At 61.1% G+C, this 110,540-nt stretch carries 108 protein-coding genes and 6 pseudogenes (2 of these 114 only partly in view); 47 read left to right on the top strand and 67 right to left on the bottom strand.

Going from position 1 to position 110,540, the window contains the following annotated elements:
- The 5 genes in view from ACQ7C1_RS04740 to ACQ7C1_RS04720 are tightly spaced (at most 9 nt apart) and all read right to left on the bottom strand, a layout consistent with a single transcriptional unit that may run on beyond the window.
- Positions 1-346 carry the 5' end (the start) of an AMP-binding protein gene (locus tag ACQ7C1_RS04740; protein WP_430957508.1) on the bottom strand. The gene continues 1,037 nt to the left of window position 1, outside the view, so only the first 346 of its 1,383 coding nucleotides appear in the window; its start codon is at positions 344-346; its stop codon lies off the left edge, out of view.
- Positions 347-586 carry an acyl carrier protein gene (locus ACQ7C1_RS04735; protein WP_126910946.1) on the bottom strand — a complete coding sequence of 80 codons (240 nt, stop codon included), beginning with the start codon at positions 584-586 and terminating at the stop codon, positions 347-349.
- 9 nt (positions 587-595) lie between these two features.
- Complete coding sequence (locus ACQ7C1_RS04730; RefSeq protein WP_430957507.1) at positions 596-1,249, bottom strand: acyl-ACP--UDP-N- acetylglucosamine O-acyltransferase; 654 nt, start codon at positions 1,247-1,249, stop codon at positions 596-598.
- Positions 1,246-2,235 (bottom strand): transketolase family protein, encoded by a 990-nt coding sequence (locus tag ACQ7C1_RS04725; RefSeq protein WP_430957506.1) that lies wholly within the window; start codon positions 2,233-2,235, stop codon positions 1,246-1,248. The genes ACQ7C1_RS04730 and ACQ7C1_RS04725 overlap by 4 nt, the downstream gene beginning before the upstream one ends.
- A complete protein-coding gene (locus ACQ7C1_RS04720) occupies positions 2,228-3,085 on the bottom strand; it encodes a transketolase (RefSeq protein WP_430957505.1) in 858 nt (285 codons plus the stop codon). Before ACQ7C1_RS04720 ends, ACQ7C1_RS04725 begins: the two co-directional genes overlap by 8 nt.
- 112 nt (positions 3,086-3,197) lie before the next feature.
- Here ACQ7C1_RS04720 and ACQ7C1_RS04715 point away from each other — a divergent pair.
- Positions 3,198-3,338: pseudogene (locus ACQ7C1_RS04715) on the top strand (acetamidase/formamidase family protein); the annotation flags it as partial.
- 21 nt (positions 3,339-3,359) lie between these two features.
- On the opposite strand, the gene ACQ7C1_RS04710 reads toward ACQ7C1_RS04715, so the two are convergent.
- Both ACQ7C1_RS04710 and ACQ7C1_RS04705 read right to left on the bottom strand, forming a co-directional pair.
- Positions 3,360-4,262, bottom strand: coding sequence for a proline iminopeptidase-family hydrolase (locus ACQ7C1_RS04710; RefSeq protein WP_430957504.1), 903 nt, complete (start codon positions 4,260-4,262; stop codon positions 3,360-3,362).
- Positions 4,263-4,324: 62 nt separating this feature from the next.
- A complete protein-coding gene (locus ACQ7C1_RS04705) occupies positions 4,325-5,119 on the bottom strand; it encodes a helix-turn-helix transcriptional regulator (RefSeq protein WP_430957503.1) in 795 nt (264 codons plus the stop codon).
- A 127-nt stretch (positions 5,120-5,246) separates the two neighbouring features.
- On the opposite strand from ACQ7C1_RS04705, the gene ACQ7C1_RS04700 reads away from it, so the two are divergent.
- Genes ACQ7C1_RS04700 through ACQ7C1_RS04680 form a run of 5 tightly spaced genes read left to right on the top strand, consistent with a single transcriptional unit; the run spans position 5,247 to position 11,197 of the window.
- Positions 5,247-6,137 carry a proline iminopeptidase-family hydrolase gene (locus tag ACQ7C1_RS04700; protein ID WP_430957502.1) on the top strand — a complete coding sequence of 297 codons (891 nt, stop codon included), beginning with the start codon at positions 5,247-5,249 and terminating at the stop codon, positions 6,135-6,137.
- A gap of 51 nt (positions 6,138-6,188) precedes the next feature.
- On the top strand, positions 6,189-7,127 hold the full coding sequence (locus ACQ7C1_RS04695) for an ABC transporter permease (RefSeq protein WP_183698246.1): 939 nt from the start codon (positions 6,189-6,191) through the stop codon (positions 7,125-7,127).
- Positions 7,124-7,975 (top strand): ABC transporter permease, encoded by an 852-nt coding sequence (locus tag ACQ7C1_RS04690; RefSeq protein ID WP_183698247.1) that lies wholly within the window; start codon positions 7,124-7,126, stop codon positions 7,973-7,975. The genes ACQ7C1_RS04695 and ACQ7C1_RS04690 overlap by 4 nt, the downstream gene beginning before the upstream one ends.
- Positions 7,972-9,663, top strand: a complete 1,692-nt coding sequence (locus ACQ7C1_RS04685; RefSeq protein ID WP_430957501.1) for a dipeptide ABC transporter ATP-binding protein — start codon at positions 7,972-7,974, stop codon at positions 9,661-9,663. Before ACQ7C1_RS04690 ends, ACQ7C1_RS04685 begins: the two co-directional genes overlap by 4 nt.
- Positions 9,664-9,682: 19 nt before the next feature.
- Positions 9,683-11,197, top strand: a complete 1,515-nt coding sequence (locus ACQ7C1_RS04680; protein WP_430957500.1) for an ABC transporter substrate-binding protein — start codon at positions 9,683-9,685, stop codon at positions 11,195-11,197.
- Positions 11,198-11,280: 83 nt separating this feature from the next.
- Here ACQ7C1_RS04680 and yghU read toward each other — a convergent pair whose 3' ends face one another.
- The 7 genes from yghU to ACQ7C1_RS04645 form a co-directional block, all read right to left on the bottom strand.
- Positions 11,281-12,156: a glutathione-dependent disulfide-bond oxidoreductase gene (gene yghU / locus ACQ7C1_RS04675; RefSeq protein ID WP_097599648.1), complete on the bottom strand. Its 876-nt coding sequence runs from the start codon at positions 12,154-12,156 to the stop codon at positions 11,281-11,283.
- A gap of 154 nt (positions 12,157-12,310) precedes the next feature.
- Positions 12,311-12,691 (bottom strand): cupin domain-containing protein, encoded by a 381-nt coding sequence (locus ACQ7C1_RS04670; RefSeq protein WP_221112699.1) that lies wholly within the window; start codon positions 12,689-12,691, stop codon positions 12,311-12,313.
- A 14-nt stretch (positions 12,692-12,705) separates the two neighbouring features.
- On the bottom strand, positions 12,706-13,797 hold the full coding sequence (locus ACQ7C1_RS04665; RefSeq protein ID WP_430957499.1) for a Gfo/Idh/MocA family protein: 1,092 nt from the start codon (positions 13,795-13,797) through the stop codon (positions 12,706-12,708).
- A 2-nt stretch (positions 13,798-13,799) separates the two neighbouring features.
- On the bottom strand, positions 13,800-14,627 hold the full coding sequence (locus ACQ7C1_RS04660; RefSeq protein WP_430957498.1) for a carbohydrate ABC transporter permease: 828 nt from the start codon (positions 14,625-14,627) through the stop codon (positions 13,800-13,802).
- Positions 14,624-15,553: a carbohydrate ABC transporter permease gene (locus ACQ7C1_RS04655; protein WP_430957497.1), complete on the bottom strand. Its 930-nt coding sequence runs from the start codon at positions 15,551-15,553 to the stop codon at positions 14,624-14,626. Before ACQ7C1_RS04655 ends, ACQ7C1_RS04660 begins: the two co-directional genes overlap by 4 nt.
- 59 nt (positions 15,554-15,612) lie before the next feature.
- Positions 15,613-16,866: an extracellular solute-binding protein gene (locus ACQ7C1_RS04650; protein ID WP_430957496.1), complete on the bottom strand. Its 1,254-nt coding sequence runs from the start codon at positions 16,864-16,866 to the stop codon at positions 15,613-15,615.
- Between the two features lie 70 nt (positions 16,867-16,936).
- Positions 16,937-17,608 (bottom strand): GntR family transcriptional regulator, encoded by a 672-nt coding sequence (locus tag ACQ7C1_RS04645; RefSeq protein ID WP_183698255.1) that lies wholly within the window; start codon positions 17,606-17,608, stop codon positions 16,937-16,939.
- Positions 17,609-17,740: 132 nt separating this feature from the next.
- Here ACQ7C1_RS04645 and ACQ7C1_RS04640 point away from each other — a divergent pair, with 132 nt between their 5' ends.
- Together ACQ7C1_RS04640 and ACQ7C1_RS04635 are read left to right on the top strand one after the other, a co-directional pair.
- Positions 17,741-18,937: a Tm-1-like ATP-binding domain-containing protein gene (locus ACQ7C1_RS04640; RefSeq protein ID WP_430957495.1), complete on the top strand. Its 1,197-nt coding sequence runs from the start codon at positions 17,741-17,743 to the stop codon at positions 18,935-18,937.
- 10 nt (positions 18,938-18,947) lie between these two features.
- On the top strand, positions 18,948-19,772 hold the full coding sequence (locus tag ACQ7C1_RS04635) for a phosphoenolpyruvate hydrolase family protein (RefSeq protein ID WP_221127034.1): 825 nt from the start codon (positions 18,948-18,950) through the stop codon (positions 19,770-19,772).
- 35 nt (positions 19,773-19,807) lie between these two features.
- On the opposite strand, the gene ACQ7C1_RS04630 is transcribed toward ACQ7C1_RS04635, so the two are convergent.
- On the bottom strand, positions 19,808-20,671 hold the full coding sequence (locus ACQ7C1_RS04630; RefSeq protein WP_430957494.1) for a DUF1932 domain-containing protein: 864 nt from the start codon (positions 20,669-20,671) through the stop codon (positions 19,808-19,810).
- Between the two features lie 216 nt (positions 20,672-20,887).
- On the opposite strand from ACQ7C1_RS04630, the gene ACQ7C1_RS04625 reads away from it, so the two are divergent.
- The 3 genes from ACQ7C1_RS04625 to ACQ7C1_RS04615 all read left to right on the top strand — a co-directional run bounded on the left by ACQ7C1_RS04625 (position 20,888) and on the right by ACQ7C1_RS04615 (position 22,730).
- Entirely contained in the window at positions 20,888-21,355 is a 468-nt protein-coding gene (locus tag ACQ7C1_RS04625; RefSeq protein ID WP_430957493.1) for a universal stress protein, read from the top strand.
- Between the two features lie 134 nt (positions 21,356-21,489).
- Positions 21,490-22,404 (top strand): DnaJ C-terminal domain-containing protein, encoded by a 915-nt coding sequence (locus ACQ7C1_RS04620; protein ID WP_430957492.1) that lies wholly within the window; start codon positions 21,490-21,492, stop codon positions 22,402-22,404.
- A 2-nt stretch (positions 22,405-22,406) separates the two neighbouring features.
- Positions 22,407-22,730, top strand: a complete 324-nt coding sequence (locus tag ACQ7C1_RS04615; protein WP_430957491.1) for a chaperone modulator CbpM — start codon at positions 22,407-22,409, stop codon at positions 22,728-22,730.
- Positions 22,731-22,748: 18 nt separating this feature from the next.
- Here ACQ7C1_RS04615 and ACQ7C1_RS04610 read toward each other — a convergent pair whose 3' ends face one another.
- Together ACQ7C1_RS04610 and ACQ7C1_RS04605 are read right to left on the bottom strand one after the other, a co-directional pair.
- Positions 22,749-23,678, bottom strand: a complete 930-nt coding sequence (locus ACQ7C1_RS04610) for a phosphatidate cytidylyltransferase (protein WP_430957490.1) — start codon at positions 23,676-23,678, stop codon at positions 22,749-22,751.
- Entirely contained in the window at positions 23,675-24,352 is a 678-nt protein-coding gene (locus tag ACQ7C1_RS04605) for a lysophospholipid acyltransferase family protein (RefSeq protein WP_430957489.1), read from the bottom strand. Before ACQ7C1_RS04605 ends, ACQ7C1_RS04610 begins: the two co-directional genes overlap by 4 nt.
- 235 nt (positions 24,353-24,587) lie before the next feature.
- On the opposite strand from ACQ7C1_RS04605, the gene ACQ7C1_RS04600 reads away from it, so the two are divergent.
- From ACQ7C1_RS04600 to ACQ7C1_RS04575, 6 genes are read left to right on the top strand one after another with little or no spacing between them, the layout of a single operon-like run.
- Positions 24,588-25,574: a BMP family protein gene (locus tag ACQ7C1_RS04600; RefSeq protein ID WP_097599634.1), complete on the top strand. Its 987-nt coding sequence runs from the start codon at positions 24,588-24,590 to the stop codon at positions 25,572-25,574.
- An 8-nt stretch (positions 25,575-25,582) separates the two neighbouring features.
- Complete coding sequence (locus ACQ7C1_RS04595) at positions 25,583-26,995, top strand: amidase (RefSeq protein ID WP_430957488.1); 1,413 nt, start codon at positions 25,583-25,585, stop codon at positions 26,993-26,995.
- Positions 26,992-28,524: an ABC transporter ATP-binding protein gene (locus ACQ7C1_RS04590; RefSeq protein ID WP_430957487.1), complete on the top strand. Its 1,533-nt coding sequence runs from the start codon at positions 26,992-26,994 to the stop codon at positions 28,522-28,524. The genes ACQ7C1_RS04595 and ACQ7C1_RS04590 overlap by 4 nt, the downstream gene beginning before the upstream one ends.
- Positions 28,514-29,563 carry an ABC transporter permease gene (locus tag ACQ7C1_RS04585; RefSeq protein ID WP_085781535.1) on the top strand — a complete coding sequence of 350 codons (1,050 nt, stop codon included), beginning with the start codon at positions 28,514-28,516 and terminating at the stop codon, positions 29,561-29,563. Before ACQ7C1_RS04590 ends, ACQ7C1_RS04585 begins: the two co-directional genes overlap by 11 nt.
- Entirely contained in the window at positions 29,560-30,504 is a 945-nt protein-coding gene (locus ACQ7C1_RS04580; protein WP_085781536.1) for an ABC transporter permease, read from the top strand. The genes ACQ7C1_RS04585 and ACQ7C1_RS04580 overlap by 4 nt, the downstream gene beginning before the upstream one ends.
- Positions 30,505-30,530: 26 nt before the next feature.
- Entirely contained in the window at positions 30,531-31,820 is a 1,290-nt protein-coding gene (locus ACQ7C1_RS04575; RefSeq protein WP_183698260.1) for an amidohydrolase family protein, read from the top strand.
- 19 nt (positions 31,821-31,839) lie between these two features.
- Here ACQ7C1_RS04575 and ACQ7C1_RS04570 read toward each other — a convergent pair whose 3' ends face one another.
- The 9 genes from ACQ7C1_RS04570 to ACQ7C1_RS04530 all read right to left on the bottom strand — a co-directional run bounded on the left by ACQ7C1_RS04570 (position 31,840) and on the right by ACQ7C1_RS04530 (position 40,547).
- On the bottom strand, positions 31,840-32,619 hold the full coding sequence (locus tag ACQ7C1_RS04570; RefSeq protein WP_430957486.1) for a class I SAM-dependent methyltransferase: 780 nt from the start codon (positions 32,617-32,619) through the stop codon (positions 31,840-31,842).
- 81 nt (positions 32,620-32,700) lie between these two features.
- Positions 32,701-33,210, bottom strand: a complete 510-nt coding sequence (gene msrA / locus ACQ7C1_RS04565) for a peptide-methionine (S)-S-oxide reductase MsrA (protein ID WP_430957485.1) — start codon at positions 33,208-33,210, stop codon at positions 32,701-32,703.
- Between the two features lie 80 nt (positions 33,211-33,290).
- Positions 33,291-34,124, bottom strand: coding sequence for an inositol monophosphatase family protein (locus ACQ7C1_RS04560; RefSeq protein WP_085781540.1), 834 nt, complete (start codon positions 34,122-34,124; stop codon positions 33,291-33,293).
- Positions 34,125-34,230: 106 nt separating this feature from the next.
- Positions 34,231-35,307, bottom strand: a complete 1,077-nt coding sequence (locus tag ACQ7C1_RS04555; protein ID WP_430957484.1) for an ABC transporter ATP-binding protein — start codon at positions 35,305-35,307, stop codon at positions 34,231-34,233.
- Positions 35,308-35,368: 61 nt separating this feature from the next.
- Positions 35,369-36,256 carry a carbohydrate ABC transporter permease gene (locus ACQ7C1_RS04550; RefSeq protein WP_430957483.1) on the bottom strand — a complete coding sequence of 296 codons (888 nt, stop codon included), beginning with the start codon at positions 36,254-36,256 and terminating at the stop codon, positions 35,369-35,371.
- A gap of 3 nt (positions 36,257-36,259) precedes the next feature.
- Positions 36,260-37,168 carry a carbohydrate ABC transporter permease gene (locus tag ACQ7C1_RS04545; RefSeq protein ID WP_430957482.1) on the bottom strand — a complete coding sequence of 303 codons (909 nt, stop codon included), beginning with the start codon at positions 37,166-37,168 and terminating at the stop codon, positions 36,260-36,262.
- A 66-nt stretch (positions 37,169-37,234) separates the two neighbouring features.
- Complete coding sequence (locus tag ACQ7C1_RS04540; RefSeq protein ID WP_085781544.1) at positions 37,235-38,497, bottom strand: ABC transporter substrate-binding protein; 1,263 nt, start codon at positions 38,495-38,497, stop codon at positions 37,235-37,237.
- Between the two features lie 104 nt (positions 38,498-38,601).
- Positions 38,602-39,501 carry a sugar phosphate isomerase/epimerase family protein gene (locus tag ACQ7C1_RS04535; protein WP_430957481.1) on the bottom strand — a complete coding sequence of 300 codons (900 nt, stop codon included), beginning with the start codon at positions 39,499-39,501 and terminating at the stop codon, positions 38,602-38,604.
- A gap of 11 nt (positions 39,502-39,512) precedes the next feature.
- Positions 39,513-40,547, bottom strand: coding sequence for a Gfo/Idh/MocA family protein (locus ACQ7C1_RS04530; RefSeq protein ID WP_430957480.1), 1,035 nt, complete (start codon positions 40,545-40,547; stop codon positions 39,513-39,515).
- Positions 40,548-40,683: 136 nt separating this feature from the next.
- Between ACQ7C1_RS04530 and ACQ7C1_RS04525 the strand changes: the two genes are divergently transcribed.
- Together ACQ7C1_RS04525 and ACQ7C1_RS04520 are read left to right on the top strand one after the other, a co-directional pair.
- Complete coding sequence (locus tag ACQ7C1_RS04525; RefSeq protein ID WP_430957479.1) at positions 40,684-41,727, top strand: substrate-binding domain-containing protein; 1,044 nt, start codon at positions 40,684-40,686, stop codon at positions 41,725-41,727.
- Between the two features lie 181 nt (positions 41,728-41,908).
- Positions 41,909-42,778, top strand: coding sequence for a glycerophosphodiester phosphodiesterase (locus tag ACQ7C1_RS04520; RefSeq protein ID WP_430957478.1), 870 nt, complete (start codon positions 41,909-41,911; stop codon positions 42,776-42,778).
- Here the strand turns inward: ACQ7C1_RS04520 and ACQ7C1_RS04515 are convergent.
- The 7 genes from ACQ7C1_RS04515 to ACQ7C1_RS04485 all read right to left on the bottom strand — a co-directional run bounded on the left by ACQ7C1_RS04515 (position 42,775) and on the right by ACQ7C1_RS04485 (position 49,975).
- Positions 42,775-43,596: an inositol monophosphatase family protein gene (locus ACQ7C1_RS04515; protein WP_430957477.1), complete on the bottom strand. Its 822-nt coding sequence runs from the start codon at positions 43,594-43,596 to the stop codon at positions 42,775-42,777. The two genes, ACQ7C1_RS04520 and ACQ7C1_RS04515, sit on opposite strands and share 4 nt — an antisense overlap.
- Positions 43,596-44,600, bottom strand: coding sequence for a LacI family DNA-binding transcriptional regulator (locus ACQ7C1_RS04510; protein ID WP_430957476.1), 1,005 nt, complete (start codon positions 44,598-44,600; stop codon positions 43,596-43,598). Before ACQ7C1_RS04510 ends, ACQ7C1_RS04515 begins: the two co-directional genes overlap by 1 nt.
- Complete coding sequence (locus ACQ7C1_RS04505; RefSeq protein ID WP_430957475.1) at positions 44,593-45,363, bottom strand: glycerophosphodiester phosphodiesterase; 771 nt, start codon at positions 45,361-45,363, stop codon at positions 44,593-44,595. Before ACQ7C1_RS04505 ends, ACQ7C1_RS04510 begins: the two co-directional genes overlap by 8 nt.
- Positions 45,363-46,418, bottom strand: a complete 1,056-nt coding sequence (locus tag ACQ7C1_RS04500; protein ID WP_430957474.1) for an ABC transporter ATP-binding protein — start codon at positions 46,416-46,418, stop codon at positions 45,363-45,365. Before ACQ7C1_RS04500 ends, ACQ7C1_RS04505 begins: the two co-directional genes overlap by 1 nt.
- Positions 46,418-47,260, bottom strand: a complete 843-nt coding sequence (locus ACQ7C1_RS04495) for a carbohydrate ABC transporter permease (protein ID WP_430957473.1) — start codon at positions 47,258-47,260, stop codon at positions 46,418-46,420. The genes ACQ7C1_RS04500 and ACQ7C1_RS04495 overlap by 1 nt, the downstream gene beginning before the upstream one ends.
- 2 nt (positions 47,261-47,262) lie before the next feature.
- Positions 47,263-48,564 (bottom strand): carbohydrate ABC transporter permease, encoded by a 1,302-nt coding sequence (locus ACQ7C1_RS04490; protein WP_430957472.1) that lies wholly within the window; start codon positions 48,562-48,564, stop codon positions 47,263-47,265.
- A 64-nt stretch (positions 48,565-48,628) separates the two neighbouring features.
- Positions 48,629-49,975, bottom strand: coding sequence for an ABC transporter substrate-binding protein (locus tag ACQ7C1_RS04485; protein ID WP_430957471.1), 1,347 nt, complete (start codon positions 49,973-49,975; stop codon positions 48,629-48,631).
- A gap of 249 nt (positions 49,976-50,224) precedes the next feature.
- Here ACQ7C1_RS04485 and ACQ7C1_RS04480 point away from each other — a divergent pair, with 249 nt between their 5' ends.
- On the top strand, positions 50,225-50,683 hold the full coding sequence (locus ACQ7C1_RS04480; protein WP_085781564.1) for a YbaK/EbsC family protein: 459 nt from the start codon (positions 50,225-50,227) through the stop codon (positions 50,681-50,683).
- A gap of 84 nt (positions 50,684-50,767) precedes the next feature.
- Positions 50,768-51,781 carry a Tim44 domain-containing protein gene (locus ACQ7C1_RS04475; protein ID WP_085781565.1) on the top strand — a complete coding sequence of 338 codons (1,014 nt, stop codon included), beginning with the start codon at positions 50,768-50,770 and terminating at the stop codon, positions 51,779-51,781.
- Between the two features lie 53 nt (positions 51,782-51,834).
- Here ACQ7C1_RS04475 and ACQ7C1_RS04470 read toward each other — a convergent pair whose 3' ends face one another.
- Positions 51,835-52,866 (bottom strand): hydroxyacid dehydrogenase, encoded by a 1,032-nt coding sequence (locus ACQ7C1_RS04470; RefSeq protein WP_430957470.1) that lies wholly within the window; start codon positions 52,864-52,866, stop codon positions 51,835-51,837.
- A 269-nt stretch (positions 52,867-53,135) separates the two neighbouring features.
- Between ACQ7C1_RS04470 and ACQ7C1_RS04465 the strand changes: the two genes are divergently transcribed.
- From ACQ7C1_RS04465 to cydX, 7 genes and pseudogenes are all read left to right on the top strand, one after another.
- Complete coding sequence (locus tag ACQ7C1_RS04465; RefSeq protein WP_430957469.1) at positions 53,136-53,735, top strand: HupE/UreJ family protein; 600 nt, start codon at positions 53,136-53,138, stop codon at positions 53,733-53,735.
- Positions 53,736-53,948: 213 nt separating this feature from the next.
- Positions 53,949-54,371, top strand: a pseudogene (locus tag ACQ7C1_RS04460) (GbsR/MarR family transcriptional regulator); the annotation flags it as partial.
- Positions 54,372-54,375: 4 nt separating this feature from the next.
- Positions 54,376-56,103 carry a thiol reductant ABC exporter subunit CydD gene (gene cydD / locus ACQ7C1_RS04455; RefSeq protein ID WP_430957468.1) on the top strand — a complete coding sequence of 576 codons (1,728 nt, stop codon included), beginning with the start codon at positions 54,376-54,378 and terminating at the stop codon, positions 56,101-56,103.
- Positions 56,100-57,791: an amino acid ABC transporter ATP-binding/permease protein gene (locus ACQ7C1_RS04450; protein ID WP_430957467.1), complete on the top strand. Its 1,692-nt coding sequence runs from the start codon at positions 56,100-56,102 to the stop codon at positions 57,789-57,791. Before cydD ends, ACQ7C1_RS04450 begins: the two co-directional genes overlap by 4 nt.
- A gap of 77 nt (positions 57,792-57,868) precedes the next feature.
- Complete coding sequence (locus ACQ7C1_RS04445; RefSeq protein WP_430957466.1) at positions 57,869-59,449, top strand: cytochrome ubiquinol oxidase subunit I; 1,581 nt, start codon at positions 57,869-57,871, stop codon at positions 59,447-59,449.
- Positions 59,450-59,455: 6 nt separating this feature from the next.
- Complete coding sequence (cydB, locus tag ACQ7C1_RS04440) at positions 59,456-60,610, top strand: cytochrome d ubiquinol oxidase subunit II (protein WP_430957465.1); 1,155 nt, start codon at positions 59,456-59,458, stop codon at positions 60,608-60,610.
- 13 nt (positions 60,611-60,623) lie between these two features.
- Positions 60,624-60,746: a cytochrome bd-I oxidase subunit CydX gene (gene cydX / locus ACQ7C1_RS04435; RefSeq protein ID WP_085781573.1), complete on the top strand. Its 123-nt coding sequence runs from the start codon at positions 60,624-60,626 to the stop codon at positions 60,744-60,746.
- A 45-nt stretch (positions 60,747-60,791) separates the two neighbouring features.
- Here cydX and ACQ7C1_RS04430 read toward each other — a convergent pair whose 3' ends face one another.
- The 5 genes from ACQ7C1_RS04430 to ACQ7C1_RS04410 all read right to left on the bottom strand — a co-directional run bounded on the left by ACQ7C1_RS04430 (position 60,792) and on the right by ACQ7C1_RS04410 (position 66,994).
- Positions 60,792-62,795 carry an aldo/keto reductase gene (locus tag ACQ7C1_RS04430; protein WP_221156738.1) on the bottom strand — a complete coding sequence of 668 codons (2,004 nt, stop codon included), beginning with the start codon at positions 62,793-62,795 and terminating at the stop codon, positions 60,792-60,794.
- Between the two features lie 36 nt (positions 62,796-62,831).
- On the bottom strand, positions 62,832-63,914 hold the full coding sequence (locus ACQ7C1_RS04425) for an ABC transporter ATP-binding protein (RefSeq protein ID WP_221156739.1): 1,083 nt from the start codon (positions 63,912-63,914) through the stop codon (positions 62,832-62,834).
- A 25-nt stretch (positions 63,915-63,939) separates the two neighbouring features.
- Positions 63,940-64,776: a carbohydrate ABC transporter permease gene (locus ACQ7C1_RS04420; protein ID WP_085781576.1), complete on the bottom strand. Its 837-nt coding sequence runs from the start codon at positions 64,774-64,776 to the stop codon at positions 63,940-63,942.
- On the bottom strand, positions 64,773-65,633 hold the full coding sequence (locus tag ACQ7C1_RS04415; protein ID WP_085781577.1) for a carbohydrate ABC transporter permease: 861 nt from the start codon (positions 65,631-65,633) through the stop codon (positions 64,773-64,775). The genes ACQ7C1_RS04420 and ACQ7C1_RS04415 overlap by 4 nt, the downstream gene beginning before the upstream one ends.
- Before the next feature lie 86 nt (positions 65,634-65,719).
- Complete coding sequence (locus ACQ7C1_RS04410) at positions 65,720-66,994, bottom strand: extracellular solute-binding protein (RefSeq protein ID WP_097599593.1); 1,275 nt, start codon at positions 66,992-66,994, stop codon at positions 65,720-65,722.
- 86 nt (positions 66,995-67,080) lie between these two features.
- Between ACQ7C1_RS04410 and ACQ7C1_RS04405 the strand changes: the two genes are divergently transcribed.
- Positions 67,081-68,001, top strand: coding sequence for a helix-turn-helix domain-containing protein (locus tag ACQ7C1_RS04405; protein WP_183698295.1), 921 nt, complete (start codon positions 67,081-67,083; stop codon positions 67,999-68,001).
- Positions 68,002-68,048: 47 nt separating this feature from the next.
- On the opposite strand, the gene ACQ7C1_RS04400 is transcribed toward ACQ7C1_RS04405, so the two are convergent.
- Complete coding sequence (locus ACQ7C1_RS04400) at positions 68,049-68,441, bottom strand: VOC family protein (protein ID WP_221156741.1); 393 nt, start codon at positions 68,439-68,441, stop codon at positions 68,049-68,051.
- A 142-nt stretch (positions 68,442-68,583) separates the two neighbouring features.
- Between ACQ7C1_RS04400 and ACQ7C1_RS04395 the strand changes: the two genes are divergently transcribed.
- Positions 68,584-69,093: a GNAT family N-acetyltransferase gene (locus ACQ7C1_RS04395; protein ID WP_221156743.1), complete on the top strand. Its 510-nt coding sequence runs from the start codon at positions 68,584-68,586 to the stop codon at positions 69,091-69,093.
- 4 nt (positions 69,094-69,097) lie between these two features.
- On the opposite strand, the gene ACQ7C1_RS04390 is transcribed toward ACQ7C1_RS04395, so the two are convergent.
- Positions 69,098-70,192 carry a Gfo/Idh/MocA family protein gene (locus ACQ7C1_RS04390; protein WP_085781582.1) on the bottom strand — a complete coding sequence of 365 codons (1,095 nt, stop codon included), beginning with the start codon at positions 70,190-70,192 and terminating at the stop codon, positions 69,098-69,100.
- A gap of 10 nt (positions 70,193-70,202) precedes the next feature.
- Positions 70,203-71,213 (bottom strand): Gfo/Idh/MocA family protein, encoded by a 1,011-nt coding sequence (locus ACQ7C1_RS04385; protein ID WP_221156745.1) that lies wholly within the window; start codon positions 71,211-71,213, stop codon positions 70,203-70,205.
- Between the two features lie 368 nt (positions 71,214-71,581).
- On the opposite strand from ACQ7C1_RS04385, the gene ACQ7C1_RS04380 reads away from it, so the two are divergent.
- Positions 71,582-72,742 carry a fumarylacetoacetate hydrolase family protein gene (locus tag ACQ7C1_RS04380; protein ID WP_183698299.1) on the top strand — a complete coding sequence of 387 codons (1,161 nt, stop codon included), beginning with the start codon at positions 71,582-71,584 and terminating at the stop codon, positions 72,740-72,742.
- Positions 72,743-72,787: 45 nt separating this feature from the next.
- On the opposite strand, the gene scpA is transcribed toward ACQ7C1_RS04380, so the two are convergent.
- From scpA to ACQ7C1_RS04355, 5 genes are all read right to left on the bottom strand, one after another.
- A complete protein-coding gene (gene scpA / locus ACQ7C1_RS04375; RefSeq protein ID WP_430957464.1) occupies positions 72,788-74,926 on the bottom strand; it encodes a methylmalonyl-CoA mutase in 2,139 nt (712 codons plus the stop codon).
- A gap of 116 nt (positions 74,927-75,042) precedes the next feature.
- Complete coding sequence (locus tag ACQ7C1_RS04370) at positions 75,043-75,696, bottom strand: methionine ABC transporter permease (RefSeq protein WP_430957463.1); 654 nt, start codon at positions 75,694-75,696, stop codon at positions 75,043-75,045.
- Complete coding sequence (locus ACQ7C1_RS04365; RefSeq protein WP_430957462.1) at positions 75,677-76,762, bottom strand: methionine ABC transporter ATP-binding protein; 1,086 nt, start codon at positions 76,760-76,762, stop codon at positions 75,677-75,679. The genes ACQ7C1_RS04370 and ACQ7C1_RS04365 overlap by 20 nt, the downstream gene beginning before the upstream one ends.
- An 88-nt stretch (positions 76,763-76,850) precedes the next feature.
- Positions 76,851-77,690, bottom strand: coding sequence for a MetQ/NlpA family lipoprotein (locus ACQ7C1_RS04360; RefSeq protein ID WP_430957461.1), 840 nt, complete (start codon positions 77,688-77,690; stop codon positions 76,851-76,853).
- Positions 77,691-77,983: 293 nt separating this feature from the next.
- Complete coding sequence (locus ACQ7C1_RS04355; protein WP_430957460.1) at positions 77,984-79,186, bottom strand: MFS transporter; 1,203 nt, start codon at positions 79,184-79,186, stop codon at positions 77,984-77,986.
- Between the two features lie 346 nt (positions 79,187-79,532).
- Here ACQ7C1_RS04355 and ACQ7C1_RS04350 point away from each other — a divergent pair, with 346 nt between their 5' ends.
- The 4 genes and pseudogenes from ACQ7C1_RS04350 (at position 79,533) to ACQ7C1_RS04335 (ending at position 81,017) form a co-directional block, all read left to right on the top strand.
- Complete coding sequence (locus ACQ7C1_RS04350; protein ID WP_221156752.1) at positions 79,533-79,985, top strand: helix-turn-helix domain-containing protein; 453 nt, start codon at positions 79,533-79,535, stop codon at positions 79,983-79,985.
- 131 nt (positions 79,986-80,116) lie between these two features.
- Positions 80,117-80,308: pseudogene (locus ACQ7C1_RS04345) on the top strand (PfkB family carbohydrate kinase); the annotation flags it as partial.
- A 193-nt stretch (positions 80,309-80,501) separates the two neighbouring features.
- Complete coding sequence (locus tag ACQ7C1_RS04340) at positions 80,502-80,732, top strand: type II toxin-antitoxin system ParD family antitoxin (RefSeq protein WP_183698306.1); 231 nt, start codon at positions 80,502-80,504, stop codon at positions 80,730-80,732.
- A pseudogene (locus ACQ7C1_RS04335) lies at positions 80,677-81,017 on the top strand (type II toxin-antitoxin system RelE/ParE family toxin). Before ACQ7C1_RS04340 ends, ACQ7C1_RS04335 begins: the two are co-directional and overlap by 56 nt.
- 42 nt (positions 81,018-81,059) lie before the next feature.
- Here ACQ7C1_RS04335 and ACQ7C1_RS04330 read toward each other — a convergent pair.
- A pseudogene (locus ACQ7C1_RS04330) lies at positions 81,060-81,299 on the bottom strand (glutathionylspermidine synthase family protein); the annotation flags it as partial.
- Between ACQ7C1_RS04330 and ACQ7C1_RS04325 the strand changes: the two are divergent.
- Positions 81,293-81,583 (top strand): annotated as a pseudogene (locus ACQ7C1_RS04325) (PspA/IM30 family protein); the annotation flags it as partial. The pseudogenes ACQ7C1_RS04330 and ACQ7C1_RS04325 overlap by 7 nt on opposite strands.
- A gap of 244 nt (positions 81,584-81,827) precedes the next feature.
- On the opposite strand, the gene ACQ7C1_RS04320 reads toward ACQ7C1_RS04325, so the two are convergent.
- From ACQ7C1_RS04320 to ACQ7C1_RS04270, 11 genes are all read right to left on the bottom strand, one after another.
- The gene (locus ACQ7C1_RS04320) at positions 81,828-82,553 is read right to left on the bottom strand and encodes an amino acid ABC transporter ATP-binding protein (protein ID WP_430957459.1); all 726 of its coding nucleotides are present in this window, start codon (positions 82,551-82,553) and stop codon (positions 81,828-81,830) included.
- Complete coding sequence (locus ACQ7C1_RS04315) at positions 82,531-83,190, bottom strand: amino acid ABC transporter permease (RefSeq protein ID WP_183698308.1); 660 nt, start codon at positions 83,188-83,190, stop codon at positions 82,531-82,533. Before ACQ7C1_RS04315 ends, ACQ7C1_RS04320 begins: the two co-directional genes overlap by 23 nt.
- Positions 83,187-83,858 carry an amino acid ABC transporter permease gene (locus ACQ7C1_RS04310; RefSeq protein WP_085781600.1) on the bottom strand — a complete coding sequence of 224 codons (672 nt, stop codon included), beginning with the start codon at positions 83,856-83,858 and terminating at the stop codon, positions 83,187-83,189. The genes ACQ7C1_RS04315 and ACQ7C1_RS04310 overlap by 4 nt, the downstream gene beginning before the upstream one ends.
- A gap of 77 nt (positions 83,859-83,935) precedes the next feature.
- Positions 83,936-84,721, bottom strand: coding sequence for a transporter substrate-binding domain-containing protein (locus ACQ7C1_RS04305; protein ID WP_430957458.1), 786 nt, complete (start codon positions 84,719-84,721; stop codon positions 83,936-83,938).
- A gap of 4 nt (positions 84,722-84,725) precedes the next feature.
- The gene (locus ACQ7C1_RS04300) at positions 84,726-85,475 is read right to left on the bottom strand and encodes a GntR family transcriptional regulator (RefSeq protein ID WP_430957457.1); all 750 of its coding nucleotides are present in this window, start codon (positions 85,473-85,475) and stop codon (positions 84,726-84,728) included.
- Positions 85,476-85,631: 156 nt separating this feature from the next.
- On the bottom strand, positions 85,632-86,402 hold the full coding sequence (locus ACQ7C1_RS04295) for an amino acid ABC transporter ATP-binding protein (protein ID WP_430957456.1): 771 nt from the start codon (positions 86,400-86,402) through the stop codon (positions 85,632-85,634).
- An 11-nt stretch (positions 86,403-86,413) separates the two neighbouring features.
- Positions 86,414-87,073, bottom strand: coding sequence for an amino acid ABC transporter permease (locus tag ACQ7C1_RS04290; RefSeq protein WP_430957455.1), 660 nt, complete (start codon positions 87,071-87,073; stop codon positions 86,414-86,416).
- 5 nt (positions 87,074-87,078) lie between these two features.
- The gene (locus tag ACQ7C1_RS04285; protein WP_085781605.1) at positions 87,079-87,741 is read right to left on the bottom strand and encodes an amino acid ABC transporter permease; all 663 of its coding nucleotides are present in this window, start codon (positions 87,739-87,741) and stop codon (positions 87,079-87,081) included.
- A gap of 162 nt (positions 87,742-87,903) precedes the next feature.
- Positions 87,904-88,743, bottom strand: a complete 840-nt coding sequence (locus ACQ7C1_RS04280; RefSeq protein ID WP_430957454.1) for a transporter substrate-binding domain-containing protein — start codon at positions 88,741-88,743, stop codon at positions 87,904-87,906.
- A 357-nt stretch (positions 88,744-89,100) separates the two neighbouring features.
- Positions 89,101-91,284 carry a DUF1217 domain-containing protein gene (locus ACQ7C1_RS04275; RefSeq protein ID WP_430957453.1) on the bottom strand — a complete coding sequence of 728 codons (2,184 nt, stop codon included), beginning with the start codon at positions 91,282-91,284 and terminating at the stop codon, positions 89,101-89,103.
- 209 nt (positions 91,285-91,493) lie between these two features.
- The gene (locus ACQ7C1_RS04270) at positions 91,494-92,141 is read right to left on the bottom strand and encodes a TetR/AcrR family transcriptional regulator (RefSeq protein ID WP_430957452.1); all 648 of its coding nucleotides are present in this window, start codon (positions 92,139-92,141) and stop codon (positions 91,494-91,496) included.
- Positions 92,142-92,303: 162 nt separating this feature from the next.
- On the opposite strand from ACQ7C1_RS04270, the gene ACQ7C1_RS04265 reads away from it, so the two are divergent.
- The 8 genes from ACQ7C1_RS04265 (at position 92,304) to ACQ7C1_RS04230 (ending at position 100,311) form a co-directional block, all read left to right on the top strand.
- Positions 92,304-93,173, top strand: a complete 870-nt coding sequence (locus ACQ7C1_RS04265) for an EF-hand domain-containing protein (protein ID WP_430957451.1) — start codon at positions 92,304-92,306, stop codon at positions 93,171-93,173.
- Between the two features lie 317 nt (positions 93,174-93,490).
- Positions 93,491-94,783: a flagellar hook protein FlgE gene (locus ACQ7C1_RS04260; RefSeq protein ID WP_430957450.1), complete on the top strand. Its 1,293-nt coding sequence runs from the start codon at positions 93,491-93,493 to the stop codon at positions 94,781-94,783.
- Between the two features lie 13 nt (positions 94,784-94,796).
- Positions 94,797-96,257 (top strand): flagellar hook-associated protein FlgK, encoded by a 1,461-nt coding sequence (gene flgK / locus ACQ7C1_RS04255; RefSeq protein WP_430957449.1) that lies wholly within the window; start codon positions 94,797-94,799, stop codon positions 96,255-96,257.
- Positions 96,258-96,259: 2 nt separating this feature from the next.
- Positions 96,260-97,306, top strand: a complete 1,047-nt coding sequence (locus ACQ7C1_RS04250; RefSeq protein WP_430957448.1) for a flagellar hook-associated family protein — start codon at positions 96,260-96,262, stop codon at positions 97,304-97,306.
- Between the two features lie 10 nt (positions 97,307-97,316).
- Positions 97,317-97,691 carry a DnaT-like ssDNA-binding protein gene (locus tag ACQ7C1_RS04245; RefSeq protein WP_430957447.1) on the top strand — a complete coding sequence of 125 codons (375 nt, stop codon included), beginning with the start codon at positions 97,317-97,319 and terminating at the stop codon, positions 97,689-97,691.
- A 152-nt stretch (positions 97,692-97,843) separates the two neighbouring features.
- Entirely contained in the window at positions 97,844-98,737 is an 894-nt protein-coding gene (locus tag ACQ7C1_RS04240) for a DUF6502 family protein (protein ID WP_430957446.1), read from the top strand.
- Positions 98,734-99,819, top strand: coding sequence for a DUF5666 domain-containing protein (locus ACQ7C1_RS04235; RefSeq protein WP_430957445.1), 1,086 nt, complete (start codon positions 98,734-98,736; stop codon positions 99,817-99,819). The genes ACQ7C1_RS04240 and ACQ7C1_RS04235 overlap by 4 nt, the downstream gene beginning before the upstream one ends.
- A gap of 243 nt (positions 99,820-100,062) precedes the next feature.
- The gene (locus tag ACQ7C1_RS04230) at positions 100,063-100,311 is read left to right on the top strand and encodes a hypothetical protein (RefSeq protein ID WP_430957444.1); all 249 of its coding nucleotides are present in this window, start codon (positions 100,063-100,065) and stop codon (positions 100,309-100,311) included.
- A 105-nt stretch (positions 100,312-100,416) separates the two neighbouring features.
- On the opposite strand, the gene ACQ7C1_RS04225 is transcribed toward ACQ7C1_RS04230, so the two are convergent.
- Together ACQ7C1_RS04225 and ACQ7C1_RS04220 are read right to left on the bottom strand one after the other, a co-directional pair.
- Positions 100,417-100,830 carry a type II toxin-antitoxin system VapC family toxin gene (locus ACQ7C1_RS04225; RefSeq protein ID WP_430957443.1) on the bottom strand — a complete coding sequence of 138 codons (414 nt, stop codon included), beginning with the start codon at positions 100,828-100,830 and terminating at the stop codon, positions 100,417-100,419.
- Positions 100,827-101,075 carry a type II toxin-antitoxin system VapB family antitoxin gene (locus tag ACQ7C1_RS04220; protein ID WP_430957442.1) on the bottom strand — a complete coding sequence of 83 codons (249 nt, stop codon included), beginning with the start codon at positions 101,073-101,075 and terminating at the stop codon, positions 100,827-100,829. Before ACQ7C1_RS04220 ends, ACQ7C1_RS04225 begins: the two co-directional genes overlap by 4 nt.
- Positions 101,076-101,314: 239 nt before the next feature.
- Between ACQ7C1_RS04220 and ACQ7C1_RS04215 the strand changes: the two genes are divergently transcribed.
- Together ACQ7C1_RS04215 and ACQ7C1_RS04210 are read left to right on the top strand one after the other, a co-directional pair.
- Positions 101,315-103,132: a methyl-accepting chemotaxis protein gene (locus ACQ7C1_RS04215; protein ID WP_430957441.1), complete on the top strand. Its 1,818-nt coding sequence runs from the start codon at positions 101,315-101,317 to the stop codon at positions 103,130-103,132.
- 142 nt (positions 103,133-103,274) lie between these two features.
- Positions 103,275-103,667 carry a DUF4112 domain-containing protein gene (locus ACQ7C1_RS04210; RefSeq protein ID WP_430957440.1) on the top strand — a complete coding sequence of 131 codons (393 nt, stop codon included), beginning with the start codon at positions 103,275-103,277 and terminating at the stop codon, positions 103,665-103,667.
- A gap of 28 nt (positions 103,668-103,695) precedes the next feature.
- Here ACQ7C1_RS04210 and ACQ7C1_RS04205 read toward each other — a convergent pair whose 3' ends face one another.
- The 6 genes from ACQ7C1_RS04205 to ACQ7C1_RS04180 all read right to left on the bottom strand — a co-directional run bounded on the left by ACQ7C1_RS04205 (position 103,696) and on the right by ACQ7C1_RS04180 (position 109,790).
- On the bottom strand, positions 103,696-104,733 hold the full coding sequence (locus ACQ7C1_RS04205; protein WP_085781620.1) for a Gfo/Idh/MocA family protein: 1,038 nt from the start codon (positions 104,731-104,733) through the stop codon (positions 103,696-103,698).
- Positions 104,734-104,760: 27 nt separating this feature from the next.
- On the bottom strand, positions 104,761-105,546 hold the full coding sequence (locus ACQ7C1_RS04200; RefSeq protein WP_430957438.1) for a ThuA domain-containing protein: 786 nt from the start codon (positions 105,544-105,546) through the stop codon (positions 104,761-104,763).
- A gap of 61 nt (positions 105,547-105,607) precedes the next feature.
- Entirely contained in the window at positions 105,608-106,633 is a 1,026-nt protein-coding gene (locus tag ACQ7C1_RS04195) for an ABC transporter ATP-binding protein (protein ID WP_183698316.1), read from the bottom strand.
- A gap of 11 nt (positions 106,634-106,644) precedes the next feature.
- On the bottom strand, positions 106,645-107,475 hold the full coding sequence (locus tag ACQ7C1_RS04190) for a carbohydrate ABC transporter permease (RefSeq protein WP_221127071.1): 831 nt from the start codon (positions 107,473-107,475) through the stop codon (positions 106,645-106,647).
- The gene (locus ACQ7C1_RS04185; RefSeq protein WP_430957437.1) at positions 107,475-108,461 is read right to left on the bottom strand and encodes a carbohydrate ABC transporter permease; all 987 of its coding nucleotides are present in this window, start codon (positions 108,459-108,461) and stop codon (positions 107,475-107,477) included. Before ACQ7C1_RS04185 ends, ACQ7C1_RS04190 begins: the two co-directional genes overlap by 1 nt.
- A 66-nt stretch (positions 108,462-108,527) precedes the next feature.
- On the bottom strand, positions 108,528-109,790 hold the full coding sequence (locus ACQ7C1_RS04180) for an ABC transporter substrate-binding protein (RefSeq protein WP_430957436.1): 1,263 nt from the start codon (positions 109,788-109,790) through the stop codon (positions 108,528-108,530).
- A gap of 269 nt (positions 109,791-110,059) precedes the next feature.
- On the opposite strand from ACQ7C1_RS04180, the gene ACQ7C1_RS04175 reads away from it, so the two are divergent.
- Positions 110,060-110,540, top strand: partial view of a substrate-binding domain-containing protein gene (locus tag ACQ7C1_RS04175; RefSeq protein ID WP_430957435.1) — the 5' end (the start) only. The gene runs 533 nt beyond the window's last position; the window shows 481 of its 1,014 coding nt (coding positions 1-481); its start codon is at positions 110,060-110,062; the stop codon falls past the right edge of the window.

Raw genomic sequence — 110,540 nt, 5'->3', positions numbered from 1 at the left:
CGAACAGAGCCCTTGTGCCCAATCGCCCATTTGGCGCGTAGTCTTCCAGCGTCATCTCTGCGGGGGCGACGATGTAACGAGGGGTATAGGCTCCAATGGTGCGTTCCAGCGAGTGACGGGTCAATTCACCGTCGACCAGCATGGGCACGAGGCCTTTCCGCAAGGCTCCCAGATAGGCCGCAACGGTTTCGGGCGACCGATCGCAGAGAATGAGTACGATCGCCCTGTCGGCCTCTGCGAAGAGCGCATCTCCAAGTCCGAAAACGTCGTTGTAGCTGTAGCGGCGTCCGTCGGCGATCAGGAACGTCCTGTCATCGGCGCCATCCGAGAGACCTTGCCAGAACATTCAGAACGACACGCCGTATTTCTCGAGCGTCTTCAGACCGGTCTTGTAGGAACCGAAATCGACCACATCGTCCATATCAAGCATGATGTCGAACGTATCCTCAAGAGATGCGATAAGCGCCATGTGGCCAACCGAGTCCCAAGCGCGGATGCTCTGATACTGGAGGCCGTCGCTCAAATCCTCGGTGCCAATGCCGAAAGTTTCGATGAAAGCGGCATCGTATTTTTCTTTGTTGCTCATGTCTTGCTCCTACTTGAACACTTTTTTATCTTCGTTCCTGCGAACGACGCGTGCGGGATTGCCCAGCGCAATGACTTCATCCGGAATGTCGGTGTGCACAACCGAGCCCATGCCGACAATCGAAGAGTGTCCGATCTGCACGCGTTCCTTGACGAGTGCGCCCATGCCTAGATAACTCAGCGTCCCGACTTGCGTGCCGCCGCCCAGATTGACCATGGATGAGACGACGCAGTTTTCTTCTACCACAACATCGTGGCCAAGGATCGAAGCCGTATTGACGGCAACGTTTCGGCCGATCTTTGCCGTCGCCTGAATGGAGACATGCGGCGCGACGATCACGCCGTCGGCAATCTCCGCATACTCGGAAATGAAGGAATGGGGTGAGAAGATCGAGTGAAGCACGAGGCCCAACACTTCCGCCTTCTCGAGGAGAGCTTTCCGGGCAAAAGGTTCACCGACTGCGATCGTCACCTTGGCGCCGGGAACGTGATTGCCCACGGCGACGACAGGAAACCCGAGCACTTCCGTCGCCGTCGGATGATCGACGATGAACGCACAATGGTGAGGATTCAGCAGGCCTCGACGGATTGCCGATTGCAGTATGTCCATGGTTTCAATGCCGAGGCCCCCTGCCCCGTAGATGTACCAATGATCCAGACTCATGCTTCGATTGCCTGTTGCAGTAACTTTTCCTGCACGAAACCGGCGATACCCTCGCCATCCAAGCGCGCAGCCTTCAGCATGAAGGCATAGTCGCCAGCTTCGACGAACCGATCCGGAATGCCGTGCGTGACGATGCGCGGAAACGGCATTCCTAAGGCATTGTAGTGATCAAGAATTGCGCTGCCGAGACCGCCGACCGTTGTGTGCTCCTCGAGGACGAAAACCGTGCTGGCATGGCGGGCGACGTCAGCCAGTGCGACCGCATCCAGCGGCTTGATCGTATGCATGTTGAGGACGCCGACATCCAGACCGGCTTCTTTCAGCTTTTCAGCGGCCAGAAGGCAATGCCCGACCGTGGTGCCGCTCGAGATCAGCATCACCTCCCGTGGTGGCGTCAGCCAGACGGCCTTGCCGATTTCGAACGTGTAGTCTTCCGTATAGACGACCGGCGCATTGGGCGTGCCGGTCAGGCGGATATAGACCGGTTGGTCGAAGCCGACGCAAGCCTCCAACGTCTTGTAAATTTCCGAGCAGTCGGCAGGCGATATGATCGTCAGGCCCGGCACAGTGCGCATGACCGCGACATCCTCCAGGCCGAAATGGGAGTTGCCGAGATAAGCCATCGCCAGACCGCTGCCAAGTGCAACGAGCTTCACCGGCTCGCCCATATAACCCATGTTCATGCGTACCTGTTCGCTTGCCCGCATTGAAGCAAAGGGCGCAAAAGTCGAGGCGAACACATCGAACCCCATGCGAGCGAGACCGGCAGCGCAGCCCACCATGTTCTGCTCGGCAATGCCGGTATTCAGGAACTGGTCCGGATATTCCTTGGAGAAGCGGTCAAGACCGGAAGACCGGCCGAGATCGGCGCTCATGGCGATAATGTTCTCGTTTTCGGTCGCAAGCGCTGCCAGCGCCTGGCCATAAACGGCCCGCGGCCCGAGGCGTGACCATGTGCGTGCATTGCGGCTCAACAGCTCAACCACGGAATTTTCCTTCCGTTTCCAGCTCCGGCCCGGTGCTCTCGCCGAGCGCCTTCAGGCACTCTTCATAGATGGTTCCCGTGATGCGATTGTGATGCCACTCGTTGTTGTTCTCCATGAATGGAAATCCCCTGCCCTTCACGGTACGCGCGACGATGGCGGTCGGCATATCCGCGACCTGCTTTGCCTGCTGGAGGGCCGACAGGATCTGCGGGTGATCGTGGCCATCGACATCGATGACGTTCCAGCCGAAAGCTCTCCAGATGTTCGTCAATGCAATTCTATTGGTATAGGTGACATTCGGCCCGTCGTTGCGGAACCCGTTCTCATCAATGATCGCGGTGAGGTTGCCGACGCCCATTTCCGAGGCGGAAGCGGCGCTCTCCCAGACGGATCCTTCATTGCACTCGCCGTCGCCGAGAAGCACATAAACACGACGGTCTTGTTTGCGCTTGCGCATGCCAAGAGCGACGCCCATGCCATAGGCAAGACCCTGGCCCAAGCTGCCGTTGGAGCTTTCGATGCCGAGCGCGACATTCTTTACCGGGTGAGCGATCAAATCGCTGCCGTTCGTCTGAAAGGTCGCAAGCTTTTCGGCATCGAAGTATCCGAAGTGATGCAGCACCGCGAGATAGCCGAGCACTGCATGGCCCTTGCTAAGAATGAAGATGTCGCGGCCGTCCCATTGAGGTTGATGGGGGCGATGCGTAAGCACGTCGCTGAAGAGCGTATTCAGCAATTCTACCATGCTCAGGCTGCCGCCGATATGCGCGGACTGTCCGCACCGAAACGCGGTGTCGACGATTATACGACGAATCCGCGCGCAGGACTCCTCGAAGCTTGTATTGATCATCGGGCTAGTTTGCATCTTTCGGAAGCGGTTTTAGATCGGAATGGTCCATCTCAAACCACCCCATTGCAGATCCTTCCAATTGAAGCTTGTGCGGGTCTGTTGTCGCTCGATTGCGAGCAGCGAAATGCTGACCTGGCTCGCGTCGGATTATGGCCTGGGGCAGCGGACAGCCATCTGCTCGCTCAGGTGGTGCGTTTGATCCGGCTATACAATGGCCTGCCGGGTCGCCAAGAAATGGCTGGTTCGCCGATAGGCGATCGTTATGGTGCAGTTCTCAGTCATGCCGCGACAGGAAGCGGGAAACGGTCGCCAGGCAAAGCTGCTTTTCCTCGACATGCGGCATGTGGCTGGAGTTTTCGAAGAGCACCCATTCGCAGCCGGGGACGCGTTCGAGATAGGGCCTGACGACGAGGGGCGTCGCCTCGTCATATTTGCCCGAGATCAGCAGCGTCGGTGCTTCGATGCGGTCGAGCCTGTCTTCGATCGTCCAATCCTTCATCGTTCCGATGACGTGGAATTCGGTCGGGCCGTTCATGTTGCGATAGACGGTGTTGTCTTCGTCCATGATGGCGAAGGTCCGCGCCACTTCAGGCGGCCATGGCGCCACGCGGCAGACATGGCGATCATAGAAGATGCGGGAGGCGGCGATATAGTCCGGATCGGCAAGGCTTCCTGCCCGTTCGTGCTTCAGCAGCGTGCCCTGGACTTCTTCCGGCAGTTCCTGCCGCAGCCGGTTGGCCTCGGCAACCCAGGTGTGCATGTTGGCCGGCGAGTTGGCGATGACAAGCGCCTTCAGACCCTGCGGCCGGCGTACCGCATGTTCGGCGCCGAGCATGCCGCCCCAGGACTGGCCCAGGAAGGCGTAACGATGTTGGATGCCGAGATGGGCAAGCAGCGCGTCGAGCTCTTCGAGGAAGAGGCCGACCGTCCAGAAATCCGGCCCTTTGTCCGGAAGGCGGGTGGAATTGCCGTTGCCGAGCTGGTCGTAATGGATGACCGGCCGGCCGTCGAGGGCGCTGATTTCCTTGAAGGAATCGACGTAGTCATGCGTGCAGCCGGGCCCTCCGTGGGCGACGACGAGCGGCAGCTTGTCACTCTGGAGAGAACCGGTGATGCGATACCAGGTGCGGTAGTCGCGAAAGGGCAGATAGGCTTCACTTGTTGCGACTTCGGCCACCGGCATCTCCAATCCTCGAAAGTTTGGAAACCATAACGTGGCGTCAGCGGCGAAGGCAGCTATCACAAGTTATAGGGTGGCAATGATCGGCCACGCTCGTCGAGCAGACGGTAATGGGTGGCGCGTACGACGGCCTGCGTACGATTGCGGGCGCCGAGTTTTTTGGCCGCGGCGTTGAGATGCATGACCACGGTCGGGACGGAACGGCCGATGATGCGCGAGATTTCCTTGGCGGAATAGCCTTCCGCCGAATGGCGCAGGCATTCGCGCTCCCGCTCGGTCAGGCGGATGCTGCCGACGCTTCGAGCCTTGGTGTCGAAAAGCGAATAGGCGGTCTCATGGAAGACGTGGGCAAGCAGGTTGAAGTCAGCGATAGCGCGCAACGCATGCCGTTCGAAATCGCGGTCGCCGCGGAAACGGATGCCGGTGACCGTCGCATAATCGCCTCCCGGCATATGGACCGGCACGGTGACACCGGTCGACATGTCGCGTTCGCGCAGATAGCGCGTCACCGGTGCGGTGTCGTCGCTCATGAAGCGGTTGATCAGCGTGTCGGCATTCGTGTCGTAATTCCAGAAGAACGGCGCGCTGCTGCGCAGCGCCACCTGCTGGACCGGGTCGATGCGGAAATAACCGCGATCGAACCAGTAGTCGTGCATGTCGTCGGCGATGTTCCGGAGCTTCAGCAGCGACGGGAACATGATCGCGCCGTCGAGATCGTAGGGCACCGGCGTATAATCGTAGATCAGCGCCTCGAAGCCCAGCTGCTTCATCGCCTCGAAGGCCTGGTCGATCCGCCCGTCCAGCGTTTCATGCGCTGTAAACTGCCGTCTGATCGTTCCGATATCATCAAGCATGAGCAGTTCCCCGGTTCGGTGTGCGCCCCACCCTATCACTTCTTATAGCTGGCATAGAACGCGATTTCCGGTAAAAAATTAACCATGCCCAAATATTGAGCAAGGGAAATTTCTGCTGGAGCAATCAATGTGGCGTGAAATACAGCCGGACGCGCGATTTGAGATCGATGTCGGTGGCTATCGCGTCGTCGCCTATAGCTTCGGAACCGGCAACGAGACGGTGTTCTGTCTGAACGGCGGTCCGGGTCTGCCCTGTGATTACCTGCGCGAGGCCCACTCCTGTCTGATCGACAAGGGCTACCGCGTCGTCGCCTTCGACCAGCTCGGCACCGGCGCCTCCGACCGGCCGGACGATCTGTCGCTCTGGACGATCGGCCGCTATGTCGAGGAAACCGAGACGGTGCGCAAGGCGCTCGGGCTCGGAAAGGTCCACATGCTCGGCCATTCCTGGGGCGGGTGGCTGGCGATCGACTATGCGCTGACCTATCCCGAAAACCTCAAGACGCTGATCCTCGAGGATACCGTCGCCGACATGCCGCATCTAATCTCGGAATTGGAACGATTGCGCGCAGCGCTCGGACCCGAAACAGTGTCGATGATGCAGAAGCACGAGGCGCAGGGCACGTACGATCATCCGGAATATCTCGCCGCCATCACTATCCTTAACTACCGCCATGTCTGCCGCCTCGCCGAATGGCCGGCGCCGATACGCCGATCGCTCGACGACTGGAACATGGCGCCTTATGCGACGATGCAGGGCCCGAACGAGTTTCTTTACATCGGCAACCTCAAGGATTGGAACCGCATCCCGGATCTGCCGCGGCTGACGCTGCCCGTGCTGATCACCACGGGAGAGCATGATGAGTTGACGCCGGCCTGCGCGCTGAGGATGAAGCTGGCGCTGCCAAATGCCGAGCTCCGGGTGTTCGCCAATGCCAGCCACATGCCCTTCTACGAGAACCCAGGGGACTATTATCCGGCGCTTCTCGATTTCCTCGACCGGCACAAGGCAGCCTGATGCAAATGAAAGCGGCTCAAACCGGACGAAGACAGAGGGGCGAGCGCCGTCATGCATCGCTATAAATTCGTTCTGACCCGACCGCTGCAGTTCCTGCCGGTCATTTTCGGCATCAGCGTCATCACCTTCATTCTGGTTCGGCTGATCCCTGGCGATCCCGCACGCAATATCCTCGGCACGCGGGCGACGCCTGAGGCACTTGCCAATATCCGTGCCCAATACGGCCTCGACCAGCCGATGTGGCTGCAATATGTCTATTTTCTCAAGAACCTTGCCAATGGCGAGATGGGCAAATCGATCCTCTACAAGATCGACGTGCTAAAACTGATCGCGACCCGCATCGAGCCGACGCTCGCGCTCGTGGCCGCCAGCGTCATCCTGTCGGTGCTGATCGCGGTACCGATGGCGGCAATCGCCGCGCGCAATGCCGGTCGTGCGCCGGACCATGTGGTGCGCATCGTCTCGACCTTCGGCATCGGCTTTCCACCCTTCTGGCTGGGGCTGATGCTGATCATCCTGTTCAGCGTCGAGCTCGGCCTGCTGCCGGTTTCGGGCTACGGCGTGGCCATCGGCGACAAACTTGCGCATCTTGTGCTGCCGAGCCTGACGGTCGCGCTGTCGCTCTCGACCGTGCTGACGCGCAGCCTGCGGGCGGCAATGATTGAGGCGCTGAAATCGGATGTCGCGACGGCGGCGCGCGCCCGCGGCATGCCCGAAGGCATCGTCTTCTGGCGGCACGTGCTGCCGAATTCGCTGGTGCCGACGATCAATCTGCTCGCCGTCAACATCGGCTGGCTGATCGGAGGCACGGTTGTGGTCGAGAGCGTCTTTGCGCTGCCCGGCATGGGCCAGCTGCTGGTCAGAGCCATATTCTCGCGCGATTACATGGTGGTGCAGGGTGTCGCCATGGTCTTTGCCTGCGCCACCGTGCTCATCAACTTCGTCGCCGATATCGTCACCGTTGCCGTCGATCCGAGGGTGAAGCTATGAGCATCGAGGCGACATCACCCGCGTCCCTTGGCTCGCGCCGCCTTCGCGGCCGGCGGCCGATGCTTGCCGTCGGCGCCGGTGTGCTGCTGTTCTTCATCCTGCTGGCGCTTACGGCGCCTCTTATCGCGCCCTATGACCCGATCATGCAGAATGCCGAGGTGCGCCTGCAGGCGCCTTCGCTGCTTCACCCCTTCGGCACCGACAATTTCGGCCGTGACATCCTTTCCCGCGTCATCTGGGGTGCGCGCATCGATCTGCAGATGGCGCTGATCGGCGTCGTCTTCCCCTTCGTCATCGGCACGACGGTCGGCACGATCGCCGGCTTCTTCGGCGGGATCGTGGATGCGCTGTTCATGCGTCTGGTCGATATCATTCTTGCCTTTCCCTTTCTCGTGCTGATGCTGTCGATCATCGCCATCCTTGGCCCCGGGCTCGGCAGCTTCTACATCGCCATGGCGCTGGTTGGCTGGGTCTCCTATGCGAGACTGATCCGGGCGCAGATGCTGGTGCTGAAGGGCAGCGATTACGCCGTTGCCGCCGTCAGCCTCGGCTTCAGCCGCAGGCGCATCATGTTCCGGCACTTGCTGCCGAACGCCATTGCCGGCTCGATCGTCTTTTCGATGTCCGATGCGACGCTGGTGCTGCTGAGCGGCGCGGCCGTCAGCTATCTCGGCCTCGGCGTCCAGCCGCCGATCGCCGAATGGGGTGTCATGGTCGCGGAAGGGCAGAGCTTCATCACCACGGCTTGGTGGATCACCCTGTTTCCCGGCCTCTCCATCGTCTGCCTCGCCTTTGGCTTCAGCATGCTCGGCGATGCGCTCGGCGAATTGCTGGGAGTACACGAATGAGCGGCTCCGTACTGTCCGTCCGCGATCTCACAGTCAGGGCGCATCTCGATTCCGGTCCGCGCACGCTGCTCGATGCGGTCTCGCTCGACCTCGGCCGCGGTGAAATTCTCGGCCTCGTCGGCGAGAGCGGCTCGGGCAAGAGCCTGTTCTGCCGCTCGCTGGTGCGCCTGCTGCCCTCCTCGCTGCTGAAGATTGAGAGCGGTTCCGTGCTGCTCGAGGGGCGTGACCTGACGCGGGTCGACGATGGCGAGATGCTGAAGGTGCGTGGCGGCGAGATCGGCATGATCTTCCAGAACCCGGCCAGCCATCTCGATCCGGTCATGCGGATCGGTGACCAGATCGCCGAGGGCATCCGCTACCATCAGGGCCTCGGCGCCCGCGAGGCTCGCGCAGAAGCGGTGGAGATTCTCACGCAGGTCGGTTTTCCAGAACCCGGCCGTCAGTACGACAGCTATCCGCATGAATTTTCCGGCGGCATGCGCCAGCGGGCGATGATCGGTGTCGCCCTGTCCTGCAACCCGAAGATCCTGATCGCCGACGAGCCGACGACCGCGCTCGACGTCACCATCCAGGCACAGATCCTGCGGCTGCTGATCGACATTCGCGACCGGCGCGGCCTGTCGATCATTCTCATCACCCACGATCTCGGCATCGTCGCCCAGACCTGCGACCGCATCGCCGTGATGCGTGGCGGCAAGCTTGTCGAAGAGGGGCCGAAGCGGACGATCCTTGCGCGGCCGCAGCATCCATACACGATCAACTTGATCGACAGCCACCCCTCCATGACAGGCGAGACGGCCGCTCCGCAGGCCGAGGCTCGCCAGCCGAGCAGAGCATTGCTCGAAATCGACGATCTCCACGTCCGCTTCACAGCGGGGGGCAGTTTGCTCCCCGGCAGTGCCAAGACGATCAGCGCCGTTGCCGGCGTCAGCCTGAGGATCATGCCAGGCGAGACTATCGGCATCGTCGGTGAATCCGGCAGCGGCAAGAGTACGCTTGCTCGCGCCGTCCTCGGGCTGACGCCGCTGTCTGCCGGCCACGTCACTTTCGACGGTATCGACCTGGCGCAGCAGCGCAGCGCGGGCCTGGCAAAGCTCAGGCGCGAAACGGCGATGGTGTTCCAGGACCCCTACAATGCACTGAACCCGCGGCTGACAATCGGCCAGATGCTTGCCGAAGTACTGAAGGTTCAGGGGAAGGTCGCCGCCGCCGATATTGCGCCGCGGATCGGCGAGTTGCTCGATCTTGTCGGCCTCGAGCGCGAATTCGCCGAGCGTAAGCCGCGCAGCATGAGCGGCGGCCAGTGCCAGCGCGCCGGCATTGCCCGCGCGCTCGCCGTCGAGCCGAAGCTGATCATCGCCGACGAATGCGTGGCCGCCCTCGACGTCACCATCCAGTCGCAGATCATCGAGCTTTTCCGCCAACTCACCGCGACGATGAACCTCACGCTGATCTTCATCGCCCACGATCTCGCGATCGTGCGCAATCTCTGCGAACGCGTCGTGGTGATGTATCGCGGCGAGATCGTCGAGGAGGGCCGCACCGAGGAGGTCTTCGCGCGGCCGAAGCATGCCTACACCGCGGCGCTGATCGCCGCCATTCCCGAGATCGATCCCGACAAGCCGCTGCTGCAAGGCACCGGCCGCTGGAACGAACCGCAATCCATGTCGATCAAACGAATGTCATAACAAAGAAGGGAACGAACTGATGACAAACAGGTGGAAATCAATCGGGCTTGCCGCCATGCTCGCAGGCCTGACGCTGAGTGCGAGCTATGCCGAGGCCGCCGGTGTGCTCACAATCGGACGCCGCGAGGATTCGACGACATTCGATCCGATCAAGACGGCCCAGAACATCGACAACTGGGTGTTCTCGAATGTCTACGATGTGCTGATCCGCGTCGACAAGACAGGCACCAAGCTGGAGCCGGGCCTTGCCGAAAGCTGGACCGCCTCGGATGACGGGCTGACCTATACGCTCAAGATCCGCGACACGAAATTTTCCGACGGTTCGCCACTGACGGCGGAAGACGCGGCCTACAGCCTGCTGCGCATCCGTGACGACCCTGCCTCGCTCTGGAGCGATTCCTACAAGGTGATCGACACGGCGGTCGCAACCGACGCGCATACGCTGACGATCAAGCTCAAGAACCCGTCCGCGCCTTTCCTCTCGACGCTCGCGCTGCCCAATGCCTCGGTCATTTCCAAGAAGGGCATGGAATCGCTGGGACCCGATGCTTATGGCGAGAAGCCGATCGCATCCGGTGCCTTCGTGGTTGACGAATGGCGGCGCGGCGACCGCGTCATCCTCAAGAAAAACCCGAATTTCTGGGAAGCCGACCGCGTCAAGCTCGACGGCGTCGAGTGGATTTCGGTGCCCGACGACAATACCCGCATGCTGAACGTTCAGGCCGGCGAGCTCGACGCTGCGATTTTCGTGCCCTTCTCCCGCGTGGAAGAGCTGAAGAAGGATCCGAATCTGAATGTCGCCATCGACGCATCGACACGCGAGGACCATCTGCTGATCAATCACGCGCATGGCGCGCTCGGCAAGAAGGAAGTTCGCCAGGCCTTGGACCTTGCGATCGACAAGAAGGCGATCGTCGACACCGTCACCTTCGGCCAGGGCACCGTCGCCAATTCCTACATTCCGAAGGGTGCGCTTTATTACTACGCCGACAACCTGCAGCGGCCCTATGATCCCGCAAAGGCGAAGGAGCTGCTGGCGGCTGCCGGAGCCTCCGACCTGACGCTGAATTACGTGGTGCGTGCCGGCGACGAAGTCGATGAGCAGACGGCCGTCTTGGTCCAGCAGCAGCTACAGAAGGCCGGCATCACCGCCAATCTACAGAAGGTCGATCCCAGCCAGGAATGGGATATGCTCGTTGCCGGCGATTATGACATCTCAGTTAACTACTGGACCAACGATATTCTCGACCCGGACCAGAAGACCACCTTCGTCCTCGGCCATGATTCCAACAACAACTATTTGACCAATTACAAGAACGAGGCAGTGAAGGAACTGGTCGCCAAGGCGCGTCTCGAGCTCGATCCCGAGAAGCGCGAACAGATGTATGTAAATCTGCAGAAAATGGCCAAGGACGACGTCAACTGGATTGACCTCTATTATAGCCCTTACATCAACGTCTCGCGCAAGAATATCGAGAACTTCCACCAGAACCCGCTCGGCCGCTTCTTTCTGGAAGACACGGTCAAGAACTGAGTTCGTGCAGCATGCAAAGGCTCCGCCGCCTTTAGGGCCGCGGAGCCTCGTTCATTGCCGCGACAAGTGAATGATCGGCTTGCTTATTCGGCTGCCGCGAGCTTGTCCTGCGTCCTGGTTTCGAAGTCGCTGGCGTCGTGACGCTCGTGCAACTGGCTCGACGGGTCGCCGGAGAGGCGGTTGACCATGCGGCCGCGCTGCACGGCGGGCCGGCTATAGATAGTGTCGGCCCAGCGCAGCACGTTCTTATAGTCCTCGACCTGCAGGAATTCGGCCGCCCCGTAGCTCCAGCCCTTCACCAGGCCGCCGTACCATGGCCAGATGGCAATATCGGCGATCGTGTATTGGCTGCCTGCCACATATTCGCTTTCGGCAAGGCGGCGATCGAGCACGTCGAGCTGACGCTTCACTTCCATGGCGAAGCGATCGATCGCATATTCGATCTTGACAGGCGCATAGGCGTAGAAATGGCCGAAGCCGCCGCCGAGATAGGGCGCGCTTCCCATCTGCCAGAACAGCCATGACAGGCATTCGGCGCGCTCACCCGGCTCGGTCGGCAGGAAAGCGCCGAATTTCTCGGCGAGATAGGTGAGGATGGCGCCGGATTCGAAGACGCGGATCGGCTTCGGACCACTGCGGTCCATCAAAGCCGGAATCTTGGAGTTGGGATTGACGGCGACAAAGCCGCTGCCGAACTGGTCTCCCTCGCCGATCTTGATCAGCCAGGCGTCATACTCCGCGCCGCTATGGCCGAGCGCCAACAGCTCCTCGAGCATGATCGTGACCTTCTGGCCGTTCGGCGTGCCGAGCGAATAGAGCTGCAGCGGGTGGCGGCCGATCGGAAGCTCCTTCTCATGTGTCGGTCCCGCTATCGGACGATTGATATTGGCGAATTGGCCGCCATTCGCCTTGTTCCAGGTCCAGACTTTCGGGGGGATATAGTCGGAGGTACCGCTCATCTTTCAAACTCCTGGCATTGATCGGACAGAGCGCGACGCCTGTTGGGTCGCCGCATTTTTCCTGACATAGCAGAGGAGATGAGGGTTTGTCACAGCTATCGGAATGGTTTCACGCAAACGTCAGAGCTTGGCAAAGTTGCGGAAAACGGCCGGTTCAGGCCGCCCCCTCGCCTTCATGGTTGACCGCCGTCCTGGTGCCGGAGGAAAACATGATCAGGGCAAAGAGCGGTTCGCTGCCGAGCGCGCGCGCCCAGTGCCTGACATTGCGGGGAATGCGGATCGCATCGCCGGCTTCGAGCCGATAAAGGGCGTCGCCAAGCTTGTGTTCGCAGCTGCCGGAGACGACGTAGAGAATCTCCTCGCAATCGGGATGCGAGTGCAGCTGGTTGCGCTCGCCGGGATTGATGCGGCAGGTGCCGAAGGTCATCTCGGCGCCGGGTGTGCCGTCGCCGGTGATCTTCCAGTTGAGTTCGCCCCAGGAGGTCGGCATGAATTCGCCGCCGGCTTTCCTGAAAATGATGTCGGTCTCGTTCAAGACTGCGCCTCCGGTCAAAGATAAGAAGTGACGCCGGCATCCGTGCGTCTGTAGAATTCGAAGAGCTTCATGATCTCGCGAGCGATTTCGAGCGTGCCCCTTGTTATCTGCGCGCCGGCAAGGATCGCGTCGGTCAGGTGCAGGATTTCGGGCACATAGCCGAGATAGAAGAGGTTGTTGTTATAGAGCTGGCCGAGCGAATGTTCGGGCTCATAGAACAGCGCCGCATTCTCGTCCGGCTGGATGAAGCTTGCGGCGCGGCCATAGGACGGCAGGTCCGCCTTGCGGAAATAAGTCAATCGGCTGCCGTTCTCGACAATGGCGTTGGCGCCTTCCCCGACGATCTCGACCCGTTCAAAAATGCTGCCGCCCGATTGGCCGGCGGCAAAATGCAGCGTGCCGATCGCGCCGGAGCGGAAGCGCAGGCTGGTGACGCTCGCGCCCGTCAGCGGCTCCCATTCATAGCCCGCGCGCTCGATCTCGCCGCCGAGGAAATTGAGGATCGCGCCCGGATGGTAGATATGGTCGAGGAAACTCTGCATCCTGACGAGATCGGCGCGGTCTTCCGGTCTCGGCAGGCTCTGGGGATAACGGACGTTGATCGAGGTCAGCCTGCCGAAACCGGGCGAGCCGATCAGGTCCTTGAGCTTCTCGATCGTGGGGAAAAAGGTCTTCTTGAGACCGGTCATCACCATGCGTCCGGCCGCCGCACTTGCCGCCTGCAGCCTTTCGATATCCTCGAGACTCGCCGCTGTCGGCTTTTCCATCCAGACGTGGGCGCCCGAGGCAAGTGCGTCGAGCGCAAGGTCGGTCGCCTGCACCCGGCCGTCGGGATGATAGGCGGTGACGAGGAAGACCAGGTCCGGCTTTTCCCGCATGAGCATCTCGCGATGGTCGGTATAGGCTTTGCCGGCGCCGAAGAGTTTGGCGAATTTCTCGGCGCGGCCGATATCGAGATCGCAGATGCCGGCGAGGTCCACGGGCGCATAGCGCAGCGCCGGATAGACATTGCGGTAGGCATGGCCGCCGGCGCCGATGAAGCAGGCCTTGATGCGGTGATCGAATTCGAAATTGTAGCGGATTTCCCGCTGGACGTGGTGCGACATAGTCAGCCCTTGATTGCTCCCTGCGTCAGGCCCTCGGTGAAACGGCGCTGCATCAGGATGTAGAGAAGAATGATCGGCAGGAACGAAATGACCGTTCCCGAAAAGACCAGGCGGTAGTCGGAAGCATAGGTGCTGGCGAAACGCACCAGCCCGAGCGGCAGCGTCTGCACTTCGGGGCTGATCAGCACGATCAGCGGGAGGAAGAAATCGTTCCAGGTGGAGAGAGCGCTGATGATGACGAGCGCTTGGACCGCCGGCGTCGAGATCGGCAGAAAGACCTTGGTGAGGATCTGAAAATGCGAGGCGCCATCGATCTTGGCGGCTTCGATCAGATCGTCCGGCACGCCGATGAAGAAGCTGCGCATCAGGAAAATGCCGAAGGGAATGCCGCTGCTGACCTGCACCAGTACGATACCAGCAAGCGTGTTGACGAGGTTCAGCCCGAAGAGCACCTGGTAGAGCGGGATGACGATCGCCTGGACCGGCACGGTCAGCCCGAGGATGAAGGCGTAGAACAGCCATTCCCGGCCGGGGAATCGGATCTTGGCAAGCGCATAGCCGGCCGGCGCGCAGGTGACGAGCGACAGAAGGACGACGCCGACGACGTTGATAAGGCTGTTGCCGACGAGCTCGCCGAAGCCGCCAATTTGCCAGGCGTCGAGATAATTGCGCCACATCAGGTCGGCGGGCCAGGCAAAGGGATCGGCCTGGCCGATCTCGGCCTCGGTCTTGAAGCTCGATATCAGCAGCCAGACGAAGGGGGCGAGGATCAGGATCAAGACCGGGGTGAGCGCCAGCGCCACCGGCCATTCGCGATTGCGCACACTCATTGGGAAAGCCTCGCGCGCCAGCGGTTGAAGACGAGGGTAATGGCAATCGCAAGCAGGCTGAGCAGGATGCAAAGCACCGCCGCAAGCCCGTGATCCTGGGACTGGAAGGCAAGCCGGTAGATATAGGTCGTGATCAGCTCGCTCTGATAGAATGGCCCGCCATTGGTCATGACGAAGACCGTGGCGAAGCCCTTCAGGCCGTTGATCATTGCCAGCGAGACGACGAAGGTCGTCACCTCGCGAAGCCCCGGCAGCGTTACATAGATCAGCTTCTGGAACGCGTTGGCGCCGTCCACTTCGGCCGCGTCATAGAGCGAGTGGTCGATATTCTGCAGGCCGGCGATGAAGAGCAGCATGTAAAGGCCAAAACCCTGCCACGAGCTTGCGACATTGACGGAGAACAGCACCAGCGCGGGATCGGAAAGCCAGCCCTGCGTGAAGGCGCCGAGCCCGACCCGTGTCAGGGCCGTGTTCAGCAGGCCGAAAAACGGATCGTAGATATTGGCCCAGATGACGCCGACGACGGCGAGCGAAACCAGATGCGGCAGGAAGAAAGCGGTGCGGAAGAAGACCTGCGTGACCTTGAGCCTGCTGACCGCAAGCGCCAGCAGAAGGCCGAGCCCGCCTGCCATCACCACGTGGTAGGCCAGCCAGATGAAGGTATGGCCGAGGCTCTTCCAGACGATCGGATCCTGCGCCGCCTTGGCGTAGTTGTCGACACCGACGAAGCTCGCGGACGTGTTGAAGCCGGCGGAGCTGTTGAAGCTCAGCCAGAAGGTGGCAGCGATCGGCAGCAGCGTGAAGACGGCATAGAGCGCGAGCGCCGGCGCCATCAGCCAGAATGCGGTGCCGGTATCGGGCCAAGCCGAGCCTGCCGTCCGGCGTTTGGACATACGGGCGGGGTTGCCGCCCGTATGCCCCGCCATGGCAGGTGCAGTCCTGAGAGGAGCCACGGCCTTGCTTCCCGGCGTTTCTGGAATGGCCACTATTTCGCCTCTGTCATCTTCGCCTGGATCTGCTTCATGCCGTCCTCGCCGCCGATCTGGCCGGAGATGAGACCCTGGATGACCTGGAAGTAGGTGTCGAGTACGGGGCCGGGCAGATAGACGCTCGGATTGTAGCCGACACCACCGGCGGCAGCCGCGAAGATGTCTTTGAGAACAGGGGTCGGTGATTCTACGCCGGGGATTTCGCGCGGATAGATCATCGTGCTTGCCGGATCCTGCGCCCGTTTCTTCATCACCGCATCCGACAGCATGAAGTCGATCCACTTCATCGCAAGCTCCGGCTGTTTTGAGTTAACAGGCACCAGCCAGCTCCAGCCGACGCCGCCGGTCGGTATCGCCGCCCCCTTGATGTCGGAAGGCATGGGCGCATAACCGGCGTTGGCGAGGTCATAGCCGGCCTTACGGGCATTGGCGGTGAACCAGGGGCCGGCAACGAACATGGCGGCGCGCTTGTTGAACCAGAGGCGCGAGGCGCCGTCGAGGTCGAGACCCGCCATTTCCTTTTTGATGTAGCCCGCCTCGACTAGCTTCTGCAGCCGGACGGCGCCGGCGGCGACCAAAGGATCATCGAAGGCGATCTCGCGGCGCAGCGCCTTGCCGATCACGTCCTTGCCGCTCGCCGATTGCAGCAGATTGCCGAAGAGATGGCCGGCGCTGCCCGGCGTGCGCGGACCGATGGCGATCGGCTGCAGGCCGCTTTGCTCGATCGACTTCATTAGCGTTTCGAACTCGGCCCAGGTCGCCGGGATCTTCCAGCCCGCCTGCTCGAAAAGATCCTTGTGGTACCAGATGCCGAGAGCGTCGAGCCCATCGGGAACTTCGTAGATTTCGCCGCCGAACTGGCCCTTCAGTTCGGTGTAGAGCCACGGATAGATCTCGTCCTTCCAGCCGCGCTTTTCATATTGTTCGGTGAGCGGCATGACCTGCTTGGCGTTCTTGACGACGCTGATGCGTCCGATGCCCGAATTGGTGAGGATTACATCGGGGCCGGCATCCGACTGGATCGCCGCCTGCACCGCGCCGTTGCTGATCGTGCCGGTCGGCGGCATGAATTCGACGGTTACACCGGGATTGGCCTTTTCGAAATCGGCCTTGATGCCGTTCCACAACTGGGCGACCAGTGGTTCGGTGATCTGTTCCGGACCCCACATCTTCAGGGTCTCGGAATGCGCCGGCGAACTTGCGGCGATCATCGCTGCCAGTGCCGTTCCGCGGGCAAGAAATTTCAGCATTGTTCCCTCCTCCGGGCCGCTCCTCGGCCACGTTTTTCGCTTGTTGAGAGGAGACCTCCCTCTCCTTCATTCATCCGTCAAATCGCCGTTTTTCCTTCTGAAAGCGTGCCATGACGGCCTGCTGGACGTCGCTGATATGCGCGTGCATCAGCGCCTTGGCGCGGGTTATGTCGCGCGACCGGAAAGCCTGCAGGATCTGATCGCGCTCCTCGGCTGCCCGCTCGGCGAGATCGCGGCTCTCATTGGCGATCGAGCGGCAGATCTGGATTTGCAGCGCGAGCCGTGCCAAGGTTTCGACCAACGGGGCGCTTCCCGAAAGCTCGGCAATCGTCTCGTGGAATTCCTTGTCGCGGATGCCGTAGGTCGCCATGTCGCCGCGGCGCAGCGCCGCCACTGCCTCATCCAGAATACGTTCGAAGCCGGCGATATGCCGGTCGCTCATCTGCGGAACGGCGAGCTCGACGGCAAAACACTCGAGCGTCTTGCGCAGCTCGTAGAGGTCGTCGATCTCCTTGGGCGTGAAGCTGCGTACGAAGAAGCCGCGATAAGGCTTGATCTCGATCAGCCCTTCCTTGGCAAGCGTGCCGATCGCTTCGCGGAATGGCGTGCGGCTGACCTGCAGGCGTTCCGTCAGTTCCTTTTCGTCGATGGAGACGCCGCTCGGCAGTTCGCCGGAAACGATCAGCCGAACGATTTCCTCGTAGATCCGCTCTCGAAGGGTCAGGTGGCGCGGTGCGTTCATGGTCTCCACTTCCGTCTGGCATTCGTGATTTAAGTATGCAATATACGCAATAATATACAATATGGAAAATACACAACGGGGAATTTCGTTGGAAGATCAGCGGGAGCTGGACCAAAAAGGGGAGGAAAACCAATGGGAAAGGTCTATATCGTCGGCACCTCAGACACCAAGGGCGCTGAACTGAACTACGCCAGGGAGGTGGTTCTTTCAGCCGGAACCGAGGCCGTTCTGATTGATGTCGGCACGCTTGGTGAGGGTGCGGGCGCCGATATTCCAGCGCGCGACGTCGCGGCATTTCATCCGGATGGTGCTGCGGCCGTGCTCGGGCAGACTGACCGGGGAACGGCGGTGTCGGCCATGGCCAAGGCGCTGACGGGTTTCCTGAAATCACGCAACGATATCGGCGCTGTGCTCGGCCTCGGCGGTACCGGCAATACTGCGCTGGTGACCGAGGCGATGCGGGCGCTTCCGATCGGCCTGCCGAAACTGATGGTCTCGACGGTGGCCTCAGGCAATGTGGCGCCCTATGTCGGCCCGAATGATCTGACCATGATGTATTCGGTCGTCGACATCGCCGGTCTGAATGCGATTTCACGCAGAGTGATCGGGAATGCGGCCAATGCCGCGGCCGGCATGGCCCACAACCCCGTTCCCGCCTCCACGGATGATCGACCGGGCATCGGCATGACCATGTTCGGCGTCACCACGCCTTGCGTGACCCAGGTCCGCGAGATGCTCGGCAAGACCCATGAAGTCTACGTCTTCCATGCGACCGGCGTCGGTGGCCAATCGATGGAGAAGCTCGCCGAATCAGGTCTGCTGCAGGGCGTGATCGACGTGACGACGACCGAGGTTCCCGATCTCCTTGTCGGCGGCGTCTTTCCCGCGACCGAGGATCGCTTCGGCGCAATCATCCGCACCGGCCTGCCCTATGTCGGCTCGGTCGGCGCCGTCGACATGGTGAATTTCGGCGCGCGGGAAACGGTGCCGGCGGCTTTCCGCGACCGCAGGCTTCACGTCCATAATGCGCAGGTGACCCTGATGCGCACCACGCCGGAGGAAAACGGCAGGATCGGCGCTTTCATCGTCGAACGGCTCAACCGCATGCAGGGCCCGGTCCGCTTCCTGCTGCCGCTTCAGGGCGTTTCGGCAATCGACGCCGTCGGTCAGCCGTTCCACGATCCGGAAGCCGACGCCGCGCTGTTTTCCGCCATCCGGACCGGCTGGCGCGACGCGCCAAACAGACGCCTCGTCGAGATAGATGCCCATATCAACAGTCCGGAATTTGCCGCGGCACTCGTCGCCAGCTTCCACGACATCCTTGCCTGAGGAGAGAGTTTTGTCCCGTATCGATAGAAACGACATTCTGAACAAGCTGCGCCGCAAGATCGCCGAGGGCCGGCCGATCATCGGCGGCGGCGCCGGCACGGGCCTTTCGGCCAAGAGCGAGGAGGCGGGCGGCATCGACCTGATCGTGATCTATAATTCCGGCCGTTATCGCATGGCCGGGCGTGGCTCGCTGGCCGGCCTGTTGGCCTACGGCAATGCCAACGAAATCGTCAAAGAAATGGGCCGCGAGGTGCTGCCGGTCGTGCGCCACACGCCGGTGCTTGCCGGCGTCAATGGCACCGATCCGTTCATGCTGCCCGATCACTTCCTCGACGAATTGAAGGCTATGGGCTTTGCCGGCATCCAGAATTTTCCGACGGTCGGGCTGATCGACGGAACGTTCCGCGCCAATCTCGAAGAGACCGGCATGGGCTTTGAGCTGGAAATCGACATCGTCGCCCGTGCGCACGCTAAGGATATGCTGACGACACCCTATGTCTTCAGCAGCGATGACGCCGCCGCCATGACCAAGGCCGGTGCCGATATCGTCGTCTGCCACCTCGGCCTGACCACGGGAGGCGCGATCGGCGCCGAAACGGCGCTGACGCTTGACGGATGCGTGGAGAAAATCAACGCATGGTCTGATGCCGCGAGGTCGGTACGCGACGACGTCATCGTGCTCTGCCATGGCGGCCCGATCGCCATGCCCGCGGATGCGGCCTACGTGCTGGCCCGTTGCAAGGGATGCAACGGTTTCTACGGCGCAAGTTCGATGGAGCGGCTGCCGACCGAGGTCGCCATCCGCGCGCAGGTCGAGGACTTCGCAAAGGTTTAGGCGGCTCGGTACGGGTTGCCGGCAGCGGCGATGAGCTATGGCATGACCATTGCGCCGGATGCTCGGTGGGAGCAAAGGATCTCGTCCAGCTGCGCGATGAGGGCGCGGCTGCCTTCCACATCCTCTGCCAGCCTGGAGAAGACATCCGCCATGGCTTGGAAGATGGCTGCAGCCGGATCGCCCGCACCGAGGAAATCGGCGATCTCCTGCATTTCGGCAACCCAACGATAGGCCTTCGGATACATGTCAGGAATGGATTTCGACAGCTTGCGGTCGAAGTCGGGCAGGCTTTCGGCGAGTTCGACCTTCAGGCTTTCGGCAGCGCCCGAGCGGGAAGCGGCGAGAAGCATCGCGGCGCCGAGGCCGATAAATCCCTTGTTGATGCCGGCATAACACATCTTCAGTGCTGAAGCTGCACCAAGCGGTCCATCGAGACGGCGGACCTGCAAGCCGTAATCTTCGAGCAGTCTGCTGTGCTCTGCGCTGTCGCCGCTGACATAGATACTCGGACCTGATTTTCCGGCAACCGGCGGTCCTCCAATGATGGCGCCGTCCAGCACCGCCACGCCGCTGCCATCGAAACGGGCCGCAAGCACCTGCATCGTCTTCGGTGCAATGGCATTGAGGTCGATGAAGGGCGGCACCGGCGTCTTAGCTGATATGTTCGCGATCAGTTCGGCGACCTTGATTGCTTCGGCCGGCGGAACGATCGACAGGATCAGCTCGGCCTTGGCCAGCTCAAGGCGGCTTACCGGCACCATGCCGGCCGCCTTGGCTCGCGCGATCGTCTGCTCGCTCCGCCCTTCCAGACAGGTCAGCACCGTTGCGCCGTGGTCGATCAACCGTTTGGCGACAGCGCTTCCCATCGCGCCCGCTCCGATAATAGCAAAGTTCGGCATGTGGAACCTCGACGGTTTGACGGCGTCGCATGAGAGCTATCGCCGATCCGGTCGCCGTCAACTGCGACAATGCGGCAGAATTCGTGTCCTGAACCGCGATCATCCATTGCCGCCCTCTTTCGATCGTCCGAGAGCGCGGCTTGACTTTAGTCAACGCAGGCGCTGTCGATAGCGCTATGATGACGGAAATGACTCGCCTCGAGGATATTGATCTCAATGTATCGCACCATCATCTGCGGCATCGGCATGGGCTCCAGACAGACGGCAAACCGCCTGCTGCGCCGGGCTGCGGCGCTGGTGGACGAAGGCGGAACCATTGTCGTCGTGCACGTCATTGAGAATATCCCGCACCGCCACCTGACCGACATTCCCGAAGAGTTCGAGACGGCTGCCATCGTCGATGCCGAGCGGAAACTTGCGTCACTGTGCAAGGATCTGGACATCCCGGCGATGATCGAGGTTCGCATCGGCCTTGCCGCCGCGCTGCTGGTATCGGCCGCTAGGGAGAGAGCTGCCGATCTCATCCTTCTGTCATCCCACGTGCCCGATATCACCGACTATGTCTTCTCCTCGATCGTCGAGAAGGTGGTGCGCCATGCCGCGTGCTCTGTTCTTATCGACCGGCGCCTGGACCATGCCGGTGAGGATGCTGCGGCTCAAGCAGAAAACGTCGCTTTGCTCTGATCCTGGCGAGCTTCCGCCGAACATGACACGGCCGGCTTTTGACGCTTGCGGGCATCCCCTCCCCGGCGGCGGCCTGGCAACCTATATCAATCCCAACCCAACCAGCAGTATTCACTGCCCGACCGGAGATATACATGAGCCAGGATCCCTATGAGCTTCTGGGCGTGAAGCGGGATGCGACGCAAAAGGATATTCAGAGCGCGTTCCGCAAGCTCGCCAAGAAACTTCACCCCGACCTGAACCCCGGCGACAAACACGCCGAGGACAGGTTCAAGGAAATTTCGACCGCCTACGAGATTTTGAGCGATGAGGAAAAGCGCGGCCGCTTCGACCGCGGCGAGATCGATATGACAGGCGCCGAGCGGGCGCAGCGCAACTATTATCGCGACTATGCCTCGGCCGGCGGCGCCGATAATCCCTATCGCAACAGCGCCGGCTTTGCCGACTTCGGCGATGCCGATGACATTTTTGCGAGCTTCTTTTCGCGCCGTACCGGCGGCGGCCGGGCGCGCAGCCAGGGCCAGGACCGGCGCTTCTCCATGGAGGTCGATTTTCTCGAGGCCATCAACGGCACCAGAACCGAGGTCAAGCTCCCCGATGGCCCCGCGCTCGAGGTCGGGATCCCGCCGGGAACGCGCGACGGCCAGACTTTGCGGTTGCGCGGCAAGGGTGAACCGGGCATCGGCGGCGGGCCGGCGGGCGATGCGCTCATCGAAATTCATGTGCGCCCGCACCGTTTCTTCACGCGCGACGGCGACGACATCCGCCTCGAGCTGCCGATTTCGCTCAGCGAAGCGGTGCTCGGCGGCAAGCTTCGCGTCCCCACGCCTTCCGGCCCAGTCAATCTGACGCTGCCGCCTCATTCGAACACCGGGAAAGTCCTGCGCCTGAAGGGCAAGGGCGTTCCGAAACGCGGCGGCGGGCATGGCGACATCTACGTCACCTTGAAGATCGTGTTGCCCGACCAACCTGACGAACGGCTGCCGTCCCTGGTGAAGGAGTGGGCGGCGGCGCATCCATACGATCCGAGGAAGAACATGGAGGCCTGATCATGGATGATCATGAGTTCCGTCTTTACTTGAAAATCGATGTGGTCCAGCTCGATTTCTGGATCGAACAGGGTTGGCTGATCCCGGAGACCTCAGGCGAAAAGCGACAGTTTCGCGATGCCGATGTCGCCCGCGCCCGGTTAATTCTGGATCTCATGGGCAATATGGGCGTCAACGAAGCCGGCGTCGATGTCGTCATGGATCTAGTCGATCAGCTTCATGGAATCAGGGGAACAATGAGTCAGCTGATGACCGCCATCTCCAGGCAGGAACGCGATGTCCAGCGGCGGTTGTTAGAATGTCTTGAGGATCTCGAACAGTTTTGACGAGGCCGCAGCTCGTGTCTATGTCGTGAACCAGTAGCGGACGATGTGGAAGAACAGCGGCGCGGCAAAGGTGATGGAGTCGAGACGATCGAGCACCCCGCCATGGCCCTCGATCACATAACCCCAGTCCTTGGCGTTGAGATCGCGCTTGATGGCCGAGAGCACGAAGCCGCCGAAGAAGCCCGCAACGACGATGACCGTGCTGACGGCTGCGGCCTGCAGAGGCGAGAACGGCGTCAGGCGATAGAGAAGCGTTCCCACAAGGATGGCCGATGCGCCGCCACCGAAGAGGCCTTCAAGCGTCTTCGATGGGCTGATGTTCGGCGAGAAGCGGTGTTTCCCCAAGAGCTTTCCCCAGACATACTGGAAGACGTCGCTGAGCTGCACCACGATGACGAGATAGACGAGCAGCAGGGCGGGCGGCGTGCCGGTCTCCAGCATCAGGAGCGCGGGGGCATGGCTGATCGAATAGACCGTCAGCATCAATCCCCATTGCACCCTGGCGGTGCGCGCCAGGAATTCGTTCACGTCGCCCGTCAGGGTCGCCACTGCCGGCAGGATTAGGAATGCATAGACCGGGATGAAGATCGAAAAGAGGCCGTACCATAGCGTCCCGAGCAGCACATATTGCACCGGCAGGACGACGAAGAAGGACAGGAACAGCGCCAGGTGATCGCCGCGCCGCGATGGTGTCAGCGTCCAGAATTCGCGCAGTGCCATGAAGGACAGGAATGCGAACAGGACGACCACAGCGGTGTCGCCGAGCAGGATCGCACCGCCGAATATCGCGACCATGATCCACCATGAGCGGATGCGGGCATTGAGGTTATGCACGGTGGCGACGGATCCGGGCTCGGTCGCGCGCCGCTGAAGGATGAAACCAATAGCGGAGGCGACGGCCAGCAGGCCGAGGATTGCGGCAAGCACGATGGAGAAAAAACTGCTCATGCGATGTGCCTTCCGTCCGCTAACTCGATGACTGCTGCACGGGCGCGGGCCAGGAATGCGTCCTTTCCTTCGCCCGGTTCGACGCGCAGCGGCTTGCCGAAGCGGGCCGTGCAGGTGATCGGCACGATGAGCCAGCTTCCCTTCGGCAGGATGCGCTGAAGATTGTCGAGATGGATCGGCACGAGATCGACATCGGGGAAACGACAGGCAAGACGATAGATGCCGCTGCGGAACGGGGCGATCTCCTCGCTGGAGCTTCTCGTTCCTTCCGGGAAGATCAGGACCGAGCACCCCTCCTCCAGCAGGCGCTCGACCGGCTCCAGCGGGTTGCTGTCGGGCAGAGGCTTGCGGTCTATCAGGACGGCGCGCAGGCCTTTCTCGGCAATGAAACGCCGAAAGGCGCTCGTTCCCCAGTAATCGCGCGCCGCGACCGGGTGGGTCAGCCGTCGCACCGGCCACGGCAGGGCAGCCATTACGGCAACAGTATCGACATGGCTGTTGTGATTGGCGAAATAGATGCGGCGGCGAAGGTCGGGCGTACAGCCCCGCCACTCGCTTCGGGCGCCGACCATGATCCGCACGAACAGCACGAGAAGGCGACGGACGAGGGCGATCGCCCAGGACGACGACCGGCTCGCGATCGGCCGCCGCGAGGCGTCTTCTTCTTCACCCATTTCAATTTCCCCAACCCAACGGTTCTATGCATAGCCTGCCGGAGTTGTCGCGCCAAGCCCTGCAGATCCGGCCCGAGAAGCACGGCGGCACCGGGCATGCAGACCTAGGACGTCTCGTTCATTCAGCCAGGCTGCTGCGGCCGATTAGCCTGATTTTTGAGCCGGTTGACTGCTTGACACGTTTTTAGGCGCTACTATGATTTTTGAACCAGCTGGTAAAAAAGGGGAACAATCAATGACCAAAGACATGTTGATTTCACGCCGGGCAGTGATCGCGTCGGGCATTGCGCTTGGCGTCAGCGGCTTCGCCCCGCTAGCAAGGGCGGCTGCGCCCCTGAAAGTTGCCGGCATCCATGCGTCGCCGGTTGAAAATGCCTGGAACTCATGCCTGCACAAGGCCCTCCAGGACGCGGCCAAGGACGGAGTCATCGAATATGTCTTCTCCGAAGGCGTCTCAGGCACCGATTATCCCCGCGCCATGCGCGAATATGCCGAACAGGGCAACAAGCTGATTATCGGCGAGGCCTATGCCGTGGAGAAGGAGGCCCGTCAGGTCGCGGCCGACTATCCCGATACCGCTTTCGTGCTTGGTTCGAGCGGCGAGCAAGCCGGCGACAATTTCGGTGTTTTCGGCACTTGGAATCACGACGGCGCCTATCTCGCTGGCATGCTTGCGGGCAAGATGACCAAGTCGAACATCGTCGGTTCGGTCGGCGCCATTCCGATTCCCGAGGTCAACATGCTGATCAACGCCTTCGCCGCCGGCGTCAAGGCGGTCAACCCTGATGCAAAACACCTCGTCGCATTCATCGGCACTTTCTTCGATCCGCCGAAGGCCCGTGAAGCCGGCCTTGCCCAGATCGACGCCGGCGCCGACATCCTGTTCGGCGAACGCATCGGCACGGCCGACGCCGCCAAGGAACGCGGCATCAGGTCGGTCGGCTCGCTGATCGATTATACGCCGCGTTATCCGGATACGGTCTTCGCCAACGCCATGTGGTACTTCCGTCCGATCCTGAATGCCGCGATCGCCGATGTCGCCGCCGGCAAACCGGTGGGCCGGAACTACACGTCCTACGGCCTGATGAAGGAAGGCGGCAGCGATATCGTCTTCGTCAAGGGCGTGGCGCCTGCCGAGGCGGAAGCCGCGATGGAAGCCAAGCGCGCGGAGATCAAGGCCGGCACCTTCGAAGTTCCGAAGATGATGGACGAGCCGAAGTAGTTCGGTCCATGCAGGGCGACGCAACGGAGCTGGCGGCAGCGATCAGGCGCGGCAGCCTGAGCGCTGCGGAAGCGATGCATGCCTCTCTCAAGAGAGCTGCACGGCGTGAGTCGCTCGGCGCGATCGCCTATCTCGATGCCGCCATGGGCCTTGCCGACGCACACGCCAGCGACCGGGAGCGGCGGAGCGCGCCGGATCATTTCTCTGCCCGGCCCTTTGCCGGCGTGCCGACCTTGGCGAAGGATCTTGGCGGTCCCTTTCGAGGGCTGCCGGTCACGGCGGGTTCACGCCTGTTGGAAAGAAAGGGCGGCGAAACCGATTCCGATCTCGCTTCCCGCTTTCGCGATGCCGGCTTCTGCCTGTTCGGCCTGACGACGAGCCCGGAATTCGGTCTATCGCTCGCCAGCGAACCGGCAATTGGACCGGTCTGCCGCAATCCGCTCGATCCGGCGCGCACCGCCGGCGGTTCGTCCGGCGGCGCGGCGGCAGCGGTTGCGGCCGGCATCGTCGCGATCGCCCATGCCACCGACGCCGGCGGCTCGATCCGAGTGCCGGCCGCCTGTTGCGGCCTCGTCGGACTGAAGCCGACCCGCGGCGCCATTCCCGGCGGTCCATCCTTCGGCAACCACCTCGCCGGTATTGCCAGCGAACTGGCGGTCTGCCGCTCGGTGCGGGATACGGCGCTGATTTTCGACCGGTTGAGCGGCAATTCGCGCGGACCCCTTCCGGATCCCGCCCCCGCCGATATCGACAACGGCCGCTTGCGGATCGGTCTGTTGACCGACACCGGCCCGGCCTATCCGACCGAGAGCGATCGGCTTGCTGTCGTCGAGGATGCGGCGCGTACTCTTGAGATCGATGGACACGAGATCGTCCCGATGAATTGGGCCGACTTCGAATGGAGCGTCACCGCCAGCGGCCGCGCCTTTGCTGATATCATTTCCGTCAACCTTTCCGCGCTCATCAAGGCGGCGGCCCTCGAGGAAAGCAGGGCTGAGCCTCTGTCGCAGGCTTTCGCGGCGCGCGGACGGGCGCTTTCGGCGGCCAAGCTCTGGAACACGCTGAACGACGCCGTTCTGGTCAGCCATCGTCTCTGGTCGCTGTTCGACAGGATCGATTGCATCCTGATGCCGATGCTTGCCTCTGCGCCCCTTGCGATCGGCTCCTTTCCGTCCGATCATGCCGACACGGATTTGCATCTCGAACGAATGGCGGCATTCGCGCCGCTTGCCTGCCTGGCCAATATTTCGGGTTTTCCTGCTTTGACACTCCCTTTCGGACAGGATCCACAGGCCATGCCGCTGCCGGTGCAGCTCCTGGCGCCGATGGGCCACGAGCCACGCCTCCTGTCGCTGGCGGCACGCCTGGAGGCCGACGCGCGATGGCAGCACCGTTTTCCGGTCGCAGGATTAGCGACATGACCGGGCCTGTTCTGGAAATTATCGGTGTCAGCAAACGCTTCGGCGACAATCTCGCCAATGACGATATTTCCATGACGCTCGCGAGGGGCGAGATCGTGGCCCTGCTCGGCGAGAATGGTGCCGGCAAGACGACGCTGATGAGCATCCTTTTCGGCCATTACATGCCGGACGCCGGGCGAATTCTGATCGAGGGCGCGGAGGTGCCGCAGGGAAAGCCACGCGCGGCGATCCGCGCCGGTGTCGGCATGGTGCACCAGCATTTTTCGCTCGCCCCCAATCTGACGGTCCTCGAAAATGTCATGACCGGCACTGAAAAACTGTGGTCCTGGCGGTCGGCAACATCGGCGGCGCGCAAGAAGCTCCTGGCGATTTCCGAACGCTTCGGCCTCACCGTCGATCCGGAAGCCCGCCTTGGCGATCTGTCGGTCGGCGAGCAGCAGCGGGTCGAAATCCTCAAGGCGCTCTACAACGACGCCCGCATCCTGATCCTCGACGAGCCGACGGCGGTGCTGACCAACATCGAGGCCGAGCGACTGTTCACGACGCTCAAGGAGATGGCCCGCCAGGGCCTGTCCTTGATCTTCATTTCGCACAAGCTCGATGAGGTCATGGCGGCGGCCGACCGCATCGTCGTCTTGCGCGGAGGCAAGATGGTCGCCGAACGCAGGGCATCGGACACCAGCAAGGTGGAGCTTGCCGAATTGATGGTCGGACGCCGCGTGACACGGCCCGTTCGCGAACCATCGACACCCGGCGCCGTTGTCCTCGAAGCTGCCGGTGTAACGGTGCGCACGGGCGGGGTCGACCGGCTGAAATCGATCAGCTTTCGGCTGCATCAGGGAGAGGTCCTCGGCATTATCGGCGTTTCCGGCAATGGCCAAGCGGCGTTGGCGCATGTTCTGTCGGGTACGCTGGCGCGCAGCGCCGGCGAGCTCAAGCTGTTCGGGGAAACCATCGGCAATCTCGGCGTCGCCGATGTCGTCGAAGCCGGCATCGGCCGCATTCCCGAGGACCGCAACCACGAGGGTGTGATCGGCGAAATGGCGATCTGGGAAAACGCCGTGCTGGAGCGGATCGCCTCACCGGCCTTTTCGCGCCGTGGTCTCGTCAACCGCAAGGCGGGCATGGCTTTCGCGAGGGAGATCATTGACGGATTCGACGTTCGCGGCGGCAGCCCGGCAATTCGCACCCGGCTGCTTTCCGGCGGCAATATGCAAAAGCTCATTCTCGGGCGCAGCCTGTATCGACGGCCGCGTATCCTGATTGCCGCGCAGCCTGCCCGCGGCCTCGACGAAGGTGCAGTCGCCGCCGTGCACGCACGCCTGCTCGAAGCCCGCCGGCAGGGAACCGCCGTGCTGCTGATCTCGGAGGATCTCGACGAGGTGATCGCACTTGCAGACCGCATACAGGCGATCGTCGGCGGCCGCCTGTCGCCGCCCGTCGAGGCTGAAGACGCCGACGCCCGCAGGCTGGGGCTGATGATGGCCGGTGAATGGCAGGAAACTCCAGGGGCCGGCCATGCGATTTGAGCGCCGCGAGCACCGCCCGCTTTCCCTGCTGATATTCACGCCTGTCGTTGCGGTCATCGCAGCGCTGGCTCTGGCGGGCATCCTGATCGCGATTGCCGGCGCGCCCGTTCTCGATGCCTACCGGCGCATCCTGACCGGCGCCTTCGGCTCGCGGCTTTCGGCGACCGAAACACTGACACGGGCAACGCCGCTGATGTTGACCGGGCTTGCGGCCGCCGTCGCCTTTCGGGCGCGGCTATGGAATATCGGCGCCGAGGGCCAGTTCTACCTCGGCGCCATCGCCGTCGCTGCGGCGAGTTCGAAGCTACTTGGCAATCTCCCCGCGCCCATCCTCATCCCGCTCCTGCTGCTGATCGGCGCCGTCGCCGGCATGGTGCTGATCCTGGTTCCGCTGTGGCTCAGGCTGCGCTTTTCCGTCGATGAGGTCGTCACCAGCCTGCTCCTGAACTTCATCGCCGTGCTTTTCGTCTCGATGTTGATCGACGGCGTTCTCAAGGATCCGCTCGCCTTCGGATGGCCGCAATCGCAATCCGTCAGCGATCACGCCATGCTGCCGAAACTGCTCGCCCGATCGCGCCTGCATATCGGCTTTGCGATCGCGATCGCTCTTGCCGTCGTCGTCCATTTCGTCCAGTCCCGCACCGTCTTCGGCATGCAGTCCCGCGCTGCGGGCCTCAATCCTGCCGGTGCGGTCTTCGCAGGCGTGCCCCTCGGCAAAACGCTGGTGAAGGTCGCCTGTCTCTCCGGCGGGCTTGCGGGGCTCGCCGGCGCAATCGAGGTGATGGGCGTCAAGGGTTACGTGACGACCGATCTGTCGCCCGGTTTCGGTTACGCCGGCATCGTCGTCGCCATGCTTGCCAACCTCAATCCGCTCGGAGTCGTCTTCGCCGCGATTTTTACGGCCACCATGTTCGTCGGCGCCGACGGCATGAGCCGTGGCCTCGGCATTCCGACCTATATCGCCGATGTGACGGTGGCGCTGTCGCTGTTGACGATGCTGATCGCGTTGTTCTTCACCCAGTACAGGATCCGGCGATGACGCAATTGTTCGACATTATCGCCTCCGCCGGCCTCTGGGCGGCGATCCTGCGGATCGCCACGCCGCTGATCTTCGGCACGCTCGGCGCCCTGCTGTGCGAACGGGCGGGCGTGCTCAATCTCGGCATCGAAGGCATCATGACCTTTGGGGCGATGATCGGCTGGCTTTCCGTCTATCATGGCGCCGATCTCTGGACCGGCCTGCTGATTGCCGCGATAGCCGGCGGCGTCTTCGGCCTGCTGCATGCGGGGCTGACAGTGACGCTCGGCCTCTCCCAGCATGTCTCCGGCCTCGGCGTCACGCTCTTTGCGTCAAGTTTCAGCTATTATGTCTTCCGGCTGATCGTGCCGCTTGCCAACACTCCGCCGACCATCGCGCCGTTCCAGCCGATCGCCATTCCCGGCCTCTCGACGCTACCGTTTATCGGCCCCGCCTTCTTCACGCAAACCGCGCCGACCTATCTTGCGATGCTGATCGCCCTCTTGATGGCCTACATCATCTTCCGCACGCCCGTCGGGCTTGCGATCCGCATGACCGGCGAGAACCCGCATGCGGCGGAAGCCCAGGGCGTCAACCCGATGAAGGTGCGTTACGGCGCAGTCATTATCGGCAGCGCGCTGATGGGAATGGGCGGTGCTTTCCTGACATTGTCGGCGTTCAACAGCTTCTTCCCGACCATGGTGCAGGGACGCGGATGGATCTGCATCGCGCTCGTTGTCTTCGCCTCCTGGCGCCCGGGCCGCGCGCTTTTCGGCGCCCTGCTCTTTGCCTTCTTCGATGCCTTTCAGCTTCGGCTGCAGACCGTGCTGAGCGGGCTCGTGCCCTATCAGCTCTTCCTGATGACGCCCTATATCCTCTCCATTGCCGCGCTTGCCGTGATGGCCCGCCGCGCCCGCGTTCCGCAGGCGCTCATGCAGCCCTATCGCCGCGGCGAGCGCTGAGACCGTCCACATCCAACGAGGCTCCGATGTTCGATCTGATCGTCCGAAACGCAAATCTTCCCGATGGCCGCAGCGGCATCGACATCGGCATTGAGGGCGGCAGGATCGCTGCCGTCGAGGGTAATCTCCAAGCTCAAGCGGGCGAAGAAATCGACGCCACCGGCAGGCTGGTCAGCCCGCCTTTCGTCGATCCTCATTTTCATATGGACGCTACCCTGTCGCTCGGCCTGCCGCGCATGAACGTCTCCGGCACTTTGCTCGAAGGTATCGCGCTGTGGGGCGAGCTGCGCCCGATCGTGACGAGGGAAGAGCTGGTCGATCGTGCGCTGCGCTATTGCGATCTGGCGGTGACGCAAGGCCTGCTCTTCATCCGCAGCCATGTCGATACCAGCGATCCCAGGCTGGTGACCGTCGAGGCGATGATCGAGGTCCGCGAAAGGGTCGCGCCCTATATCGACCTGCAACTGGTCGCCTTTCCGCAGGACGGTTATTACCGTTCGCCGGGTGCAATCGACGCACTCAACCGCGCCCTCGACATGGGCGTCGACATCGTCGGCGGCATTCCGCACTTCGAACGGACGATGGGCGAAGGGACGGCGTCGGTCGAGGCGCTCTGCCGCATCGCTGCCGATCGCGGCCTGCCGGTCGACATGCATTGCGATGAAACCGACGATCCGCTGTCGCGCCATATCGAAACGCTGGCGGCTGAGACCATCCGCTTCGGCCTGCAGGGACGTGTCGCAGGCTCGCATCTGACCTCGATGCACTCGATGGACAATTATTATGTCTCTAAGCTCATCCCGCTGATGGCGGAGGCTGAAATCAACGTCATCCCCAATCCACTGATCAACATCATGCTACAGGGCCGGCACGATACTTACCCCAAGCGCCGCGGCATGACCCGCGTGAGGGAATTGATGGATGCGGGGCTGAATGTCTCCTTCGGGCACGATTGCGTCATGGATCCGTGGTATTCGATGGGATCGGGCGACATGCTGGAGGTCGGCCATATGGCGATCCATGTCGCGCAGATGGCCGGCATCGACGATAAGAAGAAGATCTTCGACGCGCTGACAGTCAACTCGGCGAAGACGATGGGACTTGCAGACTACGGCCTGGATAAGGGATGCAACGCCGACCTCGTCATCCTCCAGGCGCGCGACACGCTGGAGGCGCTGCGGCTGAAGCCGAACCGGCTGGCGGTGATCCGCCGCGGCAAGGTCATCGCCCGCTCGGCGCCGCGCATCGGCGAGCTTTTCCTGGATGGGCGTCCTTCCCGGATCGACGGCGGCCTCGACTACGCACCGCGCTATTGAGACGCAATACGCCTGCATACTATCCCGCCGCGCGGCGAGCTGTGATGATCCAGGCGCGGGAGTCGAAAAACACTCCCTCCGGCGTCCTATGCGCCTCGAGCAACTCGCGCAGACGCTGCAGCGGTTTGCCAGGCGGTTCATCGGTGTGTGCAAGCGCATCCTTCACCAGATAGAGGCCGGCGAGCGCATCAGACGCCGCATCGACGTCCGGTCCATAGAAGACAGGCTCTCGCAGGTCGGCAAAATCGATCGACGTGAAACCTGCGGCGCTCAAAAGGTCCTTGGCTATGGGAGGATCGCCAAGCGAAAACGGGTCGGGACCACCTGCCGAAACCACAGTTCCCGGTGCCAGGGCCTGCCGGATGGCGCCAGACCACTCGTTACGCTCTCGGCTTTGCCACACCATCCACACAAGACGCGCGCCCGGACGCATTGCCCGGCCGATATTGGCAAAGGCCGCCGCCGGATCGGCAAAAAACATCATGCCGAACCGGCTGATGCAGAGGTCGAAACTGGCAGCCGGAAAGGCGTGGAATTGCGCGTCTGCCTGCTCGAACACCACATTTCGCAAACCCTCCGCAGCGCTCCGTCGCCTTGCGATCTGGAGCATCTCTACGGAAATATCCACACCGACCGCTTCTCCTTGAGACGCGGCGCGGGCGGCTTCACGCGTCGTCTGCCCCGCACCGCAGCCGATATCGAGCACCCGGTCATCCGCGCCGACATCGGCAGCATCCCGAAGGTGCCGATTATGCCGTGCCAATTCTGCGTCGTAAAAGTCGGCACGATCCCACGCCATGACAATGGCTCCGCTTCGCCCGGGGCTTCCCTCACGCCTTGATGAGAATGCCGGAGTTCCTCCCGGCATCCATGAGCGGTATCAGGCGATCTTCTGGCGGGTCGGCAGTTTCCAGCCGGGCCGGACGAAGTGGCAGGTATAGCCGTTAGGGATCCGCTCCAGATAATCCTGGTGCTCGGGTTCGGCCTCCCAGAAATCGCCGGCCGGCACAACTTCGGTGACGACCTTGCCGGGCCACAGGCCCGAAGCATCGACATCGGCGATCGTCTCCCTGGCGACGCGCTCCTGCTCCGGGCTGACATAGAAAATCGCCGAACGATAGCTCGTGCCGACGTCGTTGCCCTGGCGGTTGCGCGTGGTCGGGTCATGGATCTGGAAGAAGAATTCAAGGATTTCGCGGTAGCTGATCCGGGCGGGGTCGAAGATGATCTCGATTGCCTCGGCATGGGTACCGTGGTTGCGGTAGGTGGCATTCGGCACATCGCCGCCGGTATAGCCGACGCGGGTCGAGATCACGCCCTTGTAGCGGCGGATGAGGTCCTGCATGCCCCAGAAGCAACCGCCGGCGAGCACTGCACGTTCTTCGGTCATTGGAGGTCTCCTTGTTTGCCATGAGATAGTGTCTCACGTCGCCGATTTCCATAAGATGGAAATCCGCCGGCCGCGGCGGCTTATGTCCTAATCTGGAAACCCTCCCTGAGCCAGGGATGCAGCGCCCTGCTGGCGGCTAGGATGTCTCCAGCGCCGTCGACTGTCGCGCCGGAAAAACGCGTGACTATCCCGCCGGCCTCTTCGACCATCAGCGCCGAAGCGCCGAAATCATGGATCGAGAGGCCGTCCTCGAAGAAGCCGTCCAGCCGACCGCAGGCGACATAGGCGATCGACAGCGCTGCCGAGCCCAGGCGACGCACGCCTGCCGTATTCGCCATAAGGCGCTTGATGGCTTCGAAATAGCTGTCTTCCGCCACCGCCTTGACCTGGCCCGGGATGGGCAGGCCGGCGCCGATCAGCACGTTCTCGATGTCGCCGACATCGGCGCAACGGATGCGCTCGCCATTGAGATAGGCGCCGCCGCCGATCTCGGCGCTGAAGAGCTCGTCCTGCATGGCATCATAGACGACGCCGACCACCTGCCTGCTGCCTTCGGCGATCGAGATCGTGATACCGAAATGCGGGAGGCCCCAGGCGTAATTGGTCGTGCCGTCGATCGGGTCGATGTAGATGATCGGCGTCTCCGGCCCGGCCGTGCGGTTGCCGACAGCCTCCTCGCCCTGGATGGCATAATCGGGAAAGGCCTTCGTCAGCTCCTCGACGATGATACGCTCGACCGCGACATCGATCTCGGTCTGGTAATCGCGGGGCGCCTTGGCCAGCATTTCCCCGGATGTCCGCCGCCGTAGGGAGGCTCGGGCCGTCTCGCCCGCCTTCAACACCGTTTCAGCAAGCACGATGAGGCGGGGCGACGCGTTCGGGGACAGGCGCGCTGATGTCGGGGAGGATGCCATGAAGAAAATCCGGATGCTGCAGATAGGAACGAAGTGAATCGTGCGGAGCCACTCCCTTCGCAGAGACCGGTGAGGGTTTTTTGAAGCTGTCCGCGCCTGACGGGTCTTATATCAGGCGCTCGGTCGATGCGTCAAAGAGATGGACTTGGGCCGGATCGACCGATAGTCCGATCATCTCTCCTGGTCTGACCTTGTCGCGCCGCGTCTCGACGATCGTCAGTTCCGGCTGCGTCGCTGCGACGATGAAGGTCGAGGAGCCTGTCGACTCGACAAAGGCGATCGGCACGTCGAAGCTGCCCTGCCCGGGCGCGACCACCTCGATATGCTCCGGCCGGATGCCGGCGACGAGCTTACGTCCAGGTTCGACCACGCGTGCTATCGCAAGCCTCTGCTTCGCCGCTCCGAAATCCAATACAAGGCTCTTGCCGTCTTCGGCAGCGACGGCGGGAATGAAATTCATCGCCGGCGAGCCGATGAAGCCGGCGACGAAGCGGTTGGCCGGGCGGTCGTACAGGTCAAGCGGCGCGCCCTGCTGTTCGATGATGCCGTCACGCATGACAACCACATGATCGGCCATCGTCATCGCCTCGACCTGGTCGTGCGTGACGTAAACGAAGGTAGCGCCCAGCCGGTCGTGTAGGGCGCGGATTTCTTTGCGCATCGAGACACGTAGCGCAGCATCAAGGTTGGAAAGCGGCTCGTCGAATAGGAAGGCCTGGGGATTGCGGATAATGGCGCGGCCCATGGCGACGCGCTGCCGTTGGCCCCCGGAGAGCTGGCGCGGGTAACGGTCGAGCAGCCGGGAAAGACCGGTGATAACAGCGACTTCCTCGGCTTTCTGTTTTGCTTCGGCCTTAGGGACGCCGTGCATTTTTAGCGAATAGGTCAGATTCTGTTCTACCGTCATATGCGGATAGAGGGCGTAACTCTGAAAAACCATGGCTATATCGCGTGCCCGCGGCGGCACGTCGTTCATCACCTTGCCGGCAATCTTCAGCGTACCGCCGGTGATTTTTTCCAGCCCGGCAAGCGAACGGAGCAACGTGGACTTACCGCATCCGGACGGGCCGACCAGCGCCACGAACGTGCCCTTGGGAATTGAAAGGTTGACGTTCTTAAGCGCGTGAAAAGCACCGTAGTGCTTCTCGACGCCCGAGAGTTCGATTTGGATGTCCTGGCTCATACCGAAAACCTTGCTGGCCCCCAAACGGGACCGATGAGATGGTCAAGGGTGAAAAACGTGGTCACTTGACCGCTCCGGCGGCGATGCCGCGTGTTAGGGTACGCTGGAAGATCAAGAAGAAGATCACGGTCGGTATTATACCCAGGAAAGCGGCCGAGGCCTGCAGCACCGGGTCCGACATGTTCTGTCCACGGGTAAGGCCCATGGCAACCGAGACCGTCTGGTTGTTGTTGGACACCAGCATGACGAGCGGGATCAAGAATTCGTTCCAGGTCCAGATGAAAAAGAAGGTTCCGAGCACCATAAGCGTCGGTCTCAGCACCGGGACGACTACGAACCAAAGCGTTTTCCAGTGGGTCGAGCCATCCATCTCCGCCGCTTCGAGAATTTCCTTGGGAAAGGTACTCAGCACGGTCGAGAGCAGGTAAGTCCCAAAAGCGCTTTGCAGGACCGCAAAAATGATGATCACGGAAAGCTGGGTATCGTAGAGGCCGCTGGCTTTCGCCATGTAGTAAAGCGGGTAAATGATGGACTCCTGCGGCACCATGATGCCGAGAAGAAAGACCACCAAAATCACGCGCGACCCCGGCACCTTGCCGACGCCAATCGCATAGGCGTTGAACAGGCTTATCAGTACCCCCAATACCGATACGGAGAGACTGATCACCACACTGTTGAGCAGCTTGCGGCTGAAATCAGACACCGTCCAGAATTTCTCGATCGCCGTGAGATCGATCGACCTGGGAATTGAAAGCGGTCCGCCGACTGCGTATTCGGCGCTCGCCTTGAAGGCGTTGAGCAGAGCAAGGAAAAAGGGAAAGAGCGTAAAGGCGAGGAGTAGAATAAGGATCGCCAGCACCACCCACCGCATGGAATCGCGTCGCCCGCCATCGGCTGCCGCCGTCGCCTTTGCCTTGGTCTTACCATCGCTGAGAACTGAGTAAGCCATGATCTACCCCTTCGACTCCTGCCGGCTCTGGAAGCGTAGGAAAATCACAGCCAAAGCGATCGTCAGAGTCGTCTGCACGACCGCGATAGCTGCGGCATAGCCGACGCGTTGGGTTGTGAAGAAGTGGTAGTAGGTCAGATAGGATGGCACCAGGGTCGAGTTGTCGGGGCCGCCGGCGGTGATGACAAAGATTGGCGCAAAGACTTTCAGCGCTGCGATAAGCGTGGTCAGCACGACGACGAAAATCTCCGGCGCCAGGAGTGGGATCGTGAGTGTCACCAGCCGGCTCCACCAATTTGCCCCGTCGAGGTCGGCAGCCTCGTAGAGAGACGGGTCGATGCGCGAAAGACCGGCCATGAAAACCACCAAGCAATAACCGACCTGTATCCAGACAATAACGAGCGAGACGGCAGCAAGCGCGTATGTCGCATCGCCGATCCAGTTCTGGGCAAGATTATCAAGGCCGATGGCCTTTAGCGTGATGTTGATGACACCGACGGGGTTGAGAATCCAGCCCCAGAGCACGCCCGCGACCGTTACTGGCAGGATCTGCGGCAAGTAAAAACCGGCCCTGAAGAAGCTTGAGACCCATTCCCCGAATTGGTCCCTGACATAGTCGAACAGCAGAGCGGCCAGGACCAGGCCGATGCACACGGGTATCACGGTCATCGAGACGATGAACAGCAGCGTGTGATACATCGATCCCCAGAATTGATCGTCCGCAAGCAGGCGATGATAATTCTGCAGGCCGACCGGTCGCGGCGTGCCAACGCCTTTCCATGCCGTGAAGCTCAGCCCGATATTAGCAAGCTGCGGTATGAGCACGATCAGAATGAAGCCGATCACCCCCGGGATGAGGTAGAGGCTATAGCTTTGTGACCCGTCGCTCGATCGCTGGCTGGATACGGCCATGTCATTCTTCCTTCAGCCCTACCACAATGGGCTGCGCCGGAGCGCAGCCCAGCGTTCAAGGTCGTGCTACTGGTTCTCCTGCGCGTCGTCGTAGACCTGCTTGATCTCTTCGACGAACTGCTCCGCAGTCAGACTGCCCTGGAAGAGGCCGGTGTCTTTCTGATTGAGCACGTCGTAGTAGCCGGGGACCGGCCAGTCAGGATAGAAGCCAAGGCCGTTTTTGTCAGAGATCTGCTTGAAAACCGCTGCGGCGTTCTTGCCGATGGGATTGGTGATGGCGGAAAGATCAGCGGCGATCGGGACGCCGCCCGCATTGCCGAGTTCAGCTTGGTACTTCGGCGACAAGGTCAGGCTGATCCACTCGGCGGCGAGGTCGGGATTCTTGCTGCTCTTGGGCACCACCCAGAGATTGCCTGTCGAGCCGACAGAATATTTCGGCGTCGGAATCACGAACTGACCCCACTTGAAGTCCTTGATCGTCGAGGCAAAGGTGCCGAGATTCCACGTGCCCGAGACGTACATCGGTGCCTTGCCGGAGGTAAACAGCAGAGCAGCGTCCGGGTCCTTCATGCCCGTGGAGTCCTTGCTGATGTAGCCCTTGCTAACCCAGTCGACCAATGTCTGCGCCGCATAGAGGTAAGGCGCGCCGTCGAGAGGGGCCTTTAAACCCTGATAATTCTGGATCCAGGCGTCATCGGCCTTGGTGTAGGCGAGAGAGGCAAGCAAGTGCTGGCCACTGGTGTCGATGGCGCCGAGCGCGAGAGGCGTGATACCTTTCTGCTTGAAGGCTTCCAAGTCAGCGACCCACTCTTCAAGCGTCGTCGGCGGCTTGAGGCCTGCCTTTTCGAACATGTCAATATTGTAGAAGCACGAAACATATTCGCCGAAAACAGAGACGCCCCAAACAGGGCCGGAGCCATAGATGCCCTTTTCGTCATAACGGCTTAGGACAAAATCGCCCTCGTTAAGGATCTTGTCCCAGCCCTCCTTCTTTACGTAGTCATCCAGATTGGTCAGCAATCCCTGGCTTGCAACCAAGCCAGCGGTCGCATTGCCCTTGTTGTACTCGAGCACGTCAGGAGCCTGGTCGGAATTGAGGATCATGCCGCCCGAGGCCTGCAACTGCTGAAAGGTCTTCTGCTCAAAGCTGACGGTGATATCAGGATGTTTCCCCTTGAACTCCTCGAGCGCCTTCTTCCAGACAATGCCCTGAGCCGTGGTCGGCTCCTCGAACCACCAGATCTTGAAGGTCTTCTGTTCGGCATGGCCGATCGATGTCATCAGCATCGCCGTGCCGAGTGCTAGCGCAAGTGTTGCAATTCTTTTCATGCCTTCCTCCCAAAAAAGCGGCTGCGCCGCGAAAAGACAAGTTAGTCAGTCATGGCGCCCCGCCCGGCCTCCCAGCCCGGCGGCGCTCCATTTTAGGCGGTTGATCAGGGATCAACAATGAAATCTCCGCCCCGGCATTTCTTTAGATAGTTGAGCCCGTGAACCTGGCCAGTCATCTCAAGTTCGTCGCGATAGACCGGGTCATGCCAGCCTTCGATGTCAATCGAGCCCGACCAGCCGGCAAGGCGCAGTTCGGAAATAATGTCGGTCCAGTTGCTATCGCCAAAGCCCGGCGTGCGCATGAACACGAACTTCTCCTTGCCGAAGATGCCGTGTTCCTTGATGACTTCCCAGCGGATGGTCGCGTCTTTGCCGTGGACGTGGAAGATCTTGTGCGCCCATTTGCGGATCTGCGGCAGAGGGTCGATCAGATAGACCATCTGATGGCACGGCTCCCATTCCAACCCGATATGATCGTCCGGCGTTTCATTGAAGATCAGCTCCCAGGCATCCGGATTGTGGGCGATATTCCAGTCGCCGCTCGCCCAGTTGCCGTCCATTGCGCAATTCTCGAAGGCGATCTTGACGCCCTTGTCGGCGGCGCGCTTGGCGAGTTCGCTCCAGATCTCTTTGTAGCGCGGCAGACTGTCGGTCAGCGGCTTGCCGCGAATGCGTCCGGTGAAGCCGGCGACGCAGGTGGCGCCGAAATGATGGGCGTTGTCGATGCAGTCCTTCCAGCCCTGCAACGTCTCCAGGTCGATCGCGTCCTCTTCCAGCGGATTGCCGAACATGCCGAGCGTTGAAATGGTGATGTCGCGGTCGCCGATCGCATCGCAGCAGCGCTTGCCGAGCTCGGCGAGGTTCTGTCCCCTCGTCGTCTGCCAGAAAAAGGGCTCGAAGCTTTCGAAGCCCAGTTCGGCAATCTGGCCGATGCGCGCGGCGGCATCACCCTTGTTGCCGCTGACCATGGTGCCGATGCGAATGGATTTTGCAGGGTTGCTCACGTCACTTCATCCTATGCTGAAATTTCGATGCGCCGGCCTGTCTTGGCGCTTTCGATCGCGCCGAAGACCATCGCAAGGCTTCTGATATTGTCGGAATTGACGGTCTCGGGCTGATCGCCCGTGCGGATCGCCGCGATGAAATCGGCAATGACGCTGGCGTGCCCGTGGGTTTCCTCATCATGTTCTGGACCGGGAACGTTTACGGAAACAAAGCCGCGCAACAGACCCGGTTCCTCGCCGGCGACGGCGGCCTCGAAATTCTCGTCGCCGTCCCAGGTCAGCATTCCCTTCGAGCCGACGAGGCGCCACTGGCTTTCCCAGCTGGTGCGCTCGCCTTCCGCGCACCAGGAGCCGCGATAGGTGAAAACGATATCGTCGGAAAATTCGAAGATGGCATTCGCCGAAGCGCCGTGCCTGTACCACGAGCCCTTCGGATTGCGCTCGACGCAATAGACGGCGAGCGGCTTCCTGTCGGCGACATAGCGGGCCGCGTCGAAGGTATGGATCGCCATGTCGAGCAGCAGCACATTGTCCATCTCCTCGCGAAAGCCGCCGAAATGCGGCGCGAGGAAGAAGTCGCAGTGAATGGCGGTAAGCTCGCCGATCGCACCGCTGTCCACGAAACGGCGCAGGCGCCTGATCCCCGATATGAAGCGTCGGTTCTGGATGACGGCATGGATACGGCCGGTCTCTGCGGCGAGATCGATCAGCGCAGCGCCTTCGTCGAGCGAGGCCGCCATCGGCTTTTCGCTGAGCACGTGGCAGCCGGCCTTGAGCGCGGTCGAAACGACATCGTACCGGGCGGACGGAATGACGATGTCGAAGACGAGATCGGCTTTCGTGGCAGCGATGACCTCGGACAGGTCAGAGCCGATGACGGCGCCTTCCAGGCCAAACTCGGCAGCGAGCTTTTCCGCCGTCACGCGGTTCAGGTCGACAAGGCCGACGATGGCGATGGACTCGGCGAGGTGAGGGTTGGAAGCGATGGCGCGCAGCCAACCTTTGGACATAGCTCCGCACCCGCACAGAATGGCACTGAATTTCACGATTTCCTCCGAGGGAATGGCGCCAACTCTCATGGTGACACGCATCCCGTAAACGTTTACGACTGTAGGCGAAAACATTTTACGCTGTCAATAGAGGCGAAATGCGAAAGTGCGGACCGGAGGAAAATCGCCAGCCATGAAGGGGATTCGCCAGCTTGCCGAACACCTGAATATCTCGATCGGCACGGTCTCGCGGGCGCTGAACGGCAAGCCCGATGTGAACGAGGAAACCCGCCGGCGCGTGCTGGCGGCGGCCGAAGAACTCGGCTATGTCGCCAATCAGTCGGGACGGAGCCTTCGACAGGGAGAGACGAAGGTCATCGGCTTGATGATTGAATCCAGCCAGGAAGTGGTCGAAAATGCCGACAACTTTTTCCTTGGGGTCACCAGCGGGCTGCAGCATTGCTTTGCCCGCCATAAGCTCGACCTCCTGATACTCCCCTGCCCGGCCGATGAGGACCCCCGCGAATATCTCAAGCGCATGGTGGCGCGACGTGTCGTCGATGCGATGATCATCTCCAACACGCAGCGTATCGATCGGCGTATCGATCTTCTTTCGCGCGCAAAGATTCCCTTCGTTGCTGTCGGCCGCAGCCTTTCGCCCGGCAACTTTCCCTGGGTCGATCTCGATTTTGAGGGCGTCGCCGAACGTGCTGTCGAACGGCTGGTTGCGCACGGCCATCGCCGGATCGCGATCACGGCGCCGTCGACCGAGGCCAATCTCGGCTACCTCTTTGTCGACAGCTATCGCCGTGCGCTCGAACGGCACGGCATCCGTTTCGATCCCTTGCTGGTCATTCGCGTCAAGTCGAGCGAACAAGGCGGCTACCACGCAGCGCATGAACTGCTGCAGCTTGAAGACCGGCCGACCGCAGTCATCTTGATCTACGAGATCATGGCGATCGGCCTCTACCGACGGCTGATGGAGTCGGGGGTCCTCCCCGGTCGCGACCTCGCGGTCATAGGTTTCCGCGATGCCCCGCGCGCACGCTTCCTGCAGCCCTCGCTCAGCTGCTTCCGCATGTCGCTCCATGATCTTGGCATCGCGATCGGCCAGACGCTTCTCGCCAGCATGCCGGCCTATCGCGCCCTCTATCCGGATGGCGGCCGCAACATCATCTGGCCGCTGGAACTGGCACCCGGAGAAAGCGACGCCTTTGAGGTCGAGGCCCAGGCTTGAGCGCTGCTGCGGCGACGGTCGCCGTGCGCCACGATCGGCCGGCGCCGCGCTCGCGGCAGCCGTTCCCCTCTCGTCATCGAACCGTAGTGAAGGGACAGGCCGGCATCTCGTCATGAAGGTCATATTCGGCCCTTGATAATCGCGGCTTGGCAAGGCAGGAGAGTGACATCGCGGAGACTGGATGCAGATGACGAGATTGGCGGATTCGCAGGGCCTGGAGATTTCGCATGAGGGGCATCGCACCCGTCTGAAATGGCACCGGCTGCGCAAGCGCGTTGCCGATCCCCTGTTCTCCGCCGAGGTGATGGCGGAGGGTTTTGCGGCAGGCGCCTCGATGGAACTCGATCTGCGCGTGCGTGCCGACGGCGGCTTCGCCGTGCTGCACGACAGGGAGCTCGAAGGTGAAACGACGGGCCGTGGACCAATCGCTGCCAGGAACGTTGCCGACCTCCGCGATGTCAGGATGAAGGACGGCGCCCGGCCGCTGATCCTTAGCGAGGATCTTGCCGACATGATGCAGGCAACGCATCCGGCCGCATTGCTGCAATTCGACATGAAGGACGATTACGAAGCTATCGGCACCCGCGGCATCGAGCATCTTGCCAGGCAATTCCGCAATATCGCCGCCTCGGTGATCGTCAGCGGCGGCAGTCTCGACCTCATCGTGGCGGTCAAGGAAAAGCTTCCACATCTGCTGCGCGGCATCGATCCGACCGAGAAACTTCACGATATCCGTCAGGACAGCGGCTGGAGGGCGGCCGAAATGGAACTGCGCGCCGATCTTCGCGGTCCGACCGAACCTGACACCATCTATCTCCACTGGCAGCTGATCCTTGATGCCGCCGAGGAGGGCTTCGACCTGATCGGACTCTGCCGGGACGAAGGCAAACGCGTCGATGCATGGACCTTCACCTTGAAGGATCCGGAGGCTGGATTCAGCGATACGGAATGGCGGAACTTTTCGGCGCTGATGACCCTGAAGCCGGACCAGATCACCACCGACGAAGCGCCGGCGACCGAACGCGCATGGCGCCGTCGCATCCCCGGCTAACTGGCGAGCGTCAGTCCCGCGCTCTCAAGGATGAAGGCAAATTCACCTGCGAGCCCCGGCGCATGAGCGACGACAGGGCCGCCATCGGCAAGTAGACGGCCGACCGGCGGCATCACAACCGTGGCGCCGGCCTCTTCGGCGATCAGCGCACCGGCGAGCATATCCCAGGCGTTGAGGTGACGTTCGTAACAGAGGTCAGCGGCGCCCTCGGCGACGCGCACTAGGTCAATGGCGGCTGCGCCCATGCGCCGATAATCCATGCCGCGCTCATGTAGTCGCCTGGAGAGCGCGAGATACTCGTCGAAGCTCGTTTTGCGCGAATGCCCGAGAATAATGAGCGCACTGGCGGGATCGGCAGTCGTCGCCGCATGGATCGGCAGCCCATCCTTGAAGGCGCCGCCGCCGCGAACAGCGTGAAAGACTTTATCCTCAGCAGCGTCGTAAACGACGCCGATCTCGACCTTGTCGCCGACGACAAAGGCGATCGAAACGCCCCAATAACGGAACCCCCTGATATAGTTGGTCGTGCCGTCGATCGGATCGACGACCCAGGTGCCGGCTCCTTCCGATTGCCCGCCGCTCTCTTCTCCCATGAAGGTATCGTCCGGGAAGCGCGAGATGAGCCTCTGGCGGATCGCCTGCTCCGCTCTCCCGTCGGCGATGGTGACGAAGTCCTGCAATCCCTTGCTTTGAACGGCGAGAGTGCCGGGATCCGACTCGCGCCGAAACCTGGCTGTCTCCCGTCCAACCTCGAGCGCAACAGCAATGGCGGCCTCAGCCCGTGCACGGATGGCAGCGGCGTCGAATGCGGCATTCATCAGGCGGTCCTTCTTCTTATCAATGTCACCGGCGTGGACTCGACACGCGCCGTCAGCTCCGGTTCGGCCATCCGGCTGATCAGCAGGTCGACGGTTTGTTCTGCCTGGATGTCGCATGGCTGGCGGATGGTCGTCAGGTCGTAGGCGGTCCACGCGGCCTGGGGGATGTCGTCATGGCCGATAATGCGGAGCGGCGGCGTCTCGTCGCGGCTCCTGCCCTGCATGACGCGGTCGATCACCCCGCAGGCCATGTAATCATTGGCGCAGAACAGCCCATCGATGCCGGATGCGGCCAGGCTAGTTGCCGCGTCATAACCGCTCCGATAGTCGTTGATTTTGACCTGCAGGAACTGCCCCTCAACGCCAAGCTGGTTGCAACGGGCGATGAAGGCCTCGCTGCGACGTCGCGCCGTATAGGATCTGGCCGGGGCGGCCATCACGGCGGGCTTACGCACGCCGCTATCGATCAGATGGCTGGCCGCCAGATGACCCGCCATGCTGTCGTCGGAGATGATGCGGTCGACAAAAGGAATGTCGTTGCCCTTGTTGATCAGCACGATCGGCACGCCTTCGGCCGCGCATTGTTCGCAGATTTCGGTCGGCGGTGCGTCCGATGTGACGATGACGCCTGACACGGCGTAATGCAGCAACTGGCCAATGACCGTTGAAGTATCCGCCTCCTGTGAGGTTGGCAGCAGGATCGGGCGGAAGTTACGGGCGAGCAGCGCCCGGGACAGATGCTCGATCTGCAGCGTGCGGAACGGGTTGTCGAAACCCGCGGCGACGAGACCGACGAGATCGGAACGCTTGTTGGTGAGGCTTCGGGCAAGATAATTCACTCGATAGCCGAGTTCCTTAGCGGCCTGATAGACCTTCTCGCGCGTTTTCGGCGAAACGCTGGCATCCGGCGTGAAGGCGCGCGACACGGCGGCGCGCGAGACGCCGGCCACCCGCGCCACGTCGAAGGAGGTTACCTTGCGCGGTCCCTTGTCCTTGTCAGCCAAGTGCTTTCTCCTTCGTCGTTGGCGGCCGCATCAGATCGGGCAGATCGGTGCAGATGCCGAGAACCGGGAGTTTCATGAGGTCATCGAGAATGGTCCGCCGCTCTTCGTGCCAGAGCACGATCTCGCGGCCCACGTCGAAGGCACGATGCAGCAGCGACTCGGTCACCAGATCCTGCGGACGCTCCCCTGCCCTTTCCCAGCAGAAATGGAGGATATCTGCGCCGGCTTCATCACCGAGAGCATGCGGATCGTGGCCGACACGGATCAGCACCGAGAGCGGAAAATCGCAGGCAGCGTCCCTGAGTTCGCGCACCTGCGCGGTATCGAAGGAGCCAAGGCAGGCAAAGCGCTGGTTCATTTCGACAAGGTGCTGCCAGCATCGGATGCCGGTCCCCGGCGCCTTGAGCTCGACGTAGAGGCCGGTCCCCGTCTCTCGAGCGAGAGCGGCGACCTGCGAAAAGCTCGGCACGTCGACGCCGTCAAGGTCGGCAAGCTCCGCCGCCGTCATTTCCGAGATGCGCCGGTCGATGCCGTAGACCCGGTCCAGATGGTCGTCATGCGAGACGACCACCACGCCGTCGCCGGTCAGCTGCGTGTCGAGCTCCCACATCTCCGCGCCGAGTTCGGCTGCGCGGCGGAACGCGGCGAGCGTGTTTTCGCGTTCATGGCCGCTGGCGCCGCGATGGCCGATGCAGAATGGAAGCCGGCCCTTGGCCGTCGGCCAGCTATAACGTTCGAAGAAGGTCGAAAAATCGCGGGTCATCAGAGCCTCGTTCCGTTCTCGTCGAAGACGAACACGCCACGGCTGTCGATCCCCCAGGCGACATCGTCGCCGACGTGAATATCGTTGCGCGCCGGCTGGATCGAGCGTAGCAGCGGCCCGCCGGCAAGGCGCACGTCGTAAAGATTCTCTCGCCCTTGCGTTTCGGCGAAGGTGATCTTGCCGGAGACGGTGATGTCGCCGGCCGGCGTAAAATGCTCCGGCCGGACGCCAAGCATCAGCTTGCTGCCTTCGGCGGCGCCGATCGCGTCGGGCAACGGCACCCGGATCTCACTTTCCGGAATTGCGAAAGCGCCGTTTTCCATGACGCCGCGCAGGAAGGTGATCGGCGGATTGCCGAGAAAGCCGGCGACGAAGGAGGTCCTCGGATCGTTGTACATCTCGGCCGGGGTGGCGATCTGGACGATCTCGCCCTCCTTCATGATGGCGATACGGTCGCACATGCTCATCGCCTCCACCTGGTCATGGGTGACGAGGATGGCGGTGATGCCGGTCTCGCGCTGCAGGCGTCGGATCTCCGAACGCATTTCAAGGCGCAGCTTGGCGTCGAGGTTGGCGAGGGGTTCGTCGAGCAGCAGCACGTCGGGCTTCCGGATCAGTGCCCGGGCCAGCGCCACACGCTGCTGCTGGCCGCCGGAAAGCTCGGCCGGCCGGCGGCTCATCAGATTGCCGATGTGAACCAGGGCTGCGATACGATCGACCTCTTTGCGGATCTCGGCGGCAGGCGCGCCCTTGACCTTCAGAGGAAATCCAATGTTCTCGGCAACCGTCATATGCGGGTAGAGCGCATAGGACTGGAAGACGACACCGACATTGCGGGCTTGGCTCGGCAGGTCCGTGACATCCCGATCGCCGAAAAGGATGCGTCCGCCGGTCGGCCGGTGGATGCCGCAGACTGCAAAAAGCGTCGTCGACTTGCCGCAGCCGGACGGGCCAAGCAGCGCCAGCATCTCGCCGCCGGCGACCTCGAGCTGCATGTTCTCGATGACCTTGGTGGAGCCGAAGCTCTTCGAGAAATTGTCGAGGAGGATGCGCATCAGCCTTTGCTCCCGCCGCCGTAGATGTTCATGAGGTATTTGTTGAAGAGCGCGTAAGCGATCAGCACCGGAATGAGGTAGAAGAGGCCGACCGCCTTGAACATGTTGAAATCGTAATTGTTGTCGTCGGCAAGGAAGCCAGCGAGATAGACCGACAGCACCTGCACCTGGTTGCCCGGCGCCAGCACCTGCGGCAGGATGAACTCGCCCCAGCCGGACAGGAAGGAGAACAGGCCCAGCGCCATGATGCCGGGCTTGACCTGCGGCAGCACCAGGCTGTGCCAAACCCTGAAACGCGATGCGCCGTCGACGACGCCGGCCATTTCGATTTCCCAGGGTACGGTGTCGTAGAAGCCTTTCATCAGCCAGATGCCGAGCGGCAGGTCGATCGCCGCCTTCACCAGGATGACGCCGATCAGCGAGTTATAGAGGCCTATCATCTGCAGCACGATGAAGATGGCGATGATCAGCGTCACGGACGGGAAGGCATGCAGCACCATGACGCCGGCAAGGAAGAAGCCACGCGCCGGCACGTTCAGGCGCGAGAGCACGTAACCGGCCATCGACGAGACGATGAGCACGACGCTGGTGGTGCTGGCTGCAAAGAGCAGCGTATTCACGGTCACCTGCCAGATGTTGGCTTTGCCCGGCGTCGTCTGCCACAGGAAACGCCAGTGATTGAGCGTCAGGCCCGACGGCAGCAAGGCGTCCTGCTGCTTTATCGTCACGGTGTCGAGGAAGAGATAGACATACATCAATAGCAGCGGCAGGCTGACGATGGTAAGCGCCGCCATGACGGGCCAGCTGCTGTAATTTGCCGAGGGTTGGGATCGTTCGGCCATGGTCAATCCTCGATCAGAGGCTTGGCGACAAGCGTGCGGTAGTTGAAGACGCGCAGATAGAGGAGCGACAGCATCACGCCAATGACGACGAGCACCAGCGCCATGGCGGCTCCCAGCCCGTATTCGAGATTGCCGGCATAATTCCTGAGCGCGGTGTGATAGGCGGAGAGCGCCCAGACCTCGGTCGCGTTGCCCGGCCCGCCATTGGTGGCGAGCAGGATTTCATTGAAGGAGGCGAGCAGCGACAGCGTCTGATAGCAGGTGACGAAGAGGATCGGCCAGCGCATCTGGGGCAGGATGATGTAGCGGATCTGCTGCCAGCGTGAGGCGCCGTCGACCTCGCTCGCATAGAATTGGCTCTTCGGGATGGCATTCATCGCCGACGAGAACACCAGCATGCCCATCGAGGCGCCGATGAAGCCGTTGATCAGCACGACGAAAAACCAGGCATTATAGGCGGTATCGAGCAGATAGTTCTTCGGGGGGTAGCCGAATTTGCCCATCAGGATGGAGATGAAGCCGCTGTCCCAGGCGAGCCACTTCCACAACATGACGTAGATGACGACGGGCGTGATGCGCGGTAGGAGCCAGATGCCGCGAAAGATCGAGGCCGGCGTCGCAGGCATGTAATGCGTCCAGATGGCAAGCAGCAGCGCATAACCGACGTTGAAGAGCATCAATACTAGCGCGACATAGAGCACGGTATTGAAAAGCACACGCGCCATGTCGGGCGATCTGGTCATGCGTGAGAAATTGTCGGTCGTCCAGATCCAGCCGGTATAGGTGGTCTTGGCGACGGTTTCCTTCTGCTCCGGCGTCAGCTTGAACCCCAGTCCGTCCAGCGACGAAAACAGCTGTTCCTTGCTGTCGAAGCGCGTATTGAGGACGGAGCGGTTGAACTGTTCGGAGATCTGTTTGACCTCGCGCGTCGAAGGTCGTTCGGCAAGATCCTTGATCATACGTTCGGCCTCGCGCCGCGTCGCAAAGACCTCGCCGGCGTGCTTGGCGCGCAACTCCGCCGCGATCGCAGGCGCAAGGCCGAGGCTCTCCACGGCCTTGAGGCCGGCTTCGTCGATCGTGTAGCGCGGCTCGGCCATCTCGGCCGCGATCTCCGGCATCACCGATTTCAGCGTGATCAACGAATTGGGTGCGATCTGATAGACGCCTCCTGAAATGCCGGTCGCCGTGGTCATGTTCGTCATAGAAAAGACTGCCGTCAGAACGACCGGCATCAGGAAGAAAAGCACGATCATAATCGCCGCAGGCGCGATCATCACCAGGCCGAGAGTTCTGGACGATTTCATGGAAGCCTCCTCGGAGGAATCGATCGGGCGGCGGGTCGCCGCCGCCCGGAGGGACGCTTCGATCTTAGCGGATGACGATCTTGTCGCCGAGCGTGCTTTTCAGCTCGCTTTCGGCGTCGCCGACTGCGGCGTCGACTGCCTTGGCGCCGGTCCAGGAAGCTTCGAGGTTCTTCCACATGATGTTCCAATAGGTGCCGAAATCGGAATTGTTCGGCATCGCGTTGGCATGCGGCAGCAGGCGTTCGGTGGCTTCGCGGGTCCAGCGGTCGGCGGAATAGAAATCGACCTGGGACTCCGCCTCGGAAATGCCGAGATGGGCTGATTTGACCGCATGCAACGCATTGGTGCGGGGCTCAGAGGCGATCTTGACCAGCTGGGCAGCGATCTCCGTATCATCCTGGCTGTGACCTGCGGTCAGGAGATAGACGAGCGGATGCGTCAGCGTATTGGCCTTGCCACCTTCGCCGGCCGGTATCAGCGTGAAGATCACGTTTCCGAAGAAATCCTTGAGGCCTTCCTGGTTGACGAGACGGGCATAGTGCCAGGTGCCGCCGTCCCAGATGCCGGCCTTGCCGGTGGCGACTTCCTTCCACCACTGATCGCCCGGCATGCCGATGTGGTTCTTCTTGGTGACGCCTGCTTTAACGGCGTCGGCAAAGAACTGATAAGTGCGTGTCATCGCGGCCTTGTCGAAAACGAGCTTGCCACCGTCTTCCATCGTGCCGCCGAAGCTGGTGTAGAACTGCCAGTAATCCGGACCGTTGCTGGTGCGCGGATAAAAGCCGTAGCCGGGCTGGACGAGGCCTTTGTCCTGCATCTTCTTGGCGTCTTCGAGCAGGTTCTTCATCGTATACTTGCCGTCCTGCACGTTCTGAGGCAGGGCGTCGAGATCGGCGTCGCTGTAGCCGATCGCCTTCATGTAAGGCTTCCAGAAGAACATCGGTCGGGATTCGGCATCCTGCGGGACGCCGTAGACGGTGCCGTTGTAGGAGGCGATCTTCAGAAGATTTTCGTAGATGCCGTTGAGCGGCCAGGAATCGAGGTCGACATAATCCTCGATCGGAACGATCAGGCCGGATTGCGACCAAGGCGCGATGTCCTCATGGCCGCTGACGACGATGTTCGGGGCGGTCTTTGCTTCTGCGGCAAGGGTCAAGGCCTGTTTGAAGTCTTCCCAGGCGCTATAGGGCTTCTTCTCGACGGTGATTTTCAGATCTTCGCCCTTGAGGGCGGCTTCCCGCTGCAACTGCTGAGCCGCGATCTCGATGGCATCGAGACGATAGACGTCGTTCGGGCCGGTGCCGCCGGCCCAGACGCTGATGGTGACGTCCTTGGCAAGTGCGAATACGGAGGTCGAGGCCAGGATGGCAGCCGCGATAGTAAGGGATTTCAACGTCGGCAAAATGGTCATCTTCTTCATCTCCCCAGAAGAGCAGTGTGAGGCCTCTTTGACGGGTCATCACTGGTGTTGACGACCGCTTCGAAAGCCCGCGAAAACGTGACGAGTCCCGCTCTATGGGCTTGTTGTAACGGCCGAATGACAAAATTGAGCACGTGTGCAAAATTATTATGACGATGTCCGCGGCACTTGCAAGCGGCGGTGTTCGGCGAGCATCTTTTATGCTTCAAATTGCGCCTTTCCTGGTCTAGCATCCGATCCATGAGCCTTGAATCCGTCCGCGCCTTCTTCGGCACCCACGCACCCGACATCGAAATCATTGAAACCGCCGAGAGCTCCTCGACGGTGGCGCTTGCCGCCGAAGCCCATGGCGTTGAGCCCGCCCAGATCGCCAAGACGATCTGCCTGCGCGTCGGCGAGCAGATGATGCTGGTCGTTGCCGGCGGTACGGCACGGCTCGATAATCGCAAGTTCAAGGACACTTTCGGGGCCAAGGGGCGCATGCTCGATGCCGAAGAGGTCATGGCGGTCACCAGTCATCCCGTCGGCGGTGTCTGCCCGTTCGGCCTGCCCTCACCGCTGCCTATTTATTGCGATATTTCGCTGAAACGCTTCGATGAAGTGGTGCCGGCGGCCGGCTCGACCAATTCGGCCGTGCGCATCGCCACAGGAAGGCTGGCCGAGCTGACCGGCGCCAGCTGGGTCGACGTCTGCCAATAAAGCGGCCGAAAAACTTCAAACAGAAGAAAGACGACCTATATTCTATCCCGACATGCCGTGATTGTGCATGACAGGAGACCAGGAATGCCGAGTACCGTTTCGCGTTTTGCCAAGATGGCCGCCATTGCCGTACTGACGAGCGCTACCGTTTTTGCCACGATCAGCGATGCCGATGCGCGCCGCGCCGGCGGCTTCGGCGGGTTCGGAAGCCGTGGCACCCGTACTTTCAGCGCGCCTCCGGTTACCCGCACGGCGCCTGCCCCGGCTGCCCCTATTGAACGCTCGATGACGCCGCGCCCGCAAACGACCGCCCCCTATGGCACGCAGCAGCCCGGCTACGCCCAGCAGCGCCCGGGTTTCTTCAATGGCTTCGGCCGTTCGATGATCGGCGGCCTGATCGCCGGCGGCCTTCTCGGCATGCTGCTCGGCCATGGTTTCGGCGGCGGCTTCGGCTTCCTGGGCATGCTGCTGCAGATTGCCTTGATCGGCGGCGCCATCATGTTCGCCATGCGCTATTTCGCCAACCGCCGCCAGCCCTCTTACGGCATCGGCGGCCAGAGCCGGTCCGCCGGCCAGTCCTTCAATATGGCGCCCACGAACAATTCGTCGTTCCAGATTCCGGCGATCGGCTCGGGCGCCGGTTACGGCGGGCAGTCGCGCCGCGATCACCCGAGCGACGAGATCGGGCTGACCCAGTCGGATCTCGACCAGTTCGAGGAGTTGCTGACTAAGGTGCAGACCGCTTACGGCGCCGAAGACTACAGCACGTTGCGCCGGCTGACGACGCCCGAGGCCATGTCCTACCTGGCCGAGGAACTGGGAGAAAACGCCACCAACGGCGTGCGCAATCGTGTCTCCGACGTCAGGCTGCTGCAGGGCGATATTGCCGAGGCCTGGCGGGAGAACGGCCAGGAATATGCGACGCTTGCCATGCGTTATTCCTCCATCGATGCCATGGTCGAACGCGACAGCGGTCGTGTCGTTTCCGGCGACGACCGCCGTCCGAGTGAAAGCATCGAAATCTGGACCTTCGTGCGCAAGCCGGGGGCGGATTGGAAGCTCGCTGCGATTCAGGGCACCGGCCAGCGCGCCGCCTAAAAAACCAGCCACTATGGATGCCGCCAAGCTGACAACCAGCTTGGGCGGCATTTCTAATTCACTGCCACCGGCTTGGAGCGCATGCGGGAGACGGTCTCGCGTTCGGCCCGCTTGCAGCGCATCGGCGGCAGACCGCGATCCATCAGGTCCATGTCTTCCAGTACCATGTCGCCCATCTTCTTGAAGGCGCTGTCGAGCGCTCCGGCCCGGTGCGCCGAGCGGATGAAGCCTTTCAGGCTGCGTACCGGATGATCAGACGGCAGTGGCTCCTCGGGGTAGACGTCGCTCGCCGCAAGGATATGGCCGGACGCCACGGCCGACATCAGCGCATCGAAATCGACGACGTCGGCGCGGCTGAGCAGGATGAAGGCGGCGCTCCTGCGCATGCTGGCAAAGGCGTCAGCGCCAAGAAAACCCTTGTTTTCACTGGTGACGGCCGCGACGACGAAGACGAAATCGCTCTTCGTCAGCACATCTTCAAGGCTCGCAGGTTCGACGCCGTTTTCCTCGAGGATCGAGCGCGGCAGCCAGGGATCGAACACCCTGATGCGCGCTCTGAAGCCGGAAAGGACCCGGCGCAGCGCCTTCCCGAGATCGCCGAAGCCGACGATGCCGATCTCGGAACCGGCGATCAGCCGCGCACCTGCATTGCCCTCCCCGCCCCAAAGCTCGCTGCCTTCGCGAAAGGCCACGTCCGCATCGATGATCCCGCGCGCCAGTGCGAGCGCAAAGCCGAGCCCGATTTCGGCGACCGGCTCGGCAAAGACCTGGCCTGTCGTCACGACATGGATACCGCGCTCGAAGAGCAGGTCATAGGGCATGTTGTTCAGAAGATTGCTTTCGACGTTGAGGATCGAGCGCAAAGCCGGCATTCTGGCGAGCGTTTCGGCCGAAAGCGGCGGCTGACCGATGATGTAGCGGGCCCGGCCGATGATTTCGTCGCCGAGACCGGCGATATTCTCCGGATCGGCTTCGACGATCTCGTATTTCGCATGCAGTTCGGTGCGCGCTTTGTCGCTGAAGATCAGGTCGAGCGTGCGCGGCTCGGGCGCGCTGATCGCCAGCGGTCGTTCGGCATTCGTCATGGACATCTCCTCCATCGCGGCGGTAGGCGCCGCCTCGGCTCTTAGATTGATAGCTTCTGTGCGAAACGCTTTCCAGTTCGTGATGCTTCGCTACATCGCATGGAAGCGGCGACGCTGTCGAAAGCGGCATTTGCCTATCAGATAAGCAATTGAATCGCCTTGCTATTTCTTAGAGTTTTCGTTGACGACGTAAATTCCTTGAACTAGCCTGCGCGCACGTCTTTGCTGGCCGCCGCCACATACCGGAAAACTTAAGAGGGGATCGAGCAATGAAATCAGCATTCAAGAGCAGCTTGCTGGGTTTGGCCGCCATCGCGCTTCCTGCCGTCGCCTCCGCCCATCCCGTGATCGGCGAAGCGGCGGGTTTCAGCCATGGCTTTGCCCATCCGATATCCGGCCTCGATCATATTCTCGCCATGGTGATGGTCGGCGTTTTCGCCTTTCAGCTCGGCGGCCGCGCCGTATGGCTTGTGCCGACGACCTTCGTTCTGGTGATGGCACTCGGCGGTCTCCTTGGCGTCTCCGGTATCAATGTTCCCTTTGTTGAAACCGGTATCGCGCTTTCAGTCGTCGTGCTTGGCGCCGTTGTGGCGTTCAATGTCAAGGCGCCGCTCGCCGCAGCGGCCGGTATCATCGGCCTTTTCGCCATTTTCCACGGTCATGCGCACGGCGCTGAAATGCCGGAAAATGCTGCGGGCGGCGCCTATGCCGCCGGTTTCATGGTCGCCACGGCACTGTTGCACGCCGCTGGCCTCGCGCTTGGCTACGCCGTCGGGCACGCCGGCAAACGTCAAGGCGTGTTGGTGACGCGCACGGCCGGCAGCATTGCTGCCCTCGCCGGCGTCGGCCTCCTGTCCGGCTTGATCTGAGCCTGACGCCATCCCAGCCGGCCCCGCAGGGGCGGCCGCACCTGATATCGCAGTCACCAAACGCCCGGTAACACCTTGCCGGGCGTTTTTTCGTCGCCTCGCAAATTGCTGCAGACTTGATTTAAGTCAAATCCATCGGCGCCGGGGCAGGCTATATATGGTGCACGATCAACGAACCGACGGGCATCCAAATTGACGCAGGGCCGTCTTGCAGAGCGGTCCAACGTGTCGATGAGCCTGCGTGAATTGCAGGCCTGGAACCTCGTCCTGCTCAAGCACAAGCCGGATGACCGCCGCGATTTCTTCACCACGCCGGATGATGTCTGGCAGATATTGCGGACGCTCGCCGAGGAGCGAAAGAAGCGGGAAGTCGATCCGACGCTGTCGGTTCTGCGCGAGATCCTGATGCAGCGCCCTGCCAGCGAAGCCGAGCGCTATGCCCAGGAGCGCATGGGCGAGATGCACACGCTGATCGAACAACTGACCCATTGGTATGAAGATGTGAAACAACTTGAAACGGAAAGGCTCGCAACGTTACTCTCGCTTGGCGCGAAAGTGACAAAGCTTCTGGAGGCCAAGGACCGGGTCGTCTCGCTCGGCCGAGCCCGCCGGCCGAATCCTGCGAACAAGAGTTAGCGCCATGGGCACTGCTTTCTTCGACGCGACAAACGAAGTGGAAATTCGGCCGCGCAATTGCGAGCCGCTATCGCCGCACGCCGACGCGGGAAAAGGCCAGTTGCGCAATGCGGCGATGCTGCAGGCGCTGGCCGCCGCCTTCTGGATCCCGCAGGCGGGATTGCTGGCCGTGTCGGTCGATCGTATTGCCGATGGCGGCGGGCTGCACGACGTGCTTTGGCTGGCCTTCGGCATCCTCGCCCTTGGATTGATAAAAAGCTGTCTGGAGGCGGCTGGAGGCCGTTTGGCCTTCCGCGCCGCACGCACGGAACTCACTCGCAAGCGCCAACTCGCTGTCGCTGCCCTTTCCCAATCGTCGCCGACCGACCGCAGCCGGCCGGCATCAGGCAAAGCCGCAAGCGTCATCGGCGAACAGGCCGAACTCATCGTGCCCTATCTCGCGCGCTTCCAGCCGGCACGCATCAAGGCGAGCCTTGTGCCGTTCGTCATCCTTGTCTTTATCATGCCGGTCTCCTGGGTCGCCGCTCTGGTCCTGCTGCTTGCCGCGCCGCTGATCCCCATCTTCATGGCGCTGATCGGTTGGCGCGCCCAAGCGGCAAGCGAAAGACAGCTTGTCGCAACCGGCGGTCTCAACGGCTTCCTGCTCGATCGGCTGCGCGGACTGACGACGATCCGCGCGCTCGAAGCAGTCGATGCAACGGCCGGGCGGCTGCGTCACGAGGCGGAATTGCTGCGCGCGCGCACCATGTCCGTGCTGAAAATCGCCTTTCTGTCCTCGGCTGTGCTCGAGCTTTTCGCCGCACTCGGCGTAGCGATGATAGCCGTCTATGTCGGCTTCAGCCTGCTCGGCGAAATCCGCTTCGGAACCTGGTCAGGCGGGCTCGATCTGCAAGAAGGCTTGTTCATCCTGCTGCTCGCGCCCGCCTTCTTCGAGCCGCTGCGCGAACTCTCGGCCGTCTGGCATGACCGGGCGGCCGGTGAAGCGGCGCTGAAAGCCCTGGATGCGCTTGCTGCCGATGCTTTGCCGATCCCCGGGGCGGCTGGGGCAGTGTTAACCGCTGGCGGCGAGGCTCCTGACATCTACCTCGAAAATCTTGCCTTCCGTTACGGCGCCGACGAGCCGCTTGTCCTCGACGGCTTCAACCTAAAAATCGCTGCCGGTGAACATCTGGCGCTGCTCGGCGCCAGCGGTTGCGGCAAGTCGACGCTTCTTTCGCTGATATCAGGGCTGGCGCCATGTGGCGGCAGCATCGTCATCGGCGGCATCGAGCTTCGGGATGAAACTGCCGCCAGCCTGAGGGGTGCGATGGCATGGATCGGCCAGAAGCCGCATATCTTTGCCGGCACCGTCGCGGCCAATATTGCGCTCGGAAGGCCCGGCATCTCACGCGGCAATGTGGCGGACGCGCTCGATGCCGCCAGCCTCGGAAAGGTGGCCGACGCCTATGGCAGCCGGCCGCTCGGAGAAGGCGGGATCGGGCTTTCCGGCGGCGAGGCGCTGCGGCTTGCGATCGCGCGCGCGGCCTGCAATCCGCATCTGAAGATCATTCTGGCCGATGAGCCGACCGCCCATCTCGACGCCGCCACCGCGGCTGATGTGGCAGAGAGCCTGCTTGCGCTCGCACGGGGCCGTACCCTCGTCGTTGCGACACACGATCCGCAGCTTGCCGCTCGCATGCATCGAACTGTCCGCATCGACACCGATTTCGTCATGAGGGAGGCCGCCGAATGAGTTTCCTTGTTGCAGACATCAGACCGATCCTCATTCTGTTCTTTGCCGAGCGCCGGCGCGCGCTGCTGCTCGGTGCTGCGCTTTCGGCAGCGACGGTGACGGCGGGCATTGCACTGCTGGGCCTGTCCGGTTGGTTCATCACAGCCACCTCGCTTGCCGGCCTTTCGGCCGCGGCTGCCATGACCTTCGACGTCTTTGCGCCGGCTGCCGCCATTCGCCTGCTCGCCATCATCAGGACAGCGGCTCGCTACGGTGAAAGACTTGCCACCCATGAGGCGACGCTCGGTGTGCTCGCCGCGCTCCGCGAGAGGCTGTTTCGCGGCTTTGCCGAACCGGGTGCCGCCCGGGCTCTCTTGCGCCGCCCCGCGCGGTTGCTCTTCCGGCTGACGGCCGATATCGATGCGCTCGATTCCCTCTATCTCCGCATTCTCGTGCCGGCCGCCGTCGCAATCGGCGCAGCACTGGCTGCGAGCGTGGTGCTGGGGCTGATGCATCCCTTGTTCGGCCTATCCTTCGGCCTCTTTCTCGCCGGCGCCGGCCTCGGCCTGCCATGGATCGGCGGCCGCGCGGCGCGCAAGCATGCCCGCCGGCGCGCCCATGGCATCGAGGCACTGCGCTCGCGGACGATCGATCTCGTCGCCGGCCAGACCGACCTGCTGATGGCCGGCCGGCTTGAGGCCCAGAGGAGCGCGATTGCTGCTGCCGACAGCTATGCCGCTCATGCCGATGACGGGCTGAATCGCGTCGAAACCGGTCTGATCTTCGGCTTCGGCCTCGTCTCGGCCTTGCTGCTGACGGCTTCGTTGCTTGCCGTGGCGGCGCTTGGAGAGACCAAGGCGATCACCGCGCCTGTCGCGGCCCTCAGCCTGCTCGTCGCCTTGGCGGCCGTCGAACCCTTCGCGGCCCTGCGTCGCGGCGCCCTGGAACTCGGCCGGACGCTGCTGGCAGCGAGACGCATCTCGCCAAGGCTTGCCGCCGCGGCGGCAACCGAGCCATTGGCGCTACCGATGCCCGGATATGCCCTTGCACTCGCTGGCGCGTCCGCCTTCCATGAAAATTCCGCGGTGCCTGCTCTTGAGAGCATCAAGCTCGCGCTACGGCAGGGCGAACGGCTGGCAGTCATCGGCGCGAGCGGCGCGGGCAAATCAAGCCTGCTGGCTATGCTTTCCGGCGAATTGCCGGCGAGGTCGGGAAGCGTCGCCGCAGTGACGGCGACCCTGCTGACGCAACGGACGGAACTCTTCGAGGATAGTCTGCGCGGCAATCTGCTTCTTGCCGATCCGGATGCGAGCAATGCCCATCTGCACGATGCGCTTGCCGCCGCCGGCCTGCTGGCCGATGTCGATGCCATGCCGCAAGGGCTTGAGACGCGGCTCGGCGAAGGCGGCCTCGGCCTTTCCGGCGGCCAATCGCGCCGGCTGGCGCTTGCCCGACTTTTCCTGCGCGATACGCCGCTCTGGCTGCTAGACGAGCCGACCGAAAGCCTCGACGGCGCCACCGCCCGCGATGTGCTCCAGCGCCTGTCGGCGATGGCAGCGGGCCGCTCGCTTGTCATCGCGACCCATATCCGCCGCGAGGCCGCGATTGCAGACTGCGTCGCCGTCATCGAAGGCGGCCGCATTTCAGAGATTTCGCGCCGCGGAGAGGCGGCGTTCGAAAAGGCGCTCGACCGGCTTCGGCCGGATTGAGCCAGAGCCGCATGCCCTCAGGCGCCAGCCGGCGCTTGGGAATGCTCCGTACCCCGTGGGACCGTGGGAGAAAGACAATGGAACTAGATATCGTAGCACTTTCGCGCTTCCAATTCGCGCTGACGGCGCTTTACCACTTCCTGTTCGTGCCGCTGACGCTCGGCCTTTCCGTGCTGCTGGCAATCATGGAAACCGTCTATGTCATGACCGGCCGCCAGATCTGGCGGCAGATGACGAAATTCTGGGGCACGCTGTTCGGCATCAATTTCGTGCTCGGCGTGGCCACCGGTATCGTCATGGAATTCCAGTTCGGCATGAACTGGAGCTATTACAGTTACTATGTCGGCGACATCTTCGGCGCGCCGCTGGCGATCGAGGGCCTGATGGCCTTCTTCCTCGAGGCGACCTTCGTCGGACTGTTCTTCTTCGGCTGGGACAAGCTGTCGAAGGTCGGCCACCTCGTCGCCACGTGGGCGGTGGCGCTCGGCTCTAACTTTTCCGCACTCTGGATCCTCATCGCCAACGGCTGGATGCAGAACCCGGTGGGATCGGCGCTCAATCCACAGACGATGCGTATGGAGATAACAAGCTTCTTCGACGTCGTCTTCAATCCCGTCGCCCAGGCGAAATTCGTCCATACGGTGTCGGCGGGTTACGTCTGCGCTTCGATCTTCGTGCTCGGCGTCTCGGCCTGGTATGTGATCAAGGGCCGGCACATCGAACTGGCCAAGCGCTCGATGACGGTGGCGGCATCCTTCGGCCTCGCCTCGGCGCTGTCGGTGGTCGTGCTTGGCGACGAGAGCGGTTATCTCGCGACCGAGAACCAGAAGATGAAGCTTGCCGCAATCGAAGGCATGTGGAAGACGGAGCCGGCACCGGCCGCCTTCACCGCCTTCGGTTTCCCCGACCAGGATGCGCGTGAAACACACTTCGCCGTGCATATCCCCTGGGTCATGGGCCTGATCGGCACGCGGTCGCTGACAACAGAGATTCCCGGTATCGACAAGCTCGAACAGCAGGCCGAAACCCGCATCCGCGACGGCATCAAGGCTTACGATGCGCTGATGCAGATCCGCGCCGCACCCGCCCAGGATCAGGTGGCCCAGGAAGTGCGCAGCTCTTTCGAGGATCTCGGCCATGATCTCGGTTACGCGCTTCTTCTGAAGCGCTATGTCGACGATCCGCGTCAGGCGACCGGCGCGCAAATCGCTCAGGCGGCGCGCGATACCATCCCGCACGTCCCGACGCTCTTCTGGTCCTTCCGCATCATGGTCGGCCTCGGCATCTTCTTCATCCTGCTGACATCAACCTTTTTCTGGCTGTCGGCGCGGCGCCACCTCGACAAGTATCCGCTGCTTCTGAGGATTGCCGTTCTAGCGATTCCCCTCCCCTGGGTCGCCATCGAGCTTGGCTGGGTGGTTGCCGAATTTGGCCGCCAGCCCTGGGTGATCGAAGGCGTGCTGCCGACGGCGGCCGCCGTCTCCAGCCTCGGCGCAGGCACCGTGCTTCTGACGATCATCGGTTTTGCCGCGCTTTACACGGTGCTGATCGTCATCGAGATGAGCCTGATGCTCAAGGCGATCCGCCAGGGGCCGGAACCGGACGACGAGCCGGAAGCCGTCCTGATTTCCGAAACCCTCGTCCCGGCCGCGGAGTGACCTGCCATGATTCTCCATGAACTCCTCGATTATGAAACCCTGCGCGTCATCTGGTGGCTGCTGCTCGGCGTCTTGCTGATCGCCTTCGCGACAACCGGTGGATTCGATCTCGGCGTCGGCACGCTGCTGCCTTTCGTCGCCAGGACCGATACGGAACGGCGCGTGGCGATCAACACGATCGGCGCCACCTGGGAAGGCAACCAGGTCTGGCTGATCCTCGGTGGCGGCGCCATCTTCGCCGCCTGGCCGCCGCTCTATGCGGTCTCCTTCTCGGGCTTTTATCTCGCGATGTTTGCGATCCTCCTAGCGCTCATTCTTCGTCCGGTGGGTTTCAAATATCGGTCAAAGCGGGACAGTTCGCGCTGGCGCAACGGCTGGGACTGGGCGCTCTTCATCGGCGGCTTCGTGCCGGCGCTGATCTTCGGCGTCGCCGTCGGCAATGTGCTGCAGGGCGTGCCCTTCCGCTTCGCCGACGATATGCGGATTTTCTACGAAGGCTCGTTCTTTGCCTTGCTCAACCCCTATGCGTTGCTCTGCGGCCTGCTCTCCGTCGCCATGCTGACCATGCATGGCGCGGCCTGGCTGGTGCTGAAGGCGCGCGGGCCGGTTGCGGAACGGGCGAGGAGTTATGGCAGCATCGCCGCCCTTGCCGCCATCTTGCTGTTTGCCCTCGGGGGCCTCTTCCTGTGGATCGGTGTCAGCGGCTACCGTATCACCAGCGATATCAGCCCGATCGGACCTTCCAATCCGCTGCTGAAAACGGTGGTGATCGAAAAGAGCGCCTGGCTTGCCAATTACACCGCCCATTCCTGGATGATCCTGGCACCCGTCCTCGGCTTTGGCGGTGCGGCATTGGCCTTCATCGCCATGCGGGCAAGGCGCGAGGTGATGACGCTGCTCTTCAGCAAAGTCGCGATCTTTGGCATCATTTCGACGGTCGGTCTCTCGATGTTCCCGTTCATCCTGCCCTCCTCGCTCGATCCGCGATCGAGCCTGACGGTCTGGGATGCATCCTCCAGCCATATGACGCTGTTCATCATGCTCGTCGTGTCGGTAATTTTCCTGCCGATCATCTTTGCCTACACCGCCTGGGTCTACAAGGTTTTGTGGGGCAAGGTCGACGAGAAGTCCGTCACCGACAAGAACAGTCACGCTTACTGAGGGAGACGAAACGATGTGGTATTTCGCATGGATTCTTGGCCTGCCGCTGGCAGCCGCCTTCGCCGTCCTCAACGCCATGTGGTACGAGCTGATGGACGATGCCGCCAGAAAGAAGGCGTCAGAGGCGCAGAAGTAGACATGGAAAGGGCGCGGTCCGAAGCCGCGCCCCTCTCCTCGTTCATCAGCCTTCCAGCCACTTCACCTGATCGGGCGTCAGCTTGATGTCGAGCGCCGAAAGGCTGTCCTCCAATTCGGCAATCGTGCGCGGCCCGATCAATGGAATGACCGGAAAAGGCTGGGCGATGACATAGGCGAGCGCGATATGGATCGGGCTGCGGCCGAGCTTGCCAGCAAGCTCGATGGCGCGGTCGCGGCGTCCAAAATTGCGCTCGGAATACCAGACGCGAACGATCTCCTCATCATCCTTCTTGTCGCGGCCGGCGCGGTCGGTAAAGAAGCCGCGGCCCTGGCTCGACCAGGCGAAGTTCGGGATCTGCTTCTCGTTCAGCCATGTCTTCCAGTCGTCATCGGAAGCGGCGACGCAGCCGGCCCAGATCGGATCCAGCATCTCGGCGAGCGAGAAGTTGTTGGAAAGCGCTGCCGGCGCCGCCTTGCCGGTCTTTTCGGCGTAGGCGATCGCCTCGTCGAAACGCGCCCGCGTCCAGTTCGAACCGCCGAAGATGCCGCGGATACGGCCGCGTTTGACCTCGGCATCCATGGCATCGACGAACTCGCCGACGGGTATATCGGTGTTGTCGCGATGCATGAAATAGATGTCGACATAGTCGGTTTTCAGCCGGGCGAGCGACTGGTCGAGCTGCTTTGCGATCATGTCCGGGTAGCAGAGCGGCGAGTGCGCGCCCTTGCCGATCAGCACGATCTCCTCGCGCGGCACCTTGCGGCTGGTGTGCCAGTCGCCGAAGATTGCCTCCGTTTTGCCGGCGCCATAGACAAAGGCCGTGTCGAAGGCGTTGCCGCCCGCCTCGTAGAAAGCATCGAGCGTCAGCGAGGCGGCGGCGAAGTTCGGGAAGAACTCAAAGCCGAGGGTCACGACCGAAGCGGGCTTCGAGATGCCTGGAATCTGTCGCTGCGGAATGCTGTTGCCGCGCGTGACCGCGCCGCCTGATATATTGGACGTGCGTTTGATGGCCTTCTCGACGCCATATTCGAGACCGACCGAGGCCCGCCACTGGTCGAGCACGCGCAGGTTTGCGATCGAATCGGTCCAGCTCATGCCGGGAGTGCTGAACTCGGTCCTGCCGGCCCGGATCGCATCGCCCGCGGCATCCGCCTCGAAGGAATAGAGCCAGCGCTCTTCCCGGACTTCGATCGTCTCTCGGCTGCCGCCCTTGAAGACTTCAATCTTGCCGACGCCGCCCTTGTGGCCGGAGGCGAACCAGAAGTCAGCGACCTCGATCCGGCCCTCGGAGCCGATGATGCGCAGCACATTGTCCTGCTGCGCCATGATCGAGCAGGAGACTTCGGCGATGATCTCGTTCGGGAACTTGAGCACGGCCGACGCCCATTCGTCGACGCCGCTCTCTCCAAGATGGGCGACACCCGACACCTTTTCCGGTTCGAGGAAGGCCTTGCCCTCCGCCGCGCCGGCGATCAATCGTGCCATGGAAACAGGATAACCGCCGACGTCGAGAATGCCGCCGCCGGCAGTATCATTGGCGAAAAGCCGATGCTCCGGCTTATAGCTGCCCATGTTGAAGCCAAAACTCGAGCGGATGATGCGGATTGTGCCGATGACGCCGCTCTTGATGAGCTGAACCAGCTTTTCCGTCTGCGGATGCACCCGGTACATGAAAGCTTCGCCCGCAAAGACACCGGCTTTCTTGGCTTCGTAGTAAACGGCTTCGGCATCATAGGCCGAAAGCGCGATCGGCTTTTCCACAAGGATGTGCTTGCCGGCGCGCGCCGCCTTGATCGCCCATTCGGCATGGCCGGTATGGGGCACAGAAATATAGACGGCATCGACCTCGGGGTCGGAAAGCAGCGCCTCGTAACCATCGACGATGCGGGCGCCTGGGAAATTTTCAGCAAGTCCTGGCTTGGAAGGATTGCGGGTGGCAATCGCGACCAGTTTGCCGGTGCGCGAGTGGGCAACGCCATCGGCAAAGGTGCGAGCGATGGTGCCGGGGCCGATGATGCCCCAGCGGATCGGTTGATCGGAAGTCATGGAAATCCTCTTTCGTCTTTCTGCCTTGGGATTGGTTCAGCGGAGCCGTCTGCCGGCGCCGTCGAAAAGGAATGTGCGGTTGGCGGGAAGGCCGACGGTCAGCGTCTCTCGATTGCCTGATGTGCGCGATTCCGGCCGCTCAATGATCAGTTGTTCGTCGCCGACGGCGGCATAGATGTAGCTGGTATTGCCGAGGTGTTCGGCGACATCGATGGCAACGGTAAGATCGGTATCGCCAGCACCCCCATCGACGAAATGTTCGGGCCGGATGCCGAGGGTCACTTTCGCGCCGGTTTCGATGGGATCGGCGACGCACAGCGGCAGGCGCGTCTCCGGATTGCTCTCCAGCGCGATAACCGCCCGGCCCGGCTGCGCCTCGACGACCGCGGCTTTCAGGAAATTCATCTTCGGCGAGCCGACGAAGCCAGCGACGAACTGGTTGGCCGGGTCGTCATAGAGGTCGAGCGGTGCGCCGATCTGCTCGATATTGCCGGCGCGCAGCACGACGATGCGGTCGGCAAGCGTCATCGCTTCGGTCTGGTCGTGGGTGACATAGATCATCGTCGTGCCGAGCTGTTTGTGCAGCCTTGAGATCTCGACGCGCATCTGCACGCGCAGCTCGGCATCGAGGTTCGATAGCGGTTCGTCGAACAGGAAGACTTCGGGCTCTCGAACGATGGCACGGCCGATGGCAACGCGCTGGCGTTGGCCGCCGGAAAGCTGCTTCGGCCGCCGTTTCATCAGTTCGGTGATCTGCAGGATATCGGCGACATGGCTCACGCGCCGCTCGGTATCGGCCTTCGGGTTGCCGTTCATGCGCAAACCGAAACTCAAGTTCTCCTCGACCGTCAGATGCGGATAGAGCGCATAGGACTGGAAGACCATGGCGATGCCGCGATCTGCCGGCTCGACGTCGTTGACGACCTTGCCTCCAATCCGAAGCTCGCCCGATGTAATATCCTCAAGGCCGGCGATCATCCGCAGCAGCGTGGACTTGCCGCAGCCGGAAGGGCCGACGAAGACGACGAATTCGCCGTCCTTCACCTCCAGATTTGCGCCATGGATGATCTCAAAGCCGCCGAAGCGTTTGACGATGTTGGTAAGTGAAAGCTCTGCCATTCGGCTTCCCCGATTACTTGCCCGATTACTTGATTGCGCCGGCCGCGATGCCGGCGATGAAATGGCGCTGGAGCGCCACGAAGACGACGAGGATCGGCGCAGTCAGCAGCACGGCGCCGGCCATGATGCCACCCCAGGACACTTTGGTGAGGCCGATCAACGTTCCCAATGCCACCGGAGCCGTCATCATCCCCGGTCTGGAATTGATGAGCAGCGGCCAGAGGTAATTGTTCCACGAATGCAGGAAGAGAATGATCGCCAATGCCGCCATGGTCGGGCGCGCCAGCGGAAGGGCGATGCGCAGGAAGATCTGCCATTCCTTGACGCCCTCGACGCGGGCCGCATCGAAGAGCTCGCCCGGCATCATCGAGAAGGACTGTCGCATGAATAAGACGCCGAGCGAATTGAAAAGCGGCGGCACGATCAGTGCCACCCAGGTGTTTGCCAGCTTGAACTCGCGCGCCACCATGATGAATTGGGGTATGACCACCACGGAGAAGGGCAGCGTGATCGTGCCGAGGATGATGGCGATGACAACGGACCGGCCGACGAAACGATAACGCGCCAGCGCCCAGCCGGCCATCGAGGTCAGCATCACCGAGAGCACGGTATAGATAAGCGCCACGCCGATAGAAATTACCATTGCGCCGATGAAATCGGTATCTGCCTGCAGATTTTTGAAATTCTCGACGAAATTGGTCGACGGCCACAGCACGATCTCGGGATTGAAGATGCCGTTGTCGGGCATTGTCGAGAAGACGAACATCATCCACAGCGGAAACAGCCAGATCAGCGCCAGCGGCGCTAGTGCGGCGTGCAGCGCGATCTGACGGACGAGAAGGGATTGCGACTTGGATCTCATTTCGGGTCCCTCCCGATCCAGAGATTGAAAAAGGAGATCACCACGGCGAGAGCTGCCATCGTATAGGCGATCGCCGAGGCATAACCGAAGTTCAGCGAGGTGAAACCCTGGCGGTAGAGGAAGAGGCCAAGTGTCTCGGTGCCGCCGCCCGGACCACCACGATTGGTGATGAGGAAGGGTTCCGTAAATAGCTGCATCGTGCCGATCACCGAGAGCACGACGCAGAAGAGGATAATCGGCTTCAAGAGCGGCAGGGTGATGTGGAAGAATTGCTGTGTCTTGCTCACCCGGTCGAGCGTCGCGGCCTCGTAGACATCGTCGGGGATGGCCTGCAGGCCGGCCAGGATGATGATGGCGTTATAGCCGGCCCAGCGCCATGTGACGGCGAGGATGATCACCGCCATCGCGGCATTGGCGTTGTCGAACCAGGAGATCGGGCTGAAGCCGACCGCTGAAATCATCTTGTTGATGATGCCGAAATCGAGGCTGAACATCAGCCGGAACACGGCTGCGTAGGCGACCTCGCCGACGACGACGGGGGCAAAGAAGGCGAAACGGAAAAGCGGGCGCGCCTTCAGAAGCGGCGAATTGAGCAGCACGGCCATGACGGTCGCCAGCGCGATCATGACAGGCACCTGGATCACCAGGATGATCAGCGTGTTGTAGAGAGCGTTATAGAAGGCAGGGTCGTAGAAGAGCCGGCCCCAATTGGCCTGGAAACTGTATTTCCAGGGATTGATGCGCGTGTTCTGAAAAGAAATCAGGAACGAGTCGATGATCGGCCAGACCCAGAAGGTGGCGAAAACAAGCAGATAGGGGGCGAGGAACGCATAGGCGCTCCGGGTTCTGAACGGCATCGAGCCTCCTCCTCACGAACGGATGAATGACGGGCCGCGCTGCAGGCGGGTGAAATGCCGGGCGCGGAAGCGCCCGGCATCGTCATTCATTGCGCGATCGGAAGTCCGGTTGCGGAAGCGATCTGCTTGGCGGCATCGTCGAGAGCCGCCTTCGCATCGGGATAGCCGCCGGCGAAGAATTTCGCCTGCGTTGCCTTGAAGATGCCTTCGGCATCACTTTGGAAGGCGGTGCCGCGGCTCGGCACGATCTTCGGCAGGGTCGCGAGAATGTCGGCCCAGACCTTCTGGCCGCCCCAATAGGGCTGCGGCTCGTTGACGAAAGGATCCTTCTCGGCAGACAGCAGCGACGGGACCAGACCGAATTCCTTCAGCATGGTGACCTGGCCTTCATTCGTCCCGAGGGCGTAGTTGACGAACTTCCAGGCGGCTTCCTTGTTGGCGGAGGTGGCTGAAATGGCGAGCGACGAGCCGCCGAGATTGGCGGCATGCGGGCCGTCGGCCGTCAGGCTCGGCATTCTGTAGACGCCCCACTTGCCCTTGAGATCGGGTGAGGTCGAGCGCACCGTGCCTTCATACCAGCCGCCATAGAGCTGGCTTGCGGCCTTGCCGGCGGTGTTGGCCTGAATCTTCTCGTCCCAGTTGGCTGCGGTCAGCGTGCCTGCATCCTTCATCTCCTTCACCTTCTGCAGCGCGGCGACGCAGGCCGGCTGGTTGATGGTGATGTTCTGGCCGTCGGTCGAGAAATAACCGCAGCCCTGTTCATTGGCGATCATGCGGAACCATTCGCTGTCGCCGTTGAAATCGGCCTGTGCCATGACGACGCCGGGATTGGCGGCAGAAATCTTCTTGCCGGCGGCGATGAAATCGTCCCAGGTGCTGATCGTGCTCGGATCGACGCCGGCCTTTTCGTACATGTCGCGGCGGTAGAAGACGGCGACGGGACCGGAATCCCACGGCATGGCATAGGCGACATCGCCGACCTCAAGTTCGGTGCGCTTGAAGTCGGGGAACTTCGCCTGGATATCGGCCGTGTAGCCGAGCTCCTTCAGATTGGCGAAGCAGTCCGGAAAACGGCTCCAGAAGATTTCAGCCTCGAAATTTTCGATGCTGACAATGTCGGGCAAGCCGTCGCCGCCGGCAGCGCAGGCTGCGAGCGTCTTGTCGAAAACCTGGCTGTTGCCAAGATCTTCGACGGTGACCTTGATATCGGGAAATTGTTTGTTGAAGCCGGGAAGCGTGGATTTCAACGCCGATGCGGCGACATTCCAGCTCCAGATTGTGAGATTGGCCGACTCAGCGAAGGCCGAGCCGGAAGCAAGCAGTGCGACAGCTGCGGTCGCAGCGAGAAGTTTGAAGCGCATTGAAAATCCTCCCTTTTCAATTGCCGATCTTTCACGAACGCGGTTAGACTATCCGCAAGGGAGCGGCTGTCTCCTAAAAAGGGAATATGGATTTGGCGGAAAGTAAGGTCGGCACGCGCGCAATCTATCAGCCCGGCGCTAGCAGCATCGAGGGTTCGCCGACGGCACTGCAGATGTTTCACGCGCACCCGCCTGTCATGGCCATGCCGCACTGGCACGCGCAGGTCGAGATCAACTATGTCATGCGCGGAAGTGTGCATTACCGCATGAACGATCACGCGTTTCGGCTGAACGCCGGTGATATGTGCCTGTTTTGGGGTGGGCAGCCGCATCAGATGGACGAATCGTCAGATGATTCGCTCTATGCCGGTGCTCACCTGCCGCTTGTCTATTTCTTCCGGCTGCGCCTGCCGATCAGCATTTCCAGTCGTCTTATGAAAGGTGAGACGTTGCTGACCTCGGCAACGGACGCTGCTGATAACGAAAACTTCGCTCGCTGGTTTCGCTATGCCAATTCCGGTGATTCCGCCAAGGCCCAGCATGCCGTGGACGAATTGCTGCTGCGCATCGAGCGTATCGCATTCGAACCCTATTCGATGACGACATCGAAGACGACCGCCAGCCTGGACGGCGATCAGTTGCATCCCAACTCCTCGCGAAGCGTCGCGCGCATGTGCGATTTCATCGCCGCCAATTTCCTCCAGGACATCGATTCGGTCGATATCGCTCGCGCCGCGGATCTGCATCCGAAATATGCCATGAATCTTTTCAAGCGATCGACAGGCATGACGCTCAGCAAATATGTGACGCTGCTCAGGCTGTCTCGCGCCCAGGCAATGCTGATGAGCGAAGGCGCTAATGTTCTGCAGGTGGCGATGGACAGCGGCTTCGGCTCGATCAGCGCCTTCAACAAATCCTTCCGCCACATCGCCGGCATGTCGCCATCCGATTTCCGTCGCGACATCCGCCTGGTGACGACGATGCCCGCCGGCGCCTTCCGCAACTAACGCATGTTTCGCCTCGGTGAGCGTCACCGGCGGCTCCAAACGCTGAGCTACCTCTCGGCGAGCTCTATCTGGATGCCATCGGGATCACGAACGAAGGCGACTTTGTGCAGAACCGCGGTGTTGATTGCCAGACGCGGCCGCTCCTTGATCTCGACGCCGGCCTTTTCCAGACGAGCGAAGGTCCCCTCGACATTTTCGAACAGGAAGGTCAGGTGGCGCAGGCCGGCCGCACCGTCCGGCACGTCGACCGCCCTCGCCGCGCCTTCTGCCGGCGCGAAAATTTCCAGCATGCCGCCGCCGGCATCGAGAAAGGCGATCTCGGCGCCATCGGCCATCCTCTTGCGCAGATGCAGGCGCAGGCCGAGCAGACTGCAGTAAAAATCGACGGAGCGGTCCATGTCACTGACCGTCATGCCGACATGTTCGAAGGATTTCAGCATGGGTGCTTCTCTCGGTTCGGATTGCAAAAGGTCTAAGGCTTTCAAGGAGGATCGAAGGGCGTTGACGGCAGTCGACGAGGCACTCGGTTGTGCTCTGTGGACGTCACCTGTACGGTGGGAGTAAAAACGGGGTCAGAACCATATGCATATTCGAAGGGCGGTATCCGCCGACTCGGAGGAGCTGTGCAGTCTCCTGAACAAACTCATTCTGGCCGGCGGAACAACCGCACTCGAGACGCCGTTGACGGCTGCGGAATTCGCGGATTGGTTCATCGACGGCGAGTTCCCCCTTATCTGTCATGTCGCGGAGCATGATCGGTCGCTTGCCGGCTTCCAGTCGTTGAGTCTCTTCGGCGACCCGCCGAGAGGTTATGCCGATATCGCGACATTTGCCGGCATGAACCCCAAAATTTCCGGCGTCGGCAGTGCCCTTTTTCCGGCGACGCTGGCAGCAGCCGAGGAACTCGGGCTTGAATTCATCAATGCGACCATTCGTGCCGACAATCTCGCAGGTCTTGCCTATTACACAAAGATGGGCTTTGAGCCTTATGACCGGCTCATTCAGGTCCCGCTTTTGGACGGAACGCCGGTCGATCGGATCAAGAAGCGTTTCAGGGTGGATGCCAAGCGCCGCCCGGCATCCACCTCGTAATCGTTCAGAGGCCGTCGGACCTACGCTGTTCTTCCGGGAGCCAGGAGCGATAGAGCGGATGATCGGCGGCAATCGGCATCGGCGTCGGCCGGCCGGTGCGCTGGGAGAAATAAGCGGCCGTCACCAGCTCCAGCGAATTGCGGGCATCCTGCAACGTCACCGGCGGTTCCGTGTCCTCGACGATCGCCCTGTGGAAAAGCTCGAACTGGCGGGTATAACCATCCTCGCCCGGCACATAGGCGGCGAGGGCCGCATCGACCCGCGCCTGGTGCTCTTCGGTTCCGGCGGTAAAGACCCAGGGATCGCGGCCCATCGTATAGGGTTCGAGGATGCTCTCGGCGACGAGATCGCTGAAGCAGAAACGCAGCCGTGAGATTTCCTTGCGCGAGCCGAGCGTCATCGACAGCGTCGCCAGCGAGCCATTCTGCATTCTCACCGAGAGGGCGGCCGTATCCTCGACCTCGATCGGATTGACCAGCGTCGCCCCATAGGAAAATACTTCGGCGCAGGGACCGTGCACATAATTCAGCATGTCATGGGCATGGATCGCGTGGCCGAGAAGGCCGCCGCCGAGTTCGCTCGCCCATTTGCCGCGCCACGGCACGGCGTAATAATCCGGCCCGCGCCACCAATGGGTCTCGATCGTCGTCAGGAACGGCTTGCCGGCTAGGCCCTGCTCGATCAGCAGTTTCAGCTTCTGCAGGCCGGAGCCGTAGCGATACTGAAAGATCGGCATCAGCTTCCTGCCCGGGAAGCGGGCGAGGATGCGGCCCATCTCATCGACTTCGGCAATCGAGCCGAAGAGCGGCTTCTCGCAAATCACATGCTTGCCGGATTCGATTCCCTTGCGGCAGAGTTCGAAATGCGAGCTCGGTGGCGTCGAAATGTCGATGATGTCGAGATCGTTCCGGGCAAACAGCGAATCCGCATCCTGCGTATATTCCGCAATGGCGAATTCGTCGCACAGCGCCCGGCCGCGATCCTCGTCCAGCGAGCAAAGGACGGGAACCTCGAAGAGATCTTTGTTCCAGCCGAAGCCCGTTAGGTGCCGCGCGGCTATACCAGCGCCGATAACGCCGACGCGTAATTTCCTGGCCATGATATCCTCCTCAGCGAGCGCCGATACGCGCGGCTTTCGTCTGGGCTTCGAGCGAAAGCCGGCAGACTTCGAAAACGTGATCCTGCGTCATCGCCGTTTGCGTGCGGTTAGCGACATCGGCGGTGAACGCGTCGAAATAATCGAGCTTCTCACTGCTGCAATCGATATGGGTCATTTCCTTGCCATTGACGAGGAAGAGGTGATCCTTGCCCGGCCTACCGGCAATATCGATATATTTGCGCAGCTCGATATAACCCTCCGTACCGAGGATGGTGAGGCGGCCGTCGCCCCAGGTCGGCAGCGCCTCCGGGGTGAACCAGTCGACGCGGACATAACCGGCCGCCTTGTCGGAGCGCAGCAGCACCTCGCCGAAATCCTGGAAGGCGGGTTTATCGGGCATGCCGAAATTACCGATCGAGCTGGCGATGACTTCGCCCGAGGTCGAGCCGGTATAGAACAGGAACTGATCGACCTGGTGCGAGGCGATGTCGACGATGATGCCGCCGAAATATTCCGGATCGAAGAACCAATCGGGTCGGGTCGGCAACTGCAGCCGGTGCGGACCGACGCCGAGCGTCTGAATGACCTTGCCGATCGCACCTTCCTTAACCAGCTTGCCGGCCTTGACGGCGGAGCGCACGCAATGGCGCTCGGAAAAGCAGATGGAGAAGATCTTGCCGGTCTCGGCAACGGTGCGCTTAACCTCCTCGAGCTGGGCGAAGGTCGTCACACCCGGCTTGTCGGTCATCACGTCCTTGCCCGCTTTCATCGCGCGGACGGCGAGCCCGGCCCGGTCACGCGGAATGGCGGAAATGCAGATGACATCAATCGATGGATCGTCGAACAGTTTCTCCCGGTCGATCTGCGGCGCATCGGGATAGGTCTTCTCGAAGGCTTCCCGCAATGCCGGCACGGTGGTCTGCGGGCAATAGCCAACGAACTCGCCGCCTGCGGCGAGCAGTCCCTTCACGTGATCGAACGTATGCCCATGGTCGATTCCGACGACGGCAAATCTCAACATCGCTGCAATATCCTCCCGGGATTTTCGTGCGGCCGGCTGGTGCCAGCATCCTCCATATCGGCCAAAACAGATAACGAAAGCTGGCTCCTGTCAAGGCAAGCTGGGGGGTGAAATCGCCAGTGTTCGTATTCAACCATCTGAAAAATAAAGCTTATTATGTATCTAAATAGTTATTTATGACCTTCATTCGAATTGATGCAGGCAGCAGATCCGCTTTTCAATCCGATCCGGCAAAAGTCTTTTTCCCCCGCCTATCTTGCTCCGCTCTGCCGAATGTGATCGATTTCGGCGGCCGCCGGGCTGGAGGGCGGCAACAATCTCGGAATTCTTTCAAGAGCGCTCGCCGCTGCCTGTAACGGAGGATCACCATGTCTCATCCCCTTCTCGATGCTGCCGCTTCCGGCGGAATTTTTGTCGGGCGCGTCTGGAATCCCGAAGTTGCCGGCCCGAGCATCGTGACGCTTCGTGACGGAATGCTCATCGACATCACCTCGCACGAGGCTCCGACGCTGAGCGCCCTGCTCGAGAGCCAGAATGCCGCGGGCTTCGTCCGAGCCGCAAGTGGCAAGGAGATCGGTCCTCTGGAGGAGATTGCCGCCAACAGCACCGGAAAACCGGATGCCGGACGGCCCTACCTCCTAGCGCCCGCCGACCTGCAGGCGGTCAAGGCCTGCGGCGTCACCTTTGCCCAGTCGATGATCGAACGCGTCATCGAGGAGAAGGCGGCCGGCAATCCCGATCGTGCCGCCTCGATCCGTGAGCGCGTCAGCGCGCTGATCGGCGGCAGTCTCACCAACCTCAAGGCCGGTTCGCCCGAGGCCGCCAAGGTCAAGCAAGCGCTGATCGACGAGGGAATGTGGTCGCAATATCTTGAGGTCGGCATCGGCCCCGATGCCGAGGTCTTCACCAAGGCGCCGGTGCTATCTTCGGTCGGCTGGGGTGCCGATGTCGGCCTGCATCCGATCTCGACATGGAACAATCCGGAGCCGGAAATCGTGCTCGCGGTCAACAGCCGCGGTGAAATCAAGGGAGCGACGCTCGGTAATGACGTCAACCTTCGCGATGTCGAAGGGCGCTCGGCGCTCCTGCTCGGCAAGGCCAAGGACAACAACGCCTCCTGCTCGATTGGTCCGTTCGTCCGGCTGTTCGATGCCGGTTATGGGCTGGATGAGGTGCGCAGGGCCGAACTCGATCTGAAGGTAACGGGGCAGGACGGCTTCGTGATGCATGGGAAAAGCTCGATGTCGCAGATCAGCCGCGACCCGACCGATCTCGTCAAACAGACGCTTGGCCCTCATCATCAATACCCCGATGGTTTCATGCTCTTTCTCGGAACGCTGTTTGCGCCAACGCAGGACCGTGATGCGCCGAAGCAAGGCTTCACGCACAAGATCGGCGATGTCGTCGAGATTTCCTCGGCCGGGCTCGGCACGCTCGTCAATACCGTGCGCCTCTCCACCGAATGCCCGCCGTGGACCTTCGGCATATCGGCACTGATGCGCAACCTTGCGACGCGCGGGTTGCTCTAAGCAAAGTGCGCAGCGGGTTGCCTCCGGCTGCGCAGATTTTATGAACTACTGGTTTCGCCGTTTGCCCTCTAGCAGGTCGAGAACGGAGTTTGCCGCTTCCAGAACGTTCGTGCCCGGGCCGAACACGGCCGCAACGCCGTGTTCATGGAGGAATTCATAGTCCTGTCGTGGGATGACGCCGCCGCAGACGACGATGACATCGTCGCCACCCTTTTCCCTGAGCCTCTCGACCAACTGCGGCAGCAGCGTCCTGTGGCCTGCGGCGAGCGACGAGACGCCGACGACATTGACCTTTCGATCAAGCGCCAACTCGACAGCCTCGTCAGGCGTCTGAAACAGCGGACCGGCGAGCACGTCGAAGCCGATGTCGCCGAAGGCCGAGGCGATCACTTTAGCGCCCCGGTCGTGCCCGTCCTGACCAAGCTTGGCGACCATGATTTTCGGCCGGTATCCCATCGCTTCCGTCACCTCTGCCATACGCTCCCTCAGGACGGCAAGTTCCGGCTCATTGTCATAGGCTTCGCCATAGACTCCCCTGATGACATCAGGTGTCGCGGCATGATCACCAAAGGCAGCGCGCATCGCATCCGATATCTCGCCGACAGTGGCGCGGGCCCGCGCCGCCTCGATGGCGGCCGCCAGCAGATTGCCCTTGCCGCTGCGTGCGGTTTCTGCCAAGGCGGCCAGCGTTTCGCGCACGGCGCTGCTATCGCGCCGCCGCTTCGTCTCCTCGATGCGGCGGATCTGCGCGTTGCGCACTGCGCTGTTGTCGATCTCCAAAATGTCGATCGGCTGTTCGTTGTCGAGCCTGTAGCGGTTAACCCCGACGATGACCTCCTCGCCCTTGTCGACGGCGGCCTGGCGGCGCGCCGCCGCTTCCTCGATCAGCCGCTTCGGCAAACCGTCGTTGACAGCCTTCGTCATGCCGCCAAGCGCTTCCACCTCCTCGATTAGAGCCCAGGCCTTGTCGGCGAGTTCCTTCGTCAGGCTCTCGACATAATAGGAGCCCGCCAGCGGATCGACCACCTTGGTCACTCCGGTTTCATGCTGGAGGATTAGCTGGGTGTTGCGGGCGATGCGGGCGGAGAATTCCGTCGGCAGCGCAATCGCCTCGTCGAAGGAGTTGGTGTGCAGCGACTGCGTGCCGCCGAGCACGGCCGACATCGCCTCGAAGGCAGTGCGGATGATGTTGTTGTAGGGATCCTGCTCCTGCAATGAAACGCCGGAGGTCTGGCAATGGGTGCGAAGCATCAGCGAGGATGCCTTCTTCGGCCGGAACTCCTCCATGATGCGGGTCCAGAGCAGCCGGGCGGCGCGCAGCTTCGCCGCCTCCATGAAGAAGTTCATGCCGATCGCAAAGAAGAAGGAGAGTCTTCCGGCGAAATCATCGACGTTGAGACCCTTGGCAATTGCCGCCCTGACATATTCGCGGCCGTCGGCCAGCGTGAAGGCAAGCTCCTGGACCAGCGTCGCGCCGGCCTCCTGCATGTGATAGCCGGAGATCGAGATCGAGTTGAATTTCGGCATCTCCCTTGCCGTATAGTCGATGATGTCGGCAACGATCCGCATCGAAGGTTCTGGCGGATAGATATAGGTGTTGCGGACCATGAACTCCTTGAGGATGTCGTTCTGAATGGTTCCCGACAGCTCGGCCCTCGGCACGCCCTGCTCTTCGCCGGCGACGATGAAGGAAGCGAGGATCGGAATGACGGCGCCGTTCATGGTCATTGAGACCGACATGTCACCAAGCGGAATGCCGTCGAACAGGATTTTCATGTCCTCTACGCTGTCGATCGCGACGCCCGCCTTGCCGACATCGCCCTCGACGCGAGGGTGGTCGCTGTCATAACCGCGATGGGTGGCAAGATCGAAGGCGACCGACAGGCCCTTCTGGCCGGCAGCGAGATTGCGGCGATAAAAGGCGTTCGATTCCTCTGCTGTGGAGAAGCCGGCATATTGGCGAATGGTCCATGGCCGGCCGGCATACATTGTCGCGCGCGGTCCGCGGGTAAAGGGTGCAAAACCCGGCAGCGAGCCGAGGTGCGCGGCGCCTTCGAGGTCCTCAGCGGTATAGAGCGGCTTGACAGCGATGCCTTCCGGCGTGTGCCAGGTCAGTGTCTCGGGTGAGGCGCGCAGCTCCTTCTGCGCAAGCTCCGCCCAATCCGACAGCGTCTTCTTCGTCATGCGTTCCTCCGGCTGCTTCATCGCCACCTTATCACTTCATAGGTGGATCACGCGATACAGCCTTAGGACAATTAACACAGCACGCCATTCACCCGCCGCAAGCCTCCGACTGTGACCTATCTGTGGTCGAGCTTGGCGATTAGTCGGTCGCCGAGCCATTGGATGCCGCAGACGAGGATGACGAGGACGGCGACCACTGCGATCATGACATTGGTTTCGAAGCGCTGATAGCCATAGCGAATGGCAAGATCGCCGAGGCCGCCGGCGCCGATCGCGCCCGCCATGGCCGAGGCGCCGATCAGCGTCACCAGGGTGACGGTGAAGCCGGCGACGATGCCCGGCAGCGCTTCAGGCACCAGCACCTCGCGAATGATGGTCCAGCGATTGCCGCCCATGGCGCGCACGGCATCGATCAGCCCGCGGTTGACCTCTCGCAACGACACCTCTGCGATGCGCGCATAGTAGGGTGTCGCGGCGATGGCGAGCGGCACGATGGCGGCCCCGGTGCCGAGCGCGGTGCCGACGATCAGCCGCGTCAGCGGGATCAGCGCCACCAGCAGGATGATGAATGGCACCGAGCGGAAGCCGTTGATGACGGCACCGAGCATGCGGTTGATCCAGAGGTTTTCGGCGATGCCGCCGCGCGCCGTGACGACGAGGGCAAGGCCGAGCGGCAGACCTGCGACGAGCGAAATCACCCCCGAGGCGACAGTCATCAGGACCGTCTCCCAAAGGGAGCGAAGAAGCAGTTCAAGCATGATCGGCGTCATAACCAAGCACCTCCACCCGGGCGGACCGGGCCGTCAGGAATTGTTCGACCTTTCCGGCAAGCGCTGGGTCGCGCGCGGGAACGGCGATGAAGAACCGCGCCACCGGCTGGTTCTGAATATGGTCGATGCCGCCATGGACGAGGCGGAAGGAATGCGGCAGAGCCGCGGAGAGTTCGGCAAACAGCGCCCCCTGCGCTTGCGGCCCGGCAAGATCGACACTGAGGATCACTTCACTGCCCGTCGTCGCCGACAGCCGGCCGAGAATGTGATCGGGAAGTTGCGGGCGGATGCCGCCAAGCAAGCTCCTGGTGATGTCAGTTTGCGGATTGGCGAAGACCGACCAGACCTGGCCCTCCTCGACGATCCGTCCGGCATCGATGACCGCAACACGATCGGCAATGCCGCGCACCACTTCCATCTCATGCGTGATCAGGAGAATGGTCAGTCCGAGCTTACGATTGATATCCTTGAGCAGGGTCAGGATCGATCGTGTTGTCTCAGGGTCGAGGGCCGATGTCGCCTCGTCCGAGAGAAGTAGCGCCGGGCGCGCCGCCAGCGCCCGGGCGATGCCGACGCGTTGTTTCTGCCCACCGGAGAGCGAGGCGGGATAGGCTTGCGCCTTGTCGGCGAGTCCGACGAGCTCGAGAAGTTCATGGGCGCGCTTCAGGCGCTCGGCCTTGGCAATACCCTCGATCTTCAGCGGCAGGGCAACATTGTCCTCCACCGTTTTGGCCGAAAGCAGGTTGAAGTGCTGAAAGATCATGCCGATGCGGCGGCGCAGCGGCTGCAGTTCCTGCTCTTGAAGCCCGGTTATATCGCGGCCGTCGATGCGGATTTCGCCGCTGTCGGCGCGTTCCAGCCCGTTCAGGCAGCGGATCAGCGTCGACTTGCCGGCGCCGCTACGGCCGATAATGCCGAGGATCTCGCCCCTCATCACGCTCAGTGAAATACCGTCAAGTGCCGGCGTGGTCCCGAACCGACGCTTCACTTCGATAAGCCTCACCACCTCTTCGGCTGCCGCCTGCGGCCGCGGCTCGATCGCCGCCCTGGAAACAACGGAGTTCATGTACTTATCCCTGCAAATATTGAAGGCGGCCCCGGCAGGAACGCCCGGGCCGCCTTTCGGCAGGCCTTAACTGCGGCCCAGTTTCGGATCAATAGGCGCTGAGACCCGTCCCCTTGTATACCTTGTCGAACTCGGCTTTGACGGTGTCGTTCTGGTAGGATGATACCAGCGTTTTGACCCAGTCCGCATCCTTGTTCTCTTCTTTGACAGCGATGAAGTTGCGGTACGGGTTGTCGGCGATCGGCTCCTGCGCAATGCGCTCGGCCGGAGAAAGTCCGCTCTTCAGCGCCCAGTCGGTGTTGACGACGCCGGCGTCGAGGTCGTCGATCGAACGGCCGACGATGCCGGCATCGAGCTCCTTGATCTCGATCTTCTTCGGATTGTCGCTGATATCGGCAACGGTCGCAAGAATGCCGGTGCCGTCCTTCAGCTTGATCAGGCCTTCATTCTGTAGAACCCGCAGCGCCCGACCTTCGTTCGAGGGATCGTTCGGCACGCCGATGACGGCGCCTTCGGGGATCTCGGCGACGGCCTTGTGCTTCTTGCTATAGAGGCCGATCGGCCAGACGCCGGTATAGCCGACGGGGACGATATGATAGCCGTGCTGCTGAACCTGGTTGTCCAGATAGGGCTTGTGCTGGAAGGCATTGGCGTCGATTTCGCCGCGCTCCAGCACTTCGTTCGGCTGAGTGTAGTCGTTGAAGATGACGGTCTCGATCTTGAGGCCCTTTTTGGTGGCTTCGCTGGTCACCACCCGCCATACATCCTCATCCTCGCCGGCCATGATTCCGACCTTGATCGACTTGTCCTCGGCAAAGGAGGGTGCCGGTGCGGCAAAGATAAAAAGGGCAGCTGCGGAAACAGCGGCGGCCGCAAGAGCCGCGCGGCGCGAAAAATGGAGGCCGTGAAGTTTTTTGTTCTTGGTCATTTTATATCCCGTCTGACTGATGAGGCCGAGCGCCCCGAGCCGGCTGATCATGTCAAAAGGCTGGATCGCGGGCGAAGCAAGATTGTCTGATGTCCAGGAAGGGTCGGAAAAACTCTTGCCGTGCCATCAATACTGGCAGCATAAATTTTCCATCAAATTTATGGATTAATTGCGGCTTGTGAGCAGATTCTAAAGAAGGAGAACGCGCCTCCGGTCGCCGTTTCCATCCACGGCGGCCAAAGGACGAGCCACTTCCGGAGCTCGATATGCCAATCGCGACGTCGGGGATGGCCTCAGGCCCGCGTCTGTTTCGGAATACGCGGCAGGAAGACGGTCAGCAGGCCGAGCAGCGGCAGGTAGGAGCAGATGCGGTAGACGAAGGCGATGCCGTGAGTGTCGGCAAAATCGCCAAGCAGCGCAGCACCTAGCCCCCCTGCCCCGAATGCAAAGCCGAAGAAGACGCCGGCAATCAGCCCGACGCGGCCGGGCACCAGTTCCTGCGCGAAGACGACGATCGCCGAGAAGGCGGACGCGAAGACCAGGCCGATAACGATGCTGAGCACGCACGTCCAGAAAAGATTGGCATAGGGCAGCAGCAACGCGAAGGGAATGACGCCGAGGATCGAAAACCAGATGACGAAACGCGCACCGAAGCGGTCGCCGATCGGTCCGCCGAGGAACGTGCCGACGGCGACCGAGCCGAGAAACAGGAAAAGCATCAGCTGCGCCTGCTGCACGCTGAGTTCGAACCTGTCGATGACATAAAAGGTGAAGTAGCTCGAGACGCTCGCCATGTAGACATTTTTCGTCGCCGTCAGCAGCACCAGGATCAGCAGCGCCCAGATGACGCGGTTCTGCGGCAGCGGCAGAGTTCGGCTGACAGCCGGTTTGCTGGCGTTTTGACGCCTGTGGCTCATATACCAGCTGCCCACCCAGCTCAGCACGACCATGCCGATCATGGCGATGGCGGCAAACCAGGAGACGCTGTGTTGCCCGAGCGGCAGCACGATGAAGGCGGCGAGCAGCGGGCCGATCGCCTGGCCGGCATTGCCGCCGACCTGGAAAAAGGACTGCGCGAAACCGTGGCGGCCGCCGGAGGCAAGACGGGCAACACGCGAGGATTCCGGATGGAAGACCGCCGAGCCAAAACCGATCAGGCTTGCCGCGACCAGCAGCAGCGCGAAATTGCCGGCATTGCCGAGCAGAATGAGGCCGCAAAAGGTACTCGCCATGCCGACTGGCAGCGAATAGGGCATCGGCCAGCGATCGGTGACGATGCCGACCGCCGGCTGCAGCAGAGACGCCGTGACCTGGAACGTCATGGTCAGGAGGCCGATCTGGACAAAATCGAGATCGTAATTCGCCTTGAACAATGGATAGAGCGAGGCGAGCAGCGACTGCATGATGTCGTTCAGCATGTGGCAGAAGCTGACAGCCATCAGAATGGACATCGTCGTCTTTTCGAAACGGGGCGCTCGCTCGGCAACGGTTGCCATCAATATCCCTCCTGCACAGGCACGATTAGTGCCGCGTCGTTCTCATGGATTTTGGGCGATCGGGGCTGGCAAGACTGTCGAGCGACGGTCGCTGAAAGACATTTACCGCAGGCCGGGCAACGATCACCAGCCCGGTTTGGCCAGGATCGGTACGGCTTTTGTTTGATTTGCCTATTGCCCGACCGGCGCTTGCGTCGCTGGCCGTGTTTTGGACGGGGGTTTTCATATCACAGTCAGCCGAGATCATCGCATGCATGCTATACTATATGAAAACAACCGTGGAAAACTGCTTACAGGGGTACTACAGCTGCGCCGATTGAAATCCGATCGAGGCTGAAAACACGCGATGAATGTCAAAACACCGAATGCCATAGACAGTTACGTCGGCGCGCGCATCAGAACACGCCGGCAGCTGCTTGGAATGAGCCAGGAGCGGCTTGCCGAGCAGATCGGCGTGACTTTTCAGCAGGTTCAGAAATACGAGAAGGGCATCAACCGCATTGGTGCGAGCCGTTTGCAGCGAATCGCCGAAGTGCTTCACACCTCTCCGAGCTTCTTCTTCGAGCAGAACGATTCGCAGCCATTGAGCCTTCAGGGGTTGACGCTGCCGGATAATGCCGACCCCGTCGCTGAATTCCTGCGAACGAAAGAAGGGTTGGTGCTTAACCGCGCCTTTCTGAAGATTGCCAATCCCGATATTCGTGAAACGATCATCGCATTGGTAAAAGCGATGGCGCAGGCGGAAAGCGGTCCGGCTTTGCCTTCGATAGCGGATATCACCGCTCCGCCTCTGGAGTAGCTGGCCAAGTGGCAATTCTCCTGTGAGCTCGGGCTCGGGTGATCTGGCAAGGAACGGCGGATCTCGTCGAGATCGTTGGTCCGCTGAAGCGGAAATTCGAACATTCCTTCATCAGCGTTACGGCTGGCGAAATGGCTCCCTGTGGTTCGACGACCCAAGCGGCGACATCCGTCACCTTGAGAGCGATCGACACGCTTGCGACGGGCGACATCTTCCACGGCGCTTTCGTGCTGGCAATCGCAGAAGGCATGCCGATCGAAGAGACGATGCGATTGTCATCCATCGCCGCGGCTCTCAAATGCCAGGTGTTCGGCGGACGCATCGGCGCACCCACGCGGGCCGAGGCGTGCGATGCTCTACGGGATTGGAACGTCCGCGTTTCGAAGCGAGCGATGTCGAGTTCATTAGGTGAGGCCGGACGTCGTGTCCTCGCCAACCGCGACATGCGCCTCCGCTGTACGAAGGCCCGGCCTTGTCAAATTTTGCCATGCTCGCTATCCTGGTCCCGTGAGCACTATGAATATCTCGCTGCCGGACAATTTGAAGCACTTCGTCGACCAGCAGGTCGCCGGTCGAGGATATGGCACGAGCAGCGAGTATGTGCGCGAACTCATCCGTCGCGACAGGGATCGGCAGCAGTTGCGCAATCTTCTGCTAGAGGGTGCGTCGTCCGAGACCACCGAGCCCATCGATGCCAGCTATTTCGATAGCTTGCGCGAGCGCGCAACGAAAAAAAGCTCCAAGTGACCGCAAAACCGGTCGTCCCCGCCAGTCGGCTCGCGGGGATGTCGAGAATGCCGTGGACTATTACGCTCGCATGACAGGAGCGCAGATAGCGGTAGGCTTCATCGATGCACTGGGGTTCACTGCGCTACTCATATGAACTCGGTCTGCCCAATCTGCGCTGTACGGCGCTGAAGGGTTTTCCTTATATGATCTTCTATCTTGAACGAGCCGACCACGTCGACGTGTGGCGGGCACGTCAAGCAGGATATTCCAGCGTGGCTGCAGGATTTAGGAGCATCGGATTAGCTCGGCGTATTTGATTGTTACGTGCTGAGCGGGAGTAAAATGCTATTCCATTATAACGTGCGGCACGAAACGGGATAGATTGGCCGTTATGCGCGAGCGGTCTTCGCGAACGGCAAGACCGCAGGCGCGATCACCGGCAACCCAACTGCCGAGCACAGCAAAGCCGTTATCGCTTTCGAAAAGCGGGGTGTAAGCCTGATTGACAAAACCTTCGTCGGCGTAATCGCCCGGTGCGGAAAACGCTTCCCGCCCATCTCGAAAAATCGTGACGTTCTCGCGCTCAGTCGGCGATTGCCCATAACCAGTCGGGCATCAATACCCGTCTCGGCAGCGCCGTCCAAAGTCTCGAACGCATCAAAACGCGCCAGGAAATGACGGCCGGGCGCATTGAGGCCGGCGCGGAACTGGCCGCGCTGGAAAACGGCAGCGATCTCGATCGTCAGCTGCGCGAGGCCGGCATTGGCGGTTCAAGTGAATCGGCCGACGACATCCTTGCACAGCTGATGGCACCAAAGCACTCGGCCGAGCCCGTCTTGCTCCCCCGCCGCCCGGCCACAAGGACCGATAATATCCGGAGCCGCGGCCCTGTCGGCGGATTTATTCCTGAAGACGGAGGCCGCACGCGGAAAGTCACCACGCTGTCCCAGGAACGTCCGGATCTCAGATCCGGGCACTCCCTCTGCCCGATCGAGCTTGTTCACAGCGACCAGCTCGGCCTAGCTGGTCTCAGGCTGGGCCACCGGACTGTTCCTGCGACACTCGATCAGGCCATTCATGCGCCAGCATGTGGCGAAATCCCACTGCGTAAACTTAGCTGACTCCGAGGAACTGCTTTAACTCAGCAGTCTGCGGATTGGCGAAGACGTCCCCCGGCCGGCCTGCTTCATGGACTCGGCCCTGATGCATAAAGACGACGCGGCTGCAGACGTCGCGGGCGAACTTCATCTCGTGCGTGACCATCAGCAGCGTCATTCCCTCGGCGGCAAGTTCGCGCACGACGGCCAGAACTTCGGCGACCAGTTCCGGATCGAGCGCCGAGGTGATCTCATCGCAAAGAAGGGCGGTCGGCTGCATGGCGAGCGCGCGGGCGATGGCAACGCGCTGCTGTTGTCCGCCCGAGAGCTCGTCAGGATAGGCGTCGAACCTGTGACCCAGCCCCACACGCTCCAGCATCTTGCGGGCGGTGGCCTCGGCTTCGGCCTTGGGTGTCTTTTTGACCACAGCCTGCGACAGCACGACGTTGCCGCCGGCAGTCAGATGCGGGAAGAGATTGAATTGCTGAAAGATCATGCCGACCTTCAGGCGCAGCGCCTTTAAATGGACTTCGTCATCGATGAGCTGTGCGCCGGCCACTGAGATGGAACCGCTGGTAATGGTCTCAAGACCATTGATGCAGCGAAGCAGGGTCGATTTGCCCGAACCGCTCTTGCCGATAATGGCAATGACCTCGCCACGTTCGACATTCAGGTTGATGCCTTTCAGCACCTCGTTGGATCCGTAGCTCTTGCGGACGTCAGTGATTTCGATGAGTGACATTGAGCTTCCTCTCCAGGATCTGGCTGCTTTTCGACAAGGGCCAGCAAAGGGCGAAATAGATGAGCGCGACGAGCCCATAGACGGTGAAGGGCTGGAAGGTGGCGTTGGTGACCACGGTGCCGGCCTTGGACAATTCGACGAAACCGATGATCGAGGTCAGCGCCGTGCCCTTGATGATCTGAACGGAGAAACCGACGGTCGGCGGTATGGCGATCCTCAGCGCCTGCGGAAGGATGACGTAGCGCATCTGCTGCAGACGCCCCATGCCGAGGCTGGCGGAGGCTTCCCATTGCCCCTTCGCAACCGCTTCGACGCAGCCTCGCCAGATCTCGGTGAGAAAGGCGGCGCTCCATAGGATCAGCGCCAGTCCCGCCGCCAGCCAGGCCGGGACGTCTATTCCGAAGAGCCCGAGACCGAAGAAGGCGATGAAGAGTTGCATCAGCAGCGGCGTACCCTGGAAGAGCTCGATATAATATTTCGCAAATGCCCGACCGGCCTTGCGCCTGCTGATGCGTAGGAATAGCAGGCCGAGGCCGACCACGCTGCCGCCGATGAACGAGACGAGCGATAGAAGAATGGTCCAGCGAGTGGCGAGCAGCAGGTTGCGCAGGATGTCCCAAAGCGTGAAGGTGATCATCGCACTGCTCTCCTCGGGAAGATGAACCAGCCAACCAGGCCCAGCACCTGCCGGAGCAGGATTGCCAGCGCGAGATAGATTGATGTCGAGACGATGTAAGCCTCGAAGGCTCGGAAGGTTCGCGATTGGATGAAATTCGCGGCGAAAGTCAGATCCTCGGCGGCGATCTGCGATACGACCGCTGAGCCGAGCATGACGATGACCACTTGCGACGACAGTGCCGGCCAGATGCGCTGCAGCGACGGCACGAGCACGACATGGCGGAAGGTCTCGAAGCGCGTCATGGCGAGGCTCTCGCCCGCCTCGAACTGGCCTTTCGGCGTTGCTTGGATGCCCGCGCGAATGATCTCGCAGCTATAGGCGCCGAGGTTGACGACCATTGCGAGATTAGCGGCCGTCAATTCGGAGAGCTGGAGGCCGAGCGATGGCAGACCGAAAAAGATGAAGAAAAGCTGGATCAGGAATGGGGTGTTGCGGATCAGTTCGACATAGGCCGCAACGACCGGCTTCAGCCAGACCGGGCCGAGCGCCCGCACCCAGGCGCAAACGATGCCGAGCGAAATGCCGAGCACACCGCCAATCGCGATGAGCTCCAGGGTGATCAGTATGCCCTTAATGATCTGGGGGTAATATTCAAGCAGCCAGCCGAATTCGAAATGGTAACTCAAGGAATGTCCCCTCTTGCGGTGACGGAGCGCATGTCATCCCGCGGAGGCGGGATGACATGCGCGAGACCCGGATTTCCTTAAAGATCGGACGGCAGATCGGCGCCGAGCCACTTCTGCGAGATGGCATTCAAGCTGCCATCGGCTTTGGCGGCAGCGACGATGCCGTTCACCTTCTCCAGAAGCGCGGACTGTTCCTTGTTGAGGCCGATGTAGCAGGGCGAGTTCTTGATGAGGAACTTCAGCTCGGGGCGCTTGGGAGGATTTTTGGCGAGGATGGCAGCCGCCACGACATTGCCGGTGGCAATGATGTCGACCTGGCCGGAGAGGAAGGCCGAGATGGTGCCGTTATTGTCCTCGTAACGCTTGATCGTTGCGTCGGCCGGCGCGATCTTCGTCAGCTCGAGATCCTCCACGGCGCCGCGCGTGACGCCGATGCTCTTGCCCGCGAGATCTTCCGCCTTGGCGACCGAAAGATCGGCCGGCCCGAACACGCCGTTGAAGAAGGGCGCATAGGCGACCGAGAAATCGATCACCTTTTCGCGCTCCGCATTCTTGCCGAGACTCGATATGACCAGATCGACCTTGTTCGTCTGCAGATACGGAACGCGGTTGGCGCTGGTGACCGGCACGAGCTCGGCTTTGACGCCCAGCTTTTCAGCGATGAGATTGGCCATGTCGATGTCGTAGCCCATCGGCGCCATATCGGTGCCGACGCTGCCGAAAGGCGGGAAATCCTGCGGGACTGCGACACGCAACGTACCGCGCGCCGTGATGTCGGCGAGAGCATCGGCGTGAGACGGCGAGGTGAAGCTGAAGGTCGCGGCCAGGGCTGCGATTGCGAAGAAGATCCGTCTTGTCAGCATGTGTTCATTGCTCCTTTGAAGTTGTGGTTTTGGGGTCCGATTGCCGGGCGATGGAGGATGCGGCCTTTAGCGGAAGCGACAGGGAACTGCGCAGATCCGAGAGCGGATCTGGGCGCGCCGTCAAGTCGAGGCCCATTTCCACCTCATCAAGATGTTGGACGGAGAGCTCCGCAGCGCTGACGAAATCACCTGCCTGCATGGCCTCGAAAATGCGGCAGTGACCGCCGTGGGACTGCGCCGCATGAAATTCGGATTGATAGAGCATCGAAATGAGGATCGTCCTTGCGGTCAGGTCGCGCAGGATATCGACGATGATCGGGTTCCCGCTCAATTCCGCGATGCGGATATGGAAATCGCCCATCAAATAGGTCAGGCGCTGGCGGTCGCCCGCCGCCATGGCATTCCTCTCCTCATTCAGATGGGCGTCGAGAGCCTTGCGTCCCTCCTCCGTCAGCACGGCCATGCTGCGCAGCAATCCGGCCTCGACGACACGCCTCGCCTGATAGACGGCGATCGCATCCTCAGCGGAGGGCTCGACGACGAACCAGCCGCGCCGGGGGCTGACATGCACGATGCCGCGCGTCTCCAGACGCATCATCGCTTCACGGACGCGGGTTCGCGACACGCCGAAGAGCGCTGCCAGCTGATTTTCGCCAAGTCGAGTGCCCGGCCGGATCTTGGCAGAAAGGATCCCGGAGACGATCGTTGCCTCAATGGATTTCTGCGTGGTCTCGGATGTGTGGCTCTCTTGCATACAAGGCAGAAAGCAAAGCCCGTGCCAAAAACCCCCCGCTCTGGATCATCAACCTGTCTCGGACTTTTGGCGGGAAATCTGCCTGCCGGGGATGCAGACTGAACGTAATTTGGGCGAGCGCGCCCCCCTCCCCCTGCCCTATCGCCGCGCCGTCGTCTAATTGAAGCTCGATGTTTTGAGAAATTCTGCCAATCGTTCGGTCTTCGGACGCAGGAACATTTCCTTCGGATCGCCCTCCTCGCAGATGACGCCCTGGTTCATGAAGATAACGCGGGATGAAACCTCATAGGCGAAACGCATCTCGTGGGTGACGAGCAGCATGGTCATGCCGTCGGCGGCCAGCCCCTTGATCACCTGCAGCACTTCGCCCACCAGTTCCGGGTCGAGGGCTGAGGTGACCTCGTCGAACAACATCAGCCGCGGCGACATGGCGATGGCGCGGGCAATTGCGACACGCTGCTGCTGGCCGCCGGAGAGCTGACCGGGATAATGGTTGGCGCGGGCAGCAAGGCCGACCCGGTCCAGCCATTTTTCAGCAATGATGCGGGCGTCCGGCTTCGTCATCTTCTTCACCTTGACGAGGCCGAGCATGACGTTTTCGGCCGCACTCATATGCGGGAAGAGATTGAACTGCTGAAAAGCCATGCCGGTCAGGGCGCGCTGGCGCGCAATCTCCTTCTCGCTCTTGCGCCGCCGCGACGCGCCGTCGACGTGATAGCCGATTTCCTCGCCGTCGAGTCTGATCGCGCCGCCCTGGAATTCCTCGAGCATGTTGACGCAGCGCAGCAAGGTGGTCTTGCCTGAGCCGGATGAGCCGATAATGGAGATGACTTCGCCTTCCTGCACGGCGCAATCGACCCCCTTGAGAACTTCGTGGATACCGTAAGTCTTGCGCAGACCCTTGATGTCGAGAATGGTCTTGGCCATCGGTAGGCTCCTCAGGACGGCAGGGCGGTCTTGCGCTCGACATATTTGCCGAAGTGCTCGATGCCGTAGTTGACGATGAAATAGAGACCGCCGGCCAGAAAATAGAACTGCAGGCTCATGAAATTGCGGGAAATGATCTCCTGCGTGCGCAGGAGAAGCTCGGCGACGCCGATGACGGAGAGCAGAGTCGAGGCTTTCACCATCTCGGCCGCCGTATTCACCCAGGCCGGCAGACATTGGCGCATGGCCTGCGGCCACAGCACCGAGGTGAAGGTCTGGGTAAAGGTCAGACCGATCGCTTTGGCGGCTTCGGTCTGCCCCTTCGGGATCGCCTGAAGCGCTCCGCGCACGATTTCGCCGACATGGGAAGAGCAGAAGACGGCAAGGGCGAGGACGCCGGCGGAGAACGGTCCGAGATCAAGACCGACTGCAGCGGAGACGTAATAGCTTGCCAGTACGAGCACGAGCACCGGCGTGCCGCGGATGATATCCGTATAGGCCCGCACGAGGAGACGTAAAACGAAGCCGCCGTAAACCAATGCCAAGCCGACAAAGACGCCAAGGACGGAGCCGGCGAGAATGGCCAGCAGCGAGATCGACACGGTCATAGCAATGCCGTTCATGATGACGTAGCGGGCGATCCAGAGTTGTTCGAGAAAGGTGTGAGACATCGGAACTATCTCGGCAGGGCCAGACGGCGCTCGACGAGGCGCATCAAGGCGGCGATGAGGAAACAGGTCGCGACATAGAGGGCTGATGTAACCAGCCATGTTTCGATGACGCGGAAGCTCTCGACATTGATCTTGCGGGCGGCAAAGGTCAGCTCGGGCACGGCGATGGCGGCGGCGAGCGAGGTGTCCTTGAAGAGCGAGATGATGGTCGAGGAGAGCGATGGCAGCACGTTGCGCAACATCAGCGGTGCGATGATCGAGCTTCGGATCTGCATTGCCGTCAGGCCGATTGCGAGGCCGGCTTCCGTCAGACCTCTCGGGATCGACAGCAGTCCGGCGCGGAACACCTCGGCCAGATAGGCGCCGGAATAGAGCGAGAGAACCAGCACGAAGCTTTTCATCTTGTCGAGGCGCAAGCCCATCTGCGGCAGCGCGAAAAAGGCGAAAAGCACCAGGACGAGAATCGGCAGGTTGCGAATGATAGTGACATAGATGCGCGCCGGCACGAGCGCGAAGCGGCTCCTCGACGTCAGCGCGAAAGCCACGACAAGACCGATTGCGGCCCCGATCAGGATCGAGATCACGGCAAGGCCGAGGCTGAGGGCAAGTCCGCTTAAGAGAAAGTCGAAATTGCGCCAGACGGCAGCGAAATTCAGCGTGTAACCCATGCGGGTCCTTTCAGACCGGAGAATGCCGCCGAACCTGTGAGCGGCCCGGACGGCGTCATACTCCACCACTCGATTCAGAAGCGCACTCAGATCTTAGCCCCACCTGGACCAAGACCATCCTGTCTCAGCGGAGCGGGAGCGAGCTCCCGTCCCGCATCGCGGTCACTTGAATTCGACGGGGAAGCCGATCTGCGGCGGCGTCAGATCCTTGCCGAACCAGGTCTTGTAGGATTTGGCGTAAAAGTCGAAGTCGACACCGGTCATCGCTTCGTGAAGAGCGGTGTTGACGAAGTTCAGCCAGTCCTGATCACCGCGCTTGACGGCGCAGGCATAGGTCTGTGGGTTCCAGCCGTAACCAGCATCCTTGTAGCGTCCCGGGTTCTGCGTCATGTACCAGGCGAGCGACGACTGGTCCGTGGCGGCGGCATCGGCGCGCCCGGACTCCAGCGCCTGATAGATCAGGTCGACGGATTCGTATTGGTCGACGGTCGCTTCCGGCAATGCCGCGTGCACCATAGCCTCGGCATAGACGTTCTGGAGAACCGAGATGGTGACCGACGAGCCGGCAGCCTTCAGGGCGGCATAATCGGCATATTTTCCGTCCGCCTTGAGCATCAGGCCGACGCCCTCACGATAATAGGGAATGGTGAAGGCAACCTGCTGGGCGCGCTCGCCGGTAACGGTCATGAACTGGCAGGTGATGTCGACCTTATCGGTGGTGATGTTCGGAATGCGGGCATCCGAAGACTGGTTGACATATTCGATCTTATCCGGATCGCCGAACAGGGCCTTGGCGACGATGTGGCCCATGTCGACATCAAAGCCCTGAAGCTTGTCGTCCGCGCTCTTGAAGTGCCACGGCGCATTGGTGCTGCCAGTGCCGAGCACGAGATGGCCGCGGGTCAGCACTTCGTCGAGCTTGCTGCCCTCGGCGAGCACAGGCGTCGACACCAGGGCGGCGACGGCCAGCGACATCAGGCCGGTGCGAAAGGAAATGATCATGGCGTTCCCCTTGTAGATGTTTCTATGATCCAATATACCGGACACCTGTCTATTTTATTGGATTTCGATATCAAGTGCTATCGGCGGTGAATTGTCAATGGGGCATGCCGAAAAAACGCGCAGCAGAGTGCTTGGCGATTTTTTCGGCAGCGCAGCATTTTGCGGTTGATTTTTCGGTAACCCCCACCAGCGGCGCCCCAGCACCAGGCGGCAGGATATAGGAAGCGGAAGCCTTTCAGGCACCGCAATAGGCGTCATCGCACGCCAGGCCGGCGTGCAGCGCGAGTATTCACTGGCCCTTGATGGGTTTAACCACGTGGTCTCTTTTGAAGGGGTTTTAACGGAGAGGCGACTTTCTCAGCCGCTTTTCAATTGTGCCATCGCAAGCAGCGTATCGGCGCTGATCGTCGCCGAGCCGGTCAAGATGGAAAGTGCCGTCGACGTGGTGCCTGTGCCGTTGGCCATGTCGTACATGGCGGTAAAGCGCTTGATCAGATCGTCGACCTTGTCCGGATCGGCGAGGTCCTTGATGTCGATGAAATTCTCGATCATCTCGGCCTGTTTATCGACATCCATGTTCGAGACGTAACTGGAGAGATTGAAGCTCGTCGTGAAAAATTCGAACAGCGCGCTGTCACCCAGAATGTCATAGGCACTCGAGATGTCCGGCGCTTTGCGTTCGAAATAAAGTGCGAGGCGAACGCCGGTGTTGCTGTCACCCTGATCATCCTCGAGCGTCAGCCTGACATAGGCGTCGACCGTCTCCAGCACATCGCCGCGCTGCTGCACCGTCCCCGTAGCGTCCGCCGAAATATTGCCGTCCTGATCGAAATTGAACGCGCCGACGAGTTCGGCGAAACGATGATCATCCAGCTTGTTGACGTAGCTGTCCTCATCATCGAGATCGGAGGAAAACATCTTCTCCAGGTCGTCCGACGTTACGTCCTCCGGATCCAAGCCCTTCGCCTCGAGCGCAAAGGCAACCAGGCGGTCATCGGCGAGAAACTCGCTGGCAGAGGTGATCGTCGCCATCTGGTCGCGGAAATAGGTGATCTCGTCGTCCGCGGCGTCGGCCGCCTCGGTCAGTTCGTCGCCTTCGAGATATCGGATCTTGTTCTGCTTGTAATAGGCGGCATAGTCGTCGACGACGGATTCCGACATCGCCTGCAGCGGGACGGTCACATCGCCTTCGCTGTCGAAGTTGAAGGCATTGCGAAACGCCTCGAACCGATCGTCCTTCAAGCTGTTGACATAGCTCTTCGGATCGCTGGGATCACTTTCGAGGATCTTCCGGACTTCGCTTTTCGAAACCTCGCCGGAGTCTATGCCAAATGCCCGCAGCGCCATCTCCCATAATTCAGGAAGATCGTCGTTGTCGTCATCGTCATCATCGGCGTTCGACACCAGGAAATCGTCGATCGAGGTGACGCTGGCAATGCGCGTCGTATAGTTGTCAACCGCATCTTCCGTGTCGGTATTGGCGATCAGCACCTGGTAGTTTTCATCGAAGACCGCCGTGGTCGCGGCCGTCTGTTCCGACGTCTGGGCCGTGTCGCCGTCGGCAAGCGCGCCGTCCTCATCGAAATTAAAGGCATCGTGCAGGTCGGACAAGCCGATCGCGTCGGCGGTGTCGGCGCTTTTCAGGGCCGCGGAAATGAAGTTGTCTGTTTCGGTGTCGGAAAGACCGTAGGCCGTTCTGAGATAGGACACCAGCTTCTCGTCGCTCATTAATTGATCGACGGAGGTGATGTTTCCGATCTGAGCAGCGAAATAAGTATCATAAGCCTCCCCGGTCTCCGTGGAAGCGATCGTCGATGATGCCACGGCATAAGCGCTTGTCACCAGCGATAGCTGGTCTTCCGACATCACCTCGCCGTCGACCGAGCCGTCCTCGCTGAAATTGAAGGCCTCTGCCAGGCTGACATAGACATCGTCGTCGAGCTGGTTGACGAAACTCTCGGAGTCGTCGAGATCGCTCGTCAGAACATTCTTCAGAAAGCTGGTCGAAGTATATTCGGTGCTGAGGCCGAAAGCCGTCAGCACATAGTTCTTCAGGCGCGAACTCGACAGCAAATCGTCGACCGATGTGATCGACGAGATATTCTCCTCGAAATAATCGGTCTCATCCTCGATGTTCTCGGCCTCGGTATCGAAGGACTCTTCGTAAGCGTCAAGCAGGCTGTCCCGCTGCGCATCTGATTGCGCCGTCTTCGTCTCGCCGGAGAATTTGAAGGCGGCGGCGAACTCGGCATAACGACCGTCGCTCAAGCTGTTGGCGAAGCTCGATGAATCGCTGAGGTCGCTCTCCAGCACCTTCTTCATGAAGGCTTTGGCATAGGTCATGTCTTCGAGGCCGTAGGCCTTCATGGCGTAGGAATAGAGTTTGTAATCGCTCATGAACTCGTCGACGGTGGTGACCTTGTCGATGTTTTCCCTGTAATAGGCGCTGTCGCGGGCAACCGTTGCCTGGGAAGCCACACTGGAGAGACTGGCGTTGAGATTCCGCGCGACCGCGAGATAGCTTACATAGGTTGAAACCAACGTCTGTCCTCTTCATAGGCGCGTCAACGCGCGCGAAAGCCTGCCGGCGGCCACGGTGGAACTTTTCGTCTTTACGGGAATGTCGTCGCCGGTCATGGCGAAGCACAGCCACCTACATGTGGCCGAATCGACTTAATGGAACTCCATAGTTCTATAAATCATTCAATCGGGAATTGGAAGCTTGAAATGGACGGATCTACACCATCAGTTCAAGCGGCCCCGACGCCGGCGGCGAAGATCGAGATGCAGCGGTGAAGATGGGCCAACATCAGGGCCCGGTCGGGCCAGGCTTGCACGCGGCCTTCCGGCGGGCCCATGCCGCCAAAGATCATATCCATCAGCATGCGGGCGCCGCTCTCCGGATCATCCAGCGACAGCCTGCCTTCCGCCCGGCGATCGTTCAGCCAGTCGGCGAGATGCTGCCGGCTGGCGAGTATGCCTTCGCGCTGGAGAATGTCGATAAGCTCGGGAAACTGCGCGGCTTCGCGAAAGACAAGCTGCAGGAAACCGGCGCGTTCCGAATCCGTATCGTCATCCATGTCGATCATGAAGATCCGCTCGAGACTTTCCGCGATCGGAATATCTTCGGCAGGCCGCGGCAAGTCGAGCATCAGCCGCCGATGCGCGCCGACGACGGCGGCAAACAGCTCTTCCTTGCTCTGAAACAGCTTGTAGAGCGTCTGCTTGGAAACACCCGCCTCCGAGGCGACGACTGCGGTCGTGCTTCCGGCATAGCCGTATTTTACGAAAACGCGGCGGGCGACCTCGACGATATGCGTCCGCTTGTCTTCATCGCTGGAGACTTTAGGCCGGCCTCTTTTGCGCGGCTCATCTGCGGGCTCGTCGACGATATCCACGACGATCAGACCGCTTTGCCGACGTGCATGCCGACGATCGTGAACAGCAGCCTATTATTTCTGAGGGGTGATTTTTTCGGTTGTGGCATTAGCAATTTCGATTTAGAGAACTCATCAGTTCTGTAATGCGTTGCATCCCCACCCTCAAGCGATGGAGCGCTTATGACGACCATTTCGGCCGCCACGTCAGTCTCTTCCTATTCCTATAACAAGAGCTCGACATCCGCATCCCAGGACATCCTATCCTGTAGTACGGTTTCAGCAAAAAAATCAACCGCAAGCGGGCAGCTCGACGAAGACACGTCCAGCAGCGCCGACAAACTGATGGCCCAGCTGATGACGCTGGCAATGAACCGTTTCGACCAGTCCGGCTCCACCGGCGAAGGGGACGGCGGCACAGGTATGGATGTTGCTGATCTGGATACCGACGGCGACGGCTATGTGAGCAAGGCCGAGTTCGTCGCGGCCCGGCCGTCCGATGTCAGCGAGGATCAGGCCGGAACACTGTTCGACAGCTTCGATAGCGAAGGCGCAGGTTCGCTGTCGGTCGATGCACTTGCCGAGGCGATGTCCGCTCAGCGGTCGGAACGTCCCGATGACCCGCCCCCGCCGCCGCCAGGCGATGATGATCAGCTGGCGTCCATGCTCTCCGATCTCGATACCGATGGCGACGGACTCGTCAGCAAGGCCGAATTCGTCGCAGGCCGTCCGTCCGATGTCAGCGAAGATCAGGCAGGAACGCTGTTCGACAGCTTTGACAGTGAGGGCGCCGGTTCGCTGTCGGTCGATGCGCTGACCGAGGCCATGTCCGCCCAGCAGCCGGGACACCCCCAGGGACCGCCGCCGTCCGAGGACGAAGACCAGTTCGCCTCCCTGCTTTCCGATCTCGATACGAATGGAGATGGGGTGGTGAGCCTCGACGAGTTCATGGCCGGCAAGCCTGACGATGTCACCGAAAGCCAGGCGAGCCAGCTCTTCGATCTGCTCGACACCTCAGGCACCGGTTCATTGTCCACACAGTCCGCGGCCTGACGCCGGCAAGACGTCGTCGCCGTTGCGGTTTCTGGAGGACTGCAATGGCGACGGTCTGAAGCGGCCCGGCAGTTGAGCCGGCAGAGCCTTCGGCCGGGCCGCTTCTTATTATTCGAATGGTGCGCTGCATCAGGCGCACGATGTCACACGCTCGGATGAACCGACGCGACGAGAGCCATCACGGGGTCAGTCCAGACAATCAGATTATCGACCGGAGCCGGCCTATGCTCGGCGCCTGACGATGTCTTGCGCCCACCATCCGGGCCCTGGAAGCCTGTCGTCACATGGCATGTTCCCAAACCTTCAAGGATCGAGCCATGAGCATTTTTGGAAGCATGAAAACCGCCGTCTCCGGCATGAGCGCCCAGGCAAACCGACTGAGCACGGTTTCCGACAACATCGCCAATGCCAACACCGTCGGCTACAAGGCCGTTTCCACCTCCTTTTCGTCGCTGGTCCTGCCCTCTTCCTCGGGCAATTACAATTCCGGTGGCGTCCAGACATCCGTGCGCCAGGCGATTTCACAGCAGGGCGATATCTCCTATACGACTTCGGCCTATGATCTCGCGATCTCCGGAGACGGGTTCTTCATCGTCGAAAGCGCCGACGGTACGCCGGTGCTCACCCGGGCCGGCGATTTCTCGGTCGACAGCGACGGCAATCTCGTCAACAGCGCCGGCTACACGCTGATGGGCTATTCCTATGATTCCGGCGTGCCGGCGGTTGTTGTCAACGGTTTCGACGGCCTAGTGCCGGTCAACGTCGCCCAATCGGGCCTGAGCGCGGTCGCGTCGACCAGCGCCTATTTCAGCGGCAACCTCAACTCCGAAGCGACCGTCGTCACCGATTCGACGACCTTGCCGAGCGCCAACACGTCCGATGTCACCGACGACACGCAGAAAATGTCACTGGTCGCCTATGACAGCCTCGGCGCCACCGTCCAGTACGACTACTATTTCACCAAGACGGGCGTGACCACGGATGCCAACGGCGCGGTCACCGGCAGCACCTGGGAGGTCGCGGTCTACCGCAATGCCGATGCATCTACCGGCGGCACGACGTCCTTCCCCTATTCCTCCGACGCCGTGAGCGTCGCGACGCTCTCCTTCGACGCCGACGGCCAGCTGACGTCGCAGGCAAACACCGACATCGTCGATCCGACCACGGCACAGACGATCGATATGGACTATTCGGATTTCACCCAGCTTGCCTCCGACTTCTCGGCGACAGGTTCCGCCGACGGCCAGGCCGCAAGCGCGGTGAGCTCAGTTTCGATCGGCACGGACGGCGTGGTGTCGGTCTCCTATGCCAACGGCACGACGAAATCCCTCTATCAGATCCCTCTCGCGACGGTCGCAAGCCCCGACAATCTGACGCTGCTCAGCGGCAACGTCTACACCGCCAACGGTATTTCCGGCGTCACCGTCACCGGCTTCCCGCAGACGAACGGGCTCGGCTCCATCCAGTCCGGCGCGCTCGAAAGCTCGAATGTCGATCTCGCCGGCGAATTGACCGAGATGATCGAGGCGCAGCGCAGCTACACCGCCAATTCGAAGGTGTTTCAGACCGGCTCCGACATCATGGATGTCCTCGTCAACCTGAAGCGATAGAGGGAACGCCTGGATGTCGCTCACGTCAGCCTTGAACAGCGTGCAGAGTATTTTCAACAATACCGGCCAGCAGAGCAGCGTCGTCTCGACCAACATCGCCAATGTCGGAAATTCCGACTATGTCAGGCGGGAGGCGTCGATCACGACGTCTCTTTCCGGCGCTCAGGTCGTCAGCATCAGCCGGGCCCAAGAAACTGCGCTGCTCGCCCAGTACCTGCAATCCAACGCCAAGGACAGCGCCCAGCAGACGCTCGTGACCGGCCTCGAAAGCCTGCAGTCGCTGATGGGCGGCAATGACTACGAGACATCCCCGAGCACCTATCTCGCAGCCTTCCAGGAGGCGCTCCAGACATATGCGACGTCGCCGAGCAATACGACCGCCGCGCAATCGGCCGTCACCGCCGCGCAGGATCTCGCCAATTCGCTTAATACCGCGAGCGACGGCGTCCAGTCGATCAGGGCCGAGGCGGATGCGGAGATCGCCACGCAGGTCTCCACGCTGAATACGCTGCTGTCGCAGTTCGAGGCGGCCAACAACGCGGTTAAGCTCGCGACATCGACCGGCGCCGATACATCCTCGGCGCTCGACGAGCGTGAGAAGCTCCTGAAGCAGATCTCCTCGATCGTCGGCGTCACCTCCGTCGTGCGCGACAATAACGACATGGCGCTCTATACCTCGGACGGCACCGTGCTGTTCGAGACCATACCGCGCACCGTCACATTCGCGTCGACGGCAACTTATGTCGCAGGAACCGAGGGCAATGCCATCTATATCGACGGCGTGGCGCTCGATGTCGGCGAGGGTTCGACGACGAGTGCCTCGGGCAGCCTGCAGGCCCTGCTGCAGCTCCGCGACGAGATCGCCCCGACATTTCAGGACCAGCTCGACCAGATCGCCAAGGCCCTCGTCCAGGTCTTCTCGGAAACCGACGGCAGTACGAGCGCGCCGGGACTTTTTACCTGGACGACGGCATCGGGGACAACGGGAGAAACACCGTCTGATACCGACGATATCACCGGGATTGCCTCCACCATCTCGGTCAATCTTGCCGTCGTCACGAGCGAAGGCGGCGATGCGACCAAGCTGCGCGACGGAACCGTCAGCGGCATCACCGATCTCAACACCTCCGGAGACAGCGGTTTCTCCGACAATCTCGACGCCCTCTATCAGGCGCTGACGGAACAACGCTCGTTCTCCGCCGACGCCGGTCTCTCCACAACGCAAAGCCTGACGGACTATGCCAGCGCCTCTATCGGCTGGCTCGAACAATATCGAAGCGATGCGACGTCGGCCTCGGAAACCACGGCCGCCGCACTATCTCGCTCCGACGAGGCCTATTCCAACGAAGCCGGCGTCAATCTCGACGAGGAGCTGACGCTCCTTCTCGACATCGAACAATCCTACAAGGCTGCGACGAAGATCCTGAACGTCATCGACGAGATGTTCCAGTCGCTCCTCGACATAGCGAGCTAGTCATGAAAGCATCTTTTGTCTCATCATCGGCGATGCAGAACGTTTTGCGGCTCACCATCAGCCAGTCCCAGAACAAGCTGCAGCAGGCCTCGACGGAAGCGACCACAGGAACTTACGCCGATATCGGCGTTTCCCTTGGGAGCGGCGCCGCAAAATCGATCAATCTCACCAGCGCGATCGCACAGGCCGCCTCGTTCAAGACAAGCAATTCCGTCGTCGCGCTGCGCATGGAAGCGTCGCAAACCGCTCTTTCCAGCCTCAAGGATGCCGGCGACAGCCTGGTCTCCAACCTGACCGCGCTTCAGGCAAGCCAGGATACGACGAGCATCGCTGTTGCCCTGCAATCGGCAAGCGCCACAATTTCGCAGTTGATCTCGACGGCCAACACCTCGGTCAATGGCGAGTTCCTGTTCGGCGGAACGAACCTCGACAGCCAGCCCCTCACCGACCAGTCTTCCGCAGTCTCGGATACGATCGTCACGGCGCTCACCGATTATGCAACCGGTCTCGGAAAGGACGTCAGCGAGCTGACGGGCGAGGAAATCGGCAGCTTCATCACCGATACGGTCGAGCCGATGTTCTCCGAAAGCAGCTGGACGGACGCTTCGAGCGGCTGGTCGAGCGCATCCAGCACCGACATGACCAGCCGGATCAGCGCATCGGAAACCATCACCTCGTCGACCAACGCCAATTCCGAAGGCATGCGTTACCTGGCACTTGCCTCCGTCGTCGTCTCCGCCCTCTTCGGCCAGGATCTGAGCTCGGACGCGCAGAGCACCGTCGCATCCAAGGCGATAGGCTACGCGGCCCAGGCGACTTCGGGCATCGTGACGCAGCAGAGCGAGCTCGGCCTCTCGCAGGAGCGGCTCGAAAAGGCAAATGACGCGCTCGACGCCCAGTCGAGCCTGCTGCAGGGAAAGCTCGTCGACCTTCAGGGCGTCGACACCTACGAGGCTTCGACGCTCGTCAATCAGCTGCAGACGCAGCTGGAAACCGCCTACACGCTCGTCTCGAAACTCCAGAATCTCAGCCTGGTCAACTATCTCTGACGGATTGAAAATGCGCGAACTCAAGCGGCCGCAGATACCGGCCTTAAGAAACGGGCCAAACACGTCCTGCTCCGAAATCGTGGCGGAAGCAGCCTTCGCGCTTGCCTCCGGCATCATCGATACGATCCCATTCGTCGGTTGCAAGCTCGATGAGCAGCAGGCGCGGGCGTGGCCGCGATCAGGTGTCTTCACCGATGACGGCGTCGAAATGACCACCACGCCGCCTGAAATATTCGAGCTTTGCGAGCTGCTGGCAGGCCATATCGAAAAGGGTGCGGCATTCGACGTCTTCGAGGTTTTCCACAAGATTGCGCGGATCGACCGCCTGATCGACTGGAGCCACGGGGCGGTGCTCTCGCCCGAGCCGCATCCGGTAACGCATTGACAGAAGGCGCGAAATATCTTCCCTATGGCGGCACGATCGCGGCCAGGCTGGCAGGAAGTACAGCCTAGGCCGATCTTGCATAAGGCTAGTCCGTTGCGGCATTCCGGACTTTGCCATAGGAGAGTGAAGGCGGCTATCGAAGTCTGCCGGCAATGGTCTTTCAGAGACCGAGTGTGTTTTTGATGTCGAAGCCGCGCGCGAAGCTACCCTTCTCCGAAGAGACCCTGCAGGCCATGCTTGTCCGCGTGCTGCGTCCGCTGGTCAAGCTCGCGCTCGCTTCCGGCTTCAACTTCACCGCCTTTTCGGCCATTCTTCGCCGGCTCTATATCGAAGTTGCCGAGAAGGAATTTGCGCTGCCGAACAAGCAGCAGACGGACAGCCGCATCTCACTTCTGACAGGCGTCCACCGCAAGGACGTCAACCGGCTGCGCGGACAGGAGATTTCGACATCGTTGCTGACCGTCGGTGTTTCGCAAACGAGCCGCATCCTTGCCCGATGGCTGGCCGACCCGCTCTATTGCGATGCCGAGGACAGGCCAAGCGCCCTGCCCCGAACCACAAGCGATGGCAGCCCTTCATTCGAAAGCCTGGTGAGCGATATCACCAAGGATGTCCACCCCCGCTCCATCCTGGACGAATGGCTGGACAGGGGCATCGTCGTTCTCGATGAGGACGGCTGCGTCCGGCTCGACCTCTCATCGATCGTCCCGAATGCCGGCGACGACGCCCGCCGGCATTATTTCACCCGCAACCTTCGCGACCACGTGCAGGCGGCGGTCACCAACCTGATGAACGACCCTCCGCCCTTTTTCGAACGCGCGGTTCATTATGACGGCATATCGCCCGCGCTGGCGGCCCGGCTCGACGAGCTTGCCCGCGAGGAAGCGATGGCGCTGCTCCTGAAGCTCAATAAGGTAGCCCATCAGGCGATCAAGGACGATCCCGGCGGCAACAGCCGCTGGATCGCGGGGCTCTATGTCATGACCGAAGAGGGTGAGACGGGTCTCCAGGCAGACGCCGCTTCCAAGACGGAGGCGGATGAATGAGCCCGTCGGTGATCTCGAGAAGACAGTTTCTACTGGCCGGCATAGCGCTTCAGATCTTGAAGCCGGGATTTGCCGCCGCGCAGTCGACCAGCACCAACGATCATGGAATCGGCGGGTCCGGCACCTCCATCCAGGGCGGCGGCGAGAATGAAGACCACGGCATCGGCGGAACCGGCATCGTCGGGACCATCCAGGGTTTTGGAAGCATTATCGTCAACGGCATCCACATACCGTTCAGCGCGACGACGCCGATCGAGATCGATGGACGGCATGTTCCCGCGAGCGCGATGAAGGTCGGTCATGTCGTCCGTGTGCTGCTGAAGGGAAAGCGCGCCGCCCGCATCACGATCGTCAGCGAGGTTCAGGGGCGTATCGACCGGTTTAGCAAGGCTTCGATAACGATCCTTTCGCAAACCGTCGACATATCCGGTCTGGCGACGAAGGGCCTGCGGAAAGGCAAGCGGGTCGCCGTCTTCGGCATCCGCAAACCAGACGGCACAATCGTAGCCCGGCGCATCGAACCCCGCTCCGTCTCGGATGGCGCCCATGTCCGCGGGATCCCCGTCAAGAGCGGCAATCGCGTCCTGATCGGCGGCCTTTCGCTCGGAGGCGCGCACCGTCAACTGGTCGGCAAGCAGACCGTCGTGCATCTCAAGATAGCGGCCGATCGGTTGGCGATCACCCGCATTCAGCCCGAACCCATAGTGCCGGGCCTCAAACGCGGTACCGTCAACATCGAGACCTTCCGGGCGACCGACAAGGACAGACCGAGATCAGGCCCCGGGGGTTCGCCGCCCTTCGGGTCGATGCGGCTATCCTCGGATGGTCACGGCTTCGTTGATATCGGCGTGCGGGATTCGAACAGAATAACCGGCTTTCCAAACCTGGGTCCTCCCGGGGGCATCGATGCCCGGCCGCCACGCGGCTTCTGGGATGGTCCACCGCATGATCACCCGCCCTTTGGCAGAGCCGGTCCTGACGGCTTTTCCGGCCCGGGCGGACCGGGACCAGGGCCGGGGCCGAATGGTCCGCCGCCGGGGCCGCCACCAGGACCACCACCGGATTTTCCGGGCCAGCCCTGACGATGTAATTGAACATTTGACAAATGGGAAAATTTCCCATTTATTGGCCCTGCGATCCTTCGTTCGGATGATTCCGAAATAGGGCTTGCCGATTGGCTAACGGGTACCGCCCCACACCCGCTAGCCAATTGTTCATTTCTCATTTGATTTCAAGTGAATACCGCGTTCCCGCGTAAGCTCACGATGAATGGCCGCCGAAGGCCGATCCGAACCAAACCCTCGTCGCCCAAGAGGAAACAGACATTGCTTTTGCTGCAACGCGAACCCGAGATGCCGATGGAGATGGACGAACCGACCGTCGTTACAACCTGGGAAAACCGCACGCAAATCATCGAAATCATGCATAGCGCGCGTGAGATGAGCCAGGAATTCCAGGCTCTCTGGGATAAAAGCGGCGGCAGCGGCCGACTCGGCCAAGACGACACGGACAGGCTGATCGAACTGCTGCGAGAGATCGGCAACCTCAACGAGATGCTGATGCGATTGGCTTGAGTGGCGCCGTTGTCAATGAAGTATTGCGACGATCGCAATCGTCTCTCTGCAATTTACAAAACTGGTCGGCTTGGCTTCAGGTTCGTGGCTGCGGTGCTGCTCAGATCAAAACTCCCACGGGGAAATCAATTCAAGGTTCGTAGTCACGAAATCGCTCAGGTTTCGCGTCGCGAGCCGACCGCCATTAACCCTCGCAATAGCTGCGATCATGCCGTCCGGCGCTGACATGCCGCGCCCCTGATGAGCTGCGGTCCCCATGATCTCGCCATAGGCAAGAGCGGCTTCTTCGGTCAGGCCAAAAATCCGGTCCGCGAAGCGGCGCCGCCAGTCGGAAAGTCCCTGTTCGAGGCGTTCGGCTCGTTGGTCGGGCCGGATCTTCTGGATACCGAAAGCGATCTCGGCAATCGTCACCGTGGGCAGTGCCAGTTCAGCATCATGACGAACCAGCCATGCGATTACCGCTTTATCAGGCGATTTTCTCAACGTCTCCGAAACGACGTTGGTATCGATAAAAATCAAAGCTCGATGCCTTTGTGCGCCTGCCGGTCTTCCTTCACGACGGCCTCAAGGTCAATATCCGTCCCACTTTGTTGCGACAGCCTGCTGTAGAAAGACGATGCCGGCTCACGGCCGGCCTCGCGTATTTCATAGGATTCGAGCGCCCGCTCGACGATATCGGCTATCGAGCGGTTTTCGCGGCGGGCGAGTCGATGAGCAAGGTCACGTGCCCTTGCACTTCGTACGGAAAGCTGGGGTTCGGCCATCTTAATTTCCTTTACGACAGATATAGTGCGCTCCCCATAAGCCATCAAGATGGCAATTGATGGCTTGATACCTAAATAGCTCACATTTCATGAACCACCCGAATTTTGGGCAGTCTGGGAAGATCTTTTGGAGCCTCACACATTCCAGAATTAACCATATCTCAGGGTTCTTGAGAAATAATGCTCCGTATAAATCCGGCGACTCGAAGAAGAGAGCCGCAAAGTATTTGGAGAGAGTCTTGGCATTTACCATTGCGCGCAGCCTGGTGGCGTTTGGCATCGCCGTTTCAGCCGGTCTTTTCATGTCGATTGGATTGCAGCAATCGGCGCTTGAAAGGCTGAAAGTCAACGGCCCGGTTTATGAGCAGGTGGTCTACGGCAAGGATCTCATCGCCGACATATTGCCGCCGCCGCTCTTCGTGGTCGAATCCTACATGCTCTCCTTCGAGGCGAGCAAATTTCCCGAACTCACCGAGACCAATCTGGCGAAGATCGCCAATCTGAAGGCCGCTTACGACGACCGCCGAGCCTATTGGAAGTCCACCCGGCTGCCGCAGGCTTTGAAGGACGAGCTCGAAAACGATGTGCTGACCAAGGGCGATGCATTCTGGGACGTGATGAACCGCGAGATCATTCCAGCGCTGAAAGCAAAGGACGAAGACAAGGCGCACGGCGCGATCGAGCAGTTGCGCGTCGCCTTCCATACGCACCAGGATGCTGTGGAGAAGCTCGTCGCGAATTCCGACGCTTTCCTGAAGGGCGAGGAAAAGAACGCAGCTTCGGAAATCGTGACCTGGACGATCTATGCGGGAGCTGCAGGCTTCGGCTCCTTCGCTCTGCTGCTGGCGGGACTCTATCTTCTGCGCCGCCGGGCAATCGTGCCGCTCGATGGCATGAAGGCGTATATGGGCAATCTTGCCGAAGGCGATTTTTCGACCGAAGTTCCCTATGCGAACCGTTCCGACGAGATCGGCGCCATGTCCAAGGCGGTTGCGGTGTTCCGCCGTAATGCGCTGGAACGGCAGGACGCGCAGAAGCGGGAAACGGCGCTTCGCGATGCCGAATTCGAGCGCGAGCGCAGCCAGATGGCCGAAAAGGCGGCCGAGGAGCGGACACGCGAAACGGTTATCAACGAGTTGACATATGGCCTGGACCAGCTGTCGCACGGCAATCTTGATTGCCGTATCACGACAACCTTTGCCGCCGCCTATGAGAGCTTGCGCGCCAAATTCAACGACAGCCTGGATGCTCTTTCCGCCTCAATGGCGGAGGTCGCCCAGACCTCCCGGCAGGTCGGCAGTTCCTCGACCGGCATCACTAATGCCGCCGACAGTCTCGCATCCCGCACTGAGCAGCAGGCGGCTATGCTAGAAGAGGCCACCGCCGCGCTCAAGGAGATGAACGCTAAAACCAAGGACGCCTCCCACCATGCCGGCAAGGCGACCGGTATGATGGCCGAGACGCGCAGCAGCGCCGAACATTCGGCAGCCATCGTTCGCGATGCGATCGCCGCCATGCAGAAGATCGAAGGTTCGTCCGCCCAGATCGGCGAGATCGTCAACGTCATCGACGAGATCGCGTTCCAGACCAACCTTCTGGCGCTCAACGCCGGTGTGGAAGCTGCCCGCGCAGGCGAAGCGGGCAAAGGCTTCGCCGTTGTAGCGCAGGAAGTACGTGAGCTCGCCCTCCGTTCGGCCAATGCCGCCAAGGAGATCAGATCTCTGATTTCCACGTCATCGTCTCAGGTTTCCACTGGCGTGGAGCTCGTCAACCGCACCGGCAAGGCGCTAATGGAAATCGAAGGCCAGGTCGAGCAGGTCGCCGGCCTGATCGCCCGCATCGTTTCGGTTTCCTCCGAGCAGGCAGTGGCGATCGGGGAAATCAATGCCTCCGTCAATGCGCTCGATGAGGTCACGCAGCGCAATGCCGCGATGGCCGCGGAAACGGTCTCAGCCTGCCGTGCGCTCGGCGGGCAGACGCAGACGCTGGAGGGCGTGGTCGGCCGTTTTCAGATCAATGCACCGGCCGGCGGGTCAAGATCGCAGAGAGCCGCCTGACGCGGCTCAGGCGTAAATCCTCACGCGGCCGGCGAACCTATTAAGACTTTCGGCGTTTCACGGCAATGGAACATCTCGATCGCGACGCCGCACCTTCGTTGGATCAGGATCGCGCTGCGATCCCAATGCCGCAAGGGTTTTGATGCCAGCCTCTGCCCACAGGGAACGCCTCACGGCGCTCGAACGCGAAAGAATTCGACGCGCTGCCGCGATCGCTCGGCTCATGGATACCGCAGTCAGATTGCCTTTCGGCGTACGGATCGGCGCAGACTCGGTTCTCGGCCTCATCCCAGCGGTCGGCGACGTTGCCGGATCCCTCATCGGTCTCTTCATCATCGATGAAGCGAGGCGTCTCGGCCTTCCTGCCCATAAGCTCGCCCGCATGGCGGTCAATCTCGGCGTCGACGCCGCCTGCGGCACGGTTCCGCTGGTCGGCGATCTCTTCGACGTTTATTTCAAATCTCACCGTCGGAACGTCGGCATCATCCTCGAGCATTTCGGCATCAGCGAAGACGAGCTGAACCAGCGCATCTGACGATGCTCGGCCCCTCCGAGGAACCTGTCTAAAGCTCAGTCAGGGCGCCGGCCGTCTTGACTGCGTGATCAAGAACAAATTGCAGCTTGGCGGCATGGCCAAAACCTGGCTCATCCGGCTTCCCTTTTTCCACGGCGTTTGCAAATCGCTGGAAATTGGTGATGACCGGTTCGACCTCAATCTTGCGCCAGATCGCCTTGTCGGCATCGGCGCCTTCGCAGGCCCTGAGGGTCGAACCTTCAGGCGTATGCACCACCTCCAGCGCCCCCTTGTCTCCATGCAGGCGCAGGCGCAATTCGTTCAGATGGCCGGTTGCCCAGCGTGTTGCATGGATGACGCCGGCCGCGCCGTTTTCGAGCTCGGCCATCATCAGGAAACTGTCATTCGCATCGAGCTCGTATTCGCCGATCCGGTTCCCGGGGCTCTTGTCGAAAACCTTGAGATGCGATGCCGCCGCCTTGACGTCGCTGCCGGCGGCAAAAACCGCGAAGTCGAGAATGTGGATACCAACATCGCCCAGCACACCGTTGGAGCCGTGCTTTGTCGACAGCCGCCAAAGCCACTGCGACTCTTTGGTCCAGTCGCCCCAAGCCTTGGACACCAACCAACTTTGGAGATAGGACGCTTCGAAGTGGCGGATCGCGCCGAGACGGCCATCCAGCACCATCTTTCGCGCCGCCTGCAGCGGCGCCACATTACGATAGGTAAGGTTTACCATCGTGACCTTTCCGGACGCCGCCGCGGCGTCGGCCATCTCCTTGGCCTCGCGGTAGTTGACCGCCAGGGGCTTCTCGCAGAGCACATGCTTGCCGGCGCCGAGTATCTTCATCGTCGTGGAATAATGCGCTCGATCCGGCGTGACATTGGTCACGGCGTCAAACTCCCCCCAGGCAAGGGCGTCATCGAGCGATGTGAAAGTAAGCGGGATGCCATGCCTGAGCGCGAAGGCCCGCAGCCGGACCTCGTCTGTATCGACGGCAGCAACAATTTTGACGCCGGCGATTTCCGAAAAATTCATGGCATGGGTATTTGCCCATCCTCCGGTTCCGAGAATGATCAAGCGCATTTTTGTCCTCATGATCCTTTATCGAGTTCAGCGGTAACCGGCTTCGCCGGCCTGGTGCAGTTTCGGGCCGCGTTCGACGATCTGCTCCAATGCCTTTTCCACCGGCACATTTGGAGCGTCGGCAATGCCAGTCAACGCGCCTTCGGGGTTGTAGGCCCACTTGACGCCGTTGATCAGCACCTTCTGGACGGTGGCGTCGTGATAGGTCGGATAGGTCTCATGGCCCGGGCGGAAATAGAAGATGTTGCCGGCGCCGCGGCGCCAGGTCAGGCCCGAGCGGAACACTTCGCCGCCCTGGAACCAGGAGATGAACACGGTTTCGAGCGGCTCCGGCACCGAAAACTGCTCGCCATACATTTCCTCGTTCTCCAGCTCGAAATGCTCGCCGATGCCGGCGGCGATCGGATGGCGCGGGTTGATCGTCCACAGCCGCTCGCGCTCACCCGCCTCGCGCCATTTCAGCGCGCAGGGTGTTCCCATCAGCCGCTTGAAGATCTTCGAGAAATGGCCGGAATGCAGCACGAGAAGGCCCATGCCTTCCCAGACGCGTTTGGCGACGCGCTCGACGACGACGTCTGACACCGCGCCGTGATCCTTGTGGCCCCACCAGGTCAAGACATCGGTTTCGGCAAGCCGGGCTTCGCTCAGCCCGTGCTCCGGCTCCTGCAGCGTCGCCGTCGTCGCCGAGATGCCAGGATCGGTATTCAGCGCATTGGCGATCGTCATATGCATGCCTTCCGGATAGATGCCCCGGACGATCGCATTGGTATTCTCGTGAATGTTTTCACCCCAGACAACGGTGCGTATGGTCACGTCGTTTTCTCCTTGTAGTTGAAGCGGATCGAGCTTCGGGAAAGACATCGATGCTGGAAGATCAGGCTGCCCGCATGGATTCACGTTCGAGCGCCCGGCCCGACCGGTCGAAACGGTGGATGTGACCGGCAAGTGGCGCGAGGCCAAGCGTATGGCCCGGCTCGTGACGGCAGACGCCGGCCTCCCGCACGACAAGCGGCTCATCCTCCCCGATATCCAGATAGACAAAGCTATCGGAACCGAGGATTTCGGAATGGATGACCGTGCCTCTCCAAACAGGAGACTCGGCCGAGATGCGAACATGCTCCGCGCGCACGCCGATCGTATGGCTGTCATAGGGCTGCGCCAGCCCACCCGACAGGAAGTTCATTTTCGGCGAACCGATGAAGCCGGCGACAAAGACCGAGTTCGGGCTTTCGTAAAGTTCCAGCGGCGTGCCGATTTGCTCGACGACGCCGTCCCTCAGCACGCAGATCCGATCAGCCAGAGTCATGGCCTCGACCTGATCATGCGTCACATAGATCATCGTCGTACCGTGCATGCTGCGATGAAGCTTGGCGATCTCAAGCCTCGTCGCGACGCGAAGCGCCGCGTCGAGATTGGACAGCGGCTCGTCGAAGAGAAAGACCTTGGGATCGCGCACGATCGCCCGGCCGATTGCGACGCGCTGACGCTGCCCGCCGGAAAGCTGTCGCGGCAAGCGGTCCAGATAGGATGAGAGCTGCAGCATGCCGGCCGCCTGCTCGACGCGCCGGCGGCATTCGTCTCTGTTGCTCCCGGAAAGCTTCATGCCGAACGCCATGTTGTCGAAGACCGTCATATGCGGGTAGAGCGCGTAGGACTGGAAGACCATGGCGATCCCTCTCTTCGACGGCGCGTGCCGGTTTACCGTCTCATTGTCGAAGGCGAGCGTTCCCGAGGTAATGTCCTCGAGCCCGGAGATAAGCCTGAGCAACGTAGACTTGCCGCATCCGGACGGCCCCACGAACACCATGAACTCGCCCCTGCGGATCTCCATCGTCACGCCCTTGATCACCTCGAAAGCGCCAAAGCTCTTGCGGATGTTCTCCAGTCGGATCTCTGCCATGTCCTACTCCCTCAACCCTTGACGCCGCCGGCAGTCAGCCCCGAAATGATCCGGCGCTGGAATATCAAAACAAGCACGACAACCGGCACGGTGACGATCACCGAAGCCGCCATGATGTTGCCCCAGGGAATTTCGAACGCGCTGTTGCCCGACAGCAGGGCGATGGCGACCGGCACCGTCCGCTGCGTATCGGACGATGTGAACGTCAGCGCGAAAAGAAACTCGTTCCAGGCGGCGATGAAAGCGAGCAGCCCTGTTGTCACCAGCGCCGGCCACATCAGCGGCATGAAGACCTGAGTGACGATGACCCATGGCGAGGCGCCGTCGACGATCGCCGCCTCCTCGATCTCGATCGGCAATTCCCGCATGAAGGTCGTCAGCACCCAGACAGTGAATGGCAGCGTGAAAATCACGTAGGAAAAGATCAGCGCGAAGGGCGTGTTGAAGATGCCGATCCAGCGGATCAGTTCGAAGAGGCCCGCAAGCACGGCAATCTGAGGAAACATCGACACCGACAGGATGGTCAGCATCAAGAGTGCCCGTCCGCGGAAGTGAACCCGGGCCAAAGCGAACGAAGCGGTGATCGAGAGCAGCAGCGATGCTGAAACGACGACGCAGGCGATCATCGCGGAATTCGCAAGGCTGCGAACGAAACTGCCCTGCCCCATGACGGAAGCATAGTTGCCGAAGGAGATCGAGGTCGGCCAATAATCGACTTGGAAAAGGGCCGTGCCGGTCTTCAGGCTGGTGAGGATCGCATAGTAGAACGGGAAAACCGCAATGATGACGATGGTCGCAACAAGCAGGTAGAAAAGCGTGTTCCTGGTGATCGAAAGCAGCATCAGCGTTCCTCCCCGCCGAGCTTAACGCGGCCGAACCAGATATAGAGGACGGTGACAGAGGCGATGATGAGGAAAAGCACCGTCGAGGCGGTGGCGCCATAGGCGAACTTGTCGAAGTCGAACAGGTTCTCGCGCGCCATGACCGACATGGTCTTCGTCTGAGCATTGTTGGGCGTCAGAACATAGATCAGATCGAAGATGCGCATTGCATCCAGCATCCGGAAGATCACGGCAACCATGATGGCCGGCCGGATCAGCGGCAGCGTCAGACGCCAGAAAACCTTGACCGGATTGACGCCATCGATCTTCGCCGCTTCGTAAATATCTCCCGGAACCATCTGCAAGCCGGCGAGGATCAGAAGCGCCATGAAGGGCGTCGTCTTCCAGACGTCGACGATCAGCACGGCCACCATCGCCGTTTCCGGATTTGCGGTCCAGGCGATCTTCTCGCTGATCAGGCCGAAACCGAGCAAAATATCATTGAGAATGCCGAACTGATCATTGAGCATCCAGGCCCACATCTTGGCCGAGACGATGGTCGGAATCGCCCACGGGATGAGGATTGCGGCCCGAACGATGCCACGCCCGACGAACTGCGCGTTCAGCACCAGCGCGACGATCAAGCCGAGCACAGTCTCGATCGCGACCGAAAGGAGGGTGAATTTGGCAGTGTTCCAGACGGCAGTCCACCAGATCGGATCGGCCAGCAGGCCGCGATAGATGGTCTTTCCGCTCTTCAGCGTCACCCACGACAAATAATTGGCAAAGCCGACGAACTGCGCATTGCCAAGGTTGTTGAGCGACGCATTCGTAAAGCTGAAATAGATGGTTCTGAACAGCGGCCAGCCCGCGACAACTGCCAGGATCAACAGCGTCGGCGCCAGAAAAATCCAGGCGGACCGGACGCGCTCGGATCGCAGCTCGGTAGAGGCTCTGAGCTTGGAAACCCTGGGTTCAATTGCTTGTGGAACTACGATTTCAGTCATGAAACGCCTTTCCGTTTAGCCCTCCGGAGACTGGACCGACGCCCTCTCGGCCGCCGGTCCCGCCACTCACCAGGCGTCGCCCTTAAGGGCCGTCAGGTCGGCTTCCAGGAGCTCGAGGTTCTCGGCGGCCGAGCCGCTGCCGGACAGCGTATTGTGCACTGCCGTCCAGAACTTCGAGGACACTTCGTTGTATTTCACCTTGGCTGTCGCCGAAGGACGCGGCACCGCATCTTGGAAGATGGGTTTCCAGTTGGGCATGAAGGGCTGCGCGGCGGCAATATCCTTGTCGTCATAAAGGTCGGTCAGTGTCGGCAGATTGGACAGCTCGATGGCGCGAGCCTTTTGCACGTCCTTCGACGCCAGGAATTTGACGAGCGCGATGGCTGCTTCCTGCTTTTCCGAATATTTCGACACCGCCAGGTTCCAGCCGCCGAGTGTCGAGGATGGCTTGTCGCCGGCGGCCGCAACCGGCAGCGTCATCACGTCGAACTTGCCCTTCACGGCGCTGTCGGCGCCGTTGCCGAGGGAATAGGCATAGGGCCAGTTTCGCATGAAGACGGCGTTACCGGTCTGCCAGACACCACGCGATTCCTCTTCCTGATAGGCGAGCACGCCCGGCGGCGAGATCGTGCCGATCCATCCCTTGGCGCGTTCGAGCGCTGCTGCCGCCTTCTCATTGTTGATCGAGATCGTGCCGTCCGGCTCGACGATCTGGCCGCCCCCCGACGACTTCACCCATTCCAGCGCGTTGCAGGTCAGCCCCTCATAGGAATTGCCCTGGAAGACGTAGCCCCAAAGATCCTTCTGGCCGGCCTGACGCTCTTTATCCTGGACCTCCTTGGCGGTTGCGGCCATCTCGTCCCAGGTCTTCGGCGGCAGCTTGTCATATTTCTTGAGCAGGTCCTTTCGGTAGTACAGCGCCGGAGCATCGGTAAACAACGGCAGCGCCACCAGCCGGCCATTTACGGTCTGCGAAGCGATGATCGACGGGAAGAACTGGCCAGCCACATCTTTGGTGGCCTCCTTCAGATCAATGAACTGGTCGGCAAGCTGCGGCGCCCAGATGACATCGGTCTGATAGACGTCGATGTCCTTGTTCCCCGCGGCAAGCCACAAGCGATATTGCGAGAACTGTTCGCTGCTCGACGATGGCATGGTGACGAGCTTCACCTGATTGCCGGTCTCCTTCTCAAAAATCGCGAGCTGCTTGTTCAGGAATTCGACGTTTTTCCCGGTGGTGTTCGCGGCAAACGAAATTTCTGCGGCGTGGATGGGGCCGGCCGCGAAAGCAAGTCCAATCGCGGATAAGGCCAGAGCAAAGTTTTTCATAATCTCCTCCCAGAAATTGAAATCGATTTGGCAAACGGAACATCGCAGAAGGCTTTGATGACGTCAAGACACCAAAACCAGCTTCTGGAGGTTGTATTTGTATGATAATAATAGCCATGCTGCGCGGATAAGGGCGTATATTCGGCATCCGCAGCCGACATTTAAACGTCACATAATTGAAACCGTTTTCAATCTGAACTGAATCAGCACTTGCCCGTTGCGCATCATCAACGCATCGTCCATTGATTTCCCGGACAAAGAAGACATCGATGAAACTTCGTGAATTTGCAAAGCAGCTTGGGCTTTCTCCGACCACGGTAAGCCGCGCACTTAGCGGCTATCCGGAGGTGAGCGAAGCCACGCGCGCCCGGGTTGCGAGCGAAGCAATGCGGCTTGGCTATCGCCCCGATATCAATGCCGTGCGCCTGAAGACTGGAAGAGCCGGAGCGATCGGCGTCATGATGGGGCGTTCAGGAGAAATTCATTTTGCCGAATTCGTGTCGGGGATGGCGCAGCGCCTGGAAACGACCGATACGGATATTCTCATCACACCTATTACCGCGCATAATGACGACGACGAGATACAGGCCTACCGGCGCCTGGTCGAAAGCCGCCGGGTAGACGCCGTGATCATTCATTCGCCACGCCCCAGAGACCCGCGGATCGAAATGCTGAACAGCCTCGGCGTGCCTTTTCTGGTCCACGGCCGCTCGGAGACCGAGCACGTTCATGCCTGGCTCGATATCGACA

Origin of the sequence: Rhizobium sp. Nf11,1 (assembly GCF_050587665.1) — a bacterium.
GTDB lineage: Bacteria > Pseudomonadota > Alphaproteobacteria > Rhizobiales > Rhizobiaceae > Rhizobium.
This window is presented reverse-complemented; position numbering and strand designations above follow the sequence as displayed.

What these genes read in the sequence shown, in the direction of transcription:
- ACQ7C1_RS04205 (WP_085781620.1), bottom strand. Translation starts at nt 104,733, where the DNA reads ATGCGCTTGATCATTCTCGGAACCGGAGGATGGGCAAATACCCATGCC.
- ACQ7C1_RS04735 (WP_126910946.1), bottom strand. Translation starts at nt 586, where the DNA reads ATGAGCAACAAAGAAAAATACGATGCCGCTTTCATCGAAACTTTCGGC.
- ACQ7C1_RS04615 (WP_430957491.1), top strand. Translation starts at nt 22,407, where the DNA reads ATGGATGATCATGAGTTCCGTCTTTACTTGAAAATCGATGTGGTCCAG.
- ACQ7C1_RS04595 (WP_430957488.1), top strand. Translation starts at nt 25,583, where the DNA reads ATGCAGGGCGACGCAACGGAGCTGGCGGCAGCGATCAGGCGCGGCAGC.
- ACQ7C1_RS04705 (WP_430957503.1), bottom strand. Translation starts at nt 5,119, where the DNA reads ATGCTTGATGATATCGGAACGATCAGACGGCAGTTTACAGCGCATGAA.
- ACQ7C1_RS04385 (WP_221156745.1), bottom strand. Translation starts at nt 71,213, where the DNA reads ATGTTGAGATTTGCCGTCGTCGGAATCGACCATGGGCATACGTTCGAT.
- ACQ7C1_RS04620 (WP_430957492.1), top strand. Translation starts at nt 21,490, where the DNA reads ATGAGCCAGGATCCCTATGAGCTTCTGGGCGTGAAGCGGGATGCGACG.
- ACQ7C1_RS04720 (WP_430957505.1), bottom strand. Translation starts at nt 3,085, where the DNA reads ATGATCAATACAAGCTTCGAGGAGTCCTGCGCGCGGATTCGTCGTATA.
- ACQ7C1_RS04575 (WP_183698260.1), top strand. Translation starts at nt 30,531, where the DNA reads ATGTTCGATCTGATCGTCCGAAACGCAAATCTTCCCGATGGCCGCAGC.
- ACQ7C1_RS04295 (WP_430957456.1), bottom strand. Translation starts at nt 86,402, where the DNA reads ATGGCCAAGACCATTCTCGACATCAAGGGTCTGCGCAAGACTTACGGT.
- ACQ7C1_RS04430 (WP_221156738.1), bottom strand. Translation starts at nt 62,795, where the DNA reads ATGACTTCCGATCAACCGATCCGCTGGGGCATCATCGGCCCCGGCACC.
- ACQ7C1_RS04220 (WP_430957442.1), bottom strand. Translation starts at nt 101,075, where the DNA reads ATGGCCGAACCCCAGCTTTCCGTACGAAGTGCAAGGGCACGTGACCTT.
- ACQ7C1_RS04495 (WP_430957473.1), bottom strand. Translation starts at nt 47,260, where the DNA reads ATGGCCGAACGATCCCAACCCTCGGCAAATTACAGCAGCTGGCCCGTC.
- ACQ7C1_RS04695 (WP_183698246.1), top strand. Translation starts at nt 6,189, where the DNA reads ATGCATCGCTATAAATTCGTTCTGACCCGACCGCTGCAGTTCCTGCCG.
- cydD (WP_430957468.1), top strand. Translation starts at nt 54,376, where the DNA reads ATGGGCACTGCTTTCTTCGACGCGACAAACGAAGTGGAAATTCGGCCG.
- ACQ7C1_RS04450 (WP_430957467.1), top strand. Translation starts at nt 56,100, where the DNA reads ATGAGTTTCCTTGTTGCAGACATCAGACCGATCCTCATTCTGTTCTTT.
- ACQ7C1_RS04680 (WP_430957500.1), top strand. Translation starts at nt 9,683, where the DNA reads ATGACAAACAGGTGGAAATCAATCGGGCTTGCCGCCATGCTCGCAGGC.
- ACQ7C1_RS04400 (WP_221156741.1), bottom strand. Translation starts at nt 68,441, where the DNA reads ATGCTGAAATCCTTCGAACATGTCGGCATGACGGTCAGTGACATGGAC.
- ACQ7C1_RS04425 (WP_221156739.1), bottom strand. Translation starts at nt 63,914, where the DNA reads ATGGCAGAGCTTTCACTTACCAACATCGTCAAACGCTTCGGCGGCTTT.
- ACQ7C1_RS04545 (WP_430957482.1), bottom strand. Translation starts at nt 37,168, where the DNA reads ATGGCCGTATCCAGCCAGCGATCGAGCGACGGGTCACAAAGCTATAGC.
- ACQ7C1_RS04560 (WP_085781540.1), bottom strand. Translation starts at nt 34,124, where the DNA reads ATGGCATCCTCCCCGACATCAGCGCGCCTGTCCCCGAACGCGTCGCCC.
- ACQ7C1_RS04585 (WP_085781535.1), top strand. Translation starts at nt 28,514, where the DNA reads ATGCGATTTGAGCGCCGCGAGCACCGCCCGCTTTCCCTGCTGATATTC.
- ACQ7C1_RS04625 (WP_430957493.1), top strand. Translation starts at nt 20,888, where the DNA reads ATGTATCGCACCATCATCTGCGGCATCGGCATGGGCTCCAGACAGACG.
- ACQ7C1_RS04480 (WP_085781564.1), top strand. Translation starts at nt 50,225, where the DNA reads ATGAGCCTTGAATCCGTCCGCGCCTTCTTCGGCACCCACGCACCCGAC.
- ACQ7C1_RS04700 (WP_430957502.1), top strand. Translation starts at nt 5,247, where the DNA reads ATGTGGCGTGAAATACAGCCGGACGCGCGATTTGAGATCGATGTCGGT.
- ACQ7C1_RS04285 (WP_085781605.1), bottom strand. Translation starts at nt 87,741, where the DNA reads ATGGGTTACACGCTGAATTTCGCTGCCGTCTGGCGCAATTTCGACTTT.
- ACQ7C1_RS04630 (WP_430957494.1), bottom strand. Translation starts at nt 20,671, where the DNA reads ATGCCGAACTTTGCTATTATCGGAGCGGGCGCGATGGGAAGCGCTGTC.
- ACQ7C1_RS04240 (WP_430957446.1), top strand. Translation starts at nt 97,844, where the DNA reads ATGGTCTTTCAGAGACCGAGTGTGTTTTTGATGTCGAAGCCGCGCGCG.
- ACQ7C1_RS04475 (WP_085781565.1), top strand. Translation starts at nt 50,768, where the DNA reads ATGCCGAGTACCGTTTCGCGTTTTGCCAAGATGGCCGCCATTGCCGTA.
- cydB (WP_430957465.1), top strand. Translation starts at nt 59,456, where the DNA reads ATGATTCTCCATGAACTCCTCGATTATGAAACCCTGCGCGTCATCTGG.
- ACQ7C1_RS04570 (WP_430957486.1), bottom strand. Translation starts at nt 32,619, where the DNA reads ATGGCGTGGGATCGTGCCGACTTTTACGACGCAGAATTGGCACGGCAT.
- scpA (WP_430957464.1), bottom strand. Translation starts at nt 74,926, where the DNA reads ATGACGAAGAAGACGCTGTCGGATTGGGCGGAGCTTGCGCAGAAGGAG.
- ACQ7C1_RS04290 (WP_430957455.1), bottom strand. Translation starts at nt 87,073, where the DNA reads ATGTCTCACACCTTTCTCGAACAACTCTGGATCGCCCGCTACGTCATC.
- ACQ7C1_RS04340 (WP_183698306.1), top strand. Translation starts at nt 80,502, where the DNA reads ATGAATATCTCGCTGCCGGACAATTTGAAGCACTTCGTCGACCAGCAG.
- ACQ7C1_RS04540 (WP_085781544.1), bottom strand. Translation starts at nt 38,497, where the DNA reads ATGAAAAGAATTGCAACACTTGCGCTAGCACTCGGCACGGCGATGCTG.
- ACQ7C1_RS04605 (WP_430957489.1), bottom strand. Translation starts at nt 24,352, where the DNA reads ATGGGTGAAGAAGAAGACGCCTCGCGGCGGCCGATCGCGAGCCGGTCG.
- ACQ7C1_RS04320 (WP_430957459.1), bottom strand. Translation starts at nt 82,553, where the DNA reads ATGTCACTCATCGAAATCACTGACGTCCGCAAGAGCTACGGATCCAAC.
- ACQ7C1_RS04645 (WP_183698255.1), bottom strand. Translation starts at nt 17,608, where the DNA reads ATGAACGCACCGCGCCACCTGACCCTTCGAGAGCGGATCTACGAGGAA.
- ACQ7C1_RS04390 (WP_085781582.1), bottom strand. Translation starts at nt 70,192, where the DNA reads ATGGCCAGGAAATTACGCGTCGGCGTTATCGGCGCTGGTATAGCCGCG.
- ACQ7C1_RS04555 (WP_430957484.1), bottom strand. Translation starts at nt 35,307, where the DNA reads ATGAGCCAGGACATCCAAATCGAACTCTCGGGCGTCGAGAAGCACTAC.
- ACQ7C1_RS04650 (WP_430957496.1), bottom strand. Translation starts at nt 16,866, where the DNA reads ATGCTGAAATTTCTTGCCCGCGGAACGGCACTGGCAGCGATGATCGCC.
- ACQ7C1_RS04550 (WP_430957483.1), bottom strand. Translation starts at nt 36,256, where the DNA reads ATGGCTTACTCAGTTCTCAGCGATGGTAAGACCAAGGCAAAGGCGACG.
- ACQ7C1_RS04180 (WP_430957436.1), bottom strand. Translation starts at nt 109,790, where the DNA reads ATGAAAAACTTTGCTCTGGCCTTATCCGCGATTGGACTTGCTTTCGCG.
- ACQ7C1_RS04525 (WP_430957479.1), top strand. Translation starts at nt 40,684, where the DNA reads ATGAAGGGGATTCGCCAGCTTGCCGAACACCTGAATATCTCGATCGGC.
- ACQ7C1_RS04515 (WP_430957477.1), bottom strand. Translation starts at nt 43,596, where the DNA reads ATGAATGCCGCATTCGACGCCGCTGCCATCCGTGCACGGGCTGAGGCC.
- ACQ7C1_RS04500 (WP_430957474.1), bottom strand. Translation starts at nt 46,418, where the DNA reads ATGCGCATCCTCCTCGACAATTTCTCGAAGAGCTTCGGCTCCACCAAG.
- ACQ7C1_RS04470 (WP_430957470.1), bottom strand. Translation starts at nt 52,866, where the DNA reads ATGACGAATGCCGAACGACCGCTGGCGATCAGCGCGCCCGAGCCGCGC.
- ACQ7C1_RS04235 (WP_430957445.1), top strand. Translation starts at nt 98,734, where the DNA reads ATGAGCCCGTCGGTGATCTCGAGAAGACAGTTTCTACTGGCCGGCATA.
- ACQ7C1_RS04655 (WP_430957497.1), bottom strand. Translation starts at nt 15,553, where the DNA reads ATGGCGGGGCATACGGGCGGCAACCCCGCCCGTATGTCCAAACGCCGG.
- ACQ7C1_RS04210 (WP_430957440.1), top strand. Translation starts at nt 103,275, where the DNA reads ATGCCAGCCTCTGCCCACAGGGAACGCCTCACGGCGCTCGAACGCGAA.
- ACQ7C1_RS04445 (WP_430957466.1), top strand. Translation starts at nt 57,869, where the DNA reads ATGGAACTAGATATCGTAGCACTTTCGCGCTTCCAATTCGCGCTGACG.
- ACQ7C1_RS04245 (WP_430957447.1), top strand. Translation starts at nt 97,317, where the DNA reads ATGCGCGAACTCAAGCGGCCGCAGATACCGGCCTTAAGAAACGGGCCA.
- ACQ7C1_RS04190 (WP_221127071.1), bottom strand. Translation starts at nt 107,475, where the DNA reads ATGCTGCTTTCGATCACCAGGAACACGCTTTTCTACCTGCTTGTTGCG.
- ACQ7C1_RS04505 (WP_430957475.1), bottom strand. Translation starts at nt 45,363, where the DNA reads ATGACCCGCGATTTTTCGACCTTCTTCGAACGTTATAGCTGGCCGACG.
- ACQ7C1_RS04360 (WP_430957461.1), bottom strand. Translation starts at nt 77,690, where the DNA reads ATGACCAAGAACAAAAAACTTCACGGCCTCCATTTTTCGCGCCGCGCG.
- ACQ7C1_RS04305 (WP_430957458.1), bottom strand. Translation starts at nt 84,721, where the DNA reads ATGCTGACAAGACGGATCTTCTTCGCAATCGCAGCCCTGGCCGCGACC.
- ACQ7C1_RS04410 (WP_097599593.1), bottom strand. Translation starts at nt 66,994, where the DNA reads ATGCGCTTCAAACTTCTCGCTGCGACCGCAGCTGTCGCACTGCTTGCT.
- cydX (WP_085781573.1), top strand. Translation starts at nt 60,624, where the DNA reads ATGTGGTATTTCGCATGGATTCTTGGCCTGCCGCTGGCAGCCGCCTTC.
- ACQ7C1_RS04590 (WP_430957487.1), top strand. Translation starts at nt 26,992, where the DNA reads ATGACCGGGCCTGTTCTGGAAATTATCGGTGTCAGCAAACGCTTCGGC.
- ACQ7C1_RS04395 (WP_221156743.1), top strand. Translation starts at nt 68,584, where the DNA reads ATGCATATTCGAAGGGCGGTATCCGCCGACTCGGAGGAGCTGTGCAGT.
- ACQ7C1_RS04300 (WP_430957457.1), bottom strand. Translation starts at nt 85,475, where the DNA reads ATGCAAGAGAGCCACACATCCGAGACCACGCAGAAATCCATTGAGGCA.
- ACQ7C1_RS04370 (WP_430957463.1), bottom strand. Translation starts at nt 75,696, where the DNA reads ATGACGCCGATCATGCTTGAACTGCTTCTTCGCTCCCTTTGGGAGACG.
- yghU (WP_097599648.1), bottom strand. Translation starts at nt 12,156, where the DNA reads ATGAGCGGTACCTCCGACTATATCCCCCCGAAAGTCTGGACCTGGAAC.
- ACQ7C1_RS04685 (WP_430957501.1), top strand. Translation starts at nt 7,972, where the DNA reads ATGAGCGGCTCCGTACTGTCCGTCCGCGATCTCACAGTCAGGGCGCAT.
- ACQ7C1_RS04730 (WP_430957507.1), bottom strand. Translation starts at nt 1,249, where the DNA reads ATGAGTCTGGATCATTGGTACATCTACGGGGCAGGGGGCCTCGGCATT.
- ACQ7C1_RS04185 (WP_430957437.1), bottom strand. Translation starts at nt 108,461, where the DNA reads ATGACTGAAATCGTAGTTCCACAAGCAATTGAACCCAGGGTTTCCAAG.
- msrA (WP_430957485.1), bottom strand. Translation starts at nt 33,210, where the DNA reads ATGACCGAAGAACGTGCAGTGCTCGCCGGCGGTTGCTTCTGGGGCATG.
- ACQ7C1_RS04350 (WP_221156752.1), top strand. Translation starts at nt 79,533, where the DNA reads ATGAATGTCAAAACACCGAATGCCATAGACAGTTACGTCGGCGCGCGC.
- ACQ7C1_RS04520 (WP_430957478.1), top strand. Translation starts at nt 41,909, where the DNA reads ATGCAGATGACGAGATTGGCGGATTCGCAGGGCCTGGAGATTTCGCAT.
- ACQ7C1_RS04690 (WP_183698247.1), top strand. Translation starts at nt 7,124, where the DNA reads ATGAGCATCGAGGCGACATCACCCGCGTCCCTTGGCTCGCGCCGCCTT.
- ACQ7C1_RS04640 (WP_430957495.1), top strand. Translation starts at nt 17,741, where the DNA reads ATGGGAAAGGTCTATATCGTCGGCACCTCAGACACCAAGGGCGCTGAA.
- ACQ7C1_RS04485 (WP_430957471.1), bottom strand. Translation starts at nt 49,975, where the DNA reads ATGACCATTTTGCCGACGTTGAAATCCCTTACTATCGCGGCTGCCATC.
- ACQ7C1_RS04250 (WP_430957448.1), top strand. Translation starts at nt 96,260, where the DNA reads ATGAAAGCATCTTTTGTCTCATCATCGGCGATGCAGAACGTTTTGCGG.
- ACQ7C1_RS04490 (WP_430957472.1), bottom strand. Translation starts at nt 48,564, where the DNA reads ATGAAATCGTCCAGAACTCTCGGCCTGGTGATGATCGCGCCTGCGGCG.
- ACQ7C1_RS04265 (WP_430957451.1), top strand. Translation starts at nt 92,304, where the DNA reads ATGACGACCATTTCGGCCGCCACGTCAGTCTCTTCCTATTCCTATAAC.
- ACQ7C1_RS04195 (WP_183698316.1), bottom strand. Translation starts at nt 106,633, where the DNA reads ATGGCAGAGATCCGACTGGAGAACATCCGCAAGAGCTTTGGCGCTTTC.
- ACQ7C1_RS04600 (WP_097599634.1), top strand. Translation starts at nt 24,588, where the DNA reads ATGACCAAAGACATGTTGATTTCACGCCGGGCAGTGATCGCGTCGGGC.
- ACQ7C1_RS04380 (WP_183698299.1), top strand. Translation starts at nt 71,582, where the DNA reads ATGTCTCATCCCCTTCTCGATGCTGCCGCTTCCGGCGGAATTTTTGTC.
- ACQ7C1_RS04365 (WP_430957462.1), bottom strand. Translation starts at nt 76,762, where the DNA reads ATGAACTCCGTTGTTTCCAGGGCGGCGATCGAGCCGCGGCCGCAGGCG.
- ACQ7C1_RS04315 (WP_183698308.1), bottom strand. Translation starts at nt 83,190, where the DNA reads ATGATCACCTTCACGCTTTGGGACATCCTGCGCAACCTGCTGCTCGCC.
- ACQ7C1_RS04665 (WP_430957499.1), bottom strand. Translation starts at nt 13,797, where the DNA reads ATGTCGCACCACGTCCAGCGGGAAATCCGCTACAATTTCGAATTCGAT.
- ACQ7C1_RS04260 (WP_430957450.1), top strand. Translation starts at nt 93,491, where the DNA reads ATGAGCATTTTTGGAAGCATGAAAACCGCCGTCTCCGGCATGAGCGCC.
- ACQ7C1_RS04280 (WP_430957454.1), bottom strand. Translation starts at nt 88,743, where the DNA reads ATGATCATTTCCTTTCGCACCGGCCTGATGTCGCTGGCCGTCGCCGCC.
- ACQ7C1_RS04415 (WP_085781577.1), bottom strand. Translation starts at nt 65,633, where the DNA reads ATGCCGTTCAGAACCCGGAGCGCCTATGCGTTCCTCGCCCCCTATCTG.
- flgK (WP_430957449.1), top strand. Translation starts at nt 94,797, where the DNA reads ATGTCGCTCACGTCAGCCTTGAACAGCGTGCAGAGTATTTTCAACAAT.
- ACQ7C1_RS04610 (WP_430957490.1), bottom strand. Translation starts at nt 23,678, where the DNA reads ATGAGCAGTTTTTTCTCCATCGTGCTTGCCGCAATCCTCGGCCTGCTG.
- ACQ7C1_RS04420 (WP_085781576.1), bottom strand. Translation starts at nt 64,776, where the DNA reads ATGAGATCCAAGTCGCAATCCCTTCTCGTCCGTCAGATCGCGCTGCAC.
- ACQ7C1_RS04405 (WP_183698295.1), top strand. Translation starts at nt 67,081, where the DNA reads ATGGATTTGGCGGAAAGTAAGGTCGGCACGCGCGCAATCTATCAGCCC.
- ACQ7C1_RS04580 (WP_085781536.1), top strand. Translation starts at nt 29,560, where the DNA reads ATGACGCAATTGTTCGACATTATCGCCTCCGCCGGCCTCTGGGCGGCG.
- ACQ7C1_RS04465 (WP_430957469.1), top strand. Translation starts at nt 53,136, where the DNA reads ATGAAATCAGCATTCAAGAGCAGCTTGCTGGGTTTGGCCGCCATCGCG.
- ACQ7C1_RS04355 (WP_430957460.1), bottom strand. Translation starts at nt 79,186, where the DNA reads ATGGCAACCGTTGCCGAGCGAGCGCCCCGTTTCGAAAAGACGACGATG.
- ACQ7C1_RS04660 (WP_430957498.1), bottom strand. Translation starts at nt 14,627, where the DNA reads ATGAGTGTGCGCAATCGCGAATGGCCGGTGGCGCTGGCGCTCACCCCG.